Origin of the sequence: Gordonia sp. SID5947, assembly GCF_009862785.1 — a bacterium.
In the GTDB taxonomy this organism is placed as follows: Bacteria; Actinomycetota; Actinomycetes; order Mycobacteriales; family Mycobacteriaceae; genus Gordonia.
This window is the reverse complement of sequence record NZ_WWHU01000001.1, coordinates 748,631-861,091: the sequence shown is the minus strand read 5'-3', so window position 1 is coordinate 861,091 and position 112,461 is coordinate 748,631. Positions and strand designations below refer to the sequence as shown.

The following is a 112,461-nucleotide window of genomic DNA, read 5'->3' as shown; positions in this document are numbered from 1 at the left end:
CGACGGCGAACGAGCTCTCCCGAGCCCTGGGATCGGCCACGTAGACGGCATCTCACGGAAACCACTGGCCGGCGGCCACTCCGGAATCAACGCACCGATCTTCTGCGGATGCACAACAGGGGTTGACATACAACTAATTGGTTGTATGTTTTAGGTGTGGCCGACGCGGAAGAGGACAAGGCAGACGCCCTTTTCCACGCGCTCTCCGATCGAACCCGGCGCGACATCATGCGTCGCGTTCTGACCGGCGAACACTCGGTCTCGGTATTGGCGGCCAAGTACGACATGAGCTTTGCCGCCGTACAGAAGCACGTCGCCGTGCTCGAACGTGCCGGCCTGCTGACCAAACGTCGCCAGGGCCGTGAACAACTCGCGACCGGCGACGTCGCCGCAGTACGCGCAGTATCGACCATGCTCACCGAGCTCGAATCGGTCTGGCGTGGCCGCATCGCCCGCATCGACGAATTGATCGCAACGGAAGCCCCCAGGAGGAATGAACCATGCCTGTCACCGACGTCACCCACGACATCGACTCCCGCACGCTCACCATCACCGCCGAGTTCGCGGCGCCTGCCTCGCGCATCTGGCAGTTGTACGCCGACCCGCGCCAGCTCGAAAAGATCTGGGGCCCACCGACGTATCCCGCGACTGTCGTCGAACATGACTTCACTCCCGGCGGTCGCGTGACCTATTACATGACCAGCCCTGAAGGCGAGAAGTTCGCGGGCTACTGGCAGATCAAAACCATCGACGAACCGAATGGTTTCACCTTCGACGACGGTTTCGCCGAGGAAGACTTCACTCCGATCGAATCAATGCCCGTGTCGTCGAACGTGTACTCGTTCGCCGGAGCAGACGGCCGTACCGTCGCGACGTATGTGAGTACCTACGACACCGCCGAAGCCCTGCAGAAGGTACTCGACATGGGCGTTGTCGAAGGAGCTTCCGGAGCGATCAATCAGATCGACGCATTCATCGCCGGATAGGTCCACATGGGTGGTCAACGGAACGTGATCGTCGCGATCCGATGAGTTCCGCGCTGCCGATCGGTCTATTCAATACCAGCCGACAACGATCAGGAGCCCACCATGACCTCGACGACTCGGGTGATCAGCGTTTCCATCCCGGTGCGGGACCAAGATTCGGCGATCGAGTTCTACACCCAGACCATGGGGTGCGAGTTGATCAACGACGCCGAACTCTGGCCGGGGGCAAGACTCGTGGAGGTCCGCCCACCCGGATCGAGCGTGTCACTCCTCCTTCTCCCTCCCGACGGTGAGGTCCCGGTGGCGGTCCGCCTCGGTACCAGTGATGCGGACGAGGCGCACGCCCGCATCACCTCAGCGGGAGTCACCGTGTACAACGAGGAACCACTCAGGTGGGAGGGCGTGCCGCCGATGTTCGCGTTCGCCGACCGCGACGGCAACTCGCTCGTCTATCTCGAAGAGGTCGACACCTGAGAACCGCTGTGCGCGATCGCAGGTGGCGCCACGACCGATGCGGTCACCGGGCCAGGATCGTGTCAGTCAGACACGGGCGGGTATGCAGTGAGCATGAGCTCGGAGACTGCGGCCAGCGCGTGCTGCCAAGCGACGCTCATCTCCGGCTTCCACGCCGAGCCGCCGATGTCGGCCATCGCCGCGATCATGCATTCGCCGACCGCGTCGTACATCGGTGCGGTGACCCCCATCTCGGCATGCCGACGGCCCAGTGCCCCGAGATTGGCGGTGAGCCAGGTGGCGTCGTCGAGGTTGTCGACCACGGAGACGATGGCAGTTCGTAGCATCGATGCCTGGACCTTGATGTCGCGCTGGAACATCGGTCGCACGCTCGGATAACGATCGAACAGGATGTCGTAGAACCGGACGGTCAATCCGTCGTCGGGCACGTCGACGAGCGCCAGGCTGTCTTCGAGTAGTTGCCGGTCCACGGTCACTCGGATTCGTCGGGCGTCGCGGTGCGATCGGGCCGAGCTGCCGTCGCGCTCTGACCCTGTGCATCGTGGGTTGTCGTGCTCTGTCGGGCAGTGCGCTCGAGGGGAAGAGCTTTGCCGGCGACGTCGTGGACGTCGTGGTCGTGTAGCTCGCCGACCTCGCTCTTGAATATTCTCAGCGATCTACCCATTCCACGGGCGGCGTCGGGGAGCTTCTGCGCCCCGAACAGAAGGACAAAGATCACCGCCACGATCACGATGTGCCACGGCTGCAAAGCGCCCATCCTCATACGTCCTCTCCGAGGTCGGCGCGAACGCGTCGTGCCTCATACCCGTTGCCGGACCACGTCTGTCGCAACGTTCTCGGCCTGATCGCATTCGAGACCGCGGGCGTGAAGCCGATGTCGCCGCCGTGATTCAATGTAACGATGCTTGTATCCTTGTATCATTCATAGCATTGGCGGCCCGCGGCCACAAGCAGACTGCCCCTGGTCCTCCGGGCCCACGCCACGGCGTTTGACTGCGTTTGCCCGCCCAGCAGACGAAGCGCACATACTCTCTTTGAGTGACGATGATCACGTGCTGAGCCCATCCGATGCGTTGGGCCGTCGACACCAGGGGAGGCCGGATGCCACTCGAACCCGTTTCGCAGGGCTTGTTGCAACAACTCGCGGAGGAGCGCCAGCCGCCGATCAGTGAACAGACCCCGGCGATCGCGCGGATGTCGGGTCCGATCTTCGCCGGGATGAGTGGTCGTGGTCCTGACGTCGCCGACGTCCGGAACGTGAAGCTCAACGGTGTCGATGGGGGTGCGTTCCGTGTTCGCGTCCTGATCCCCGAAGGTCACGCGGAGTCGGTCATCGTCTACTTCCACGGTGGGGGATGGGTTCTCGGTGACATCGACCTGCAGTACGACCACGTCGGTCGCGATCTCGCCAATCGGACGCAATCGACGGTCGTACTCGTCAATTACCGCAAGGCGCCCGAACATCGATTCCCCACCGCGATCGAAGACAGCTACATCGGACTCTGCTGGGCAGCCGAGCATGCCTCGGAGTTCGCGAAGCCCGGTGCACCACTGATCGTCGCCGGGGACAGCGCCGGCGGCAACATCGCGGCCGTGATGACGTTGCGCGCACGCGACCGGCAGGGGCCGGAGATCGGCTTTCAGGCGCTCGTGTACCCGGTCACCGACTGCGATTTCGACACCCCGTCCTACATGGCACCCGAAAACCAACTGATGCTCAATCGGGACACCATGATCTGGTTCTGGGATCACTATCTCCCTGATGTGAACGCCCGCACCGATCCGGACGCATCTCCGCTGCGCGCCCCGGACCTGGGTGGCCTACCACCGGCATTGGTGTACGTCTGCGAGTACGACCCTTTGCACGACGAGGGCGTCGCCTATGCCAAGGCACTCGAGGCGTCGGGCGTGCCGGTGACGCTGGCCGAAGCCCGCGAACAGATGCACATCTACTTCCAGATGGCCGGCATCCTGCCGGGCTATCAGGCCGGGATCGAACTCGTCGCCGACCACATCAGTTCATTCATCGAAGACCATGCACGTGCAGTCCATGACCTGTCCACCGCACGAGGAGGGGCGAGCAGTGAGGCCTGATCGAGACGTCATCATCATCGGCGCCGGCTTCTCCGGCATCTACCAGCTCTACGCACTGCGTGAGCTCGGGTTCGATGTCCACCTCATCGAGGCGGGGCCGCAGGTCGGCGGAACCTGGTACTGGAATCGATATCCGGGCGCGCGATGCGACATCGAATCGATCGGTTACTCGTACTCGTTCGATGCGGCGCTCCAAGAAGAGTGGGAGTGGACAGAACGCTATGCCGCGCAACCGGAACTCCTCGCCTACCTCGATCACGTGGCCGATAAGCACGACCTACGCAAGGACATGACCTTTGATACGCGGGTGGATTCGTTGGAGTTCGACGACACAGAGTCGATGTGGACGGTGACCACCGACACCGGCACCCGCACGACGGCTCGGTTCGTGGTCGCCGCGACCGGGTGCCTGTCCAAGCCGCTGCTCCCGACCATCGACGGCGTGAACGAGTTCGCCGGCGAGACCTACTGGACGTGGGACTGGCCGCAGGGCGGTGTCGACCTGTCCGGCAAGCGCGTCGCGGTCATCGGGACGGGATCGTCTGGGGTGCAGACGATCACCACGATCGCTCCGACGGTGGGAAGCCTCACGGTGTTCCAACGCACCCCGACATACGCGGTCCCTGCGCAGAACCGACTCATCGCGGACGAATTGGCGGCGCTCAAGCCGCACTACGCCGAGTTCCGGGAAGAGAGCCGACTGTCGGTCGGGGGCATCCCATGCGGGCCGGAACTCCCACCGTTCTTCGACGACCTCGACGACGAACATGCCCTGTCCGAGTTGGACATACGCTACGCCGACGGTGGATTGTGCTTCCAGCAATCTTTCCGGGACCTGCTCCAGAACCGAGAGGCCAACGCGCGTGCCGCAGAGTACGTGCGCGAACGGATCAGACAAAAGGTCACGGATCCGGCCGTCGCAGAACGACTGACCCCGAGGTCGTACCCGATAGCCGCGAAGCGGATGTGTGTCGATACGGGGTACTACGAGGTCTACAACCGGCCCAACGTCTCCCTGATCGACGTGAAACAGCAGCCGATTCGGCGTATCACCGCCACTGGCGTCGAGGCAGGCGACACCGTCCACGAGTTCGACGTGATCATCATGGCAACCGGTTTCGACGCGATGACCGGGGCACTCGAGGCGATCGACATCCGCAGCGGCGGCCGCACATTGCGTGACAAATGGTCCGACGGTCCACGAACCTACCTCGGGCTGATGTCGGCCGGTTTCCCGAATCTGTTCACCGTGACCGGTCCGCAGAGTCCGTCGGTGCTCTCGAACATGATCACGTCGATCGAGTGTCACGTCGAATGGATCAGCGCGACCCTCGAACACATGCGTGATCGCGATTTGACAAGAATCGAGCCGGACGTGGCCGCGGAAGACAATTGGGTCAACACCACCAATGACTGTGCCGATCTCACACTGCTGTCGGAGGCTCCGTCGTGGTACATGGGTGTCAATGTTCCCGGCAAACCGCGCGCCCCGTTGCCGTTCGCCGGGGGCGTCGGAACCTACAAACAGATCCTCGACGGGGTGACGATCGCCGGCTATCACGGGTTCGACCTGTCCGCAGGGAACCCGGAACCGGTCAGCCGGGCGTGACCGGCGCGGTCCAGATTCCGACGAGGACGTCCACCAGGCCGACGGCAAAGTCGTCCCAATCGGCACGGGTCCCCGGCGCACCGGACGCGAGTGCCCGCTCGAAGTTCGCACACATCCCGACGGTGACGAAGAAGGCGCATTCCGCGCGTTCGGTGCGCAACTCCACCGGCAGGTATGGGAGCGATTCCACCAGCCCTTGGTAGGTGAGCAGGCTGGACGGCGAGGCGACCAGAGATTCGTGGAGCAGGATGCTACGCAGCTCCGGAGCAGAGATGAGGTGGGCGCAGAACCTGGCGAAACAGGAAGACGTCCCGAGCTCGGCGAATCGTTGCGTGATCACGAATACCTGGCATTCGATCCACTGACGGAGCCGGGTGTCGTGATTCATCTTGTCGAGCATGGCCTCGCGGGCGGGCTCGATTCGCAGGTTGAACCGCTCGACCAACGCGCGCACCAGATCGAGCCTGCTGTCGTAGTAGTACCCGACCACGGCGGGGTTGCCCTGCCCTGCGGCATCGGCGATCTGCCGGTTCGACACCGCGTAGATGCCATTTTCCGCAAAGAGCCGCTCGGCGGTGTCGAGCAGCAATTCCTTTGTCGCGCGCGCCTTGCGGCCCTGAGTCGAGCGCTGCTCTCGCCCACCGATACTGCTGACGTCGACCGTGTCTGCCATACATCCACGATCCCACGGTCACGTCAGGACAGAGTCCGGCATGCCGTCACGGTGGAGAACAACGTCGTCGACGGACTACGCACCGACGCGCCCGCGAGCACCGAAGCCCACGGCGTCGATCTCGAAGGACCCCGAACCGAACCGATCTGCACACCTCTTCCGAAGGCGCTCGCGCTCGTCGGAATCGAGTGCAGCGATCGACTCACCGATGGGCCCCACGCCATGCTGATAGGGCTCCCACCATTCGTCGAAGTCGCGATAACCCACGACCACGGGGAATTCGGTCGTGTCCACATCCTCGAGTCCGGCGCCTGTCAGAATGCGTTCGAGATCGGCGGAAGAGCCACCGGGTGAACGGGTTTCGTCGGCCAGTGGTAGATCGAGCTCGGCAAATGCCGACCACAGTGTCGCCATGGGCGCCCGCGCACCGGCCAGATCCCAACCGGTCACGGCGACCTCGCCTCCCGGCCGGGTCACCCTGGCCATCTCGATCAGACCTGCGCGCGGGTCCGGCATGAAATGCACCACGAGACTGGCGCCGGTCAGGTCGAAAGCGTCATCAGGGAAGGGCAGAGCGTCGGCCGTCGCCTGCTGCACATCGGCGCCGGGAACGGCTTGGCGGCATGCTGCGACGAACGAGGGCGACGGATCTACCGCGCTCACCGCGCCTGCGCCGAGACGCTGCGCCAACAGTTCTGTCCACTGGCCGGGCCCGCAGCCGACATCGAGCGCCCGTTGTCCGGGTGCGAGTGGCAACCACGCGGTGAACGAATCGGCCAGCGGTCGCGAGTAGCGCCCATGAACCGGTCGTACGCCCCGGCGGTGACGTCGAAGCTCACCGGCAATACGCTACGCCCGTCTGGGTTCCTCGACCAGTGGCAACCACGGGTGGTCCGGCGTCGGCGGATGGCCCGGACACATCGGCGCCCCACCCGCAGAGGATGCGAATGGGGCGCCAGAAGTGAGATCAGTCGCTCACTGGGTGGGTACCACCGTCCCGTTCACGGTGACCTCGACCATGTCGGACGCGGAATCCCAGGTGATCTTGCCGTGCTCGAACGTGGACGTCTTGACGCCGTTCTCATCGGTCTCGTCACTCGTGGCAGTGCCGAGAGGACCCTGCGACCCGCCCTTGCCGTCTGGGGCAGGCTTACCCGACTCATCGCGCGGAACGTTCCACGCGTCGCGGATCTTGCCCCATGTGATGTAGGCCGGCGTACCCGCGTCGGCATTCTTGGCGGTGATGACCCCACCGTCGAACTGCTGGAACACCACACCGTTCTCACCGGTCCCGGACGCTTCGTCCCCGGTCATCGGCGCGCCGAGGTCGGTCTTCTGCTTCTCGGTGGCTGCCTGATACTTGGCCGCGATCGAGCCGGACAACATCACCTTGGTGCCATCGCTCGCGGTCAGTTCGACCGAACCGTTCTCACCCGAGGCCTCTGCGGAGCCGGACGCGTCCTCGGAACCCATCACCGCCGATGACATCCCGGCCGCCGCCGACGACGCTGACGAGCTACTGCTGTCGTCGTCACTACAACCTGCGACTCCGAGAGTCGCGATGGACGCGGCGGCGACGACCCCGACCACCCGTCGAATGGTCTGCTTCATGATCTCCCCTTCGGTTTCTCAATAGCGCTTCCCATGGGTCGGCGCGTGGCGCCACCCGTAGGCAGGCTAACGAAGTTCATGTCAGCAAACGTGGGATTCGGCAGAGTTCCGCGTTTCGTGCTTCAGCCACCCGTCGGATGGAAATCGTAGGCAGACTCGGCGTGCTGACCGTCGTCGATACCGTCGACCTCGTGCTGACGATCCGCACGCAACCCGATCGTGTATTTGAGCGCCAGCCCGATGACGCCGGTCACCGCCGTCGCATATGCGAGCACCGCCATCACGGCGACGAACTGTCGCCACAGCTGATCGACGCCGCCCCCATAGAAGAGTCCGTCGACGCCGGCGGGCGCTGAACCAGAGGCGACGAGGCCGATCATCAGCATGCCGACGACACCACTGACGAAGTGCACGCCGACCACGTCGAGCGAGTCGTCATACCGCCAGCGGAACTTCAGCTCGATCGCATAGGAACTGACGGCGCCGGCCACCGCTCCGACCGCGAGCGCTCCCACCGGGGTCACCGCCGAACACGACGGTGTGATCGCGACGAGGCCGGCGATCACACCCGATGCCGCACCGAACGATGTCGGACGACCATGTCGGAACTGTTCGACAACGAGCCAAGCGACCATCGACGCGGCACCCGCACCCAGCGTGTTGACCGCGATGATCGCGGCCGAACCGTTGGCCTCCAGAACCGAGCCGGCGTTGAACCCGAACCACCCGAACCACAGCAGTCCGGCCCGAGCATCACGAACGGCAGATTGTGTGGCCGCATCGGATCCTTGGGCCAGCCACGACGGCGGCCCAGCAGCAGCGCGAGAACGAGCGCAGAAGCGCCCGAGTTGATCTCGACCGCAGTACCACCGGCAAAATCGATCGCGCGCAGATGGGACACGATCCAGCCGCCGTGCGCCTCGGTCAGGCCGGGCGAGCTGAACACCCAGTGGGCGATCGGGATGTAGACGAGCACCGACCAGATCGCGGCGAACACCACCCAGGAGAGGAACCGCATGCGATCGGCCACGGCACCCGCGATCAGCGCAACGGTGACCATCGCGAAACCGGCCTGGAAGGCGACGAAGAGGATGGCCGGGATCGTCCCGACGAGCGGCATACCGTCGGGATGCGCGGAGTCGTGACCGTAGGTGTGATGCAGCCCGGGAAAGGAGCCGAAACTACCGATCAGCCCACCGTGGTCGTCGCCGAAAGCCAACGAGTAGCCCACCACGACCCAGATGATCCAGACGATGGGGATGGCCGACAGACACATCATCATCATGTTCAAGACGCTCTTGGACCGGACCATGCCGCCGTAGAACAACGCGAGGGCAGGCGTCATCAACAGGACGAGGGCGAACGCCGTGAGCATCCATGCCGTGTTGGCGCTGTCGGGAACACCGTACTTCGGGAACATGGCAGCCTTCCGTCTCATGCGAGCGTCGAAAGTCTATCGGCTCGATGACGTTGCGCGGCAGCGGGTTCACAGACGACGAATGCGACAATCAGGACATATCCGGTGATCCGTCACGCGAGCGTCGACACGGAGATCGTCTGCCACAGTGTGTGGTCCGCGCCGGCGGGGATCTCGACGATGTCGGGCCCGGCATTCGCGGCCTCCACGCACAGGAACTCGCGCCAATGTGCCCCGATGTCGGGCATGCCGGACGCGACATCGGCACCGGGATTCCACACCACGGCCGAATGCCCGCCACGAACAGACACCTCGATGGTTCGACGGAGTCCTGGATCGACGAGTCGATATCGTCCGCCCGCGCCCGGATAGACGCGATCGCTGCGCGCGGTATCCTTCGGCAGCGTCCAATCACCTTGCTGTTCATGGGATCTGAGGTCGTCGAACTTGTCGAGGTAGGACAACCCGCCGAGGCCCTCGACGCGAACCGCACCCACATCGGCCACACGAAAATAGTTGTGGAACGCCTCGGTCATCGTGACTGTCGCGCCACCCGGATTATGGGTGCGCAGACCCAGCTCGAGCGTGTTGCCAACGCGAACGGTCATGCCGGCGGTCAGTGGGAGATGTTCGAGACCTTCTGGTGCCAGCTCGAGTTCTGTGTCACCGGATTCCGTCGATCGACCGGCGACGAGCCTCCAGCGCGCGGTACGCGCGTAGCCGTGCGACGGCACGCCGGCCGGCTGGCCTTCGCGCGCAAAATATGGCCAGCACAGCGGAACCCCACCACGTATCGGGGTGGGCGGCGGGGCCGCGGCAGGCGACACCCACAACACATCATGCGCTGATCCCGCAGGGATGAACGACAACAGCTGACCGCCGAACATCGAGAGCGCGGCGGTGGCTCGCGGCGTCTCGATGATCAGTGCGTCGAGCCCCTGGAACGAGCCCTGGCGCACACCGTCGAAGTCGCCTGCTGCAGTCACGATCCCAGCATGCCACAGCACCATCTGCGCGGCACCGGCGTCGGGACGGAGCCAGGCACCAAGCTCCGAGCACCGACAACTCCGTGCGTCTGCTCAGGGGCCGAGCAGGTCGGCGCCCGGGTGGGCGCGCTGCCAGGCCGCGATCGCGGCGTCCCACTGGTCGCCGTCCAATGTCGTGACCGAGGCAGGAAAGAGGGCGTCTTCCTCCTTTGCGATGTGTTCGTGGAGTTCGAAGACCGCATTGCGGAACCGCTCCTGATCTGCCGGCGCGGTCAGATCCATCGTCCGCAAGAAGGCATCGAGATCGCGGTGTTCGAGCACCAGCGGCTCGATGTAGTCACCGATGATGTCATCGCTCGCCAGTAGTTCGGCGAACAGGCCGTCCTCCTCGCCGCGCCAATGCGATCGGAGCTCGGCAGCCATTCGGTCGGCGAGGTCGCGGGCCCGGACGAGATCGGAGGTGTCCAATGCACGAACCGCGTCGCCCCCAGGTTGACCGCCCGCTCGTGTTCGGCGGTGTAGTCACGTAGCAACGGCATGTCGCGACACCCGCAGTATTGACACATGTCAGACCTCCTCGACCGAGCAAAGCAGACCGTCCTACGGTAACCGGAGGTTGTGCCCGCGCGAAGCGCGATGAGGAGACCACCACGGGTCAGGCGCCGTCGACGTCCGCAGGGTCGCCGGGTAGCAATGCGCTGACGATGTCGACGAAATGCGTTCGTACCGTGGCCTCATCCATGTCGAGCAGTAGCTGATAGATGACGCCGTCGTAAACAGTTACTATCGCACGCGCGAGATCGTATGGCGTCGAGAGGGTTTCGGGCAAACGGACGTGCTTTTCCGCAATGAATGTGGCGATCAGGTCGGTCACGTTTCGGCGGAGGGCCCTGCGATGTGCCGCTAGATCGGCGGCAACCTCAGGGAAACGGGCGGCGTAGGACACGAAGTCGGTGTTGATGAGCAACCAATCGCGATCGATCAGCACGTGCGCGGCCCAGTGCGCGACCATCACGCGCGCATCAGAGCCGGCGCTCTCGCTGACCACCCGCTCGGTGAAGTCCGCACCGTACGCTGACTGTCTGTCGTAGAGCGCGAAGAACAGTTCCTCGAGCGACGTGAAATTCGAGTAGAACGCACCTTTGGTGTAGCCGGAGGCTCGGCACACGTCGTCGATCCGGGCACGGCCGAACCCTTTGGTGACAAACACCCCGAACGCAGCATCGAGCAGGCGCTCACGGGTTTCAGCGCGCCGACGGGTAGGGGACCGGCGCCGGGTGCGCGGTACTTCAGCCACGAACCCAGTGTGCCCACCCGTCCACGTGTTTGACAGGGGTGACCCGTGCATCTTTAATACCTTTTAGTATTGAGATCTGACGCCGCCGTCGAGGGAGAAGTCGATGCGTGATCGGTTCGGACTGCTGATGATGACCGCGACGTTGCTCACGGGGGCGCTCGCGGCGATTCCCCCCGCGTCGGCCTCACCGGTGGATCACGGTGCCGCACAAGGCATCATCGTGACGCACACGTTGACGAATGCCGCGGGAAGCAGGGCATACCAGGTGTACACGCCCCGCCCCGCCCAGCACGGCCGGCCGTTGGTCGTATGGCTGCACGGTGCCAGCAAGGTCGCGAACGGCGATTCGCGAGAACTGCGTCGCACGACGTCACTGCTTCGTGAAGCGGATCGCCGCGGGTTCTCGGTCGCGGCACCGATGCAATCGCTCACGGTGGATCGGACCGGGACCTGGCGGGCCACCGATCCTGCCAATGTGGTCCGTGGTCGCGGCGAGAGCTCGATCATCGCCGACATCATCCGACAAGTGATCCGTGACTTGCACGTCGATCCCTCCCGTGTCTATCTGGTCGGGCATTCTGCAGGTGGAGCGATGACCGAGAATGTCGGTGCGCTCTATCCCGAGCTCTTTGCCGGTATCGCCGTGATCGCCGGGCTCCCGTATCTCGCCGACCCGTCCGGAGTCAGCCTCAAGACGGCGCGACATGGCGCGCCGATGCCGACCTTCGTGGTGGACGGCGACCGCGACCAGGTGATCCCGGCGGCCTTCGGCGATCTCGAGACCACCGCCGCACTCGGCGCCAACGGAATCCCCGGAGCACCGGTCCGTGCCACGGTCACGGTCGCGAGGTCGAGCTTCGACCGGTACCCGACCGTCATCCGTACGTATGGCACCGGTCGGCGTGAAGTGATCCATGCGCGCGTCATCGGCGCAGGTCACCCCACCGGGCCGGGAGGCCTGACCCTCAACGGGCCGGCGCTCGACGATCGGGTGATCTCGTTCCTGCTGACCAAGAAGCGCTGAGATCATCTGCGCGACAATCGGCCGATCGACGCGCACCGCCCACGTGCTCTCGCGAACCCGCGCTCAGGGAAGGCCGACTTGTTCGAAGGCGGCCAGGGCAGTGTCTCCCGTGGTCCAGAGTGCATTGACGTCGGCGACAGCGCCGGCGCGTGTGGCGGGATTCTGTAGTGCGAGGCCGTTGCCGAACGTCAGGACGTTGTATCCGACATCCGCCGCGCGCAGCATGGGTCCGGTGGCGCGGCCCGCGCCGACGAGTCGATCAAGACCTTCACCGACGAAGTAGAAGCGGAAGGCTGGTCCGAGGTCGATGCCGTAGGCGCGATTGGTCGCACGCACGATCGAGTTGCCGTGTGCGGCAATGGTGTCGACGATGAGAAAGAAGTCACGAGCCTCGGCCTGCGTGGTGCGCGCGTCAGATGTCGCGTACGCGAGGTCGACGGTGATGTGGGCATTGAATCCGACAGTCGTGATGCGCTCGCCGGACGCAGTACAGTCACGCGCCAACGAGAAGTACCGCTGCCATTGGGGCGGTACCCGGCCAGCCGTGAACTCCGCGTGGATCGCGTCGAGAAATCTGTCGAGCAGGTGCTGGCTGATCCCCGGGGCCCAGCCCGGATGCTGGAACGACGACGGACGATTCTGTAATGGCATCACCGCGTCTCGCTCGGTGACCGCGAGGGCGAGCGGAAAGAGACCACGGTCATCCCCGTGTGCCACCAGAATGTCGGTGATCGCCCACAGCCGTGCAACATGGTTTCGCAGGGAAGCGAGGATCGGTCTGTCACGGTCCTGTCCGATGTCCGCCTCGTGCACAATACGATCCACATCCGCGGACGAGAGGGTTGTCGCGCAACCAGTTCGGGGGGCCGCGTCGACGACCGGCGCGCCAGAGCCGAGCGCCACCGCGGTCAACGCGATGGCCAGGACGAGGGGACGAAGAGCTGTCATCGACTCAGCGTAGACGTCGTCGGCAGAAACCATCCGATGTCGCGCGGCGCCACTATTCTTCAGGGTCGCGATCGTCGGACGAAGTCTCGGCTGCGGGGTTGTCGAAGGTCACGTCGATCTCCTGGAAACCCTTGTAGCGCTGCGCACGTGCCTGCGCCGAGTACGCGGCTTCGTCGCCCGGTGTGAGCGTGACGTTGTCGGTGAACGGCGTGAGCAGCGAGCGCGGGTACAACCCGTCGATGCGCACCGCATTGAACTCGAGGCACACGACCACCATCACCGAGGCGAGGTAGAGAAAGGCGAGGAGGCCCAGGACGACCGCGAAAACACCGTTGGTGGCACTGGCATTGGCGATGACTCGCTGAACGAACACACTGCCGAAGGTCTGCAGGATCTGCCACCCGACTGCGGCAGCCAACGCGCCGGGGAGAACGTCGCGGATGCTCACCGACCGCGCGGTGCCGAACCGGAAGCCCACCACAAAAACCGCCGTGTAGAGGACCAACGACCCGACCAGCGCCAGCACCACACCGTCGGTCCCGAGGTCGATGGCGGCGACTGCCCCATTGAGGACCGTCAGCCCGATGATCCCCAGGCCAACTGTCGACAGCAGCATTGCGCCCTTGACCCGCACCTGGAAGGGATTCGGACGCTCGTTGCGCGGTACCGCCCACACGATGTTCATGGCGTTCTGGATGGCCACGGATACGCCCAGGGCGCCGTACACCGCACTCACGACGCCGATCGTCACCGCGGTTGCGCCACCGCCGAGCTGTCCCGGTTCACCCAATTGGTCACCGACGACAGGGATCTGGGACAGAGCCGAATCGACAATGCGTTCCTGGAGATCTGGGTTGTCGTCGAGGACAAAGCCCAGCACGGCGGTGGAGACCAGCAGCAACGGGAACAGCGAGATGAATCCGTAGTAGGTGATGAGTGCGGCGAGGTAGCCGCCCTGATCATCGAAGTACTTGTACGCGACGGCGAGCGGAAAACCGCTCTTGGGGTAGCGGCGCTGGAAGTTGTCGATGCGATCTGACAACGACACCGGCGCCACCTCCTCGATCCCGCGCGACATCACCGGCCGCCTGCCCGGACCGGCACCCACGGCAGGGGGCGGCCGCACGGCCGATACTACGTGCGATCACCACCGCGAACGCGTAGTACACGCTCGGGGTCCACGTCTTCGACCACCCGGTGCCCGCCGGCTGACGGAGAGATCAGGTGAGTTCCTCAGCCAGGGCGACGATGATGCCGGCCGGTCCACGTACGTAGCAGAGCCGGTAGACGTCCTGATACTGCTCGACCGAACCGATGAGTTCGGCGCCATGCATCCTCAATGCGGAAAGGGTCGCGTCGACGTCGTCGACGGTGAACATGATGCTTCGGAGACCTAGGGTGTTGCCGAGCGCGTTCTCAGGTTCGGCGCGGGTGACCGCCGGGGAACGGAACTCGGTGAGCTCGAGCCGTCCGAGCCGGTCCGCAGTCTGCAGCATCGCGATGTCGACTCGGACGGTGTCGAGCGCGTTGACGCGGTCCACCCAGGCTCCCTCGATGGGCGCGCGACCTTCCAGTTCCATGCCGAGCGCCACGAAGAACGCGATCGCGGCCTCGAGATCGTCGACCACGATGCTCGTGTGATCGAGCCGCTTGATTGCCATGGTTGTCCTCCTCGTCAGACGTTCGGCGACAATCGCGTTCGACGTTCCCGATGGCCGCAGTCAGGTCAGGACGGATCGCTGAAGTCGGGCTCGCGCCGCTCCATTCCGGCGGATACGGCTTCGAGCTGGTTGGGCGAACCCATCAGACCGACCTGCAGCTCACTCTCGAGCATCAACGCCGCTTCGGCCTCGACGCCCGTCCACGTCTCCTCGTACAGGCGCTTGGCCGCACGCACAGCATGCGGCGACTTGCCGGCTATCTCGTGCGCGAGGTCAAGAGCCGCCGCCAGAGGGTCGTCGAACACCCGGGTCATGAGCCCGAGCGCATGGGCCTCCGTACCGGAGACGATCCGGCCGGTGAAGGTGAGTTCCTTTGCGACATCGGCAGCTACGAGGCGGGGGAGTGTCTGGGTGATCCCCATGTCCGGCACCAACCCCCATTTGACCTCCATGATCGACACACGAGCATCCGGCGTCACGTAACGAATGTCGGCGCCGAGTGCGATCTGCAGTCCGCCACCGAAGCAGTTCCCGGTGATCGCCGCGATCACCGGTGCGGGCACCCGGGCCCAGTCCGTCGATACGCGCTGAGCATCATTGGCCGGGTTGTCATCCCTCCGGGTCACCAGGGAAGCGGCCCCGCCGCCTTGTCCCAGGGACGAGATGTCCAGTCCTGAGCAGAAACTCTTGCCGGCGCCGTGGACGACGACCGCCCGGACCCGCCGGTCGTCCGCGAGCGTGCGTGTCACGTCCAGGATCGCGTCGAACATCGCGCGATCCAGGGCGTTGTGCTTCTCGCCGCGGTTCAACGTCACCGTCGCGACACCCGCGTCGTCGACATCGACCAGAATTCTCTGCTCACCCATCAATACATCTCCTCGTGTAGTCCCAGCTCGGCGACTCGTCGCGTTCAACGGACGGTCGCCATCGGTCGGCACGCATATGGTCGCACCTCATGAGTGCTGTCAGGCCGCGTTCCAGCGTGTCGCGGGTGTCGGCTCGGACGCCTACGATGATTCGTCCGATGGCTCCGCGATGTCCACCCCAGCAGCGGCGCCCACCTCGCAGCTGTCAACCCATTCCAGGTACGAGATCGCGCCACCACCAATGTCATCGGATCCGGCATCTGATCACCGCATCTTCTCGTAGCCTTCCGCTATGAGTCAGACAGACCACCAAGTGTGCGCCACCGACGATGTGACAGCCGAATGGCTGAGCGCAAAGCTCGGCGCCGGCCCCATCACCCACTTCTCGATCGATCGCATCGGTACCGGGCAGATGAGTGACAGCCATCGCGTCACCCTCACGTACGGCTCCGGCGACGGACCGCGATCGGTCATCCTCAAAGTCGCGTCGTCCGACGAGGGCAGCCGCTCGACCGGTGCGTCACTCGGCCTCTACGAGCGCGAGGTCCGGTTCTACCAGGATGTCGCACCGCTCGTCGACGACCCGTCGATCGCCCACTGCTACCACGCGAGTATCGAACCCGACGGCCGGTTCTGCCTTCTCCTCGCCGATGCCGGGAACTCGTCGGGCGCAGATGACATCGCGGGTGCGACACTGTCCGACGCGATCAACGCGGTCACCGCGCTCGCGCGGATCCATCGTCCGTGTCTCGGGCATTCCGCCGTCGAGTCCGCGGACTGGCTACAGCGGGACTCGCCGATAGACCAAGGACTGTTCGAGGGCCTCTACAACGCGTTCGTGCAGCGATACGGCGAGCAACTCGACCCGGCACATCGTGACCTGGCCGACAGATTCGTCGCCGGTTTCGACGGGTATGTCGCCCACCAGGCCGGCTTGGACGTCCAGGGATTGGTCCACGGCGATTTCCGGTTGGACAACATGCTCTTCGATGAGCGGTCCGGGTCGGTCACGGTGGTCGACTGGCAGACCGTCACCTGGGGTCCGGCGGCCATGGATCTCGCGTACTTCCTCGGGCTCTCCGTGCCCACCGACGTGCGCCGCGCGGAGGGGGAACAGCTGGTTCGTGCCTACCACGACGCGTTGGAGGGGGCGTGGCCCGGTGACATCGCGTCACTGTGGGAGGCGGTCCGGTCACAGAGCTTCTTCGGTGTCCTCATGAGCATCGTGTCGTCGATGCTCGTACAGCAGACCGAGCGCGGCGACACCATGTTCATGACGATGTTCGCTCGCGCGTGCACACTCGCTCTCGATCTGGACGCCGTCGCTGTACTCCCTGAGCCCGTCGAGGCCGAGCCGCTGCAACCCCGGGCCGACGACGAGGATCGTCACGAGCCGGGGCCGGAGGATCTGTGGAACGAGAGCTGGTACTTCGATTTCGCCGACGTCGAGCAGGGGATAGGCGGGTACATCCGGCTGGGCCTGACTCCCAACGCGGGAACGGCCTGGTACACCGCGATGATCTGCGGACCGAGCATTCCCACGATCGCAGTCGTCGACTACGAGTTGCCGGTGCCGCCCGGGTCCCGCATCGAGAGTAGGCGCTTCGTCGCCGACCAGGAGATCGTCAATCCCCTGCACGAGGCCAGGATTCGTCTCGACGGCACAGGGATCGCTGTCGAGGATCCAGCCGATCTGTTGTCGGGCAGTCCTTCTGGCGCCGACGTGGCGGTCTCCATGAATTTGACCTGGACCACGGACGGGACGGGGTACCAGTACCGCGTCACCCCGCGGTACGAGATTCCCTGCCGCGTGGTCGGCACAGTGCGTGTCGAGGGCGTGGGAGCCGAACCGATCGAGCTCTCCATCGACACCGCCGGACAGCGCGACCATTCGTGGGGTGTCCGTGACTGGTGGTCGATGGACTGGGTATGGACCACCGGTCATTTCAGCGATGGTTCGCACCTGCACGGGCTCGACCTGCGGATTCCCGATATGCCCGCGATGAGCATCGGGTACATCCAATCGCCCGACATGCCGATCACCGAGCTACAGGTCCACCGATCCGACGAGTCCTTCGCCGACAACGGTCTCCCGGAACACACATCCCTGCACATCGATCCGCCGGACAGGCGCATCGAGTTCGAGCCATTGGGGCACGGGCCGTTGCGCCTGACGTCACCCGATGGTGCGGTCTCGCTCTTCCCGCGCGCCTGGGGACGCCTGCGCACCGACTCCGGAACCGAAGGGGTCGGCTGGATCGAGTGGAATCGACACCGGGCCAATGGTTGATGCGGAGCCGGCCTTTCGCATGTCATGCAGCCGCAACCCCACGTGCAGCTCGGTCCGAAGCCGGCCGTCGCCCAGATCGGCATCCAGCGCGGAACGAATCCTCCCCAATCTGTAGTACAGCGTCGACCGGTGAATGTTGAGCGTGCGGGCCGTGCGCTGAGCATCGCCACCACAGTCCAGGTAGGCCTGCAACGTCGTGACGATCTCCTGCGAAAGTCCAGCTGCCAGAAGCCTTCTCACTGATCGCGGAAGATCGTCGACGGCCATCTGCTCGATCGGCAGCAGGGCGAGTACCCCGTCCAGACCGGTGTCGTCCCAGTCCGTCGCGCGCCCATGATCCGCCGGTGCCAACCACGTCGCCCGAAGCGCTCTGCGTGCCAATGTCAGCGATCGATGCACATCTTCGAGACGGTGGACCACCGGCCCGATCCCGGCCCGCACCTCGCCCCTCTCCAGATCGGCGAGGATGCGCGCAAGTCGATCCCTGACCACAGGCCGCGGAAAGATCAGCACTCCGGTCCCGTCGTCGAGGGTGGAGCCGACCACCGAAGCGGTTGACGACCGCGCCACGAAATCCAATGTCGTCCACACGGCAAGCGCAGAGCTGTCCGGCGAACGGCCGGGACGCGGGTCGCCCTCGATCGCGACCGCGGCATATTGCGATGTCCCCCGATGTGCCGCTCGGCGATCAAGGCCTCCGCAGCGGCGCGTCGCTGCACTGCGTCAGGGCCGACCGCTCGGATCAGCAGTTCACGGGCCCGGGATCGATCGTGCTCCTCATACAGGAGCCGCAATGAGAGCAGGACACCGAGACCGGCCGCCCCTGCAGCAAGGTCGAGAGTGCTGCAGGGGGAACGGCTGCGCCACCGACCACGGTCAGCAGATATCCCACGCGCCGTCGATGATCGGTCAACGGGATCAGCAGACACCGCCCTACCTGAGGCAACTCTTCGATGATGTGGTCCTGCGACGTGAGCGCCGGTGGATCCCACCCGCCCGAATGGGCCAGCAGCAGCGACAACCGGTGCCGGTCGTCATCGGTCTCATGGATCGAGTAGCTGACCACCGCCATGGTCCAGTCCAGCACCGTCAGACGGAGTCCGGCGGCCTCGGAAAGGTCTTGGAGTGCGTCATCCAATCCGGCGGCCGTCGTCATCAGCCTCTCCCTACGACTTGAACATTCTGTCGGAATCAACGATCCCACATTTGCACGTCTGTCCAGAGCTTTGAGCTGCGGCTCACGAATACGCTCAGGTCGATCGAGAGAGAAGGAGCCATCTCATGTCCAAGCGCATCGCCGTCGTCGGCGCGGGTATCGGCGGCCTGACCCTTGCGATAGACCTGCAGCGCAAGGGCATGGACGTCCAGATCTACGAACAGACCTCGGTACTGCGAGAGGTCGGGGCGGCCGTCGCCCTGTCGGCCAATGCCACCCGGTTCTACGAGGGCCGCTTCGGAATGGCCGAACAACTGGGGGAGAAGTGGGCAGAGGTCGACGGACTGATCTTCCGTGACGGGCTCACCGGCGAGCAGATCGCCCGGCTGTCGTCGCGGGACGAGTACCGACGCCGCTACGGGGCGCCGTACGCCGGCATCCATCGCGCCGATCTGCAGGCCGTTCTCTTCGGAGCCCTCGACACCACAAGTCTCCACCTGAGCAAACGGTTGACCGGTATCGATGACACGGGCACTGCGGCGCGCCTCACCTTCGAGGACGGCGACGACGCCGAAGCCGACCTTGTCATCGGCGCGGACGGCGCCAAGTCGCTCACACGTCGCCTCCTGCTCGGGTACGACGATGCGCGCTACTCCGGGTGCACCGCCGCGCGCGGCATCGTCGCCCCCGAACTCATGCCGAGCCTGCCCGATCCGGGAGCCATCCAGTTCTGGATGGGTCCGGGAGGACACCTATTGCACTATCCGATCGGGAACGGCGACCAGAACTTCTTCCTCGTCAAACGCGAGTCCATGCCGTGGGCGGAGAAGGAATGGGTGGTCCCCGCGCAAGACGGCAGACACATCGAGCCATTCGCCCACTGGGCACCCGCCGTGGTCGAGATGATCTCGGCGGTGCCGGTCCGCGAGCAGTGGGCTCTGGTCTATCGTCCACCACTCACACATTGGTCGGACGGGAGGGTGACGCTGCTCGGCGACGCCGCGCATGCCACCGTTCCGCATCACGGTCAAGGTGCGAATCAATCGATCGAGGATGCGATCGTCCTCTCTGACCTGCTCTCCGAAACCACGGATTGGGATCGCGCCCGTACCGAATACGAGCAACGGCGCCGTTACCGCACGCGCAAGGTCACCGACGCGGCTGTCACCACCGGCGAGGTGCTCCACCTGCCCGACGGAAAGCGAGCACAGGAACGGAATGCGCGGCTGGCCGATGCCGACGCCTTCGACCGGCATCTGGACTGGATCCACTCGTTCCGCGCCGACGAAGAGGTGCCGGAAACACGGGTCATCGGATCGTGAGACCCGTTCACCGCTGATGACGTCGGCACTACACGCGTGACTGCTCCGATCCGTCGCTCGAACACGCGTCCATCTGAGCAGTGGAGTCCCGGGCGATGACTTTTCCCGCTCCCGGCGGTCTACCGTCCGAGATACCCGCCCCTGCGCCGAGGAGATGATCATGACCGCCACGTACACCGCCGACATCTTTTCCACCGTCGACGGCTTCGGCGCCCCGCGACCCGGCACCTGGGGTGGATACTGGGGTAGGTACAGCACCGAGTGGCTCGAACACCGGCGTGCCTTCTACACCGGCGAGTATCGGATGGTCTTCGGCGCCAACACCTACCGGCTGTTCACGCACTTCGACCGCCTCCGCGGCTCGACTCCGGACGCAGACGAGACCGGTGATGCCTGGCTCGCGCAGATGAGGCGATTGCCGACGACGGTGGTGTCGACCACGCTGCACGAGCCCCTCGAGTGGCCGTCGGCGACGCTGGCAACCGGTGACGCCACCGACGTGGTCGACCAACTCAAGAACGAGTCGCAGATCCCGTTGCGCTCGCACGGTAGCGTCTCGATGAACCGCGCGCTGATGGCCGCCGGCCTCGTCGACCGTATCCAGCTGACGATCTTCCCGGTGATCACCGGACAGACCGGCGCCCACCCGCTGTTCCACGGCTCCCTGGACTTCGATCTCGAGTTGATCGACAGCCGGACATTCGACGGCGGCATCCAAGAGCTCGTCTATCGGCCGTCGTTGCACGCCTGACCCTGTGCGACCGTTGCCTTGCCGCGTCTGCTTTGGCAGACTCGCGCCATGGCCGGGTCGTCCCTACATGGCCGACTGCGAGACTGTGTCGCAGTCGTGGCGGGCGCTACCCGCGGTGCCGGGCGTGGGATCGCAGCGGGGCTGGCCGAGCACGGTGCCACCGTCGTCTGCACCGGTCGCAGCAGTCGCGACGGCGACCCCGCGATCCGGTCGGACTACCACCGGCCCGAATGTATCGAGGACACCGCCGAATTGGTGACAGATCTCGGCGGGAGGGGTATCGCTCATCAGGTCGATCACTGTGACCCCGACCGTGTTCAGGAGTTGGCGGAACAAATCCGCGGCGACCACGGGCACATCGACGTCCTGGTCAACGACATCTGGGGCGCAGAGGAGCTGAAAGGCCCACCCTCCACGTGGAACACACCCATCTGGGAACACGACCTGGACTCCGGGCTGCGCATCCTTCGGTTGGCCATCGACACCCACCTCATCACTTCGCACCACCTGCTGCCACTTCTCGTCGATCGCCCGGGTGGTCTGGTAGTCGAAGTCACCGATGGGACCACGGAATTCAACGCGGATCACTACCGCATCTCGGTCTTCTACGACCTTGCGAAAGTCGCAGTCAACCGCCTGGCGTTCTCACAGGGACACGAGCTCGCGCCCTTCGGCGCGACCGCGGTCGCGGTGACACCGGGATGGCTTCGATCGGAGATGATGCTGGAGAATTTCGGTGTCGAGGAAAGCAACTGGCGTGCGGCCCTCGACGGCTCAGTCGATGGATTTCCCTCCGCACCAGCCGGTTTCGGTCTCTCTGAATCTCCGAGATTCGTGGGTCGAGGTGTGGCGGCGATCGCGGCGGATCCGGCACGACATCGATGGAATCAACAATCGGTGACATCCGCCGATCTGGCCCGCCACTACGCACTCACCGATCTCGATGGCACCCGCCCCGACAGCTGGAACGGCGAACGTGCCGAGACGTGTTGAAAGTCGGCAGAACGGGTACACGCGTCGTCATGACCGAATCCGGGCTGATAGTGATCGGCGGAGGGCCGGCGGGGGTCGGCGCCGCCGAAGCGTTCCGTGCACAATGTGACGACCTGCCGGTGCAGATCCTCACGGCAGACGTCGACATGCCCTATTTTCGACCGCCTCTCAGCAAAGAGTTCCTGCGCAGCGAGACCGACGACGTCATCATGCACGGTCCTGGGTGGTTCGCCGAGCGGAACCTGGAGGTGCTGACAGACACCCGGGTGGACACAGTCGACGTTCACCGACAGGTCGTCACAGCGGCAGGCCACCGGTACCCGTACACCGATCTGATCCTGGCGTGTGGCTCCAGTCCGCTGCCACCACCTGTGCCCGGTGGTGAGCGCGCTCTGTTGCTGCGATCGTTGAAAGATGCCGAGCACCTGCGCGGTGCTGCCCAGCACGCGGATTCGGCGGTGGTCATCGGTGCAGGATTCATCGGCTGTGAGGCGGCCGCGTCTCTTGCCATGAGAGGGCTTTCGGTGACGTTGGTGGCCCCGGGACGAATTCCCTCAGCACAAGCGTCTGGGCGCCGAAGCCGGCCGTAGGTTGCGGTCGTTGGTGGAGAAGTCCGGGGCACGTTTCGTCGGTGGCACGAAGTACAGGAAATCACCCCCGACAGCGTCGTGCTCGATAGCGGCGTGTCCGTGCGCACCGACCTCGTCGTCGCGGCGACGGGCGTTGAGCCCAACGGTGAGATTGCCAGGGCCGCTGGGCTTTCGGCGGAGCAGTCCCGCATCCCGGTCGACTCGGGGATGAGGACACGGCAACCCGGCGTTTACGCCGCGGGAGATCTGGCTCTGGCCGTCAACACCACCGCCGACCGGCCGATCGCCATCGAGCACTGGCAAGACGCCGCCGACCAGGGCGCCGTCGCGGGCATGCGGGCAGCCGGGGTCGACGCCTCATGGTCCGAGATCCCCGGATTCTGGACGACGATCGGTGACGAGACCGTCAAGTATCACGCGTGGGGTGACGGTTACGACCACAGCCGGATCGTCGAACGCCGTGACGGCTTCACCGTCTGGTACGAAGCCGACGGCGCCGCGGTCGGTGTGTTGACGCACAACGCGGACGATGACTACGACATGGGGGAGAAGCTCATTCGAGCGAAGAAGCCTGTACCGGTCGCCATGTGATGACCAGTAATTGATCCGCCAACAGGAGGTATGACACGGACATGCGAGCAATCACCTATTCCCGCTTCGGCGGTCCCGACGTCTTGGCGCTCACCGATTTGCCCACACCCAAGGTGGGGCCGGACTCAGTCCTGGTGCGTGTCCGTGCATCGAGCGTCAACCCCGTCGACTGGAAAGTCCGCGAGGGTTATCTCGACGCGATCATGGACACGCTGTTTCCGGTGATCCCTGGCTGGGACGTCGCAGGTGTTGTCGAGCAGGTGGGCCTGGATACTCCCGAGTTCGAGGTCGGAGACGAGGTCTTCGGTTATGTACGCAAGGACGCCGTCGGCGGTGAGGTCGCGGGCGGCACATTCGCCGAGTTCGTGGCCGCGCCGGTCCGCACCCTCGCGCGCAAACCGGCGGCCTGGTCGTTCGAGGAGGCAGCGGCGGTGCCACTCGCCGGACTCACCGGCTACCAGACGAACCACCGCGCGGGCGTTCAGTCGGGACACACGGTCCTGGTACAGGCCGCCGCGGGCGGTGTCGGATCGTTCGCGGTCCAGATCGCACGGTCCATCGGCGCACGCGTGATCGGCACGGCTTCGGAAGGGAATCACGACTACCTGCGCAGCCTTGGCGCCGAGCCGGTGACCTACGGCGAAGGACTCGCCGACCGCGTTCGCGACCTTGCACCTGAAGGCGTCGATGTGGTCCTCGACTATGTGGGTGGTGAGGCTCTCGACTCGGTTCCGCAGGTATTGCGCACGGGCGGGACCGTCGCATCGATCACCGATGCACGAGCGCGTGACGAGTTCGGCGGACACTACGTGTGGGTGCGTCCGGACGTCGCGGATCTCACCGAGCTGGCCCGACTCGGTGACGCGGGAAAGCTGAAACCTGAGATCGCCGAGGTGTTCGAACTCACCGATGCCGCCGCCGCACATGAACGCAGTGCGTCAGGCCATGTGCGGGGCAAGATCGTCGTACGGGTCTGAGTGCAGGCTGCGCGCCGCCCCCGCCGATGGGTAGGCAAGCCCCGCCGTCCGCCTCGCCGATCGAGTAGGCACTGAGCGTCGCGAGGCGCCGTATCGAGATCACTTGCGATGCAAACGCTCTCGATACGCGCGCTCGCTTTGCTCGCTGGTTACTCGACCATCGGAAGGGCACGCTCGCGGGCCACGCGACCGCCGGAAGGGCACGCCACCGACTACTCGACCAGGCGTATATCCGCACATGGCATTGTGAGATCAGTCCAACCGAACACGCCGACGGGAGTTCTAGTGGCCAACGATTACAAATCGCCTGCCGCATGGTCGCTGATGGCTCGGGCCGTCGCAGAGGCAACCGATCAGGGCATCCGAGCGGCGCGCGGCCACGACCCGGAGGGATTCGGTGAAGCCGTCCACCACCTCGAGACCCACACCGATGCCGCTCGCGCTGTTCACGCCCACATGGTGCGTGAGCTACTCGAGATGTCGTACCAGGATGGCCTGAGCGGTGACGATGTCTCCGACGTACTCACCCGTACCGTAGGAGGCGCCGGACTGTGGGATGCGCCGGTCGAACCCGCAGCGGTCGTGGTGGTACTCACCGGCGCTCTGGGTGTGCGCGAGCACTCGGACAGCGACGACGATCCGGCACCGCCCATCCCGCAGGCGGCAATCGTCGGCGCCGCCATTCTTGTCGCCGCCGACCTGGCGGCAGCCGCGGGGATCGATCACGAGCCTTTCCTGGTGCGCGCTGTCGAGGAGATCCGCCGCGCGCAGACGGTGGAGATGCCCTGAATCGTGTGAGTGGGTCAGTGCGCCGAGCGTGCCTCGTTCGCACGCGTGTGCGAACATGTTCTGCGTGAATTCGCGCAGAAGGACTGGATTGACTCCCGACGACCTGGCATCGCTGTCCGCGGGACTCGCCGCGGGAAAGCGCGTCACCGTCTATCTTCGTGATCCGATGCCGTCGCTCGGCCTGGACGCTGGAGCGTCGGCCCGCGTCGTGTCCATCGACGGTTCCACGGTCACCGCGAGCCCGAAGGGCGTCGACGATCAACTGCCGTTCGAAGCCGACGAACTGCACAGGACTCGTGCGGCAGCAACCTCGACCACTCCGCCGCGTCCGCGACCCGCCAAGGCGGCGCCGGCACCCGCAGCCTCAGCAAGTGGCGCCACGCCCGAACCGAAGCCGGAACCCGGACGCACGAAACCCCCAGAGGCGAGAACAGTGGAACCGAAACCCGTTGCGGCGAAAGCTGCACGGCGTACGAAAGCTCCTGCCGCAGCGGTCGGTGTCACCATCACGTCTACCGGCGAGGGTACGTGGACCATATCGATCTCACACGGCAGCAAGAGGCATGGCAAACCCACAGAGGCGACGTCCGACCGGGTGGCCCGCGCGATGCGCGAACTCGGGGACGACGCGGCGATCAGTGCGGTCGACGGTGTCATACAGTCGGCGCGGGCAGCGGCCCAGAAACGAATCGACGAGCTCAGCCACGAACTCGAAAGCGCCCGAGCAGCATTGGCTGATCTCGACGGTTCGGAACGGGTCGGCTGACGTCAAGTCGGGAACGACGTGCGGGTGCCATTCGAGGTCGACACGAGAGACCCCGAATCAACCCCAACGCTCGATCGTCGGCTGCCTCGCGGATGATGAGCCCCGCCGGCCGAAGCCGCTCAGACTCTCTTGCGCTGGTTGGCATTGAAACGCGCCTTCTTCTGACGGTTCCCGCATGTATTCATGTCGCACCATCTGCGGCTACGGCTTTGACTGGCGTCGAAGAAGGCGGCCTGGCAGGTCGGCGATGCGCATAAGGCCAGTTTTCCGTCTCGTTCGCCTGCGATGATGCTGATCGCGTCGGCGGCGATCACGCCAAGGGCGTCCTCTATGCCGGAGCCCGAGCCGAGCCGCCACTGCCGATGGCCGTCGGGCGTCAGGATGGCCGCGGCCCGTCCCTGCGCGCTGCGTTCGTTGATCACGCGAACCGCAGACGCGGGTAGGGCGTCCTCGACAGCAGCCGCAGTCATGGCGGCATGCAGCGCTTCCCTCAGTTGCCGAGCGAGTTCGAGCTCGGTGGGGGTGCAGGACGCGACCTCGAGGCCGTACACCGCCAGCCAGTCGACGAGGCGGGACGGCGTGGGGATGCGCTCCACGGGCTCGCCATGCCGCTCACTCAGCGTCCCGGTGAAGCTGGTCGCCAGCACATTGCCGAGACGGAACTCAGGAACCTGCGCGGTCATGGAACCACCTTAGCCGGTTGCGCAGCACCGGGCATACTGATAGAACCGTCTTAGGCGGTTCTATAACTCGACCCGCGTTCCGCCGTAGCCCAGGAGAGCCGATGTCCACACAGACGTCCAGCGCCGTGCGCGCGTTCACATCCCATGCGGCTGACGCCGAACTCGACGACCTCAGCGGGCGACTGGCCGCCACACGACTGCCCGAAGCCGAGACGGTCCATCGAGCTGCGCCCGACCCTCGCCGATGGGACCAGGGAGTGCCACTCACCGACATCGTCGACCTGGTGGACTACTGGCGTTGCGGATACGACTGGCGGGCATTCGAAACACGTCTTGACCGGCTCGGTCAGTTCCACACGACCATCGACGATCTGGGAATCCACTTCCTACACCGCCGGTCTGCGCGCGCCGATGCCACGCCGCTGATCATGACGCACGGCTGGCCGGGCAGCATTGCCGAGTTCGTCGACGTCGTCGACGAACTGAGCGATCCGAACGATGCGGCCGCACCGGCATTCCACATCGTCGTCCCGTCGTTGCCGGGTTTTGGTTACAGCGACAAACCCACCACCACAGGGTGGGGGACCGAAAAGACCGCGGCCGCATGGGTACAGCTGATGGACAGGCTCGGCTACCGCCAATTCCTGGCCCATGGTGGCGATTGGGGAGGCAACATCACCACGGTCCTCGGCGGTCGGTACCCGGCACACGTGCTCGGCATCCATACGACGTTCGCCGAGTCGCCGCCCGGGCTGACCACGGACGGACTCACGGCGGCCGAGCGTAGGTGGACCGAGGAGACCCGCGATTTCTGGCGCCACCGTGCGGCATACGCGAAACAGCAGTCGACCCGTCCGCAAACCATCGGCTACTCGCTCGTCGACTCGCCAGTGGGGCTTCTCGCCTGGATCCTCGACAAGTTCGCGGAATGGACAGACACCCAAGACAGCCCGTTCGAGACGATTTCCAGGGACAGACTCCTCGACAACGTCACCCTGTACTGGCTGACACGGTCCGGCGCATCGTCGGCCCGGATCTACTACGAGAGCCACAACTCGCTCGACCCAGAACTTCGTGTCGATGTCCCATCCGCCATCACCATCTATCCACGCGACATCGAGAAGTATCCACGCCCCTGGGCGGAGCAGCGATACCGACAGATCGTCAGATGGAATTCACCTGACGCCGGGGGACATTTCCCATCGCTGGAGGTTCCCGACTATTTCGTCAAAGACCTGCAAGAAGGACTCGCAGCGGTGCTGGCCGCTCAGCGATAGACGCTGGGACAGAATGATTGCCGGTCCGCGGACCGTCGGCCTCCGCTGGTCAGTGACGCTCCGGAAATGGGTCGCTGCGCGAGCCGGGCCCTGCGTGCACGCGGAGCGATCCACGAGTGACCGGTTCGCCGCACTCGGAGCACGCCGGCTCGACGGTCATCGTGTGCCCACAGCCACGGTGCGTGGTGATCACCGGCGGCCCGTCTGCGGCCGTCCATTTGTCACCCCATTGCCGCAACGCGGCGATCACCGTCCACAGATCGCGACCCTTGTCGGTCAGCCGGTAGTCATAGCGAATCGGCTTGTCCTGGTATGGCTCCTTCACCAGCACACCGTGTTCGACAAGCGTGTCGAGACGCTGGGTGAGGACGTTACGCGCTATACCCAGCCGGGTCGAGAACTCGTCGAAGCGGGTCACGCCGAACAGGGCATCGCGAATGATCAGCAGCGTCCACCACTCTCCGACGATCTCGAGGGATTGGGCCACTGAACAGTTCATCTCGGTGAAAGACGCGCGGCGCATGAGCCGATACTAGTGAGTTGCATCAAAGAACTCAACTCTGGTTACATCAGTTTCGTGAAACAACTCACCGACCCCGCGCTGGCGCCCACGTTCTGCGCGGTGCACGTCCATTCCCGCACTCTGTCGACTTCGGGCCGCTGGTCTGTCGACGACGTCAGCATGCGAGACGAGGCCGGCCGATCCATCACTTCGGTACGACAGAACATCACTGGAGGACAACCATGACGGCAATCGACCCGGTGGCGAACAGTGCCGCGCAACCTCGTACCGATTCGAAGGGGCCGGGCCGGCCAGGTGTGGTGCTGCTGATCTTGTCGCTGGCGGCGTTCATGGCGAGCCTCGACGTCTTCATCGTGAACGTCGCCTTCGATGACATCGGCCGCGACTTCGGCGGTGTAGGGCTGTCCGAACTGTCGTGGGTGTTGAATGCCTACACGATCATCTATGCCGCGCTGTTGGTGCCCGGAGGCCGGATCGTCGATCGATACGGGCGCAAGGGCGGTTTCCTGCTGGGGTTGGCGATCTTCACCGTTGCGAGTGGCGCATGTGCTGCGGCGGACGGGGTCTGGTGGTTGGTCGCGTTCCGGTGCCTGCAGGCAGTGGGTGCGGCCATCCTCACACCTGCCAGTCTCGGGTTGGTGGTCTCGACGATGCCGCTCGAAGTACGTGCCCGGTCGGTACGAATCTGGGCGGCCACCGGTGCTCTCGCCGCGGCACTGGGTCCCGCGGTCGGCGGGTTGCTCGTGGAGGCCTCATGGCGCTGGGTGTTCCTGGTGAACGTCCCCGTCGGCGTCGCCGCGTTGGTGGCAGGCGCGCTCGTGCTCAGTCGGTCACGAAATGACGCGGTGACCGATCTGCCAGACGTCCTCGGCGCCGCATTGCTCGCGATCTCGATCGGCGCCTTGACCTTCGGTCTCGTGCAAGGGCCTGAGTGGGGATGGGCGGACGGGATGGTCATCGGAGCATGGGTCGTGGCAATCGCATCATTCGTCGCCTTCATGATCAGCTCGGCACGACATCCGGAGCCGGTCATCGACCCGGCGTTGTTGCGAGTGCGAGCGTTCTCCTTCTCCAACATCACCGCGGTACTCTTCGCGATTCCGTTTGCCGGCGCGTTGCTCGCGAACATCCTCTGGCTGCAGCAGGTCTGGGGATACTCGGCGATCAAGACCGGATTCGCGGTCTCGACGGGTCCGCTGATGGTACCGATCTTCGCGGCGGTCGCGCATCGGTTGAGTGCACGTATTCCGGTGGGGGTTCTCGTGTCCGCGGGCTGCGTCCTGTTCGGACTCGGCGGCCTGACCATCGCGCTGTCCGTGGACGCGACGCCCGACTACGCCACCGAGATCCTGCCGGGCTGGTTGATCGGCGGTATCGGTGTCGGGCTGGCACTTCCGTCGATCCTGTCGTCGGCCACCGCAGACCTCCCGGCGTCTCAGTCCGCGACCGGAAGTGCTGTGGTGAACATGAGCCGACAGATCGGAATGGCGCTGGGTGTCAGCCTGTTGGTCGCCGTCATCGGCGCACCGGTCGGATATGCGGCCGCCCACAGCGCCTTCCAGGAAGCCTGGTTCGTGCTCGGAGGGGTAGCCGCGCTGGCTGCGGTCAGCGCCCTGGGTATGACGCCTCCCAACCGCGCCGCCACGGGAGAATGAGGCAGGCTTCCGGCATCTGGAGGCGCGGGGCGCGGACCGCGGTCTGGCGTCCGAGTGTGGACCCGCGGTATGACAACGTCGTCACACCGCGAGATCCTGTCCGAGGTGCATCGCCCGCAGCATCGTCAACATCTCGGAGCGCGTGTCGGCGCCGATACGGCGTCGGATACGGGCGGCGTGATGCTCAACCGTCTTCGCCGAGATGAAGAGGCGTTCGCCTATATCCCGGTAGGTGATCCCCGACAACAGCAGGTTCGCGACCTCGCGTTCGCGTTCGCTGAGCACGGCGACCGCTGATCTCACCTGCACCGGCGTCGCCGCGCTCGTGGCCGCGGAGTGGACGCGATGTGACCGCGCAAGCTGGAGCATCGCCCCGCTGGTCCGGGTGTCCGACGCAGACAGGGCCGCCTGTCCCGCCAGCCGCGCGGCGTCCCAGATGTGTCCGTTTGCCTCGAGTTCTCTTGTCGCAGAAGAAACTCGCTCGATGTCGACATCGCCTCCGAGTACTTCGACCCACACCCTGCCGGCCCGGGCGAGTACCGCCGCGTACGGATTCGTCCTCCCAGCGTCGGCCAAGGCATGTGCGGCCGGAACGACGTCGGTCGGTGCGTTCGCGTTGATGGCGGCGTGAACGCCGTGCCAGTGCGCGATCACCGACCACTGCGACGAGGGACCGAGCTGACCGATCAGGCGCGCGACGTCGCCGACCGTGGTGGCGATCCTGTCCGACCACCCGACCTGCGCAGCGGCCATCCGTATCTCACCCACGAACAAGAGGCCGAAGACATCCACCGTGTATTCGCCCAGCACGTCGATCGCTTCTGGCAAGACGGAGAGGATGACCGCCTCATCTCCGCGTCGGCGGGCGATCGCCACCCGAAGTGCCGCCAACGCGAGTGCATCACGGGGTGGCCGGACGACCGACTGGCCGGACGTCTCGACGAGCGCGTCGAGCTCCGAGGCGGCACCTTCCACGTCACCTTCGAACAAGGCCACCCAGATCAGCAAGATCTGGTGCCGCCGGCTGTGGTACGTCGGAAGATCGGCGACCGGAGCGCGAGACAAGACGGTTCGCGCCCTCTTCAGATTTCCTGTGTGCACGGCGAGGAGTGCGGCGGTGGCCGCCGCCGTGTCGGCGCAGATGCGGGTGGCCGCGCACTCACGGTCGATGCCGGCAGCTCGGATGAGTGTGTGCAGGGCAGCGGGGGAGGACCCGAACATCGACGACGCCAGCCCCCGCGCAACCATCACTTCCACGGTCGCCGACGTCTGCGGACCGATGCCTGCGAGACCGGGGTCGGCGAACTCGCCCAGATCCCGCAGATCGCCACCGGCGGCCGCGATCACGGCCCATCGCGCTCGGGTCGCGCTGCCGATGGCATCGGGCGATGTGTGGTCTGAGGACCATTGCGTGAGGCAGGCGGCGCGCTCGGCATGGCCGTTCAGCTGCGCTGTCACCGCCGCCAGATCGGTGGCCCGCACACGTTGTCTGTCATCGACCATCGGCCACAGCGCGTCGAGAAGACCGCCGACGCCGGTCAGGGTACCGGCGCGGATGAGCTCGGCGACCTCGTCCAGGCGTGCATCGACGGACCGTTCCACGCCGTCAGCGGACAGCTTCGCTGACAGGTGTGTCGTGATGCCGCCGTTGCGACGCCAGAGTTCTTCGAGTGAACGCTCGACCTGGGCGGTTCGACGGCGGCCGAGGGTGGCGATGGCCTGGCGGTGTACCTCTGCGGTGAGAAGGTCACCGCCATCCAGAAGGCCGTGGCATCGAACCACATCGAGGACTTCGGCGGCTCGATCGAAATCCAGATCCAGCACCTCGGCGACGTCGGTGGTGCCCACGTCGACACCGAGAGTCATCAACGCCATGACCGTGAGCTCGGTTTCGGTGCAGGTGCCGAGTCGCTCGCGAATCTCACGGACGACAGCCGCATCCGGGAGCGCACCGTCGGGACCGGCCGCCAGCGACGCGACCGCTGCGTCGACGAGGCACGAAACTCCGGCGGTGAGCTCATGGACGTGCGGGGAGAGTGCGGGATCGGCGTGCTGGACCACCAGGTCCGCGATCTCGCCATGGGACAGCGCACCGAGCCGCACGGCCGGGGCTTCGCGGGTGAGTGCTCCGATCGTGGATTGGAGTCGGGAACGGCGCCGCCGGGGGCGGGTCGCGGCGATCACGATGTGCGTCCCCTGATACACCAGCTCGGTGAGGGCATCAAGGTCAGCGTCCCCGAGCTGATCGAGGTCGTCTATCAGCAGCACGTCGACATCTGTTTCCGTGCAACGTAATCCGGCTACGACTGTGAACCCGTGCTCACACAGTCGGTTCCCCACCGCGTGCAGCAGGCGGGTCTTACCGGAACCGGACAGTCCGATGATGAGTCGCGTCGCCGGTCGCCGGGATTCGGAGATCAGCGGCACCACGATCGATTGGCACAGCACCTCGCGTGACGATGTGCCGGCCGACCGCGGTCGATCACTCTGCGGCATCGGTCCCATTGCCCGTTCTCACGTTCGGATCGGTGCCACCGCCGGAACCGGCGCCATCATCGGTGCCGGCGCCACCGCTGTTTCCCGAATCGGTGCCGCTGCCCGTTCCCGTGCCGGTGCCGCTGCCAGTTCCTGAGTCGGTGCCACCGTTGTTTCCCGCATCGGTGCCACCTGAACCGACCTGCGGCGTGCTGATCTCGGACGGCACCTCGGGAATCGGTACCTCCGGGGTGCTCTGCTGTGCCGTCTCCTCCGGTTGGGTGACGACTGGCGGCTCGTCCGTCACCCCGTTCTCGACGTCAGGAGCTGACGTCGGGGTCTCGGTCGTCGTGACCGATGTCGGCGCTTCGGTGGGCGTGGTCGGGTTGTCCCCGCCGGACATCGCAAGCGCCGAACCACCGACCGTCACCACCAGAGCGACCGCCGCCCCCACGATGATGGCGGCCCGTCGCCGTGTCTTCGGTGGCGAAGGGTCCTCGTCAGGTGCTGCGTGCGGCGCATCGTCGGCGAAGCGCAGCACAGGACCGGACATTGCGGAATCGGCGCCGGTCTCGGGGACTCGGCTGTCGGGCCCGTCGTCGAGGACCGACCTGGCGGACGACGGATCAGATGATGCCGTGGGCTTCGAGGTGGCACCCGCCCGCCCGGGGCGCGGTCCCGTCGGCGACGGGTCGGAATCCGGTTCAGCCGAGGTCGCGGTCGGGGACGCCGCCGTACCGACCCACCCGACCGAGGCGACCGGGGCGACCACCGGCCGGGCCCGTGTTGCCGCCAGCATGGCAGCCCCGCGCGCCGCCGAGGTCGCCGGATCTTCGTCGACCAGTATCGGGAGGTGAAACTCGCCGGACAGGTGTTGCGTGGTCAGTCCTACCGACGCGCCTCCACCGATGGCGGCCAGCGCGGTGAGTTCGGACGTCGACCGCCCCGCGCGCGCCAGGATCTCCCTGATCGCCGAAGGAGGCCGACCGAGCGAAGGCACCAGAAGGTCTTCGAGCTCGGTCCGCGTGATCCGGACACCACCGCGGTAGACAGGGAGGTCGACGTCTACCACCGCAACTGTCGACCGCGAGAGCTCTTCCTTGGCAGCGACGCACCGCCGACGGAGGATCGTGAGGGCCGATGTGAGATTCGGATCAGCTGCGACCATGACCGTCGGGTCATCGATCGTCTCGCCGAGGACGTATCGCATCACCGCGTGGTCGAGATCGTTGCCGGCCGGCTCCTCGATACGGACCGCGTCGCCGACCGTCGTGCCGTCGACGGCATCGACCACGGCGACGGTGGTCCCCGACGCTCCGAGGTCGGCGATCGCGAGCAATCCGGCCTTCGGGTAGTCCTCGAGCTCGCGGAGACGCGCCAACGCGCACACAACGTCCGTTTCCGATCGCAGGTCCGACGGGAGCCCGGCATCGCGACATGCCGCGTCCAGAACCGTCCTCTGGTGGGACGACCACGCGGCCGGATACCCGACCACCATCGGCGGAGCGGACGGAAACCGATCGGCCGTGGCCGCCGCAATACTCTTGATCGCCGCGGCGGTGAGCACTTCGGCGGGCCGTCCCAGACCGTCCGGTCCCGCGATCGGCACCGGGTCACCCACCCGGTCCACGAAACCCGTGATCGTCAACCCACCGGCCGCAACTCGAGGGTTCTCTTCTGCAGTACCGCATTCCGTCGGCCGGCCCGAGTTGTGCGTCGCATCGACGGTCACGGATGCGGAGCGCTGTAGGCAGGGTTCGCCCGCCGGGAAAGTTGCGGCGTGCAGGAATCGGCTGCCAAGCGTTATTCCGAGTGCGGTCGCCATCGGAGCCCCCTCGGGGTGCGAGTCGTGGTATTGAGGGTGATCGCGTCTGTGGTCACCTCTGTGCACCATTGAAATGCCGAACGACCTGGGGGTCGCGAGTAGCGCACTACTCAAGTCAGACAATCCGGCATGGGGATCCCCGATGACCTACTCGGTTTTCGACACGGAAGTCGGGTGTATGCCCCGTGCCCTCGCGCCCCGCCACACGATCCGACCCCCGATTCCCCCTGGGCGCATGCGGGCAGAACCCCGTACGAAGCGGAACGTCCTGCGGATAGCATCGGAAGCACGATCGGCCACCGTGTGTGGTGACAGAAGCTGTGCCACAAACTGTTTCGATGCCCGATGCCGAGACGGCCAAGGTTCGCACCGAACAGGCCGGCGGATGTGGGCATCGCATGCCGCCGGATCGAGAAGGAGGAACGCGTGCCCCGATCGACGTTTCTCGAGTTCGTCACTGCTCTCGCCCATGATCCCGAAGTGGCCGCCGCCTACGCGGCGGACCCGGCACGGGCACTCCGGGATGCGGACCTGCACGACGTGTCAGCCTCGGACATCTCTGCACTGATACCGATGGCGGGCGGCACGGACGCCGGAGGACTCGCAGCCGTCGACGACAATGTGTGGCGTGGCAGTGAGGCATTGTTCGCGTTCGACGCCGTGGGCGGTCAAGACACCCCGATCCCGTCAGTTCCGTTCCCAGAGCCGGGAATGGACCACGAGACCCCGCCGGCACCGTGCGCTCAGCACGCTCCGTACGACGGTGCCGCATTCAATTGCGCGGAAGACGAATACGATCTCGGGTCGGATCTCGATCTCACCCCGACCGGAGCGTCTGACCCGTACCTCACCGCACTGATGACCACCCCCGACGCCGTTCCTGAGCACCCCGTTCCTGAGCACCCCGTCGCGGAGTGGTCCGTGCCGGACCCCGTCGACCATTCGATCGACCCGCTTTGATTCGGGGAGTCGCCCCGCGGCGCGGCCACCGAAAGGCGTCTGATCTCATCCGCCGCATCCCCTGCAGGCATCACCGACCCCCGATCGGAAGCCCCATACGCTCACCGCGACGACGGGGCCGTTCCCCGTTTGGGTTGAGCTCTCATCGATCTAGCGTTGCTGGCATGCCTCCACGAAAGGAGGCCGGCCCCTAGGAGATGCGAGATGCCACAACGCGACACGATCGACGAGGAACGCAACGCGCTCGTCCAGTTCATTCTCGGCCTCTTCGGCGATCAGGCCAAAGCGGAGGCATTCAACGAGAATTCGGGGAAGTGCCTGGCCGACGCCGGGTTGAAGGACGTCACGCCGCAGGAGGTGCGACAGGCGGTGCACGAGGTGGCACAGACCGTTCCGGCGCCCAATGGCGGCGGTGGTGGTCACTGGGAACCGCAGATTCCCAGCCACGGCAGCGCTGCCGGCATCATCCAGAACATCACGAACAACTACTACCAGCAGTTCAACACCATCATCGGCGACAACAACCATCTCGACGCTCGCCAGACCAATGCCACCGGCGATGGATCCGTCGCCATCGGCGGCGACAACCACGGGGACGTCGCGACCACCGGGGGCACCGCAGGTGAGAACAACAAGACGCACAACACCGAGGACAACGACACCACCGATGTCGACAAGTCTGTGCACGGCGACGGCAGCGGAAACACATCTGCCGCCGAGGTACTAGACAACTCGCACAACGACAGTCACGACTCGGTCGACGTGAAATCTGCCGCCGGCGGCGGGCAGGGCGGCACGTCCGCCGGAACCACGCCGGCGGGCCCGGCAACAACGGCTCCGACTGTCGCGGCGTCTGCCTCTGGCCCATTTCATCCGGCGGCGATCGCGCTCGACCCGATGCCTGCGACTCTCGCGGTCGCTGCCGGTGGCGATCTCGAGGGATTGCAGCACATCGAGCCGTTCAGCCGGGTCCCGCAGACGCTGGTGGGCGACGCCGAACCGACAACCGACGCCGCACGTCCGGTGACGATGACAAGTGAGGACCTGACGTCGCATCACGACACCGTTCCCGATTCAACCGTCGGTATCGATGAACCGATCGATCCCGCGACGTCGATCATGCCGGACGACCCTCTGGCCGATCCGGCGACGGACCACGTCGGCTACGGCGAGGCGTTCGACGTCGGCTCCGGTGCCGGCGGGGCGACGGACACCTCCTTCCTTCCGGATCCCGCACACGACGTGCCTGACTACGACAGTGCCGGCACCACATACGTTTCCGATCCTGGCATCTCCGTGGCACCGACGATGAGCGATGCCGTCATCGCAGACGGTGTCGCCGACGGTGCCTGACCCTTGGGGGGCGGGGCGCGACACCCCCGTCGAACGGCGAACACGAGAGGGGGCCAACCCCGTTTCTCCCAGCACGATGCGACGCCTAGCGTCTACGACACTCCCGAAACGACCAACCGAACACCCGACCATCCCGACACATCAACCCACCCAGGGTAATTCGATCAGACAAGGACAAGACGATGACGAACCAATGGACCGCAGGCGCCCAGACCACCAATGTCGACAGCTCGACCACCTCCTCGGGTACAGGATCGGTGGCGATCGGCGGCGACTCGACCGGCAACATCGCGACCACCGGGGGAGTCGCCGGCGACGGGAATGTCGTGGGCAACACCTTCGACAACGACACCACCAACGTCGACCAATCGGTGCACGGCAACAACAGCGGAAACACCCAGAACACCCACATCGAAGACAACAGCACCAACGACAGCCACAACACGCTCAACGTCGGCGATGCCGGGGACGGTGGCGCCGGTGGAGCTGGTGGCCAACAGGGATTCTGGGCCGGTGGGGGAGACGGTGGCCCCGGCGGCGACGGCGGGGGGATCTCACTCGACCACATCAACCTGGGTTACGAGCGCGGAGGAATCACCAGCGACAACAGCAATCACTACACCGAGACGCATGATCGTCACGACATTCACGATTCGTTCAACGATCAGCGCAGCTACGACTCGCACGATGACAACTCCACCAACGACTCCTACAACCAGGATTCGCACGACGTGTCGAACACCAACTCCGAATCCGGTCTGCAACTGCCGGATCCGGGCGACCTGATCGGTGGGGTGGCCGGCGGGATCGGTGCCGCCTACGGAGGAGCCGCCGGTGCCCTCGGCGGCGCCGCCGGAGACGTCGCGGACGCGATCGGCGATGCGTTCGACGACATCTTCTGACCGCCGGTGACGAGCGTCCCTCGCGGCTACTCCGACTTCGGCAACGCCGGACGAGTGGCCGCGAGGACGTTGTGAGCGCACCGCCCCTCATGTCCACACCCGACGTATGGGAGATCGCCATGGACGCCAACACCTCCAAGGTCTGCCAGATCATCGACCGATTGAGCAACCTCGCACGTGATGCCGGACGAGAGGACCTGCGGAGCCGAATGGCATCCGCGAGCCGGCGTGTGATGGACCCCAGCGCGCGCGTGGTGGTGGTCGGTCAGCTCAAACAGGGCAAGAGTCAGCTCATCAATGCGTTGCTGAACGTCCCTGTGTGTCGAGTGGGCGACGGGGAGACGACCTCGACGATCACCACGATCGGTTACGGGGAGGAGCCGCATGCTCGGCTGGTTGTCAGCGACTCGTCAGGCATCGTGGAATCTCCTGGCGCAGAGGAAGCCCCGGTGCAGACGGCAGGGGAGCGCACCATCCCGATCCAGATGGACGATATCTCGCGCGATCTGTCGCACGCCCCCGAGGCGGCCGGCGAACAGGTCCTGCGGCTCGAGATCTTCGTGCCCAGCCCATTGCTGCAGCGCGGTATCGTCCTGGTCGACACGCCAGGTTCCGGGGGCGTCGGATCGCCGCACGCCGCAGCCACTCTGGGGCTGCTCGCCGCATCCGACGCGATCATCGTGGTTTCCGACGTGAGTCAGGAGTACACGGCACCGGAGATGTCCTTCATCCGCCAGGCCACCGAACTGTGTGACAACGCGCTGTGTGTGGCGACCAAGACCGACCTGTACCCGATGTGGCGCGACATCGTAGGTGCCGATGTCGCGCATCTTCGTCGACAGGGCATCGAACGCGATCCCTTGCCGGTCTCGTCGTTGTTGCGCTCGCATGCCATCCGGCTCAACGACCGTGAACTCAACGACGAGTCCGGGTTTCCCGGCATCCTCGACTTCCTGGAGAACCGGGTCCTGACGCAGGCGAGTACCACCATGCAGCGGGTCGTGATGAACGAGATCCGGTCGGTCACCGATCATCTGTCGCTGGCGATTCGGCCCGAACTGGATACCCTCAAGGACCCGAATGCGCGCGCGGCAATCGTCGCGGAACTCGAACGTGCTCGCGGTGAAGCCAAAGAGTTGTCGTCGCGCACCGCGCTCTGGCAGCAGGTTCTCGGCGATGGCATCGCCGATCTGTCTGCCGAATCCGACCACGACTTGCGGTACCGGACACGGAAGTTGCTCAAGGACTACGAGGCGCGGATCGATGCGGGTGACCCAGCCAAGTTCTGGGCCCAGCTGGGCGAGGATCTGAAGAACGACATCGCCGAAGCTGTCGGAGACAACTTCATCTGGACGCACGAGCAGTCCCTCGCGGTGGCCGAACGGGTGGCCGAGTCCTTTTCGGACGCGGGTGATGTTGCCATACCCCGGCTGGATCTGGCTGCGATCGGTCACGAGATCTCGCCACTGACCGGACTCACCGACCTCGAGCAACAGCCGACCGGTGTCGTGCACAAGGTCGTCACCGGCATGCGCGGGTCATATGGGGGCATGATGATGTTCGGCATGATGTCGACGATGATCGGCATGACGATGCTCAACCCGTTCTCGGTGGCCGCCGGCGTTCTGTTGGGGCGCAAGTCCTACAAGGAGGACGCAGAGATGCGCCTCACCCGGCGCCGCTCCGAGGCCAAGGCGGCCGTCCGCACATTTGTCGACGATGTTCTCTTCGAGGTCGGCCGGGAATCACGGTATCGCCTGCGCACCATCCAGCGGGTGCTGCGGGATCACTTTCGGGAGATCGCCGAACAGACCACGCGGTCATTGACCGAATCCATCAAGTCCGCCGAAGAAGGTGCGCGCATGCAGGTCGCCGAACGCGACGCCCGGATGCGCAGCCTGGAAACGAGTCTCACATTCCTGACAGAGGTGTCGGCGTGGGCCGCAGGAGGTACCCGTGAACACGTCGGATGAGGTGCGTCGCCTGCTCGACGACGCCATCGCCGTATACCGGTCGGACGAGCCGTGCGCCGCTGGGCCATCGGCAGACCTCGAACGGTGTGCACAACGCCTGTCAGAACCTCTGCGAATCGCGTTGGCGGGCGCGTTGAAGGCAGGGAAGTCGACATTGCTGAACGCGCTGATCGGCGAAGAACTCGCTCCTACCGACGCCACCGAGTGCACCAAGATCGTCACCTGGTTTCATCACGGATCGTCACCGTCGGTGCGGGCACACCACGTCAACGGCCAGAGCGCCGCGGTCCCGATCGAGCGTCGAGACGGTTGCCTGAACTTCGACATCGACGCTCTGGAGCCCGCAGCCATCGACCGCCTCGAAGTATCGTGGCCGACCACCGAACTGTCGAGGCGCACCATCATCGACACTCCGGGGACGGCGTCACTGAACGCGGACGTCTCCGCTCGGACAATGCGCCTGCTGGCGCCGGCGGACGGTGTGTCGGGGGCCGACGCCGTGGTGTATCTGATGCGAACCTCCACCGCATCGGACGTCTCCACGCTGGCGGAACTGAATCGGCAGGTCGGCGGTCGGGGCGGACCACTCGGTGTGGTGGGAGTCTTGTCACGGGCAGATGAAATCGGCTCTGGCCGGTTCGATGCGATGCTCTCGGCGAAGGAGATTGCCGCGCAGTACGCAACCGACCTGACGGCTTCCGGTCTGTGCCAGGCTGTCGTGCCGGTGGCCGGCCTGCTGGCACTGACGGCGCGGACACTACGCCAGCGAGAGTTCGCGGCGCTGTCGTCGCTGGCGTCTGCGACGCCAGAGGATCTGCAGTTGGCCATGCTGTCGGTCGACCGCTTCGGACGCGAACAGAGTCCTCTGTCGCTCGACCAGGAGACGCGGTTGACACTCGTTCGGCGGTTCGGGTTGTTCGGCATCCGCATTGCCGTCGTCCTCATCCAAGGCGGTGTGCGCGATGCGACGACTCTCGCCGATCAACTTCTTGAGCGAAGTGGGCTCACCGAGCTGCAGTCCATCGTCGACGTTCAGTTCGGCCAGCGCGCCGAGCAGTTGAAGGCGCACTCCGCACTGACCGAGCTGTCGCGGATCCTCTCCGCGTACCCGAACCCGGCCGCCCAGCACCTCCGGAACGCCGCACAGCGGCTGATGGGGGATGTGCATGGATTCGAAGAAGTACGCCTGCTGGGACTGTTGCGTTCGCGACGGTCAACTCTCACGGAGAGTGAGGCACTCGACGCGACTCGTCTCATCGGGGGATATGGGACGTCCGCCGACGATCGCCTCGGTTTGGATCCTTTCGAGACCATGACGTCTGGGCGATCGCGCGCCCTCGGCGCGGTACAACGATGGCGTGCGCGCGCCGACCACCCGCTCAACGACGCCTTCACCACCCGCGTCTGCAAGGCGGCCGCCCGCAGCGCGGAGGGTATCTGCGCGGAGATGGATACGGCCGCGCGCCGGGGCGCGCCGACGTCGCCGGCGCACAGGCCTTGACCAACCTAGGAATACCGAGACCTGGCCGGATCGGCCACCCCACCCAGCGCTCGGTCTACAAGCGCAGTGCCCGCAGGGTCACCTGGGCCATCTGCCGCTCGCCGAGCGCGTTTGGATGCACGGGAACCGTCTGGACATTGGTGATCAGTGGCTCTATCCAGCGCACACCCTGCGGTTTGCAGCTGTCGTGGCCGACCGACGCGGCTGCGGCGTCGACATAGCTGATGCCGGTCAGTCGCGCGGCCCCTCGGATCGAGTCGTTGAGCGTCGCCTGAATGCCGTGCATGTACGGTATGTCGCCGGGTGCGATCGGGAATCCTGGGCACGGCTGCACCGTGTTCGGCAGAATCCATGGATAGGCGACGACAGCCGTCCGAGCCAGAGGTGCGCGAGCGCGGATCGCCGCGAAGCTGCGCAACAGCTTCGGGAATGTCTGCCGCCGGATCTCAGAGGCTATGGAGTCTCCGTACATGGTGCGGCACGGTGATCCTTGTCCGGCTGTGGTGGCGGCTGCGGCAACACATTTGGCGACCGTAGAGCCGAAAACGTCACCGTCGTTGCCGCCGATCATGAATGTGACCAGCCGTGTCCGGAAGCTGAGCGCATCGAGTTGCGGGGGAAGGCCGGGGTACTGCGACCGGAAGAAGTCGTCCGTCTTTGCCCCGCCGCAACTCACGTCGGTCAGTCGCGCACCGGTTTGGCCGGCGATGAGATGCGCGTAGTTGATGCTCGACTGGGCGCACTGCGGGAGTGTTCCCGGCGCCGTGGGCAGGACACCGGAACCCGCCGAATAACTGTCGCCGAGATTCACGTATGTGAGTGACGGTCCGGGCACCCGCGGTGCCGCGGATACCGAACCACCCGGTATCGACAACGCAATCGCGGCGGTGGCAAGGATTGACGCCCCGATAGATAGTGCAGATGCTCGCAAGTTCACAAATTGAGATATAACACAGATCACATTTTTCGGAAGTGCTTCTGAGATGAACCCAGAAACGGCGTCCTTCGACCATGAAGTGGGTCGCCGTCTACGCGAGGTAGTTGCTGAGTGTTCGCAGCAGTCCCCGGGTGCCTTCTTCGCGGTTCGGTCCGTCCGCCCAGAACTGGTCGAAGAACACGCCGTGTTCAGTGTGGGTGAACCGCGTTCCATCGTCGATCGGATCGAACTCCACCGAGGCCACCGACGTCGACATGTGAACTCCGTCGAGCCACATGTCGTAGGTGGTGACGATGCGGACGTGTTCGACGATGTCGGTGTACGTCGCCTCGTAACGCGAGACCGGACCGTTGTGGAACCTGCCCTCGGCGATGTCGTGCCCGCCGACGCGAAAGTCGAACGCCCACTCACCGGGCTCGATGGCATCGTCGACGCCCCACCAGGCCAACTTCTGCTGCTCGTCCGCGAACGCGTCCCAAATGCGCTGGCGTGAAACAGGATAGTCGCGGGTGAGAGTGAACTCGGCTCGGGCGAGGCGTCGTTCGATCGTCACTTGTGCCTCCTACCGCGTGAACAGGACATGGATCGTGCCACTCTCGGCGACTTCAGTCTTCACCTTGTGGGTTTGGTCGAGACCGGGCAGGTCGTCCAACAATCGGGTACCCCGGCCAAAGGTGATCGGGGCGACCATGAGGTGCAGCTCGTCGATCAAGCCGGCGCGTAGGAACTCGCGCGCGGTGCCCACTCCGCCACCGATCCGAACATCGCCACCGCCCGCGGCGGCTGCTGCCTCCGCGAGGACGTCTTCGACTGCGCCGCTGCGGAAATGAAATGTCGTTCCGCCCTGCATCGCGATTGACGGGCGCGGCGCAGAGTGGGTGAGTACATAGACCGGAGTGCCGAACGGCGGATTGTCGCCCCACCAGCCCTTCCAGTCCGGATCGTCGGGATAGGTGTGCAGGCCGAACATGGCGGCGCCCATGATCTCGGCGCCCACGCCCTCGGATTGCGCGGCCGCGTAGGAGTCGTCGATACCGGTGGTGCCGACTCCACTGGTGTCACCGAGGACGCGTTCGCGAAACGTGCGGGTTGCGGCGTAGGCCGCCGTGAGCCGCCCCCAGTCCTCACCCATCGGGTCACTGGGGGAGTCGGCGGTCGAGGATACATAGCCGTCCAACGAGATGAACATGCTGGCGCGTACACGGGTCATTTCAGGTCTCCTTCGGAGTGACGCGGGTCAAGTGGATGCCGAGTCTGTCGGCCTGGTGTTCTGCGGGTGTTCGCTGTTCACCGAGCCACACGTGCACCACGTCGAGTGCACCCGGTCGAAGACTGACAGTGCGGACACGCCCTTGCTTGTGCGACAGCACAATCCCTGCGTCCTCAAGGACTCGCAGATGTTGCATGAACGACGGTAGTGCCATGGAAAACGGCGCGGCGAGTTCGGACACGACGGCAGGGGACCTCGCCAAGCGCTCGACGACCGCCCGGCGGGTCGGATCCGCAATGGCTCGCAATACCGTGTCGAGCTTTGCGTGATAGTTAGGCACATGCCTAAGTATTACGCGGAGGTCGATACAGGTCAAGAGTCGATCGGGCGGTCCACATGTGGGCAAAGCAACCTGGTCACCGCCGAAACAGCCCGCCCAGCACGAAGGTGTTCATCGACGAACGAGTGCGGCGAAGCGTACGGCCGACATGTCAGCGCTACTGCGACACCACTTCAGGCCGGCTCCATTGCGCGCTTGGCCTTCTCCAAGGCGGCTAGCGTACGTAGCACAGACCCGCGCTTCTCGGTCAAGTCGGACACCTTGGCCTTACCACTGAGTCCCGAGTCCTTTTGCGCAATAGCGAGCCGCTCCTCGATCTCGGCGAGTTGCGTCAGCAGGCCCTCGGCCCGGTTCGCGATGTTCGCGAGGTCGGGACGAGAGATGTTCGAGGGTCGACTCACTCCCGACGCGGCAGCCTGTTTCGTCGCGGTCGCTGCGTTGCGCTCTGTCTTCGTGGCGGTGGATGCCGATCGGGTGACGGAGGCCCCCTGCCGGCTGCGGGACGTGCCGCGCGACGGAGTACTTGTACGTGTGCGGGTCAGCTCGGCCGACGCCTCGCGAGCCGCGACTCGATGTTCGCGCTCTTCATCGTCATCGGACTCCACGGACCCGCCCAAGGGTCGAAGGCCGTAAAAGCCGACGAATTCGCGGGCCTCGGCGATGGTCTCTTCCGCTGTGCGGCAGCGTGCACATCGTGGTTCATTGCGGAAGTCCGCAACGTCGTCGTCGGACGAGCACCACACGCATTCCAGGCGAGTGACGGCGGTCATGGGAGCATCGGAAGCGAGGGAAGACACGGGTGAACAGAGTACGACACAGAGGTTTTCACTTCACAGCCAGGCTTCGCTTGGCTTCGGGCTGCGCACCATGACACGCGATCGAGCACCTACACAGATTCTCATGGGCTGGGCACTGTCGGCGGCCGAGGCGCCGACGGGGGATAGGGCATGTAGGGATTGTTTCGATCGCCTCGCCCCATCATTCCTGGGCCGACCATCTGGCCCGGTCCTACCTGCCCGTTGCGATGTCCGTCGCCACTGCAACCGCCCGATGACTGGCCTATCAAGAATCCAGAGAAGAACACAATCGCGACCACAAACACGATCCCAGCGACGATGCCAACCCACACAAGCGTGTGGGTGAGCCAAGCTGATCTGGAGTCTGGGGTGTTCACACCCCAGACTCTTCGCGTTCGCGCCTCTTCAGGGTAGGGACCATCGACCCTTTTCGATGACCCGAGAGACCCCGTCGCCGACTTCCGAGGTCTTGGCAGAAGTCACGCGCTCGCACGGGGTGCAAGTACTGGTTTTCGTCACGCTGGAGCGGCAGGCGATCTGCGTTGTTTGGCGCTTCGCAGCCGTCCCTGGCAGTGCGCTGTTCGATGCGATACGTCAATCGACGTTTGCCCATGATCGTTGTGACGATTGACTCTCGTCGGTGACAGCGGTCAGCGCTGAAGCTGGCAAGCAGACGAAACCCTGTCCACACCAAGAAAGGTGCGACCCATGGACGCGCTCACCGAGCACCGCCTGACCTACCCGATGCCGCCTGTCATCACCGAGCTTTTCCCAGCCTTTCCCAGTTTCAGGGCACGACGTATCGACGTCGACATCAGATGGACGAGCCAGCGAGGGCGGTGACACATGTCCCACTTACACGAACGCACCGCCTTCGTAACCGGTGGAGCACGCGGGATCGGTGCCTCCACAGCAAACGTGTTACATGGTGCCGGTATGAATGTCGTGATCGGCGATGTTCTGGATGGAACGCAGGTTGCGGACTCGCTCGGTTCTTCAGCGCGATTCGAACCGCTCGATGTCACCGACGCAGATAGCTGGCGGAAAGCACTTGCGCAGGCTGAGAACGCTTTTGGGCCGATTGACGTTCTCATAAACAATGCTGGCATCGTCGACTTCGGGGGGATCGAGTCCGTCACGCCCGCCAGGTTTCGCCGAGTCTTGGACGTCAACCTCATGGGAACGTTCCTTGGCATCTATTGCGCAGCAGACCAATTGAGTCGATCAGGGCAAGGTGTCGTCGTCAATGTTTCGTCTACGGCAGGCCTGCTCGGGTACCAGGGATTGGCATCATACGTAGCGAGCAAATGGGGCATCCGAGGCCTCACCAAGGCTGCAGCACTTGACTTGTCGGCCAAGGGTATCCGGGTCTGTTCTGTTCATCCCGGACCAATCCGTACTCCGATGACCGAAGGCATCGACGACGAGGTAGCAGCCAACCAACCTATCGCGCGCTTCGGACACCCGGAAGAAGTCGCCGCAATGATCCGCTTCATTGTCACCGAGGCGACCTACTGTACCGGCAGCGAGTTCATCGTGGACGGTGGCGCGACTACCGGGATAGGCCTCGTTGAAACCGTCGCTGACACGTAGGCCGACGTTCGTCAGCTTCCGCTTAGATGAGAATGGGTGAGGACAACGTGGCCGGGACATACAGTACTCAACTTCCGTCACCGGCTGCCGCCGGCGCGCATACCGATCGTCCCTACACCTGGATCTCAAAATGTGATCATTGCGATCGGCCGCTGGTGGTCAAAGCAGTCCCGGATCATCATGCAGCCATCGCTTTTGCGGCCACCAATGGATGGGCGGTTCGCGGTGACCGCATTCGTTGTCCGGGGTGCGTCTGTGCTGAAGGGTGACAACGCGGACGCCGGCAGCGACTCGTTCCACCCGTTCCGGGCAAGGCATGACACGGGCAGCGAATGTTTTCGGTCACCATTTCAGTGGGCACGCCCTGGGGAATGGGCTGCCGGAACTGTGTTGACAGTTTGTCTGACAATCTATCTCGCAATGGTTACGCCCGATGCCCGACCCGCATGTTGCAGGGTCGGGCATCGATCCCGCGGAGACCAGCCAGTGGACTCTCGGTCACGGTCGTGATGGTGGACAGGTATGTGAGCGGGGGTTGAATCTGGACTCGCACTCGAGCTTGAGTCCGAAAGGGTCGAAAAATGCCGCTGGCGGCCCAGCATCGGATTCGCCGAGCCCAGCCCCATCTCCAAAGCATTCCATCGGTGGACGAATACTCATCCGGGAGCATATGCGCGGGGAAAGTCGGCGTCTGGCATGTCGTCAACCTCACGTCGAACATCTCGTCGTCGGCGACACAATGTATTGCGCAGCAACATGTTCTGCACAGGTAACGTACTTTACGACAAAAGGTCAGTTCGGCGGGGGAAGGTCGATCGGCAGGCCCGGGTCGTCGGCGTCGGCGTCGGATGACACCACATCTGAGGCTTTGCCGCCGAGCCGAGATCCGGTGACAACAACCTGGGGAAGCGAAGGACAACGCACCCACTGACCTCACGAAGTAGGAGGGCAACTCCCACATCGTCTGTCACCCAACCGAATTGATGCCTCCCAACCCAGCAATTCTCACACCCCGCGACACCGATCGAGCTGCTCCGGCGAAACTCCCAACTGTAATGTCATCCGACAGCCTGAGAATGACCGGGCATACCGGGCCACAGCCAGGAGCTAATCGCCGTTTGGTGTCTGCGGTCACACGATGTTGCCGATGGAGCCGCCGTCGACGCCGTAAACGTTCGAGGTGACGTAGGAGGCGAGGTCTGAAGCGAGGAACATGACGACGTTGGCGACCTCCTCGGGCGTCCCGATGCGGGCTAGGGGAAGATTGCGGGCCTTCATTTCTGCTTCGATCGATTCCTCGCGGGGACTCCGTGGATGCCGGCGAAGGTGTCGGCGAGGCCGCCTTGCATGGACCACATCGGCGACACGGTGGCGCCGGCGGCGATGGCGTTGACCCGGATGTGTGGGCCTTCAAATTTCGCGAGTGACGTGGTGAACGACAGGACGGCAGCTTTTGACGCTGCATAGTCAGGTCCGCTCATACGCGGCAGCAGGTTGTCAGGCATTCCCGGGAACTCATTCGGCTTGAGGGCAGAAAATGACTCCTGACCCGCAGATTTGTGGGTTCATCCACCCTATATCAATTTGTCACTGTGACACTTTGTGGCGCGCACCGAGGCCGAATGCGGGCATGGACACTATGGGCGCCAGCGATCAAATCGCAAGAGACGGGCGCGAGGCGCTGCGCGTCGACCGCAGCAGCGTCAGCGCCATATCTACACGTGAAGTGGCACAGGCGTCTGATCGCTCTCAGGTTCTCGTGGATTCAGGTCGAATGTCGGACAGCTCTCATGTTTTCCTGGATTACTCTCAACATGTTTGGGATCGGACAAAGGTCCGCGAAGACGGCCACACTCGGGCGGTTTCTACTCGCCCTTCTCATGCCGATAAGATACATTATGTCAAGTAGACTCCTGCATTTTGCATCGGCTGCATCAGAGTGGCCACTCCTTCGGCCAAGCGGACCATCTGACCGCGCTAGCACCGGCTTCTCACGGGAGCTGTGGGTCCACGAGATGAAATCCCGGTCTATTCTCGCCGATTCGTGGCCTGTCGGTGCGTCGTCTGCCACTCGGTGCGTAATGCGCGAGTAGCGTCGTCCCATGAGGTGGGTGCGGGTGGCGTGGTTGGTCTTGGCTGTGCTCGGCGTGGCGTTTGCGGTGTGGAACGCCTTTGAACCTGCTGGGTGGGCGTCGATGTCGTGCGGCAAATCTGGCGAGTTGGACGAGCCTGGTGTTCACGCTGACGCTACGTGTGATGATCCGATGTGGTCGGCGTATGGCGCGTGGCCGCTCGTGAGGATCGGGGCGTTGCTCATTGCTGCACCAGTTGTCGCTGCGCTGGTTATGCGCTGGTGGGTCTCTTGGTTAGCAGTATTGGCGCTCGCAGCTTTGACCGTCTACGGGGTCGCGCATTGGACCGGATTCTGGGGATTACTGATGGTCGGCGGCGCCCCGATGACGGTGGCTGCCATGGTGATCGCGGCATTCCATCTCGGCGTGAGGGCGTACCACGATTCCGCCGCGGAGCCCCGCCGCGCAGGGAGACTCGCCTGATGCAATCCGACGCGCATCCCGATGACTGGCGTCCGGCGGCAGTCGACAGCCCCATCGACCTGGTAGTCGACCGAGAACTGTTCCAATTGGAAGTCAGGACCGGTGGCGAGTGCCGGTACACCTGGTTGTCCGGCCCGAACCCCGGCTACGGCTTCGAATCTTTCGGTCTGCATGTGGCGTGGCAGAGCGACGACGGACTGCCGCCCGCGCCACTCCCCCTCCCCTTGCCGACCATTCGCGACCATCGCGAGTCGATCCGAGACTTCCTCGCGAACATCAACCCCGAGACCGGCTATTTCGGCTGACGGTGGCAGAGCCGGCGGTCATCCGGTAGCTCGGAGCAGACACGATCACCAGCGTCGGTGGCTATGCTCTCTTCGGCGGGGATCCTCTTCCTCGCACTTGCCCTCCGATTGACCGTGTGGTTTCACAGGACGGCATGGCAAGACTGGTTCGGCCGTTCTACTTCACGCCGGACGGCACGACCTTGCCGTCGACCATCACGGTGACCTCGCCAGTCGTGGTGTTCTCGCTGATCTTGCCGTACTCGAAGGTCACCGCCTCCAGGTCACCCTCGGTGGTCGTGTCACTGGTGGGAACTCCCAGAGGGCCGGGCGAGCCGTTTTTACCCGTGATCGCCGGCGTGCCGTCCGGGGCCCGCTCGGTGTTCCACGCGTCGCGAATCTTGCCCGACGTGATGATGTATGCGGACGTCCCCGAGTCGTCGTTCTTCGCGATGATCACGCCGCCCTCGAATTGCTGAAACACCACGCCGCTCTCACGGGTCCCAGCGTTGTGGTCGCCGGTCAGTGGTTTGCCGAGAGCATCCTTCTGGACGTTGGTCGCCTTCGCGTACTTGACCGCGATCGGACCATGCAGTGTCACCTCAACGTCAGGTTCCCCGGTGATTCTCACCGCCGCCGGTTCCGCGTCGGGCGTCGTCTCCCCCACCGTGTCCGTCGTCGCATTGTCGCTGTGTGCCGCAGTCTCAGACGCAGCCGACGTGACCTGTGATGCGGCGTCGTCACTCTTGGCGTCACTATCGCAGGCAGCGGCGATGACCACGATCGCACACAGACTTGTAACGAATTTCGTACGGCGAGAGGCGATCTGCGTCATATAGCCCTTTCGATTGTTCGACATGGACGCCGGAGTCCCCGCTCGCGCGGCCTCCGCTGATGGTCACTGACCCTATCTCTCACTGCCACAAAGCAACGTTACAAGTAGCGCCTGCTCTCTGCACTGGCAACTCTTCCGCAGCGCAAAGGCGTCAACTGCCGCACCACAATGCCTCATCCATCGGCGTCGCGAATGCGCGCCAAGACGCAACATCGACAGCCCGGAACGCAGAACGCCGCGCGCCGCCGATACTCCTTCGGGACCGGGGTCACACCCGACTACACAGCCTGCTGTCCAGACTGTTGATTTCTACCCTCGGCCGCGTCTCTGACGGAACCTTCGTCCGCCGCGATGGGTTCGTCGCCCTCCTCCATCACGCGCCGCCACCAGGGATCGAGTGAACTGGGACTGGGCCACCGCACATCCGGAAATGGCTGCGCAGCGTCCGGCCGTCGCGAATGGGCCTTGTCCGCTCGTTGTCGCTCGCCGTCCGGGCTCTGTTCTGGATCGAGTTGACTATTCGAAGTGTCCATTGCTCATCTCCCACGTACACCGGGAACCGGTGCTCCAACTAGAGAGCGCATGAGCAGAAGACGTGGCGCGCACGTCGACGACCGATCCGCAGCTTGATCGCCCGCGACGAGAGGCGCCACAGTTGTCGTAGCAGTTCGGGGCGTTCGGTAAAGGTGTCAGCACAACGGCCCCTCCACTGGTTGGGATGCGTCGACCGAATATGCAGGCCGACGCTGGGCGCGGCTCACTTCTAAACCTGCCTCATCGTGGCACAGGACACACCTGCGTGCAACTGCGCGGCTCCCACCACCGAGCCACGTCGGAGACGTTGTGGTCGGACCAACGGTCCGATAAACCGCACGCGCACAGACATATTCAGGTGTTGGGGAGCATCCGCGGAGGCTCAGGGCCCGCCGAGACGGGTGACGACACCACGGTCCCCGTCCACGCGAACCCGGTCACCGGTCTTGAGCGCCTGTGTGGCCACCAACGTGTTGACGACACACGGAAGGCCGTACTCTCGCGCCACCACTGCGCCATGGGACACGGAGCTGCCGATGTCGGTGACAAGCGCGGCGATGACGGTGAAATACGGTGTCCATCCCACGTCGGTCACCGGAGCGACCAGGATCTCGCCGCGCTGCACGGCACGCGCATCGACAATGGACTTTGCGACGCGCACCACCCCTTCCACGGTTCCACGGCTGGCCGGCCGGCCGACGATCTGGTCGTCGGCGGTCGCACGTTGCGGCGGGGTGATGACGGGCGACGGGCGACCCACAGACACGTCATCGAACTCGAGAGAATCCTGAAACGCCAACGCTTCTCGACGCTTGACCGCGGCCCGCACCAAAGCGCCGACGTCTTCCCCACCGACGACGCGATGCAATTCCGCACGGTCGAAGAAGAACACCAGGTCAGCGTCGGGCAGCCTTCCCGACCCTGCCAGTACCTCACCGAGGTGGCGGTAACCCAACTTGAGCGAATGCGCCATCAGGGCCATCTTGGATTTCGTCTCCTCGCGCCCCCGCGCGCCGGCCTGCGCCCACTTCGCGAGAAGTCGCACGGTCGACGATCCGGGCGCCTCGAGGCGGGGCTGCGCCGTTCCGTGAGCGGCTGGGTCCAGAACCGAACGCAGCATGACCTGCATCATCGCCCCGAGACCACCCGGATCCTCGGCCCACGACGGGTCGCGCATGCACAGCTCGCGATATCCGCGGTGACCGTGACGACCCAGGAACTGGCGCAATGCCATACCGCTGGTATCGTCGGCGGCCCGCAACCCGGTGACCGCGGCGTCGGGCTCCGCCGCCAGAAACTTCGCGGCGGCCACTTCGTCGGACGCAAGGGTGCGGACCACCGCGTCGAGTTGCTCGAGCATGAGAGCACTCTCCACATCGGAGGCACCGGCCATCAGCCTGGTTGCCTCCGCCCTCCCATGGTCCTCGCTTTGTCCGTTCTTGACCGCCTGCTTGATCAGCACGCTCTCGAGAATGTTGGCCGCGACCGCGGCACGTGACGACGACCGGACATGGGTCAACGTCACGTCACAGTACTGTTCGACGCCGGACTCCAACTGCGCCATGACGACTCGCGGATCCAGATCGGTCGGTATCCGAAAAGCGGCGATCTGGCCGTCCAAGCGGCGGATGGCCGGGCCGGCCGACAACGCATGCGTGCTGAGTCGGACGGTGTTGACGATCTTGCGGTGGAATGGTTGCGGTGGTTTGGGTTTCAGCTCATCGATCACCCTCCCGCAGATCGACGTGGAGAACTGCTCCAGCGAGTTGCCGAGGATGCCCGAGCTCAGCGCCGTACCTTCGGTCATGTTCAGGAACATATGTCCGGAAAAGTAACCGACCTGCAGCCACGGTTTCTCGTAACTCTCCTGAGCCCGTGCCACAACCTGAATCATCTGCATCGCGTAGTCGATGGCGTATCCGGACACCGATGCGGTCAGCGGACAGAACGCCCCCGGCATCATCTCGCCGATGTTGCATCGCGTGTAGACGTGGTCATCACCCGCGACCGGCGAATCCATCTCGTTGAGATCACCGGGCAGGGTGGTTATCGGCCTGGCCTGCAGCCACCACAGCTTCCCCGACTGGTCGATCGCCCATTCGAGGTCCATCGGCCTGCCCCAATGTCGCGCAGCGCGCAGCGCATCGGACCGGATATGAGCGACCTCTTCCTGGGACAAGACCGGCTCCGCACCGATCTCGCGAACTGCCGCGTTGCCCTGGGAATCCAGAACGATGTGGTCGGGGGACGCGGTGCCGTCGACCAGCGCTTCGCCAAGCCCCGCGATGGCATCGATCACCATGAGGTCGCGTCGGCCGGTCGTCGGGTCGGCGGTGAACACCACGCCGGCGGCGCGGGCATCGACCATCTGCTGAACCACCAGGTGCATCGTGGCGCCCCATTGCCCGCTATAGGACGAGGCTCGTCGTGAGTGCACGGAGTCAACACACTTGCGCACGGCCGCAGCAAATCTGTCGGTTGAGTCGACTCCCAGCACGGTGTCGTATTGCCCGGCGAAGGACTGATCGTCACCGTCCTCCCCGACCGCCGAGGACCGGACGGCCACAGGGGTCGCCCCATTGGCGGCCATCTCGGAGAACCGCTCTGCCCCGACATCGATGGCATCCTGCGCGGAGGCGTCAGCGATGACGAATCCCACCGGGACCGACAGTCCGAGCCGACGGAGTTCAGCGAGTCCGGCAGCCTTGCCGCCGTACCGATCGTCGGTGACGTCGTCGAATTCGATCGTTGCCATCGTCATGATGCTGCGCCCAACTGGTCGACGATCTCGGCGAGTGCGTCGATGGGAATCGGTCCTGGTTGATACAGGCAGAGCCGGTCCGACACACCTTCGACACGGCCTCGGATATGGGCGGCGATCTCCGCCGGGGTACCGCACGCGGCAATCGTGTGCAGGATCTCGTCGTCGATCAGGGTGGCCATCTCCTGCCAGCGGCCCTGCTTGGACATCGCGTTGAGTTCCGGCTGCAGATCTCCCCAGCCATGCGCATCGAGAACCGGCCGGTACGCCGGGGTGGAACCGTAGAACGCCAACAGCATCCGCGTCGACGCGTGGTCGTCGTCGCGTCCGGTGGCGACCGACACGATGATCTCTGGCACCACCTCGAAGTCCTCCTCGCTGCGGCCGGCGGCAGCGAGGCCCGCCCGTACGGCGGGCATCGTCGTCTCGTGCAGGAAACGCTTCGACCCGAACGGCATCACCAGGAGACCGTCGGCCACCTCCGCGGTCGCCCTGGTCATACGTGGACCGAGCGCGCCGAGATAGATCGGTGGCGGCCCGAAGGGGTTCGGCCCGGGCACGAAAGTGGGCGTCATCAAGGTGTGCCGGTAGTACTCACCGCGGTAGTCCAGCCGTTCACCGTTGTTCCATGTCGCGAAGATCGCTCGCAGCGCCCCCACCATCTCCTTCATCCGCGCGACCGGATGGTCGAACTCGGCCCCGTAGCGCTTTTCGATCTGCGCGCGCACCTGGGTGCCCAATCCGAGGATGAATCGCCCTTCAGAGAGCAACTGCAGATCATTCGCCTGATGTGCGAGTTGGATCGGATTACGAGGTAGCGCGATCGCGACGTTGGACATCACGTCGAGCCCCTTGACTGCCGATGCCAGTACCAGCGGGGTGAACACGTCGAACGGACCTTCGAAGGTGAACACACCGGATGCGCCGGCTTCGTGCAGCAACTCAGCTCGTTGGACCGCACCGGTCGGCTCGTACAGCGCTGTCATGATCTTCATGGCGTCCTACCTACTTCGCGACGTCGGTCCAGTCGGAGAAGCCCGACGGGTGGTGTGGACCGATGACTCCGTGTTCGAACAACCCAGCCCCCTCGCGGGTCTGCCCGTCCGCTTCGGTGCACACCGCCTTGCCGACGTGGTCGATGAGGCTGAACGGCGCTCTGGCCATCACTTCCGGGTCCGTGAGGTCGAAGCTGACCCGTTCGGCGAACGGCCCCTCCTTCCACGTGCCGTGGGCCCACGAGGAGTCGCCACCGTAGCCCGAACCGAATGCGATGGGCGCGAACAACTTCGACTCGACGTCGAGTTGAATGCGATCCCCCGCACGGTTCATGAACTCGACATGAGCGCCATGCGGGATCCTGGTTCCGGGCGTGTAGTGGATGGTGACGCGCACACCGTCGAGCTGTTCGACACGACCGTCGCGCCATCGACGTGTGCAGTCGTAGAGGCTGCGTTGTCCGTCGGGATCTTCCTGGAGGATCAGGAAGAGTTGGTAGTCGTCGAAGGCCAGTGGCAGGTAGAGCCACCACATGCCGCGGAATGACGCATCGGGCCGACCGGCAGGTTCGGCCTCACCGACCGGACGGATTCCCCACGACCGGTCACGGCTGGCCACGCTGCTGTCACGATCGACCGAGAGCCGCTCGCCGTCGACATCGATCCATCCCTCCCACGTACCGACCTGGGCAAACCGGCACGCCTGCAACGTCACTCGTCGCTCGGTCAGCATGTCGTGCGGACGCTCCAGGGCGGCCGGGAACAGCCCGCGCCAGGTCAGATCCGCGGAGATGCCTTTCGTTTCGGCCAGCGTCAGGTGCATCTCCTGCAAAGGCTCGACGACGTCGAGCCGATAACCATTGACATTCTGGTTCAGGCGGTCGTCGTCGATGGCATCGCTCAAGTGCACCGCGGTCTGGGCGTCCCCTCGCCGAACGACGAAGTAGGCGTCCTTGACCCCGAGGCGTGGGTAGTAACCGATTCCGGTCAGTGCCATGAATCGGCCATCCCGGTCGAGCACGTTGAAGTAGGACCGATCGTAGAAGTTCCGGTCGGACGTCGCCGGCCAGGTGAGCGGCGCCGGTGTCTGATGAATCGGATACTCGTCGAGCGGGCTCAGGTTCACGAACACTCCCTCAAATACGATGCGAACTGTATTGGAACTACGATGGGTTCATGACAGCAGACGGCCGCAGCAATGGCAAGAGGTCCGCAGGCGAGACGTCCGGCCCATCCGCGCCGGGGCGGCCGCGCGACGGCCGGATCGACGCCGCGATCATCGCGGCCACTCGAGAGTTGATCCTCGAAACGGGATACTCCGCGCTGTCGCTCTCGGCGATCGCAGCGCGCGCCGGCACCACCACGGCCGCGATCTACCGGCGATGGTCGGGGAAGGCGCAGCTGGTTCACGAGGCGGTACTGTCCGCCGAGGAGATCCCGACCCCGGACGGTTCCGGCGACATCCGCGCCGATATCCGCGCATTGATCGAGACAGTCCGGGAGATGTTCGACAGCCCCGAGGTGCGGTTGGCTCTCCCCGGCCTGATCGCCGACACAGTCGCCGACCCTCAGGTGCACACCATGATGATCGAGCGATTGGCCGGGAACCTTGCAGCTTTCGAATCCCGCTTCGGGCAGGAACGGCGTGGCGACGACGAGTTGCCCATGCTCGCCGAGGTCGTCGCCGGCACCGCGATCTTTCGCATCCTGATCCGGAACGACGCCGCGCTCGACGACACCTGGGTGGACGAGATGACCCAGTTGATCACCGAACGCTGGCCCTGAGGAGCCTGCCGACGACGAAAGGCGCCGGCCCCGGACAACTTCCGGGATCGGCGCCTTCGCGGTATCACTCAGCTCATCTCAGCTGTGAGCCTGTGCCCCCGCCACCGCCGAGGCGACCAGGTTGTCCTTCTCCAGCGCGGTGCCGCCGGAGAGGGCATCGGTCCACGCCGAAGTGGCCCCCACCGCGGCGAAGTTCGAGTTGAGCAGCACCATCAGGGTGGTGTGGAGCTGCTCCGCGGACACCGAACCGGCCTCGTTGGCCAGGTTGATCGCACCGGTGGCGTCCGAGAGGACCTCCACGGCCAGACCCAGGGTCTCGGCGTGGGCGGCGGTGGAGAGCACGCAGTTGTTGGTCATGTATCCGACGAGGGTGATGGTGTCGACGCCCTTCTCGGCGAGCCACTCCGCCACATCGGTGCCGCCGAAGACGCTGCCGGTCTGCTTGGTGGCCATCTTCCACTCCGCGGTCACCCGCTGCTCCACCTCGGGGTGCAGCTTCCACCCCTCCGAGCCGTCGGCGAAGACGGGGAAGTCGGCCGGGAAGGTGTGCTGCAGCGACACGACGGGCAGACCCGCCGCGGTGGCGGCGTCGATCGCGGAGGCGATGTTCCCGATCGACTCCTCGCGCGGCGGGTACTGAACCTGCACGGGTCCGGCGAAGTAGTCGTTCTGGACGTCGATGACGATGAGGGCGCGCTTCGGAGCGGGCATGAGGTGGAGGTCCTTCCGGTCGGGACACACCCGAACTTGAACGTCCGAGTGCATGTACGGGCCATTGTGCTGCGCTAGTATCAGCCGCATAGGTGGCACGATTGCCCATTTGCGATGGATTTGCGCCACCACGGGACGCAGGCGGAGTGAGGTGACGATGCGCGTCGCGATCTACATGTTCGACGGCGTCTCGCTCTTCCACGTCGCCGCCCCGCAGCTGGTGTTCCAGGAAGCAGCCCAGCTCTCGGGGGACCCGTCGGCGTGGTCGATCACCCTGTGGTCCACCACTGCCGGCGAGGTACGCCTGGCCGAAGGGCATCGCTTTTCCGGACTCGCAGGCCCCGAGGCCACCGTCGACGCGGACATCGTGGTCATCCCGTCGTGGCCCAAGTCCGCACCGCCGGTGAGCGACGCACTCCGTCGGCACGTGACATCCGCCCACGACCGGGGCGCGACCATCGCCGGACTGTGCCTGGGGGCACTCGCGGTGGCCGACACCGGGCTGTTGCGCGGCAGGCCGGCCGTGACGCACTGGGCTGCCGCCGAATTGCTGACCGCGCGGGGCGGCAACCTGGCCGACAACTCCGTCCTCTATATCGACCACGGCGACGTCATCACCTCGGCCGGCACCGTGTCCTCGATCGACGCCTGCCTGCATCTGGTCCGGGAGCGATGCGGTGCCGACCTGGCCAACCGGGTGGCGCGCCGGATGGTCGTGGCCCCGCACCGCGAAGGCGGTCAGGCACAGTACATCGAACAGCCACTGTCGGCGCCCGCGTCGTCGACCACCATCAGCGCCGTCCTGGACTGGGCGCTCGAGCACCTCGACGGCGAACTCAGCGTCGAGGCGCTGGCCGAGCGGGGGCGGATGAGCAAGCGCAGCTTCATCCGCCAGTTCCGCAACGCAACCGGCACGACACCCGCCCGCTGGGTACTGAGGCAACGACTCGAGCGGGCCCGCACCCTGCTCGAGACCACTGACTGGGACCTGCGTCTGGTGGCGCACTCGTCGGGTTTCAACAGCGAGGTGACCTTTCGGCAGAACTTCACCGCGCAGTATGCAGTGACACCCTCGTCATACCGACGGCAGTTCCGGCACGCCGACCGGGACGTTTGATACCGAAAATGCTGTAGTGCAACACATCTGGGTCTCGATCGCGTTCTACGCGGGCGACCGGATCGGGCTCACGAGATCCAAGCTAGGCGCGTGGGGACTCGGCACCCAGCACGGAGCACAACGCGTCGAGGGAATCCCGGCGAGCGCGGTAATAGACGTTCATGCCGCGGCGTTCCGGCACCACCATCCCGGCCTTCCGAAGCTGACCCAGGTGATGACTGGTGGTGGCCTCGGTCAGACCGACCGAGGCCGCCAGGTCACAGGTGCACAGCTCCCCTGCCCCGTCGGTCAACAGCAGCGACATCAGCTTGATCCGCACCGGATCAGCCAGCGCCTTGAGTCGCAGCGCGACCTCCAGCGCGGTGGCGTCATCCAAGGGGGCCACCGACACGGGTTCACAACAGATGGGAGCGCTGATGTCGATGACGGGCAAAGCCTTGGGCATGAATTCACCGTACCGGGAACCTTGACATATGTCGAAGAGGTGGCGCATCCTGAATCCTGACTTCGATATATGTCTCACAGGTAAAGGTGGCTCGTCATGTCCCGTCTGCAACTCGCGCTCAACGTCGACGATCTCGATACCGCGGTCGAGTTCTACTCCAAGCTGTTCAACACCTCACCGGCAAAACGCAAGCCAGGATATGCGAACTTCGCCGTCGACGAGCCGCCACTGAAGCTCGTGCTGATCGAGAGCCCTGGTCGGGGCGGCACGATCAACCACCTCGGAGTCGAGGTGGAGTCCAGCGAGAAGGTGCACTCCGAGATCGCGCGTCTCTCCGGCGAGGGTCTGTTCACGCAGGAAGAGATCAACTCAACGTGTTGCTTCGCCACGCAGGACAAGGTGTGGGTGACCGGCCCGGCGGACGAGAAGTGGGAGGTGTACGCCGTGCTCGCCGACTCGGACACCTTCGGCACCAGCCCTAAACTGTTGGAGCAGAACGCCACCGACGACTCGGCGCCGAGCGCGGGGTGTTGCGGCCCCAGTACGGACGATCCTGCGGAAGCCGCCACGGCCTGCTGCTGAATCCGAACGCGCACACGCCCACGCCGCTAGTGCAACCGGTCGTCGAGGACACGGATCCGTTCGGTGATGTCGTCGCGGACCAGTCGCATCCGTTCGATCCCTTCGATACCGCGCAGAGAGGGTTCGTCGGTCTTCCACACCTCGAGTTCCACCCCGTCCGGCACAGAGACGTCGGCGGTGCCGACCACCACGACCAGGTCTGCGGCTCGCATCAGCTCATCGGTCAGTTGACGTGGCTGATGGCCTGACACGTCCACACCGACCTCGGCGAGCACCTGCGCCGACAGTTCGTTGACCCGGGCACCCACCTTGGCGTCGGTTCCGGCCGAAGTTGCCTCGATGTGATCGGTGACCGCGGCTGTGAGGTGTTGGGCCATCACTGATTTGCCGCGGTTGCTCACGCAGACGAACAACACCGTGATGTGATCAGGCAGCACGGTGACCACCCGCCACCATGTCAGCGGGCGTGGCGAATCGGCGACGCAACACCAGCGAGACGTAGACCAGGCCGACGAGCACCGGCACCTCGATCAGCGGGCCGATGACTCCCGCCAACGCCTGCCCAGAGGTGGCGCCGTAGGTGGCGATTGCGACCGCGATCGCCAGTTCGAAGTTGTTGCCCGCAGCGGTGAACGCCATCGTGGTGGTCCGCTCATACCCCAGCCCGAGAACGGCGCCGAGCAGGAACCCACCGCCCCACATCACCGCGAAGTAGATCAACAACGGCAGCGCGATCCGCACGACATCCCATGGCCGGGAGGTGATCTGCTCCCCTTGCAGCGCGAACAGGATCACGATGGTGAACAGCAACCCGTACAACGCCCACGGTCCCAGCCGCGGCAGGAAAGACGATTCGTACCAGTCGCGTCCCCTTGCGCGCTCGCCCAGCCGACGCGTGAGATAGCCCGCGACGAGCGGGATCCCGAGGAAGATGAGTACCGATTTCGCGATCTGCCACGGCGAGGTCTCGATGGCCGTCTGTTCAAGGCCCAGCCACCCGGGCAGGACGGAGAGATAGAACCACCCCAACACGGCGAACATGACGACCTGGAACACCGAATTGAGAGCGACAAGGACCGCGGCGGCTTCGCGGTCTCCGCACGCGAGGTCGTTCCAGATGATGACCATCGCGATACAGCGAGCCAGGCCGACGATGATCAGCCCGGTCCGATACTCCGGCAGATCCGGTAGCAACAGCCACGCCAGCGCGAACATCAGCGCCGGTCCGATGATCCAGTTCAGCATCAACGAGCCGAGCAGCAGCCTGCGATCACCGGTGACCGAACCGAGCCGGTCGTAGCGCACCTTCGCCAGCACCGGGTACATCATGATCAGCAACCCCAGTGCGATCGGAAGCGAAATGCCGTCGATCTCCACCGCCGCCAGCACCTCGCCCAGACCCGGAACGCCGCGACCGAGCAGAAGTCCGACGAGCATTGCCGCGCCGATCCACACCGGCAGGAACCGGTCGAGCACGGAGAGTTTTCCCGCCACGGCGGTTTCGGTCGCGTTCACTCCGGCACCTCACACGAGCGCGGCTCCCCCACCACCGCCGCCGCCAATCCGCCCAGCAGATCCGCCAGCCGGCTCAGCGCGCCGGTGTTCACTCGGTAGTACACCCAACTGCCGCGCCGTTCACTACTCACCATTCCCGCCTCGCGCAGCACTTTCAGATGATGTGAGATCGTCGGCTGCGACAACTCGAACGGCCCCGAGATATCGCACACGCACGCCTCACCACCAGGATGCGACGCAACCTCCGACAACAATCGCAACCGCACCGGGTCACCAAGAGCCTTCAGCGCCGACGAGAACTCAGTTGCGTCCTCGGCGCCCAACCCTCGGCCGACAGCCGGCACAAACAGCCCCTGTTTCGACATGCGTCGATATTGACAGATATCGAATCATCACGCCACCTCGAGTGGAGCGGTCAGGTTCGAGGCACCGCTTTGCCGAACCATCGGGCCAGATGAACATCCAAATCGTCCTGAGCCGCACCTACCCACGCCACGTGGCCGTCGGGACGGAGGAGCACGGCGGGAACGTGCAGCTCGTCACCGGAGTCGACGACAAGGTCGACCCGGTCAGCCCAACCTTCGACCGAGAGTTGACCGGTCTGATCGAGAAGCAGTCCTCGGCCTGCACGCATCAGACCGTAGAGATTTCCTCCGGTCAACGTGATGTCGCGCAGCCTACGACCCAGCAGCTCATGTCCATCACCCATGTCGTAGCGGACCGATATCGCAGTGATCTTCTCGGTCAGAAAGCGCGAGACGTCGTCGAAGTCCATCAGATCAGCGATCAATCGCCGCACGGCTTGCGAATGGGCGTCCGTGGAGACCAACACCGCCTGCGCACGCGTGTTGTCCAGCACGTCGGCCGCCACCGGTCGACGTTCGGCCTCGAAGCTGTCGAGGAGGTCAGGCGGCGCCCAGCCGTTGATCGCGGCGCCCAGTTTCCAACCGAGATTGAACGAGTCCTGCACCCCGAGGTTGAGGCCCTGGCCTCCCATCGGCGGATGGATGTGTGCGGCGTCGCCGGCCAGGAACACCCGGCCCGACGATAATGCTCGGCCAGACGCGTGGCATTCCCGAACCGCGAGAGCCAACGCGGCGAGTGAACGCCGAAGTCGGTGCCGGCGACGGCGCGGAGCTGCTGCTTGATCTCATCGAGGGTGGGCGCGGCCGTGCGGCCTTCGGCCACGTCGGCCGCCGGGACCACGAGGCGGTGTCGACCGCTTCCCGACGGCGAGGGGCCGATCCCGAAACGCTTCTGCGTCTCCCGGACCTCGACGACCTTGGCGGTCAGCTCCTCCTCGGGCATGGTCACGTCGACCTCGCCGATCAGTGTGTCCGCGGTCGACGGCTCGCCGGGAAATCCGACATCGATCAGCTTGCGGACCGTGCTGCGCCCGCCGTCGCAGCCAACCAGGTAACGCGCGTGAAGCGTTGTGCCATCGGACAATTCGGCGACAACCTCCGTATCGCGCTGGTGAACGGCGACGACTCGCCCACCGCGCCGTATCTCCGCACCGAGCTCGGTGGCGTGCTCGGCGAGGATTTTGTCGATCTCGGGCTGCGGTATGCCCAGCACGTATCCGTGGGCGGTGTCGAGATGCGGTGGCTCAGGTTTGGAGATGCCCGCGAAGAATCCATGCAAGGGATACTTCTGGCCCCGCGCGAGGAAACGGTCCAGTAGACCACGCTGTTCCATGATCTCGATGGTGCGAACGTGGATGCCCAGCGCGCGGACGAGCTCGGTGGGCTCGACGTCCTTGTCGAGCACCACCACGTCCACGCCCTGCAGACGGAGTTCAGCCGCCAGCATCAGTCCTGTCGGTCCGGCACCGACCACCACGACGTCGTACATCCGAACCCGCCTTCCCCGGCAAGACGCGTGCCTTGCTCGCAGCAGACGAGTCTGCACCATCACCCTGGGCTTGCCGCAAGCCCAGGACCACGCGATATGGTGAAGGTGGAAGCGATCACCCGTCCGGCTTCGGCACCCTGATTCGAACGTCGGATGCGCAATTCAGCTGTTTCTGGATACAGGATTCGCTGTCCTTCCGGCGATCATGGAGACAGCTGCTGTGGCGACTGAATCCGGATCAGATTCCGCACATCAGCTCTCGAACACCGACCAACAGATTTCGTTGCGCAACCGCTGGTCGTCCAGGACCAGCTCACGGATGGCATCCGGGAGTTGCTCACGCTGTCAACGACACTCGGCCCGTCCCGCGGCCTCGCCGCCGCCCTTCGGCGCTGCTGCGCGGACGGCTTTGATCGCGTAGGCCGCGGCGCCCAACTCGTGTGCCGCGACATGAGCGACCGCCCCGGCCTGACCCGCGGCGTAGGCAGCGTGACGAGGCGCCCCACTCAGATCCCTGGCGGCACCCATCGCGTGCCCACCGGCCGCACGCGCGTCCATCATCGGGACCTCACCACGCACCCAGGCACGGATATGTCCGATCGCCTGACGTGGACGTGGGTCGTCGGGCCGCGCCTGTTCAAAGAGCGCGAGAACGTGCTCGGCACACGCCGCCGCCCACAGCGCCAGGAGCCGGTGGTCGTCGTCCGTGAGGGTTCCACCGCGCCGGATGGTGATGAAACGGGGGTCGCGTTCCTTGGGGAGGATCACGCACACATCGTCGCAGACCGGGCCGACCGGCTGCGGACTTCCTCCGCCATCCCGCGCTTCTCGAAGCCTCACCACCGCGCCGTTGTCGGATCTGGCTACCAGCCCTGCCTATTCACCATCGCCGTGATCCACGTCGGGGCGAACGGCGACGTGCACCCCGGAGAGGTCGGGTAGTCCTTCAGGACCTCCAAGCGCTCACCGATCTCGATCGCGCGGGCTCGGTAAACGGGGTGTGCGATCCCGATCTGGGCCAGGCAGGCGTTCATCGCCCACTGGAGGCGGTCCGGAGCCTGTCTCATCTCCGCATCGACAACATCGAGCAGTGCGGGGAGATCGAGAACGTCCGGCGCCTTCGTCACCCGGTCGGCAGTCAGCGCCCATCCGGCGCTCGCCACCACGGAATCGGGATCGGCCATCCAGGCCACACGCAGCATCTCCGAATGCGGATTCTTCTTCACCACGTAGTTCACGAGCCAGTCGTGCACCTTGGGCGTTCTCGCATCACGCACCATGGCATCCAGCTCGTCACGGTCGAAGTCCTTGGGGCGGCAGATCAAGAGCGCGAGCAATCGTGCTGCGCTGTCCCCCGTCTCCCAGAGTTCCACAGCGAGTTGCTGCTGGGTCCTCAGACGCTTGGCGACCGCTCGCAGCCTGGTGAGGTTCACCCCGTGATCGTCGCCGTGCCTCGAGTTCACCTCGCGGGTCTTCGGGTCGTCGAGTTCGGCCAGCTCGGCCATCACCTCTGCCACCGTGGTCTCGGCCACCCTGAGTCCCCTGACGTCAATCCACCCGTGATCCGCTGCTCGCCCTGAGCACGATGTTGTCGAACTGACGTCGGGTGTGATCCGGTATCTGAAGACTGGCGACGGACTCAGCGATCAGAGACTCCGCGACATCGCGCACCTTCACGTTCACCTCCTGCGACCGCCATTTCAGCACGTCGATGGCCCGTTCGGCGCTGACGCTGTACATGAGCATCAACATGCCTTTGGCCTGTTCGATCGAACCGCGTGAGGTCCGAAACGACTGCACGTGGTCGTCGAGCTGTTCTCGCACCGACGCGTCGACCGACTCCGTGAGATCGAGGTAGAAACCCTCGGTCCCGATGCATTCTCCGGATGGGTCCGTGATGCTGTGAGCGATGACGGCGACGGGCCGTACGCGCCCCTGGGTGTCGATGATCCGGTGCCGACTGGAGAACGGCGCGTGGTGGGTGAGCATCTCGGCGAGCATCGCCTCGAAGTGGACACGGTCATCTGGATGCTTGTGCCCGATCAACAGCTCGGTCGTCGGAGTGACCTCACCGGGCTCGTAGCCGTGGAGCGCGGCCACCTCATCCGACCATTCCCACCGCTCACCTTCGTACAAGAATCGGAAACTACCGACCCTCTGCATGCCGTGCTCACCCGTATGGCCCGCGCCACGCCTGGACGCGAAGTCGTTCAATTTTCGTGCGCCTCCTGTGCATCCCCGGACGTCATGCACACATGTATTGCGACCCTTCCGCCGTGGAAAGACCGTCATGTGGCTGAAGTTGGGACCCAACTAACAGTCTCACCGGCCGCTGCTGCTTAACTGCCGAGCACATATTAACCGGAAGTTCGGCCGAGAACTATCTGCCGGTGCCGGTCCTGCCGGGCGCCGCTTGCTTCTCGCCTATCCGGACAACAGCCGCACGTCACCGACCTCGTACTCGGCCACCGATGCGGAGCGGATGGCGGCACCCTGGTCGTCACCCGGACCACTCCCGCGAAAGGCCTCGACGTCGGCCCGCGACCGCCAACGCTCCAAGATGTTGATGCGAACGGAATCGAGCAGGTCGGGGTCGATCGCAAAGTCAAGACACCCCTCCGTCCGCCGCGCCTTCTCCACGACCGTCACACAACCTGCGAGGTAGGTCTCGCGATGCTCGGGCTCGACGGTGATGTGTCCCGCGACGATGACCATGAGGTGCCTGCCGTTTCCCGTGGATGTGTGTACCGGTCATCCGGGTAGACCATGTGGACGGCCACATCTCATCGCGACGTCCGTGACTACGATCGATCGAGCACTGTGCGTGAACTCGGCGGCGACGGGCCGTGTTCTGCACGAGAACACGAAGGCAGGGGGCGTCCGGTGAATACCACGTGGACACGACATGTTGCGGCCGCAAGCGCCGGTGCAGTCGCAGCCAATGTCGTCCCACACCTTGCCCATGCGCTGGCCGGCAAGCCGTTTCCCACGCCCTTTGCCGACCCGCCCGGCGTGGGTGATTCCTCTCCGCTGGAGAACCTCGTGTGGGCGTCGGCGAACGCCGGCGCCACCGGGGCCATCGTGTATTCACAGCGCGCCCACTTGCATCGCGCTCAATTCTGGGGAGTCTTCGGCATCAGCGCATCGGCGGCCGGCTTCGCGCTGCGGTCGTATTTCGAACGGATGCGTGGTCAGGGCTGACACACCCGGCGGTCATCATCGACTCTGCGCGCGTAGGTGTTCGGACGTGTCTCCGACGAGCTCGAGGTATCCGTAATCGCGCGAGGTGAAGGTCCATTCACCACCACGCCGCGCCATGGTGTCGAGATGGCGGCCCGACGCGACGATGTCGATGCGGGCCTCGCGCTGCTGCAGCACTGTGTAGCAGGATCGGACACGAGCGTTGTCGCGGCCGTCGAAGTCGATGATCGGGTTCGTGATCAGGTGTCGGGTCCGCGGCGTCCCGTCGGGATGGACGACCACCATCGTCTCGAACATCGCGCGAACATGCGCGGCGCCATGGCCGGTGACCTCTCCGCGGATGGTGATGTCCGCGTCGGCGAACAGCTCGCCGACGGAAGCGAAGTCCCCGGCGTCGAGGAGCTCCGCGTATCGGTAGAGCAGCGTGCAGATCGCGTGGTGGTCGTCGTCGACGGTCATGAGAGCCCGGCCAGATTGTTGATCGACGCTCGGACATCGGATTCGATCACCCGCGCCACCAACCGGCCCACCGGGCCGTTGAGTAGACCACCACTGAGGTCGGCGTGCAAGCCGAAATGAGATCCCGACTCGGCCGGCGTGACCTTCATCGTGAGGTCGATCCGGACACCGCCCCGGCCGCGACCGGCGAGCGCGATCACCTCGGGTTCGACGTATTCGGTCACCCGCCAATGGATGATGTTCCGAAAGCCTTTCACCTTGATCAGCGAGGACACCTCCGTCCCCTCCCCGATCCGGGACGGGAGGTCGCTCCGCCAGCCACCGAATATCGTCATCCACTCTGAGAACCTGCCGAGATCTGATGCGAGCTCCCACGCGGCCGTCGGGCTCATGTCCGAATCGACCTCGACCTCTACTCCGGCCATGCTGGACCTTCCTCTGTGACAGATCGGGCGGGGTATCCCCCTGACGACCGTACGATGAGAAGGTGAGGTTCGCCGACTCGTCAACCGCGGGTGACCCCGGGGAGGCGCTGCCGACGGTCGGCGTCGAAGAAGAGTTCATCCTGGTGGATCAGCTCACCGGGCAGCCCGTGGGCCGCAACCGGGAAGTCGCTGCGGCCGCCGCACGTCGAGGCGTCGAGCTGGATCTGGAGTTGACGTCCTGCCAGATCGAGACCGCCACGTCTGCGTGTATCACCAGCGACCAGGTGCTCGCCGAATTACGCAGGCTCCGAACCATCGTCGCCGAAGCCGCCGACGAGGTCGGCGTTGCCGTGATCGCCGCGGGCGTACCTCCGACCGTGCCCGACCACTTCCCCATCACCGAAACGGAGCGATATCGCCATATCGGCGAGAAGTTCGGAATGCTGGCACACGAGCAGGGCATCTCGGGGTGTCACATCCACGTCGGTGTGCCCGACCGCGGCACCGCGGTGGCCGTCAGCAATCACCTTCGGCAACGGCTGCCGATCTTGCTCGCCCTGTCTGCCAATTCGCCGATCTATCGCGATGCCGACACCGGACATGCCAGTTGGCGCTCGGTGCTCTGGTCTCGATGGCCGGCGTCGGGGCCGCCTCCACACCTGCGCTCCCGTGAGCACTTCGAACAGATCGTGGCGATGTTGTTGTCCAGCGGCGCCATTCTCGACGACCACATGGTCTATTGGGACATCCGCCCGTCCGACCACCTGCCCACCGTCGAGATCCGGGTCGGTGATGTCCAGCCGCGCGCCGACGAAGCCGTCGTGGTGGCAGCGCTCGTCCGCGCCCTGGTCGTCACGGCGCTGGGCGACATCGCGGCAGGCGTCCCCCCGCCGGTGATCGATTCCGATGTCCTGGCAGCGGCCATGTGGAAGGCAGCACACGACGGTATAGAAGGCCACGGGATCGATGTCGTGACGCAGCAACCGGTTTCGGCACTCACTCAACTCGAGTCGCTCGTCGCCGACGTCCGTCCGGCACTTGACGACCTCGGGGACCGTGCGCTGGTCGCGGCCGCCGTGGAACGTCTGCGCGCCGAGGGTAACGGCGCCAGTCGTCGCCGCCGGCGATTCGCGCTGAGCACGAGCGGACGCGACATCGTCGAGTCGGCGGCCCGAGAGTTCACCAGCTGAACGACCGCGGCGACTCAGGACCGCCGTAGGAGCGGACGCAGGTCGTCGAGCCTGTCGAAGAGATGCCAGATGTAGCCGGTCGTGCCGTTCTCCCGTAGTCGATGGAGACCGGCGAGGGCCGGATCATCGCGATAGCTCTCGAACGCCTCGATCGAATCCCACTCGACCAACACCATCACCTGCCGCGGAGCGATGTCGCCTACCTCGGCGTCCCGGAACCCACCCAACGAGACGACTCGCCCGCCATGGCTCTGCACCTCGGCCAACGACCGCCGTGAGTACGCCCGATAGTCCTCGTTGTCGGCCAGGTCGAACAGGTTCAGTGCATACACCGGACCATCGTTGTCGGCCATCGAACCCCTCTCTCGTGTTGCGCACTTTGTTCGTATCGCGCTGTGGCGCTCGGTCAGCGCAGCTTGGCACCGTAGACTCGGCCGACGCGAAGCACCATCAGAACTCGACGATCCGAGACCATCACAGCTCGGTATTCGTCCCAGTTCGGGTGCTCCCCTGCTCCTTGCCGGTAGTAGTCCACGAGCGCGTCGACCTCGTCGCCATCCGGATCGGTGCCCGGCCCGACGAGGGTCACGTCACCCTCGGCCGTCGCCCAGGTGAATCCGTCTGCGCTGGTGTACTCGATCGCCGCGCGTGGGTCCCGACGAAGGTTGGCCGTCTTGGCCCGGCCTTCGGTCATGGAGACATAGATGGTGTCGGTGTCACGGTCGTAGACCGATGTCACGGGCGACAGCTGGGGTAGCCCGTTCGACTTGATGGTCGCGAGGATCCCGAGTCTGCTGTCGGCGATCAGGGCTCGTGGATCGAACTGGTCGTCACTCATGACCTTGCCAACCCGAGAAGGCCCGCGACCATTCCGATTTGCATCTCTACCCTCCCGTCAGGGTAGAGTCGCCCACTGCCTGACGCCCCCGCCCTCTGGCCGGTGAATCCGTCACCCGCTCGTGCGTCCTGGGCTGAAGGAGTATTCGCATGTCGCCGACGTCCACCGTCGTCTCCCCTGAGCGTCAACAGTCGGTGCTCGCCGCCCTGCGTTCGCCTCGCCGTCTACGCACCGAGGTGCTGGCCGGCCTGGTCGTCGCACTCGCTCTGATCCCTGAGGCGATCTCGTTCTCCATCATCGCAGGCGTCGATCCCCGGGTGGGACTGTTCGCCTCGTTCACCATGGCGGTCACCATCGCCATCGTCGGTGGGCGCCCGGCGATGATCTCGGCCGCCACCGGTGCGGTCGCGCTCGTCGTCGCACCGCTGGTCAAGAGCCACGGTCTGGACTACCTGATCGCCGCGGTCATCCTCGCCGGCATCTTCCAGATGATCCTGGGCGGCATCGGGCTCGCGAAACTGATGCGGTTCGTGCCACGCAGCGTCATGACCGGCTTTGTCAACGCGCTCGCGATCCTCATCTTCACCGCGCAGCTCCCGCACCTCATCGGGGTGCCATGGCTCGTCTACCCGATGGTCGGCATCGGCATCCTCATCATCGTCGGATTGCCGAAACTCACCTCAGCCATCCCGGCACCTCTTGTCGCGATCGTCCTGCTGACCGCCGCGACCATCGTGTGCGGTCTCTCCGTGCCCAACGTCGGCGATGAGGGCGAACTACCCGACAGCCTGCCCTCGTTCCTGATCCCCGACGTCCCCTTCACCTGGCACACCCTCACCGTGATCGCGCCCTATGCGCTGACCATGGCACTGGTCGGGTTGTTGGAATCCTTGATGACCGCCAAGCTCGTCGACGACCTCACCGACACCCACTCCGACAAGTCACGCGAGTCCATCGGACAGGGCGTCGCCAACGTCGTCACCGGCTTCTTCGGCGGCATGGGCGGCTGCGCGATGATCGGACAGACGATGATCAACGTGCGGGCCTCGGGTGCACGCACCCGGATCTCCACCTTCCTCGCCGGGACCTTCCTGCTGATTCTCGTCGTCGTCCTCGGCGACGTGGTGGCCCTCATCCCGATGGCCGCGTTGGTCGCCGTGATGATCATGGTGTCGGTTGGCACCATGGACTGGCACAGCCTGCGCCCGAAGACGTTGCGGCGCATGCCCAAGAGTGAGACAACCGTCATGCTCGCGACGGTCGCCGTGACCGTTGCGACCAACAACCTGGCCTACGGGGTCATCGTCGGGGTGGTCACCGCGATGGTGCTCTTCGCCCGCCGCGTGGCGCACATGACCGAGGTCGTCGAAGTCGCACACCCCGATGACGACACCCGCGTGTACGCGGTATGCGGCGAACTGTTCTTCGCCTCCAGCAACGACCTCGTCTACCAATTCGACTACGTGAACGATCCACAGCACGTGGTCATCGACCTCAGCGCGGCCCACGTCTGGGACGCATCGACAGTGGCCACACTCGATGCCATCACCACCAAGTACAAGGCAAAGGGCAAGACCGCAACCATCATCGGCCTCGACGACAACAGTGCCGCCCGCCACGAACGCCTCAGCGGCCACCTCGGCGCGGGCCACTGAGCCGGACCGGAAGGACACATCGCGTGAGCACTTCGCACAGCGAGCCGGAGCATCTGCAGATCGGTGAGGTGGCGGCCGAGACCGAGTTGTCGATCAAGACCATTCGCCACTACGACGACGTCGGTCTGGTCGTCCCGTCAGCCCGGTCGGCCGGCGGCTTCCGGCTCTACACCCGTGACGACATCGCTCGCCTGTTGGTGATCCGACGCATGAAGCCGCTCGGGTTCACACTCGACGACATGCGGAGGCTCCTCGCAGCCCAGGACGACCTGTCCCGCACCGTGGACGAGGAATCCGCGCGCTCCGCGGCGGCGACGCTCGCCGAGTTCCACGAACGCGCCGAGCAGGCCTGCACCCGTTTGGCGCGTCATCTCGACTATGCACGCGAACTCACCGCACAGCTCGCCGTCCACGCGGATCACCGATAGTCCGGCGCGACACCGGCATACGTGAGCTCGGTGACTGCGTTCCCTCGGACACACCCGATCCAGGTCATCTGAATCTCTGCTCCGGCGCTTTGCTGATGAGAGAATGAGCCGTCCGTTGCGCCGATGGAGGTGGGGAACCGTCAGATGAGCCCCGAGAACAGCGATCCGAGACCCACGGAGGAGTTCCGCGTCCCGGTGGGTCGGCTGATCGCCATGACTCCGGTCGGAATGGTGGTGGGCGCGGTCTGCGCGCTACTGCTCTGGGGGATATCGGCAGTGGCCGAACTGATCGAGCGTCTGGTCTGGGATGACCTGACCGCCGTCATGGGGATCTCCTCCGACACCTGGTGGTGGATTCTGGTCGTGCTGACCGCAACCGGTCTGCTCGTCGGTCTCGTCATCCGGTACGCACCGGGTCACGCCGGAGACGATCCCGCCACCATCGAATTGGTGGCGGCACCGCTCGCACCGGCGGTCGTTCCCGGCTTGGCGGTGGCTGCCATCCTCGGCTTGGCCGGCGGGATCAGCCTCGGCCCGAGAACCCGATCATGGCGATCAACGCCGCCCTCGTGGTGGCGGTCGGTGCGCGTTTCGTCCCCAAGGTGCAGACACACGACTGGGTCGGATTGTCGACGGCGGCCACAATCGGCGCACTCTTCGGGACGCCTGTCGCAGCCGCGCTCATGCTGTCGGAGGCGAACGAGGGTGACCAGCGCGTACCGCTGTGGAACCGCCTCTACATACCGCTGGTCGCCGCGGCCACGGGTTCCTTTGTCATCACCCACTTCACCAACCTCGACATGTCCCTCGATCTGCCCGCCGAAGATTACGGCGGGGTCGCCGAGGTGTTCGTCGCGATCGGCGTCGCAGTCGTCGCCGCAGCGGTCGGGGTCGCCGCCTCGCGCGTGTTCGACCCGTTGCACAAACTGCTCCACCGGATCGCGAATCCGATCCTTCTGCTGACCGGCGCGGGTTTTGCGCTGGGTGTGCTCGGCGTCATCGGTGGCACCATCACGTTGTTCAAGGGCCTCGACCAGATGAAGGAACTGCCCGACCGGATGGCGACGACCACGGCGCTCGGTTTTCTCGCGCTCGCCGGTATCAAGCTCGTCGCGTTGCTCGTCGCCAGCGCCGCAGGCTTTCGGGGTGGACGCATCTTCCCGGCGGTCTTCGTCGGCGTCGCGTTCGGATTCGCGGTCCATGCCCTGTGGACCGGCTTGCCCGTGACGGTGACCGTGGCTGCCGCCACCGTCGGAATCGTGGTGGCGGCCACGCGCAACGGCTGGATGAGCCTGTTCCTGGCGCTTGCTGTGGTACCGCAGCTGGATCTGCTGATACCCATGCTGTTCGCAACCCTTGCCGCATGGCTGGTCGTCGTGAACCGGGCCGAACTCCGCGCCACACCGCTCTTGGCACGGCCCGAGCGCGCATCACCCGGGCCGTCCTGAATCAACGGGTCGCGGTACGACGGAGTTTGGTGTTGACGAATTCGCCCATTCCCCAGCGACCCAGTTCGCGCCCGTAGCCGGACCGTTTGACGCCGCCGAACGGCAACCCGGGCAGCGTGGTGCCGTGCTCGTTGATGTAGGCCATCCCCACCTCGAGACGATCCGCCACCTCTGCGGCCCGCGCGATGTCGGTGCTCCAGACCGATCCGCTGAGACCGAAGGCGACGTCGTTCGCCAGCTTCACCGCGTCGTCGACAGACTGCACGCGGTAGACCATGGCGACCGGGCCGAAGATCTCTTCGGCGTAGGCGTCCATATCCGGGGTGATGCCGGTGAGCACGGCAGGCCGCATGAACGCCCCGTCTCCGTCGATCGGCGCACCACCGGTGTGAAGCGTCGCGCCCTGCTCCACGGCCTTGGCGACCTGGTCCACCACCGTGTCGCGTGCGGAGACCGACGACAGCGGTCCGACAGCGGTGTCAGGGTCGGTCGGGTCCCCCACCGCGGAACTGTCGAACTCGTCGACCAACCGTTCGACGAAGTCGTCGTAGAGATCGTCCATGACGATGAAACGCTTGGGCGAGTTGCACGCCTGACCGGCGTTGGAGAGACGGGCACCGGCGGCGATTCGTGCTGTTCGATCCATGTCGTCGGTGTCCAGCAGAATGAACGGATCCGAGCCGCCGAGTTCGAGGACGGACTTCTTCAGGTTCTTGGCGGCCTCTTGGGCGACCGCGGCGCCCGCCGCCTCGCTGCCGGTGAGCGACACGCCGCGGATGGCCGGATGGCCGAGTAGTTCGGCGACCTGATCGGAACTCGCGTACGCGTTGATGTACACGTTCTCGGGCACCGATGCGTCGTGCAACACGTCGGCCATCAGCGCCGACGAGGCAGCGCAGATGGATGCATGTTTGAGAATGATCGTGTTGCCCACCAACAGGTTCGGCGCGACGAACCGCGCGACCTGGTAGTAGGGGTAGTTCCAAGGCATCACCCCGACGAGGGGCCCGACGGGCAGGGTCTGGACCAGCGATTCCGCTGCGCCCTGGGGATCGAGCGTCTCGGTGAGGAGTAGTTCGGGACCGTGTTCGGCGTACCAGCGGTAGATGTCCGCGGCGAGTTGAACCTCACCCGCTGCCTGCTTGGTCGGCTTGCCCATCTCGGTCGTGATGGCTTCGGCGAGTTCCGTCGAACGTTTCTCGTACAGGTCGGCGGTTCTGGCCAAGGCTTCGGCACGCTCGGCCACCGATGCGTGTCGCCACGCCTCGAAGCCCTCGGCGGATCGTTCGGCGAGGTCCGAGATCTGGTCATCGCGCAGACCGGTGTATTCGTGCTCAGTCCTACCGGTCGTCGGGTTGGTCGTCACATAAGCACTCATGACCCGATGCTACGGACTCCGAGCCGACACGTGGTGCGCGTTGTCGGTCTCGTCCCGATCGCCGATCTCATACCAATCGACGCATTCGGGGGTGCAAGTGTCATCACGATGCTGCCGACACATCTATCGTGACGGTTATGGCCAATCGAACACCGGACTCTCCAGCCACCGACGTCGACATCAAGCCCAGGAGTCGAGACGTCACCGATGGGCTCGAGAAGACCGCGGCCCGGGGAATGCTGCGAGCGGTCGGCATGGGCGACGACGACTGGGTCAAACCGCAGATCGGCGTCGGTTCCTCGTGGAATGAGATAACGCCCTGCAACCTGTCGTTGGACCGCCTGGCAAAGGCGGTCAAAGAGGGTGTTCACGCGGCCGAGGGTTATCCGCTGGAGTTCGGCACCATCTCGGTGTCCGACGGCATCTCGATGGGGCACGAGGGTATGCACTTCTCGCTCGTGTCCCGCGAGGTGATCGCCGACAGTGTCGAGACCGTGATGAGCGCCGAACGACTCGACGGCTCAGTGCTTCTCGCCGGTTGTGACAAATCACTCCCCGGCATGCTGATGGCGGCGGCCCGCCTCGATCTCGCCAATGTCTTCCTCTACGCGGGTTCCACCCTGCCGGGGTACGCCACCCTCTCGGACGGCTCGGAGCGTCAGGTGACGATCATCGACGCCTTCGAGGCGGTCGGCGCATGCTCGCGCGGATTGATGAGTCGCGAAGACGTGGACACCATCGAGCGCGCGATCTGTCCCGGGGAGGGAGCGTGTGGCGGCATGTACACCGCCAACACCATGGCCAGCGCGGCCGAGGCGATCGGTATGTCACTGCCGGGTAGCGCCGCGCCGCCGGCGCCCGACCGACGACGGGACCGGTACGCCCGTGAGAGCGGCGAGGCGGTGGTCGAACTCTTGCGACGAGGCATCACGGCGCGCGACATCATGACCCGTGAGGCATTCGAGAACGCGATCGCCGTCGTGATGGCCTTCGGCGGCTCCACCAACGCCGTCCTGCACCTCCTGGCGATCGCCAACGAGGCCGAAGTCGAGCTGTCGCTCGATGACTTCTCCCGGATCGGTTCGCGGGTGCCGCATCTTGCCGACGTCAAGCCGTTCGGCAAACACGTGATGACCGACGTCGACCGCATCGGCGGCGTCCCGGTCGTGATGAAGGCCCTCCTCGACGCCGGGCTACTGCACGGCGATTGCCTCACGGTCACCGGGAAGACCGTGGCCGAGAATCTGGCCGACATCGCTCCGCCCGACCCCGACGGTCTCGTCCTGAGGGCCACCACGAAACCGATCCACCCGACCGGCGGGATCACCATCCTGAAGGGATCGCTCGCCCCCGAGGGAGCTGTGGTGAAGTCGGCGGGCTTCGATTCCGACGTCTTCGAAGGTGTTGCGCGGGTCTTCGATCGCGAACGCGCCGCGATGGACGCCCTCGAAGACGGCACCATCACCGCCGGCGATGTGGTGGTGATCCGCTACGAGGGCCCCAAGGGTGGCCCCGGTATGCGCGAGATGCTGGCGATCACGGGTGCGATCAAGGGTGCCGGGCTCGGCAAGGACGTGCTCCTCATGACCGATGGCCGTTTCTCCGGTGGTACCACCGGGCTGTGTGTCGGGCACGTCGCGCCGGAGGCCGTCGACGGCGGCCCCATCGCACTTGTCGAGGACGGCGACCGGATACGCCTCGATGTCGGTACCGGCACTCTCGATCTGTTGGTCGACGAGTCCGAACTCGACAAGCGCGCACTGGGATTCGCCCCGCTGCCGCCGCGCTACACGCGCGGCGTGCTCGCGAAGTACTCGAAACTGGTCACCTCGGCGTCGCAGGGAGCGGTGTGCAGGTAGAAGATTCCGGAAGGGCCTCTCGATGAAACTTCTCGTCGCCAATCGCGGCGAGATCGCCGTCCGGATCATGGGAACTGCGGCCTCCATGGGGATCACCACGGTGGCAATCCATCCCGAGGACGACGCCGCCTGCGCTCACGTCTTCCGGGCCGACGAGGCTGTCACATTGCCCGGCGCCGGGGCCAAGAGCTATCTCGACATCACCGCGGTCCTCGAGGCGGCGCGAGACAGCGGGAGCACTGCGCTCCATCCCGGATACGGATTTCTCGCCGAGAACCCCGACCTGGCCCGCGCCTGCGACGACGGCGGTATCACGTTTGTCGGCCCGTCGCCCGAGCATCTGGAGCTGTTCGGGAACAAGACCTCGGCACGTCGGCACGCGGATCGGTGCGGTGTGCCGACGATCGCGGCCACGGACTCCCCCGCGGATCTCGCCGCGGCCCAGGCGCTCTGGGACCGACTGGGCGACGGGGCTTCGGTGATGGTCAAGGCGGCAGCGGGCGGCGGCGGACGCGGACAGCGTCACGTGTCCGATCGCGACGAGCTCGGCCCGGCGCTGCAGCGGTGCTCGTCCGAGGCCCTCGCCGCTTTCGGCGATCCGTCGGTCTACGTCGAGGAACTGCTCACCGACGTCCGTCACATCGAGATACAGGTACTCGGCGACGGTGAGGATGTCGTCGTCCTCGGCGACCGCGACTGTTCGGCGCAGCGTCGGCGCCAGAAGCTCGTGGAGATCGCCCCTGCGCCCGCGCTCGATTCCACTGTGCGACAAGATCTTCACCGGTCGGCACAGCGACTCATGGCTGGATACCGTGGACTCGCCACGGTGGAGTTCCTGGTCGTCCGGGAGACCTTCACATTTCTCGAGGTGAATCCGCGCATCCAGGTGGAACACACTGTGACCGAAGAGACCACCGGTCTCGACCTCGTCGAACTGGGGCTCCGCGTCGCCGGCGGCAGCACACTCTCGAGTCTGGGTCTCACGTCGTGCCCGCCACCGCGAGGCGTCGCCATCGAGGCACGCGTCAATGCCGAGACCGTCCGCGCCGACGGCGACGTGGCCGCCGAGACCGGCCGGTTACACCGGTTCCAACCGCCCAGCGGGCGCAACATCCGCGTCGACACCCATGGGTACGCGGGTTATGAGGTGGGCCCACAGTACGATTCGCTGCTGGCCAAGGTGATCGTGCGCGGGACCGACACCGAAGCGGCCGCCCGCGACTGCATGCGCGCTCTCGCCGCCTTCGACATCTCGGGTGTCGCGGTCAACACCCCTCTCCTGCAAGCGATTCTGGCGCGTCCAGAGCTCACGGCCAGGGGCATCGACACCGTGTTCGTCGACCGCAACCTCGCCGAACTCGTCACCGCACCGCACCTGTCGCTGCTCCCCGCCGCCACCGCCGCCGAAGACGAGCGGGATCGGAAGACCGCACCGCCGAAGCAGATGCCGGCGCCGGCTGGAACGGTCGCGATCCCCAGTCCGTTCCACGGCGTGGTGGTGTCACTGCCGGTCGCCGTCGGCGATGCCGTGACGAGTCGTACCGAGATCATCGTGCTCGAGTCGATGAAGATGGAACATGTCGTCCACAGTCCGGTTCCCGGCCACGTGGCCGCACTGAACATCCACGTCGGCGATGCGGTCGAGAAGGGCGAGGCGGTCGCGTTCATCGTGACCGGTGAGGCCGACGACGAAACCCACGATGCCGAAACCGAGATCGAGCTCGACCACATTCGTCCCGATCTCGCCGAAGTACTCGCACGTCACCACCGGACCCGCGACGAGGGCCGAATCGATGCAGTCGGCAAGCGTCACGCGAAGGGGCGGATGACCGCGCGCGAAGGACTCGACATCCTGCTCGATGGCGACAGCTTCGTGGAGTACGGTGCGCTGACGATCGCGGCACAACGTCGCCGGCGCAGCGTCGACGAACTCATCGACCGGACCCCGGCAGACGGACTGATCACCGGGACGGGGCGTGTCGACGACATGCCGGTCGCCGTCATGTCATATGACTACACAGTGCTCGCCGGGACCCAAGGCCTGCACAATCATCAGAAGACGGACCGGCTGCTCGAGCTCGCGCACCGCCGCGGCCTCCCACTGGTCCTGTTCGCCGAAGGCGGCGGCGGTCGCCCTGGCGACACCGACACCTCCGCGGTGGCCCAACTCGACGTGACCACGTTCCGGCGGATGGCACAACTCAACGGGAGGGTTCCGACCGTGGCGGTGGTCGCCGGCTACTGCTTCGCCGGCAACGCGGCACTGGCCGGGAGTTGCGACATCATCGTCGCCACCGAGGGTTCCAGCCTGGGCATGGGTGGTCCCGCGATGATCGAGGGCGGCGGTCTCGGTCGCGTCACGCCCGACGAGGTCGGCCCGATGGACGTGCAGTGGGCCAACGGCGTCGTCGACCGCCTGGTCGACGGCGACGCCGCTGCTCTCGACGACATCCGCCAGTACCTCTCGTACTTTCGCTCGTCGACGCAGGACTCCGGCGCCGCAGATCAACGACGGCTCCGCCACCTCATCCCAGAGAACCGGCTGCGCGCCTATCCTGTCCGGCCCATTCTCGACATCCTCTGCGACATCGGCAGCGTCTTCGAACTCCGTGCCGGTTTCGGCCATGGCGTCGTGACGGCGCTCGCACGCATCGAGGGGGTGGCGGTAGGCATCATCGCCAACAACTCACAGCATCTGGGAGGTGCTCTCGACGGGGACGCCGCCGACAAGGTCGTACGCTTCCTCGAGCTGTGCGAGACCCATCGTTTCCCGGTCGTCTCTCTGTGCGACACACCGGGATTCATGGTGGGACCGGAGGCCGAGCGTACCGCGACGGTGCGGCGCTTCAGTGACATGTTCCGCGCCGGCGCCCGCCTGACCGTCCCGCTTGTCATGGTCGTGCTCCGCAAGGCCTACGGCCTTGGGGCCATGGCCATGGCGGGTGGTGACCTCCATTCCCCGGTCGCGACGCTCTCGTGGCCGACCGGCGAGTTCGGCGGTATGGGTCTCGAAGGCGCCGTACGACTCGGTTACCGAGACCAACTGGAGGCCATCGACGATCCGGCCGCACGCCAGGATCGCTATGACGAGCTCGTCGCGACGCACTACGAACACGGCAAGGCCCTCAACGTGGCCAGCGTGTTCGAGATCGACTCCGTGATCGACCCTGCCGACACCCGGGCGACGATCATCCGCTGTCTCTCGCACGGATCGAACGGCCCTCGCTGAGGAAACCGACGTCTATCATCGCCGTATGATTCTCGACGACCTCATGCCGACCGTGCCGACCACGACTGCCGCAGCACTCGACCTGTTCGACTCGTCGGAGCCGGTGGAAACGGACGAGATGATCGGCACCTGGCACGGTGCCGAGCTGCCCACCGACCATCCGATGGACGGATTGCTCGCGGCGAGCGGTTGGTGGGGAAAGCAGTTCGTCGATGCCGAGACGGTGCATCCGTTGTTGTTCCCCGCGCGCGGCGGATCATCACTCTGGCCGATGAACCCGGTTCATGCCTTTCGCGGTGTCGGGTTGGCCAGGTTTCCGATGGTCACGCGGCGGACCTATACGAAGCCCATCGCGATGGTGAGTCCGGTGGTCCGCGCACGAAACTCCAAGGCGCGGCTGCGCACCACCCGGTATCGCGGGGTCGACACCGCCACGATGATGTACGACCAACTACCCATCAACGATGTGTTCCGCCGGTTGTCGGACCGGTCGGTCCTCGGGGCGATGGACATGAAGGGGTCGGCGCAGCCGTACTTCTTCGTCCTGTCCCGCGACGAGTCCTTGCCGGTCCGGTAGACACGACATGGACACCTCCGGCGTCGTCGCGATCGTCGCGGCCGGTGGACGCGGATCGCGGATGGAGGTGTTGACCGACCGACGCGCGAAACCGGCCCTGCCGTTCGGCGGCAACTACCAGCTGATCGACTTCCCGCTGTCGAACCTCCATCACAGCCGCATCGACGAGGTGTGGCTGTGCGTCCAATACCAGGCCGACTCCCTGCTGGAACAGATCGCAGGCGGCCGTCCGTGGGATCTCGACCGGACCCGCGGTGGGCTCCGCATCGTCCTGCCCGAGGAATCACGCGAAGAGGAAACCGAAGACGGTTTCGCGACGGGCAACGCCGATCTGCTCTACCGCATCCGCGACCGGATCGTCGAGCGCGCGCCGGAAGCGGTGGTGGTGATGAGCGCCGACCACGTCTACGAATTCGACCTCCGCGACGCCTTGGCGAAACATCGGGACACCGGGTCGGAATGCACTGTCGTCACGACGACCTGTTCGCGCGAAGAGGCTTCCGAGCATGCGACCGTGCACGCCCGTCGAGATGGCACGGTCACCGGGTTCCGCTACAAGCCGGACCGCCCTACCACCCGGGTGATCGCTGCGGAGATCTTCGTGTATGACCCCGAGGTCCTCGTGGAAGGTCTGGAAACCCTCTTCGCCACGACAGCGCACCGCGCCGACGACGATGGCGACACCGGCTTGGGCGATTTCGGAGACCACCTGATCCCGTGGTTCGTGGCGCGCGGAAAGACCATGGCGCACGCGCTACCCGGTTATTGGATCGACGCGGGGCGCCCGGAGACGTATCTGCAGGCGCATCGAGACCTGATCGACGGGACGGTGGACCTGTTCCGCCCGGACTGGCCGATCCTGACGCACCAGCCGCAACGCAACGCGAGCCGGATCGATGCAGGCGCAACGGTCGCCGATTCCATGCTCAGCAGCGGCGCCCAGGTGTCGGGAACAGTGCGCCGCAGCGTGCTCGGTCCAGGCGTGGTGGTCGAACGTGGCGCGACCGTCACCGACTCGATCATCTTCGCCGACAGCGTCATCCGCAGCGGCGCCCATGTGGCGTGGTCGATTCTCGACGAGCGCGTACGGGTCGGTTCGGGTGCGATCGTCGGCGGGCGCCCGCGGACGCGGCCGGTCCCGACAGACCGGATCACACTGGTGGGCATGGACTCATTGATCACCGCCCGTTCTCGAGTCCCCCTCGGGGCACGTATCGCTCCCGGCAGGAGACACAGCTGACCTTCGAGTGGTCGCCCCCTCGAGTCAGTCCAGACAGAATTCGTTTCCCTCGGGATCTGTCATCACGATGTGTCCGCCCTGTAGTGGTGGTGCGGGCTCGTGGCGGGCCACCCGCGTGGCACCGAGACCGATGGTCCGGGTGGCCTGCACCTCGAGCGCGGCCATCCGCTCATCGCCGGTCAGGCCCGGCGCCGAACGAACATCGAGATGTACCCGGTTCTTCGCGGACTTGCCCTCCGGAACCCGTTGAAAGAACAACCGGGGACCTGCCCCGTCCGGATCGACGAGCGCCGAGGCGTCGTTTCGCTGTTCTGGCGGGATACCCATTGCCTCGAGTGCCGCCTCCCAGCTGTCGAAACCCGGTGGCGGGTCCTGTATCCGATAGCCGAGAACCTCGGCCCAGAAACCGGCGAGTGCCGCCGGGTCGCCACAGTCGAAGGTCACCTGGAATTCGCGTGCCATCACCGTCTCCTCTTCGTCGTGAGCGCCGATGTGGTTCACCCTGCCAGGTGATGCGGACAGGTTTGGTCCGTTACCTCGGATCGGATCGCTTTCGGTAGCGTTGACCGCATGAACCTCCGTCGCGGCGCCTTCTTCTCGATCGCAGCCCTCGCGTTGACGTTGACCGCCTGCGACTCGGGTACCGAGCCCACCACCGACACGACCGGCAGCGCGCCGGCGAGTGCCGCGGCCGCCGCAACCTGCCCCACCGACGCGCCACAGGGCTCGGTCGATCCCGAATGGACACTCCGAGGGACCACCGGCAGCGTCGAGGTTGTCGGCTCGACGGACACCGCCGCCCCGCGGATCGACGTCCAGAAGCCCTTCGCCGTCGCCGAGACCCAGGTCCATACGCTCACCGCCGGTGATGGCCCGATTGTGCCCGACGCCGCGTCGGTGTCGGTCTGCTACATGGGCGTGGACGGTCGAGACGGCCAGGTCTTCGACAGCAGCTACGAACGCGGCACCCCCGCCGATTTCCCGCTCGACGGCGTCGTACCCGGGTTCAAGAAGGCGATCGCCGGACAGAAGGTCGGGTCGACGGTCGCGGTGGCCATGGCGCCCGCCGACGGGTATCCCGACGGTATGCCCGATGCCGGAATACAGAAGGGCGACACACTGGTGTTCGCGATCAAGATCTTGTCTGTCGAGGGATGACGTCGAGCGAACCGGCTCCGAAGCGCCACGCTCAGCGGCCCTCGAGCCCGGCCAGGATCCGGCGAGCCTGCGCCACCTGATCCTGTCGGTCCGTCAAAGTCTGTGCGGCACTCTGACTCTCGCCGTCGGAGACCTCGAGCTGCCGTTGCGCGAATCGTAGCTCGGCGTCGCAGTTGGCCAGTTCGGCACGTAACCGGTCCGCCTGCTCGGCGAGCTCGTCCGCGCGCCGCGCCGCCGTCGCATGCTGGTCTGCACGCTCCGCCGCGATTTCGCGCGCGCGACGTTCCTCGTCTTGCGCCGCGGCCAGCGCTTCCCGGGCCTCATCGATCCGAGCGTCGAGGTCGCCCTCGGAATCGATCGCCGTCCCCACATCGGGGTGATCGTCGACCTCACCGTCGCCCTCCCCTGCGGCCTCGTCGCCCACGCGCTCTGGCACGGCGAACACCCCGGCCGGGCCGAAACCGCTGTACTCGACCGCGGCAACCATCCGACCGCGTCTCACCGTCTCCCCGACGTCGGGATCGGCGAGCGCCGCCCGCAGCGACTGTCCGACCTCCCGAAGTGCGTTCTCGGAGAGTGTCACGTCGAGTTCGCGTGCTCGCTCGGTGATCGCGGCAACCGATTCGGCGACCAGTTGCTGCCGCCGGACCGCGAGATCTCGCAACCGATCCGCGGCCGCCCGTCGTTGGGCAGCCACGAGTTCGGCGGCGAGGTCTGCGAGGGCACCGACTCCGTCAGGATCGTGTCGCGCCCACTGATTCACCGCCCACGCGACCTGAGTGGGACGGCGCAACGCGGAGACCTCGGCCGCGAGGGCCTTGTGCCCCGCGGCCCGTGCCTCCTTCGCCAGCTCGTTGCGGCGTGCCACGAACTCGCCGGGCGCAAGCCCGTAGAGCTCGTCGATGATCTCGTCGAGGTCCATCAGCGCCTCTCGGTCGCAGTCATCTTCCCATCGTCGCCGCTGCCCACGCCCCACGCCGGATGCCCGCGGGCGCGCCACTACCCTCATGCGGTGCAGATCTCGACCTGGCTCGCGCTCCTGACGGCGTGCCTGCTCATCAGCTTCACACCGGGCGCCGGTGCGATCAACACGATGACGAACGCTCTCAACGTCGGGTTCCGCCGGGCCATCTGGGGCGTGCTCGGCCAGCAGGCCGCACTCGTCGTCCAACTGATCGTGGTGGCTGGCGGCCTCGGTGTGGTCATCTCTCGCTCGCCGGCAACCTTCGCGGTGATCCGCTATGCGGGAGCCGCCTATCTCGTCTACCTCGGCGTTCGCCAGTTCTCCGGCGCCCCGAACCGACGACCGAAGACACCGGGATATCCACGGCCGAATCCGGGTGGTCGATGTTCCGGCGCGGCCTGTGGGTCAACCTGCTCAACCCCAAGGCAATCGTCTTCCTGCTCGCGTTCATACCGGGGTTCGTCCACACCGATGAGTCGCCGGCCCGGCAGTATGCCGTCATCGCGATCACGCTCGTGGCCGTCGACCTCGTGGTGATGTGGCTGTTCTTCGCCGTGATCGCCCGCGGCTTCCGACGGGTGACCACCAGCGACCGCGGACAGCGAAACCTGAACCGCACGTTCGGTCTGCTGTTCGTGGGGGTCGGCGTGATGCTCGCGCTGCTCTGATCGCCCCTCCTCCTGGCCGGCCAGATTGACACCGTGCGGACCGCCGGGTACTCAGACGGGATGGACGCGTCGCCGAATTTCCGCGAGACCCGCTTCGACGATGTGACCGTGTTGGCGTCGAGTCATGGCGGCGCATTTCCTCACGGCAACACCGTGATGGTGACCGGTTCGCAGGCCCGGCTGGTGATCGATCCGTCGCTCGACGTCGACCACGATCCGGTCGGCGCGGACGCGGTGATGATCAGCCACGCACACGAGGACCATATCGCCGGGCTGAGGCACTTCACCTGCGAAAAGTACGCCCACCATGCCGATGTCGCGGGTGTTCGATCGCTCCAGGTCCTCCTCGACGGGTACGGGCTGACACCAGCGGAACGTCTCGCCGTCGACGAGCAGATCGGCGATCAGTTCGCCCTCCCCGACGGCTTTCCGGAAGCCATCGGGGTCGGCGATGGCCACACGTTCGATCTCGGCGACGTGCGCGCGACCGTCATCCACCTGCCGGGCCACACCGCCGGACACTGCGGCGTCCTCATCGAACCCGCGGGTTTCCTGTACGTCGCCGACATCGATCTCTCCTCGTTCGGACCGATGTACGGAGACGTCGGCAGCAGTGTCGACGAATACCTGACCTCGATCGAGACCGTTCGCGCCATCGACGCCCGCTGGTACGGAACCTTCCATCAGAAGGGAGTCATCGAGGGGTCCGCAGAGTTCCGCCGTCGGCTCGACGACTACGCCGAGGTGATCCTTCGTCGAGAACAACGACTCCTCGAATTTCTCGATCGGCCACGGACTGTGCCCGACATCGTCGCTCACCGCCTCGTCTATCGACCACATGTCGACCTACCGTTCGTGGACGCGGTCGAACGCCGCACCGCTCAACTCCATTTGGAGAGACTCGTCGCCCACGAGCAGGTCATCGAAACCGATGACGGCGTGTTCGTCCTGACCTGAACGTACATCGCAGACCCCCCCCGGGGGATGTCGCGCGTGAACGAGATCGTTCTGCGAAAAGCCGCCCGGGTCACGCACATCCCGTGGAAGGATCGTGATCATGAGCGAGCACACATATCGAGTCATCGAGGTCGTCGGCTCCTCGCCGAACGGTACCGACGCGGCGATCGCGAATGCGATCTCACGCGTTGCGCAGACCACGCGCAACCTCGAGTGGTTCGAGGTCGTCGGGACGCGCGGCCATATCGTGGACGGCGCGATCGCCCACACACAGGTGACGCTCAAGGTCGGGTTTCGCATCGAGGCCGGCGACTCGCACGACTGACACCGCTTGGTTGACATTGATCGACCGGGCAGTTTCGCTCAAGACTTGACTCAGTCCAGAAAAGCGGCCATATTTGGTGCGTGCAGTCACACACGGAGTACGCGAGCCAGCTGCGTGACGCCGATCTGCGAGTCACCCGCCCGCGGGTGGCGGTGCTCGAAGCAGTATGCGCGAGCCCCCATGCCGATACCGAGACCATCGTCGGTGCGGTCCGTGCCGGACTGCCCGATGTGTCACGCCAGGCGGTCTACGACATCCTTCGAGCCCTGACCACAGCCGGCCTGGTGCGTCGCATTCAGCCGTCCGGACACGTCGCTCGGTATGAGTCGAGGGTCGGCGACAATCACCATCACGTCGTGTGCCGCTCGTGCGGGATCATCGCCGATGTCGACTGCGCTGTCGGGGAGGCGCCATGCCTCACACCGTCCGACCACCAAGGTTTCGTCCTCGACGAGGCCGAGGTCATCTATTGGGGCCTGTGCGCAGAGTGCGCAGCCTCTCCCACTTCGGGATCACGCCCGTGATCACAGCCCGAATCACCCTCTCCTGAAAGGATTGTCGTGACTGAGGAAAATCCGGCCCACGCAACGGAGCACCCGCCCATAGCGGAGGCCAACACCGATGCAGACGACAAAGTCTGCCCGATGCGGATCAAGCCTCCGGTCGAGGGCGGTGGCAACCGCGACTGGTGGCCCAACCAGCTGAATCTCAAACTGCTGGCGCACAATCCGGATGTCGCCAACCCCGTGGGCGCCGATTTCGACTACGACGCCGCCCTTGAGGGGCTCGACGTGGACGCGTTGAAGGCTGACCTCACCGAGGTGATGACGAACTCCCAGTCGTGGTGGCCTGCCGACTTCGGGCACTACGGACCGCTCTTCATCCGTATGTCGTGGCACGCTGCGGGTACCTACCGCGTCGAAGACGGCCGTGGCGGAGCAGGTTCCGGCATGCAGCGCTTCGCGCCGTTGAACAGCTGGCCGGACAATGCCAGCCTCGACAAGGCCCGGCGGCTGCTGTGGCCGGTCAAGAAGAAGTACGGCAAGGCGATCTCCTGGGCAGACCTCTTGGTCCTCGCGGGCAACGTCGCGCTGGAGTCGATGGGCTTCAAGACGGCCGGTTTCGCGTTCGGGCGCGTCGACGAATGGGAGCCCGAAGAAGTCTATTGGGGTCCCGAGGCGGAGTGGCTCGGCGACAACCGCTACTCGGGCGAACGCGACCTCACCAATCCGCTCGCTGCCGTCCAGATGGGCCTGATCTACGTGAATCCGGAAGGCCCGAACGGCAATCCGGACCCGATCGCAGCTGCCACCGACATCCGCGAGACGTTCGGCCGGATGGCGATGAACGACGTGGAGACCGCGGCACTCATCGTCGGTGGCCACACCTTCGGCAAGACTCACGGCAACGGTGATGCCGAGCTCGTGGGCCCCGAGCCGGAGGCCTCGCCGATCGAGCAGCAGGGCTTGGGTTGGGCCAACCCACAGGGCACCGGGGTCGGCGCGGATGCGATCACCAGTGGTCTCGAGGTCATCTGGACCCACACTCCCACCAAGTGGGACAACAGCTTCCTGGAGATCCTGTACGGCAACGAGTGGGAGCTGACGAAGAGCCCGGCGGGCGCGAATCAGTGGAAGCCGAAGGACGGCGGCTGGGCGAGTTCGGTGCCCGAGGCGCACGGCACCGGAAAGACCCACCCGTCGATGCTGACCACCGATCTGTCCATGCGAATGGACCCGGTCTACGGTGAGATCACGCGTCGTTGGCTCGACCATCCGGAGGAGCTCGCCGACGAGTTCGCCAAGGCATGGTTCAAGCTGCTGCACCGTGACATGGGCCCGGCGATCCGCTACCGCGGTCCGCTGGCCCCGTCGGAGACCTACCTCTGGCAGGACAATGTCCCCGCACAGGAGGGACCGGTCATCTCCGACGCGGACATCGATTCGCTCAAGTCACAGCTCCTGGAATCGGGACTGACTGTCGCGCAACTCGTTTCCACCGCGTGGGCGGCTGCATCCACCTTCCGCGGAAGCGACAAGCGCGGTGGCGCCAACGGTGGCCGCATCCGCCTGCAGCCGCAGGCCGGGTGGGAGGTCAACCAGCCCGACGAGCTCGCCCAGGTGGTCAGCAAGCTGGAGCAGGTCCAGGAATCGTTCAACAGCGGTTCCGGAGCGAAGGTGTCGTTCGCCGATCTCGTCGTGCTCGGCGGTGTCGCCGCAGTGGAGAAGGCGGCCAAGGACGCGGGTGTCGACATCACGGTGCCCTTCCGTGCCGGCCGCACGGACGCCACGCAGGAATCGACGGACGTCGAGTCCTTCTCGTACCTGGAGCCCAAGGCAGACGGGTTCCGTAACTACGAGGGCAAGGGCAGCGAGCTGCCGGCCGAATACCGGCTCCTCGACAAGGCGAACCTGCTCACGCTGTCGGCCCCGGAGATGACCGTGCTCGTGGGTGGTCTGCGTGTTCTCGGTGCGAACTACCAGGATTCGGCACTCGGTGTGCTGACCGACAAGCCGGGCCAGTTGACGAACGACTTCTTCGTCAACCTGCTCGACATGGGGACCGAGTGGGCACCGTCGCCCGCCGACGATGGCACCTACATCGGCAAGGACCGCGACTCCGGCGCTCAGCGGTGGACCAGCAGCCGGGCCGACCTCGTGTTCGGATCGAACTCACAGCTCCGCGCGATCGCGGAGGTCTATGGCGAGGACGATGCCAAGGCGAAGTTCGTCAAGGACTTCGTCTCCGCCTGGGACAAGGTCATGAATCTCGACCGGTTCGACCTGGCCTGAGATAGCCGCCGGCCCGTCCGGGCCCGGAGGCGACGGCGCCCCTTCCGCTCAGGGCGGGAGGGGCGCCGTTCTGTTTGCTCACGGGGCACCCGAGCCGTCGAAGGCAACCGGGGAGCCGAAGCTCTCCCGATGCACCGCCTCCGACAATGATCGTCGAGTACGCCAGCCGAATCGCTCGAGATCGGGCACGCTCTGGAGTTGTGTCACGGGCCCCACGCACAACCAGGCGATCACCTCCACAGATCCCGGTACGTCGACGAGCTCTCGCAGGAATGGTTCCTGATAGAACGAAACCCAGCCGACGCCAAGCCCCTCGGCAGTCGCTGCGAGCCAGAGGTTCTGGATCGCCAACCCGACCGAGAGCCGGCCGGTCGAATCGATCGTGTGCCTGCCGAGGATGTGCCGTCCGCCCCGATCGGCGTCGTAGGTGACCACGATGCCGGTGCCCGATTGTTCGATGCCCTCGACGACTATCGGGCCAAAGGTCGCTGCCCGATCCGCAGGCAGGGATCGCGCGAAATCGGCGCGGCAGCCTGCCACGTGCTCGGCGAACCGGCGCAGGGTCGCGCCATCCTGGACCACGACGAAGTCCCACGGCTGGGTGTTGCCGACGCTCGGAGCGGCGTGTGCCGCCTCGAGAACCCGCGACAACCGGTTGTCGTCGACAACGTCGCCGCTGAACTCGTTCCGCACGTCCCGTCGTGCGCCGATCGCCTCGTAGACATCCATCACCGATCCCCCATCATGCCGCTCTTGTCCAACCGATCCTCACCTCCGGACGGCCGCAAGCGACCCACCGCGTGCCAGGATGAACACATGGGCACTCGATGGGACGAGACCGACGCACCGAAGGGCGACGCCTACGATGCCAGGTGGTCACAGATGGCGGCAGCCGGGCAGGACATCCACGGCGAAGCCGACCTCGTGGCATCGGTACTCGAGGAGGTCGGCGGCACACGCGTCCTCGATGCCGGCTGCGGCACCGGCCGTGTCGCCATCGAACTCCGTCGCCGAGGCGTCGAGGTGGTGGGCGTGGACGCCGACACCACGATGCTGGCCACGGCGCGCCGCAACGACCCTGAGATCGAGTGGATACACGCTGATCTCGCCGACCTCGACACGCACCTCGCCGACGAACTCTTCGATGTCGTCGTACTGGCCGGCAATGTCATGATCTTCCTGCATCCGGGCACCGAGGAGACGGTGATCGCTCAGCTCTCGCGACATCTACGGCCCGGCGGGCGACTCGTCGCGGGCTTCGCGCTCCGACCGGATCGGATCTCGCTCGACGACTATGACCGATATGCGGCGGCGGCCGGCCTGACGCCGGCGGGCCGGTGGGCCACCTGGGACCGGCAACCGTTCGGCGACGACGGCTACGCGGTGACGGCGCACCAGCGCGTGCGGTGACATCGGGACGCGGTCGGGCTCCTCGCCGGATCCGGTCACCCGGCATACGCTGGAGGTAATCGTTATGCTGGCGGTTTCCTCGGACGGCCAGGGCGCCACCCGGTTGCCGAGGATGGACAGGAGCGACGATGACCGCAGAGCTGAATGCGAAGCCCGTTCCACCGCCCACACCCGGTGGCGGCGGCCATATCCGACTGACATCGCACAGCGCCGGATCCGGCGCTCTGCCCATTCGGTGGGCAGCGCCGACCGCCGACGAGCGGGGGCCTGTCGTCGGGACCACGACGAGTCGTGCGCATCGAAATGTCATCGGCACCCACAGCGGTTCGTACAGCGTCTACCGTGCACTCGCCGTGGCCGCCGGGGCCCTGTCCCGCGAGCATCGCGCCGACCTCACCGACACCGCGCCCACCGACGTGATCGGTCCGTACCCGCAGTGGTCGGAGCCCGGTGCGATCGTCAGCCTCGATCCGTGGGGCGCGATGACGGCCGAGGCCTTCGGGGCCGAACTGGCTGCGGGCCACGACATCCGTCCCACAATTGCGATCACCAAGGCACACGTGGTGGTCCCGGAGATCGCCGATGCCATCGCCAAGGGACGGTTACAGCCCGACGGACGTCATCTCCTCACCTCGGGCGCCGCCGCGGTCACCAAGGCCGCGATCGAACCGGTGTGGCACCTGCCGAGCGTCGCAGAGCGCTTCGGGTGTACCGAGGCCGAACTTCGCCGCGTGCTGTTCGAAGAGACCGGTGGCATGTATCCCGAACTGGTCACCCGCACCGATCTGGAGGTGTTCCTGCCGCCCATCGGAGGTCAGACCGTGTACATCTTCGGCAACGCCGCCGACCTCGCCGACCCCGGCGTCGAACTCACCGCCCGGGTCCACGACGAGTGCAACGGCTCTGACGTCTTCGGGTCCGACATCTGCACTTGCCGCCCCTATCTGACGCACGCCATCGAGGAGTGCATCCAAGGCGCACAGCGCGGGGGCGTCGGCCTCGTCGCGTATTCGCGCAAGGAAGGGCGCGCACTCGGCGAGGTGACCAAGTTCCTCGTGTACAACGCGCGCAAACGTCAGAAGGGCGGCGACACCGCCGATAAGTATTTCGCCCGTACCGAATGCGTTGCGGGCGTGCAGGACATGCGATTCCAGGAACTGATGCCCGACGTGTTGCAGTGGCTCGGCGTCCGCAAGATCCACCGGCTCGTCTCGATGAGCAACATGAAGTACGACGCCATCACTGGATCCGGGATCGAGGTCGGCGAGCGGGTCAACATCCCCGACTATCTGATTCCCGAGGACGCACAGGTGGAGATCGACGCCAAGACCGCCGCCGGCTACTTCACACCAGGACCCGTGCCGGACGCCGTCGAACTCGGCAAGGCCAAGGGCCGAGGTCTGGACGCATGATCGCCGATCCCGCCCAGCGCGTCGCGGCGCAGCCCGCGAGTGACGTCCACCGGGGCATCGAACTGCTCCGCACCACCAGCGCAATTCGGGATCGGGCAGCCGAGCTCCTGACACGGGCCCGCAGCGGGGAGTCGCGGTGGTTCACCGTCGACGATGACGCGATGGCGATCGCTGCAGACGAGGTCGCCGCGGTGACCAGGCGCCGATACCCAGATCTTGTCATCCCGTTCCACAGTCGGTGGCGACACTTCGAGAGCGGCGGTGTCGATCGCCTGGCGACGATCGACGATCGGTTGCCCACCGATCCGGTCGACCGCGCCCGCGCACTGATCGACCTGGCCGTGATCAGCGTGTTGCTCGACGCCGGGGCAGGCCCCGGCTGGGAGTTCCACGAGGCTGCCACCGGCCTCCGGATCGGCAGGTCCGAGGGTCTGGCGGTCGCGAGTTGGCATGCATTCGTGGCGGGCGAATTCTCCAGCGACCCCGGACGACCGTTGCAGGTGGACGCGCAAGCGCTGCAACGCCTCACGCCGGAGGCGCTCGGGGCCGCCTTGCAGGTGGGTCCGGCCAATCCGCTGGTCGGCGTGCACGGGCGGGTGGAGCTGCTCCGCCGCCTCGGTGCCACCCTGGCCTGCCGGCCGGATACGTTCGGTCCGTCCGGCAGACCAGGTCACCTACTCGACTTTGCCTTCTCGTCGGATGGAGCCACGGTATCCGCAACCGACATCCTGGGCGCACTGCTCTGCGAGTTGTCGGGAATCTGGCCCTCCGACAACGTGATCGACGATCGGCCGCTCGGTGATTGCTGGCGCCACGACTCGGTGAGCGGCCCCGGTGTGACCGCCGGATGGATGCCGTTCCACAAGCTCTCCCAGTGGCTGACCTACTCGCTCCTCGAGCCGCTGATGTGGACCGGCATCGAGGTCACCAGTATCGACAAACTGACGCCACTACCGGAGTACCGCAACGGCGGGCTGCTCCTCGACACCGGCGTCATCCGGCTCCGCGATAAGGCCCTCGCGAGCCGGACGTGGTCGCCCGGTGATGAACTCGTGGTCGAATGGCGAGCACTCACCACACGTCTCATCGACGAGCTCGCTCCCCTGGTCCGTGACTCCCTGGGGGTCGAGAAGGCGAGTATGCCACTGGCGTGTGTCCTGGAGGGTGGCACCTGGGCAGCCGGACGCACACTCGCCGCCGACCTTCGCGATGGCTTGCCACCCCTCACCGTCGCCAGTGACGGCACCGTCTTCTAGCACAAAGGAACACCACAGATGGACGACGTCGTTCTCATCGAACACCCATTGGTGCAGCACAAACTCACCCTTATGCGCCGGAAGGACACCTCCACCAACGATTTCCGCCGACTCCTGAACGAGATCTCCACACTCATGGCCTATGAGGTCCTGCACGACATGCCGATGCAGCCGATCACCATCGAGACACCACTGGAAACCATGACGGCGAACGTCATCGACGGCAAGAAGGTGGTGTTCGCCTCGCTACTGCGCGCCGGCACCGGCATTGTCGACGGGATGTTGACCGTGGTCCCCGGCGCTCGCGTGGGCCACATCGGCCTCTACCGGGACCCGAAGACGCGGGTCGCCATCGAGTACTACTTCAAGATGCCGGGCGAACTGTCCGAACGTGATGTGGTGGTCGCAGATCCCATGTTGGCCACCGGGAACTCGGCCGTCGCGGCCGTCGACCGGATCAAGGAGTACTCGCCCCGGTCGATCAAGTTCGTGTGTCTGTTGACCTGTCCCGAAGGCATCGCAGCACTGCACGACGCTCACCCCGACGTCCCGATCTTCACCGCCGCGGTCGACCGCGGACTCGATGAGAACGGCTATATCGTCCCGGGGATCGGCGACGCCGGCGACCGGATATTCGGCACGACCTGACACGTCAGGGCGCTCGCCGGCGCCCTGTGACACCGCGATCGCAGGATTGGCGGTGCCGCGACCCGAACCCGATGGATCTCCTGACTCCCGTTGCACCGAACGCCGGCAGGCCGATGCGCTGGAGGCCATCCTCGACATCGCCGCTCGCTGCAGCGACACCGCATCTGCGCCAACCACACAAGTCCCGATCACAGTCCCAGGCGACAGAACTACCGGCGCCTCATTACAGTTCGGAAGATCGGGCACCGCGACCACGCTGCGCCAATTGTATTGCGACGCATCGATCACAACCGAGGTGCCCACCACATCGTGCGCCGGTCCGACGGCGGCGACACCTGCCTGGCCAACGGATGCCCACCGTGCCCGTCCTGCCACGCCGACGCCCACCACAACGGCTGGGACATCGTCGTCGGCATCGACGGACATCCTGCCGTCCGCAGTCCGAGCGGTTACCACACCAGAAGACCTGTGTTCATTGACAACTCCACAGTGTGAATCGCGCCGATCGCGGGGGCTACCGGACGGCGAGTGACCCCGTCACGAGGGCAACTGCCAGGCGACCGCGGCACCGATTGCCCCGATCGCATTCAGCGCCCAATGCAGTGCGATCGGGGCCAGCAGACTGTCAGCGCGATACCGCAGCCATCCCAGGACCAACCCGGCCGCAGCTGTCGCCACCACCGCACCGAGGATCCCGGCGACCTGCCCAAGCGTCCCCGAGCCGAGAACTCCGCTGAGCCCGGCGTTTCCCGACGTCAACCCGAGTGATGAGCTGATGTGCCACAGCCCGAACGCGAGGGCGCCCAGACCCAACGTCGCGCGGACGCCGAACAACCTGGCCAGTGTCCCCTGCAAGATTCCGCGAAACAGCAGTTCCTCGGGCAACACCGTCTGCAAGGGGATCACCACGAGCGCCGCCAGCGCCGCCTCGGACGCACTGTCGTACCGGTCCGACAGGAAGAACTGTCGGGTTGCCGGAATCGCCACAGCCACCGAGACAACCGCGAACACAACCACCACGGCGGCCACGGCATAGGGAACCCCGGCCCGCAACTCCGAACGGCTCAGGCCCATCTCACGCCATCGGAGTCCTGCCAGGCGGGTGGCCGCCACGAGTAGCACGGCTGCCAGCGGCACCGCGACGATGCCGGCCCAATGTCCGGTGAAATGGGCGACGACGTTGGTGGCCACCAGGAATACGACCACCCCCGCGAGCATCCACGCCGAGCGTGCGCGGGACGCCTCTGCTCGGGGGTGGCCGGAATCTTCGGGCACCGGTTCACGTGACGTCATGGTCTCGACCGCCACGCCTCGTCAGCGACCCGAGGACGACGACCACACGCTGACGCGCGCTGCCACCGGTCCATCGCACATCCTCTGGTCGGATTCACCGTCTGCACGAACGTACCCGGAAGAACCTGCACTCCGCTGCGATAACCGTGCGCCGACGGAACGCTCATCGCTCGTGACAGACAATGGTCCAATGGTCTGATGTCTCGACACGGCAGCGTCACCGAAGTGATGGAACGGCACCAGATACCGATCTATCTGGGTGCCATCGGCATCGGCACGGTGCTCGGTGTCGGCTCGACCACACTCGGACCGATACTCGGCCACGCGATCAATCCGGCGATCGCCGCCCTGCTGTATGTCACATTCCTGCAGGTGCCTGTCGCGAATGTGGGCACGGCGTTGCGTGACACGCGGTTCATGGCTGTGCTCCTCGGGGTGAACTTCGTCGTGGTTCCGATGGTCGTTGCCGCGATCTACCCGTTGCTGCCCGGGAATCCGGCGATCCGCGTCGGAGTCCTGCTCGTGCTGTTGTGCCCGTGCGTCGACTACGTGATCGTCTTCAGCGGACTGGCCGGCGGTGACAATCGTCGACTGCTCGCGGCCACACCCATCTTGCTGATCGTCCAGATGGCGCTCCTACCGCTGTTTCTCACGGCGTTCATGGGGAGCGAACTGGCCGACATCGTGGACGTGGCACCGTTCGTCACGGCGTTCGTCGTGTTGATCGTCATCCCTCTGGCGCTTGCCTGGGCCACCCAGATCTCCGCCGCGCGATCGGTTCAGGCGCAACGATTTCGCCACGGTGCCGAGACCACCATGGTGCCGCTGATGGCGACCGTCCTCGCGGTCGTGGTGGCGTCACAGGTCCACACTCTCGGCGACCACGGACGAGACGTTGCCGAACTGATCCCGGTGTATGCGCTCTTCCTGGTGGTCATGACCGTCATCGGCCTTGTGATCGGCCGCGTCACCCGGATCGACCCGGCGGGGCGACGGGCCATCGCGTTCTCCGGTGCCACTCGCAACTCACTCGTCGTGTTGCCGCTCGCGCTGTCCCTGCCCCCGGGCTTCGAGGTGGCCGCCTCGGCGGTCGTCACCCAGACTCTCATCGAGATCCTCGGGATGGTCGCGCTCGTGGCGATCATCCCGAGGGTCACTCGGTGACAGACATCCGTCAGTTGTGCGGAACGTCAGCGGTCAGTCCGCCGTCCATCACGAACTCGGCACCGGTCGCGTAAGACGACTCGTCGCTCGCCAAGAACACGATGAACGTCGACACCTCACTGGACTCGGCGGGCCGGCCGAGCGGTGTCTTGATGATGTCGTCGGGCAGGCCTTCGGTCATCGGCGTGCGGATCATCCCCGGGTGGATCGAGTTGACGCGGATGTTGTGCGGCGCGAGTTCGAGTGCTGCGGATTTCGCGAGCCCCCGCACACCCCACTTCGAGGCGACGTAGCCGTGGGCCCACGGGCTGCCGCGCAACCCCTCGACCGACGACACGTTGATGATCGAGCCGCCACCGGCCGCGATCATCGGCTCGACCGCCACCTGCATGCCGATGAAGGTGCCCGTCAGGTTGACATCGATGATCTGTTTCCACTTGTCGAGACGAAACTTCTCCAGCGAACTCCCGTTGACGATGCCCGCGTTGTTCACGAGCACATTGAGCTTGCCGAACTCGTCGACGGCTGTGGTGACCGCCGCGGCCCAGTCGTCCGGCGACGTCACGTCGAGGTGGACATAGCGCGCAGCGGCCCCGAGTTCGTCGGCGAGTGCCTTGCCCTCATCGTCGAGGATGTCACCGATGACCACCTTGGCGCCTTCGTCGACGAGCATGCGCGCGTGCGATGCCCCCATCCCTCGTGAACCACCGCTGATCAGCGCGACCTTGTCATCTACACGTCCCATGGCGAGCCAGGTTACCTGGGCGAGCCCGAAATGAGAACAGGTTCTACCGCCCCGGCGCCGCGCGTGATGTACTGGGGTGGACAGCAGTCCGGACATTTGTTCACCCTGACCAGGACAAGGAGCACTCCCATGCCGATCCGCGTGGCCCACGTCGGAACCGGAAACGTCGGCCGCCTGGCACTGCGCCAGCTGATCGACGACCCGCGCTTCGACCTCGTGGGACTGTTCGTGTCCTCGCCGGCGAAGGTGGGCAAGGATGCGGCCGAACTGGCCGGCTTGGATCACACGCCGACGGGCGTGGTCGCCACGGACGATCTGGACTCGATCATCGCCGCCCGACCCGACTGCGCGGTCTACTGCGCAATGGGCGATACCCGTCCGGTCGAATCTCTCGACGACTGTGTGCGGCTGCTGACTGCGGGCATCGATGTGGTTGGTTCTGCGCCCGGAACGCTGCAGTATCCGTGGGGCGCAATGCCTCCGAAGGTGATCGCAAAGGTCGAGTCGGCCGCCGAAACGAACGGGTCGAGCATCTTCATCACCGGAGTCGACCCGGGGTTCGCGAACGATCTGATCCCGCTGGCCTTTGCCGGGACATGCCAGCACATCGAGCAGGTGCGATGCATGGAGATCGCCGACTACGCGACCTACGACGGCGCCACCGTGATGTTCGACGTCATGGGATTCGGCAAGCCAATGGATGAGACCCCCATGCTGTTTCTTCCCGGTGTCCTCGGATTGGCTTGGGGCACCACGATTCGCCAGCTCGCCGCGGGCCTCGGGGTCGAGGTCGACGAGATCGTCGAGCGATACGAGGACCTGCCCGCCCCCGATGATTTCGACATCGCGTCCGGACACATCGCGGCCGGGACACGCGCAGCAGTCCGCTTCGAGATCATCGGCATGGTTGCCGAGAAGCCCTTCATCGTCATCGAGCACGTCACCCGTCTCAGGGACGATGTGGGTGACGGTTGGGCACGTCCGTCCCAACCGGGCGGCTGCTACCGCGTCGAGATCGTCGGCGAGCCTTCATACCGGGTCGACATCTGTCCGACCAGTGAGCACGGAGATCACAACCACGCGGCAATCGTCGCCGCGGCAGGACGCATCGTGAACGCCATCCCCGCCGTCGTCGACGGCCCACCGGGAATCCGGACCACACTCGACCTGCCGCTGGTGACCGCGGCGGGCACCGTCACGTCCTGACGATCCACCCCTGTGTGGCCGAATGAGTCTCAGCGGGTGAGGATCAGTCCGGTCGCGGCCACGTAGCGACGGTAGACGTCACTCTCGCGGTCCACGACGTCGTGGTGATCCGCCGCGAGATCCCATCTGGGCAATTCACCCGTGAGCGTCCAGGCCGCCTGTCGTGCCGCACCGAGGGCCACATACTCTCCGGCCGCGGGAACCGTCACGGCCCGACCGAAGAGCCCGGGGGCGATCGACAGCACCGCCGCCGACCGTGCCCCTCCGCCGATCATCACGATCCGATCGATGCCGATCCCCTGCGCATCGATCAACTCGAGGCAGTACGAGAGCGAGCACAGGAGACCCTCCACAGATGCCCGCGCGACATTGGCGGGAGTCCAGTTGTCACCGGTGATGCCGACGACAGAGCCGGTGGCATCCGGAAGGTTGGGAGAGCGCTCGCCGGACAGGTACGGCACCATGACCAGGCCGCCCGCGCCCGGTTCCGCGCTCAGGGCGAGCTCACCGAACTCGTCGAGGTCGACCCCCAGCGTCGCCGCGGTGGCCGCGAGTACCGGAGCCCCGTTGAGCGTGCACACGAGTGGTAGTTGCCGGCCAGTTGCGTCGGCGAAGCCGGCGACGAGCCCTGACCCGTCGCGAGGTGGTGTGTCGGTGACCGCACTCACCACACCCGAAGTCCCCAGGGACACCACGCAATCACCAGGTCCGGCGGCCAGGCCGAGCGCTGCCGACGCGTTGTCGCCTGCGCCTGCCCCGAGCAGAGCGCCACCACGCGTGCGACCCGCCGAGGCGTTCGGTTCCAGCACCCGGGGCAGCACCGGCCGCCGGCCTCCGAAGGCGAGTTCGAGAAGTTCTGGCCGGTACGAGTTGTCGGCGGCTGCGAAGTATCCGGTGCCGGAGGCATCGCTTCGGTCCGTCACCAGCGTCTCGATCCCATCGGCTCCGCGCAGCCGCCAGGTCAACCAGTCGTGTGGCAGACAGACCGCGGCGGTCGCGTCTGCGACATCGGGTTCGTTGTCGGCGACCCACCGCAACTTGGCCGCGGTGATCGCGGCGACCGGGACCACGCCGACCCGCGCCGCCCACTCGTCGGCGCCGCCCAGCTCGTCGACAAGGGCTGCGGCACTCGACGCCGATCGGGTGTCGTTCCACAACAGCGCATCCCGGATCACCTCGCCGGCACCGTCGAGACAGATCAGGCCGTGTTGCTGTCCGGAGATCGACATCGCGTCGACGTCGTCGAGCCCACCGGCTGCGCGGACCGCATTCTCGAGCGCAGTCCACCAGTGCTCCGGGTTCACCTCGGTCCCCGCCGGGTGCGCCGCCTTGCCCACCCGGACGATCACGCCGGTCTCGGCATCGCACACCACGACCTTGCACGATTGGGTGGACGAATCGACCCCAGCAACCAGACTCATCCGAGCACTCCTTCCAGTGTCGCGCGCGCTCCCCGCACCCGAAGCGAATCAAGTGCTGCCAGATACGGATTCGTGAACACCTCCTCCTCGGAGAGGTCGCCGAACAGCCACTCGTCGGCGACGAAGGCGAGCGGCTCGCTTCGTGATCGGCGTGCACGGGTCACGAGCAGTTCGGACAGCGGATCGACCACCTCGATCGGATCACCCTGCTCGTCGGTGCCCTCGGCGTACCGGGTCCAACTGGCGACCACTGCAGCCGCCAGCGTGACGTCGCCACCGGCGGCGATTCGCTCTCGGATGACCGGTACCAGCCATTTGGGGATCCGGTCGGACGAGTCCTGACACAGCCGCGCAATCGTGTCGGCGATCGCCGGATTCGAGAACCGCGTGATCAGGGTCTCGGTGTAATCGTCGAGATCGACACCGGGGACCGCGCGCAGCGTCGGCCGCCCCTCCTCGGACATATAGCGACGCAGCAGAGTGGCGATCAGCGGGTCCGACGTCGCGTCGTGAACATATCGATAGCCGAGAAGGTATCCGAAGTAGCAGAGCGCCTGATGGCCCGCGTTGAGCAACCGGAGTTTCATCAGCTCGTAGGGCGTGACGTCGTCGACCACCTGCACACCGACATCTTCCAACCGCGGTCGCCCCATGGAGAAGTCGTCCTCGAGCACCCACTGGGTGAACGGTTCGGCGACCACCGGCCAGCGGTCATCGATCCCGGTCCGGGATCGCACCTCGGCGCGCAGGTCCGGCGGAGTGGCCGGAGTGATCCGGTCGACCATCGAGTTCGGGAACCGGGTGTGCTCTTCGATCCAGCAGGCCAGTTCTGCATCCTTGAGCCGCGCGAATGCGAGAAACGTCGATTTCGCCACATCACCATTTCCCTGGATGTTGTCGCAGGACATCACGGTGAACGACGGGACGCCCTGGGCACGCCGCCGCCGCAAGGCCTCGGTCACCAGGCCGAAAACTGTTCGCGGAACGGCATCATCGGCAAGATCGGCGACGATCTCGGGATTCTCTGTGTCGAACTCTCCGGTCGTCGGGGAGAAGTTGTAGCCCCCTTCGGTCACCGTCAGCGACACGATCTCGGTATCGGGCGATGCCAGGCGCTCGACGACGCGCTCCGGGTCGTCGGGCGCGTAGAGATAGTCGGCGATGGAGCCGATCACCGTCGTCTCGACACCACCCTCAGGGTGTTTGAGGGTCAAGCTGTACAGACCGTCCTGCGGAATCAGCGCATCGCGCATTGCTGCGTCCGCCGGCCGCACACCGACACCGCAGATGCCCCAGGCGAGCGCGTCGTCACCACCTGTGGCGAGCAAACGATCGAGATACATGGCCTGGTGCGCCCGATGGAATCCGCCGACCCCGAAATGCACGATGCCGGTACGCAACCGCGCCCGGTCGTACTGCGGGGTCGGAGTTCCGACGACGAACGGCAGCTGCGATTGGCTCAACTCAGATGCGTCGGTCACCTGTCACGTCCCTTCGTGGTGGTCCCGGTCCCCGACGACGATTCGCACCGAGGCATGCCCGGATGGATGATTGCCTTGATGCTGCCGGGAGTGCGATCGGCCTCGAGTGCGGCGCGTGCGTCGTCGAGACCGAACCTACCGGTGACCATCGCGTCGAGATCCAAACGTCCGGAGGTGATCAACGAGATCGCGGTCGGCCACGTGTTCGCGTACCGGAACACGCCGGTCAAGACGATCTCACGGTTCTGGATGACCGTCACAGGCAACGTCATCTCGTCGGCACCCATCCCGACCAGTACCGCCCGTCCGGCGGGCCGCAACGCGGCGATACCCGCCACCACTGCGGCCTCCACACCGCTGGCATCGATGAACGCGTCGACGGGGAGCACCGGAGACCCGGGCTCGATCATCTCGGTCGCCCCGAACCGGGCGGCACCGCTGCGCCGGGCCGGATCTGGCTCGCTCACGACGATTCTGGTGGCCCCCACCGCCCGAGAGACCTGCGCACACATCAGGCCGATGGGTCCCGCACCGGCGATCATCACCGAATCCCCCATTCCGAGAGCCGCTTTACGGACTGCCGCGATCCCGACCGACAGCGGTTCACAGAGCGCGGCAGCATCATCGCTGACGGTGTCGGGCACATCGTGGGCGAACGAAGCACCGATGGTGACGTACTCACAGAGCGCACCGTCGACCGGAGGCGTGGCGAAGAACCGCATGTGCGGACAGAGGTTGTAGAGACCGCGGCGCGACTCGGACGTCGTCGGATCCGGCGTCTGCGGCTCGATCGAGACCCGCCTGCCGATCCGCGACCCTGCGACTCCAGACCCCACCGCCACGATCTGTCCGGCCGCCTCGTGTCCGAGGATCAACGGCGCCTCGACCACATGGGTTCCGATGCGTCCGTGGCGCATGTAGTGAGCGTCGGACCCGCAGACTCCCACCGCACTGACCTGGATCAGGACTTCGCCGGGACCAGGACTCGGGACAGGGCGCTCCTCGACAGTCAGTCCGCCACCCGGGTGCAGAACACTCGCGCGCATCGTGCGGGCACCCAGATCACTCTCGACATCGGTTGTTGCGTACATCACAGAGGCGATGTTAGCGTACTGAGCATATTCCCGGCTAGTGAGCAGATGCTCACGAGCGACCGTGAGGTATATCCGATGACGGCTCCCGCGAAGACCACCCCCGACGCCGGCCACGACCTGCGGCTCCTGGTGCGCGCGGCGACCATGTATCACCTCGAAGGACTCACCCAGGCCGAGATCGCGTCTCGGTTGGGTGTCTCCCGCCCCACTGCCGGGCGGCTTGTCGCCCGCGCTCGAGCACAGGGCCTGGTGCAGGTCACGGTGACCGCGCCCGCGCATCTCAACGCGTCCATCCACACCGAGGTGGAGCGTCTCGTCGAGAACGCATTCGGTCTCGACGAGGTGCTCGTCATCGATGAACTCGCCGATGGCACCGCGACAGGCAACGCGGCGCTGGGCCGGGCCGGCGCTTCGGTCCTCGGTCGCCGCGTCCAGCCGACCGACGTCCTCGGCTTCACGTGGGGCCCCGAGCAGGTGGCCGTTGCCGACGCCATGCCGGCCAACTCCTCGTGCAGGCGGGTTGTCCAGATGGACGGTTCGATGACATCTGTCGAGTACCACACCGGCGTCGACCACGCACTGTCCCGCCTGTCCGACCGACTGCACGCACAGCCGATGCGACTTGTCGCACCTCTCTACGCCGACCCCGAGACCGTATCCGCCTTGCAGCGGGATTCGATTCTCTCACAGTCATTGTCGGCTGCCCGGTCGGCAGATGTGATGCTGTTCGGCGTCGGGTCGGTCTCCACTTCGACCACCCTTTTCGAAGGCGCGTTCATCGATGCGGTCGTGCTCGACGAGCTCGAGGAGCTCGGCGCGGTCGGTGAGATCGGCGGCCGCTTCTACGACGCCCACGGCACCGCGGTCGACTCCTCCCTGGCCGACCGGACCGTGTCGGTCCCGCTCGACTCCGTGCGTGCCTGCCCCACGTCCATCCTCGTCTCCGGTGGCGAACACCGCCGTGACTCCATCCTCGGCGCGCTCCGCGGCGGCTACGCCACGATTCTCGTCACCGACATCTCCACCGCCGAATGGCTTGTCGCCCAGAAGAAAGGTGATCACTGATGGCCGAAGAACCGAAGCCTGCCCGGCGCACCGGCAGGGTCGCGCGCCGCGGCAGAACGGTTGCGGTGTGTATCGCCGCCGCCCTGGCGATGGTGAGCACGGCATGCTCCGGGGCCGGCTCTCTCACCGACGGCGGCAGCGACGCGCTGACCATCGCGATGGTCTCCAATTCCCAGATGCAGGACGCCGTCAAGTTGTCCAGCCAGTTCGAACAGCAGAACCCGGGCGTCAAGCTCAAGTTCGTGACCCTGTCGGAGAACGAGGCGAGGGCCAAGATCACCGCCTCGGTGTCGACCGGCGGCGGAGAGTTCGATGTGGTGATGATCAGCAACTACGAGACGCCGATGTGGGCCGAGAACGGTTGGCTCGTCAATCTCACGCCGTACATGGACGCCGACCCCACGTATGCCGCGGACGACTTTGTTCCGACTCTCAAAACCGCTCTCTCGTACAAGGGTTCGATGTACTCCGCTCCGTTCTACGGCGAGTCGTCGTTCCTCATGTACAACAAGAAGATGTTCGCCGATGCAGGGGTGTCCCTGCCGGCGAAACCCACCTGGCCGCAGGTCGCCGATGCCGCAGCCAAGCTCACCACGAACGGTGTCTCCGGGATCTGCCTACGCGGCAAACCGGGTTGGGGTGAGCTCATGGCGCCGCTGAACACGGTCATCAACGCATTCGGCGGACGCTGGTACGACGAGGACTGGAACGCCCAGTTGACCAGTCCGGAAGTCGAGGCGGCAGTGAAGTTCTACGTCGACACCGTTCGGAAGTCCGGCGAGCCCGGAGCCGCTTCGTCAGGGTTCCAGGAGTGCGGCAATCTGCTGTCGCAGGGTCAGGCCGCGATGTGGTACGACGCCACGTCGGCGGTCTCCGTCCTCGAGAGTCCGGACACGTCGACGATCGCAGGCAACGTGGGGTACCTGCCGGCACCCTCGATGGCCAAGTCCGACAACGGCTGGCTCTACACCTGGTCGCTCGGCATACCGACGAGCAGTGAGAAACGCGACGACGCGTGGAAGTTCATCGACTGGATGACCAACCGCGCCTACATTCAGCATGTCGCCGACACCCTCGGCGCCAGTCACATCCCGCCCGGTAGCCGCATGTCGACCTACCAACTGCCCGCCTACCAGGCCATCTCAGAACCGTTCGCAGATGCGACGTTGTCGGCGATGACCACGGCGGATCAGCTCAAGCCGACCGTGAAACCGGTCCCCTATACAGGTATCCAATTCCTGTCGATACCGGAGTTCCAGGATCTCGGCACCCGTGTCAGCCAGCAGATCTCGGCGGCGATCGCCGGGCAGATCAGTGTCGACCAGGCACTCGAACAGAGTCAGAAGTACGCCGAGACGGTCGGCAAGACCTACCAGAAGGAGAGGTGAGACGTGGCCACCGCACTCGCCCAACCCGGGGCTGATCCACAACCACGGTCCGAACCGCCGACGACCTCACGGCGAGATCACATCTCACGCGCCGAGGGATGGCGCAGACGGGGACCGCTGCTGCCGGCACTGATCTTCATGATCGTGGTGACGCAGATCCCCTTCCTGTTCACTCTCTTCTATTCCACCCAGTCCTGGAACCTCGTCCGTCCGGGCTCACGGAGTTTCGTCGGGTTCGACAACTACACAGCTGTGTTCACCGACGCGCAGTTCTGGCGGGTCACCCTCAACACGATCCTGTTGATCGTGGGCACGGTGATCGTGTCGGTGATCCTGGGACTGATCTTTGCGTTGCTGTTGGATCGGAAGTTCCTGGGCCGCGGGATCGTTCGCACGCTGCTGATCACCCCGTTCCTGGTGACCCCGGTGGCCGCCGCGCTGCTCTGGAAGACCAGCCTGCTCTCCCCGACCAACGGTCTGGTCAACTGGGCATTGAGCCCGTTCGGCGTTCACACCGACTGGCTCAGCCAGTACCCGTTGATGAGTGTGATCGCCGAATTGGTCTGGCAGTGGACGCCGTTCATGATGCTGCTGATCCTCGCAGGACTGCAGTCGATGCCAAATGACATCACCGAGGCGGCGCGGGTCGATGGCGCGACGAGCCTTCGGTTGTTCCGTGAATTGACACTGCCCCATCTGCGACGGTTCATCGAACTCGGCGCGGTCCTCGGTGCCATCTACTTGGTGAACACCTTTGACGCGGTGTACATGATGACCTCCGGCGGTCCGGGGGTGTCCTCGGCGAACCTGCCGTTCTACATCTACCAACGGGCCTTCCTCGGCTTCGACATCGGCCAGGCGGCCGCAATGGGCGTGGTCACCGTCATCGGCACGATCGTCGTAGCCTCACTGGCCCTGCGCTTGATCTTCAAGAGCTTCACCGGGAACGAGGAGGCAGTCTGATGAGTACCACGACCGGGTCTCGCGCGTCGTCGAGCACCATCGATGGTGTGGAGATCTCCCGCCGGCGCAATCCGCGCGGCGTACTGCTCACCGTGTTCACCTGGATCCTCGCGCTGGGCTTCTTCTTTCCGGTGTTGTGGATGGTGTTGACGGCGTTCAAGAAAGAAAGCGACGCGGCAACCAACCCACCGACGTTCATCTTCACGCCGACCTTGCAACAGTTCAAGGAGGTGTTCGACGCCGGGATCGGCACACCTCTGCTGAATTCGTTGTTCGCGACCATCGTCTCGACGATTCTGGTGCTGGCGCTGGGTGTACCGGCAGCCTTCGCGCTGTCACTCCGTCCGGTACGCAATACCCAGGACGCCCTGTTCTTCTTCATCAGCACCAAGATGCTGCCGATCGTCGCCGCGATCATCCCGCTGTACGTGATCGTCGGCCGCATCGGCATGCTCGATAACATCTGGACACTGATCATCCTCTACACAGCGATGAACCTGCCCATCGCGGTGTGGATGATGCGGTCGTTCTTCCTCGAGGTCCCGGGCGAACTGTTGGAGGCCGCCAGCATCGACGGTGCCAGCCTGTGGACCTCGGTCCGCGAGGTGATCCTGCCACTGATCTCACCCGGCATCGCGGCGACCGCATTGATCTGCGTGATCTTCTCGTGGAACGAATTCTTCTTCGCCGTCAACATGACCGCCGTCAACGCCCAGACCATGCCGGTGTTCCTCACCGGCTTCATGTCCGGGCAAGGACTCTACTGGGCGCAACTGTCGGCCGCGTCGGTGCTGGCCGCCTTGCCGGTCGTGATCTGCGGCTGGATCGCCCAGAACAAACTCGTCCGCGGTCTGTCGTTCGGCGCCATCAAGTAGCCACCCCACTTCCCTCGAATCCAGGAGAACCATCATGGCTTCCATCACCTACGACGACGCATGCTGCGTCTACCCCGGCGCCGACAAACTCGCCGTCGACCGCCTCAACCTCGACATCAATGACGGCGAGTTCGTCGTCCTCGTCGGCCCCTCGGGCTCGGGCAAATCCACCGCCCTGCGCATGCTTGCCGGCCTCGAGGAGATCGACTCCGGCCAGATCCGCATCGGTGGCCACAACATGGTCGGCGTCGCCCCCAAAGACCGCGACATCGCCATGGTCTTCCAGAACTACGCCCTCTACCCCAACAAGACGGTCGGGGAGAACATGGGCTTCGCACTCAAGATGCGCGGCATCCCCACCGACGAACGCAAGAAGAAGGTCGCCGAGGCCGCCAAGCTCCTCGACCTCACCGACTACCTCGACCGCAAACCCGCCAAACTGTCAGGCGGGCAACGCCAGCGCGTCGCCATGGGCCGCGCGATCGTCCGCGAACCCCAGGTCTTCTGCATGGACGAACCGCTGTCGAACCTCGACGCGAAACTTCGGGTGCAGACCCGCACTCAGATCGCCGCCCTGCAACGACGTCTCGGCACCACCACCGTCTACGTCACCCACGACCAAGTCGAGGCCATGACCATGGGCGACCGCGTCGCCGTCCTCAAAGACGGTGCTCTCCAACAGTTCGCCACCCCTGCTGACCTCTACGACAAACCTGTCAATGCCTTCGTCGCCGGCTTCATCGGCTCTCCCGCCATGAACCTGTTCACCGCACCCGTCACCGATGGATCCATCTCGATCGCCGGTGCGACTGTCGATCTGGACGACGAGGCGAAGGGGTTGTTGCGCGGCTCCGGGCTGTCGACGGTGATCGTCGGTATCCGGCCCGAGCATCTGGCGATCGGCGGCGACCGCGGCATCGGCGCCGACGTAGCACTCCTCGAGGAATTGGGCAGCGAGAGTTATCTCTACGCGAAGGTCGACGATCCGTCGATCGCCACGCTCGACGGTGATCCAGTCACCCTCGTCGCCCGATCTCCGCACCGTGCGCCGGCCAAGCTCGGGGAGGCAGTTCGCCTCTTTCAGTCGGATCATGCCGTCCACCTCTTCGATCCGGAAACCGGAAATCGCCTGAGCTGAGGTACCTCACCGGCGCTGTCTGCGCTGATACTGTTACTGCTCCGACGATTGCAGGAGCACACCCGGTGACACTCGACAGCGAGAAGACGACCGACACCGACTCCGCGCTGGGCGATCCGGTCGAGCCGACGCAGGCCCGAGGTTGGTGGTATCGCCATCGCCAGCGCTACGCCTTCACCGGCATGGCGGTGGCCCTCGTCTTCGTCTGGTTGTCGATGACGCCGTCGCTTCTGCCGCGCGGCGCCCTGTTCCAGGGACTCGTGAGTGGGGCGTCGGCCGCACTGGGCTATTGCATCGGTGTGTTCTTCGCCTGGCTGGCGCGCTTCATGATCTCGCGTGACGAGCCGTGGCGCAGTGCGAGCCGTCGGTCGTGGCTCATCCTCGCGGGCGTCGCGATCGTCGGGACCGTGCTGATGCTCATCTGGTTCTCTCAGTGGCAGTCCGACATCCGCGACCTCATGGACGTCGGGCACCTGCCCTGGACGGCCTTTCCGGCCATCGCCGTCATCGCCGTGATCGTCTTCGTGCTGTTGATGTCACTCGGCCAGGCCTTTGCCTATGCCGTGCGCTGGTCGGTACGTCAGCTCAATCGCGTTGCTCCCCCTCGCATCTCGGCCGTGATCGGCGCAGGTCTGGTAGCGCTCCTCACGGTGTTCGTGCTCAACGGCGTCGTCGCCAAGTACTCGATGCAGTGGCTCAACGCGAGTTTCGCCGCGGCGAACGAGGAGACGAAAGCCGACAACTCCCCTCCGACGTCCGCACTGCGTTCCGGTGGCCCAGGCTCGCTTGTCACCTGGGACTCGCTCGGACGGGAGGGCCGGGTCTTTGTCTCCCGGGGTCCCGATGTGGGTGCGTTGACGCAGTTCAACGGTGCTCCCGCAACGGAACCCATCCGGGTGTACGCCGGTTTGGAGTCCGGGGACAGTATCCGTGAGAACGCGGAATTGGCAGCCGACGAACTGGTGCGCACCGGCGGATTGCAACGCGAGATCGTCGCGGTCGCCTCCACCACCGGCAGTGGTTGGGTGAACAAGGCGACCGTGGACTCGCTGGAGTACATGTACAACGGTGACATCGCGACCGTGAGCATGCAGTACTCGTATCTGCCGAGCTGGCTCTCCTTCCTCGTCGACAAGGAACGCGCGCGGCAAGCGGGCCGCGCGCTGTTCGAGGCAGTGTCCGAACGCGTCACCGCCATACCGGAGGCCGACCGACCCAAGCTCGTCGTGTTCGGTGAGAGCCTCGGATCGTTTGCGGGTGAGGCCGCGTTCGGCAGCATCCCGGCACTCGCGGCCCGCACCGACGGCGCGCTGTTCAGCGGCCCTACCTTCAACAACACACTCTGGAAGGACACGTCCGCCAATCGTGATGCGGGATCACCACAGTGGCAACCGATCTACGACAACGGCGCTCAGGTTCGTTTCATCGCCGATCAGCAGGATCTCGGCCACCCCGACGCGCCGTGGAATCCGTCACGCATCGTCTATCTCCAGCATGCGAGTGATCCCATCACGTGGTGGAATCCTGACCTGATCCTCAACGAACCGGACTGGCTGGCCGAGCCCCGTGGCCGCGACGTCCTGTCCTCGACGCGGTGGATACCGTTCGTGTCGTTCCTGCAGGTCTCGGCTGACATGGCCGTGGCCGTCAGCGTTCCCGACGGCCACGGGCACGATTACATGTCGGCCATCCCGTATGCGTGGGCGGCAATGCTGGAACCGCCGGGATGGACCGACGTCAAGACCAAGGCGTTGCTACCGCGCCTGAACCGCGACTGACGATGCGGCTGGTGCCGGCGACTTGTCAGATCAGGCCGGTGGCGTCGAACACCCAGCTCGTATCCGCCTTCGCGAGATCGTCCATCCACGTCGGCGGCGCCGAATTGATCAAGGTGGCGGCGTCCCAGTAGTCCTTCCACAAGGTCACCTTGCCGTCGACGACCCGGTGGACCGTGACGAACGGGAGCACCGCGACCTCGCCCGTGCCCCACTCCCATCGTTCGGAGTGCTCGTAGATCACGTCATCGCCGTCTGCGACCAGCACACCATCGTGGTTGGTGTACGCCACCAGCGGTTCGAACCCGACCTTGATCCGCTTGACGATGTCGTGCGGACCGCGGGCCGCCAGAGTGGGGCCGTACGGCATGTCCACATAGATGCAGTCGTCCGCCAAGAATGGCATCACCGCATCCCAATCCCGTTGCGCGAGAGCCGACCAGAGTCCGCGAACGATGGCTGCCGAGTCGCGCTCGGTGACGGTCTCAGCGGACATCGGCGAGTCCCGAATCGGTGGCGGGCACGGCGGGCAGCGACTCATCGGGTACGGCAGGCCCTTGGCGGCCATGTCGGAGGAACTGTCCGGTCCGGACGCTCCCGACGATGTCGGTGGGTACGCCGTTGTCGACCACCTTGCGTCCGCTGACGAAAACGGCGATGACAGTGTCGTCATTGCGGTTCACCATGCGGGAGAGGCCGCCGTATGCCTGCACCGGCGCCTCGGCATACTCGTCGAGCGACTCGTCGAGACGCTCCGGATCGATGATCATCAGATCCGCGCGGTCACCCGGGCGCAGATGACCCGCGTCTATGCCATACCAGTCCGCGAGTTCGCCGGTCATCCGGTGCACGGCGGCGGCGGTGTCGAGGAAGGGTTCGCCCGCCAGCTCCGCCGTGCGGACATGTCGCAACAACCGCAGGCCGAAGTTGTAGAAGGCCATGTTCCGTAGATGGGCGCCCGCATCCGAGAATCCCAGCTGGATGCCCGGCTCACGAGCCATCTGCTTCAGCACCTCGGGACGGTGGTTGGAGATCGTGGTCCGCCAGCGCAAGTCGGCGCCATGTTCGAGTACGAGGTCCAGGAATGCGTCCACCGGGTGAAGGCCGCCACGGTCCAGGCCGACCTGACCGAACGACTTACCGATCACCGATTCGTCCGGGCACCCGACGATCTGGGCGTCGAAGAAGTCCCGATGCCACACGCGCACCCCGTATTTGGATTCGTAGTCCTTGCGGAACCGCCTGCGATATTCCTCGTCACGCAGTAGCTCGTCGCGCGCGATCGCGTCCCTGAGGTGCAAGGCGGCGGCCCCCGAACCGAACTCCTCGAAGATGACCAGATCGATGCCGTCGGCGTACACCTCGAATGGGACCGGGAGGTGCTGCCAGCGGAAGTCACCGCCGAGACGGTTGACCAGTGCCGCGAGCGGACCCATGATCTTGATCGCGTACGGATTCGCCTTGATGTCGGCGGCCGAGAGCAGGCTCGTCTTGAGATGCGGACGACCGATGCCAAGGGACCTGAACGCCTGGGACCCGACATTCACCGGATTGGTGATATCAGGTCCCGCCTGCAGGATGCGACCGGACTTCCGTAGCAGCGCCTTCAACCTGCGGAGCTCGCGCGGTTTGGCATACGTCGACGGCAACGTACGCGATCGACAGGTCTCACCGTCGAGTTTGTCGAAGAGCAACTGCTGTGACGACATCCCGACGAACCCGACCTCGAGAGCGTCGGCGAGCCAGCGCTCCATCTGCGCCTGCTCGGACCCCGTCGGCCGTGTCGATTTCCGGGTGGCCCGGTCGAGGCCCATCACCGCCGATCGCATATCCGAATGACCGATGAAGGCTGCCACGTTCGGCCCGAGCGGACGGGACTCGAGTGCGTCGATGTACTCCTTCGGACCCGACCATGTCTTGTGCCGGTCGACCGTCTCGATCACGTGCTCACGGGGAATCGCCTCGACCCGACCGAACAGATCACCCGCATCGGTGCCGTCCACGTGGATGGTCGACAACGAGCAGGATCCGAGGAGCACGGTGGTGACGCCGTGCCGCAGCGACTCCGACAACGATGGCTCGGCCAACACCTCCACGTCGTAGTGCGTATGGATGTCGACCATCCCCGGCATCACCCACTTCCCTTCGGCGTCGATCACCTCAGGGCACCCGGATTCGTCGATCGGGTCCACGGACACGACGGCCACCTGGCCGTCCCGAATGCCGAGGGTACGGACCGCCGCGGGTGCACCGGTTCCGTCGAACCACAGGCCGTTGCGAATGATTGTGTCGTAGGTCACTCGACCATTAGAGACGTGTTCGCGAATCCATGTCAACGATCCAGTAGACATATTCGAGTTTTTGTACACCCGACCAACTCGCCCGCGACCGATCGCGGTACGCGGTGAGCAAGAACGGTCGGGCACGGCGACCGTCCGACGACGGATACTGATCACATGACAGAGACCGGTCGCGACCGGATACGCGAACTCCTCGATGCGGTACTCGACGACGAACACCACACGCTCGATGACATGGCGACGGGCGCCCACGCGTCGGCGTTCCATTTCAGTCGTCAGCTCGCGCGCCACACCGGCGAATCCCCGGTCGCACTCCGACGGCGCGTGATGCTCGAGCGCGCGGCATGGCAGTTGCAGCGCGGACAGTCGGTCACCGATACCGCGTTCGCGTCGGGGTATGAGTCGGTCGAGGGCTTCGCTCGTGCATTCACCCGGGCATACGGTCATCCGCCGAGCCGTTCCGGATCGCGCACCGAGCACGGCCACTGGCTGCCGTCACCGAACGGCATCCACTTCCACTCCCCGACCGTTCTCTACATCGACAACGGCGGGCCGTCCGAAGAGTCCGCCGGCAATGTGGTGGCATTGATGGTGCGCCACGATCTCGACGACATCGATGCGCTGCTGGCCGCCGCCAAGGACATCGATGATGCCCCCTATGCCGAGGTCCGGTTGCCCGGACACCGTGTCCTGTCCTGGGCCGGCCCGGACGAGACGATCGCCGACGTCCTCACGCACCTCGTCGCCGACAAGGCCCCCTGGATGGCAAGTATCGACGGAGCCGACGAACCGGGCCTCGACGGCCCCCACGACGTGCCTGCACTGATCGAGTTGCACGAGGAGATCGCGCCCCGATGGCTCGCATTGACCCGAGACATCGAGCGGCGTGCGGCGTGGGCCGACCGCATCGTCGACGCCATCTGCGAGCCTCCGGAATCCTTTCTCCTGTCACAGATCTGGTCACACGTCCTGACCTTCTCCGCGCATCGTCGCCAATTAGTCCGGTGGATGCTCGCCGACGCTGGAATCGATGTGCAACCGCTCGACCCCGACCCCATCATGTGGCATCGACATCGATCCGGAGGATTCGCATGAACCCCACCAGAGTTCGCTACTACACCGCAAGCACGCTCGACGGCTACCTCGCCGACGAGAACGACTCTCTCGATTGGCTTCTCACACAGCCGATCGACGAGGAGGGTGCAATGAACTACGGCGCCTTCATCGCTGACATCGGATGTCTCGTGATGGGCGCGACGACCTACCGATGGCTGCTCGACCACGAGATGGCCGAAGGGAACCCGTGGCCGTACGACATTCCGTGTTTCCTGTTCACTCACCGCGACCTCACCCCGATCTCGGAGTCGATCCGGATCGTCTCCGGTACACCGGAACACCATCATGATGCGCTGGTCGAGGCAGCGGTCGGCAAGGACATCTGGGTTGTCGGGGTGGTGATCTGGCAGGCCAGTTCGCCGAGGCCGGATTGCTCGACGAGGTGATCGTGTCCATCGCTCCGGTCACCCTCGGTGCCGGACGGCCGCTGTTCCCACGGCGATTCGACCTGGAGCTCCTCGAGGTCGACCGCAATCGTGCCTTCGTGTGCGCACGGTATGGCGTGGTGGGGCCACGGAAGCCGGCGGAGTGATGCGGCGTCCACTTTCCGACCGTCTGGCCGCCGTCGTCGACGCCCTCCCGCTCCGCCCGGGCATTCGAGTGCTCGAAGTAGGGTGCGGTCCCGGTGCCGCGGCACGCGAAGTGGCGCGTCGTGTCGGACCACTCGGCCATGTGCTGGCCATCGACAGATCAGAGCGCGCCATTCGCCGGGCGATCAGCGGGTCGACCGACCTGATCGCGTCGGGAGTCATAGAGTTCTGTTGTGCGGCAGTCGAAGAACTCAGGCTGCCGGATCAGACGCCACCGTTCGACCTCGCCTTCGCGATTCGGGTGGGCGCCTTCGACGGCCGTCATCCAGAGATCGCTGCGGCGGCACTGGTGCGGGTGCAGGATGTACTCGTCCCGAACGGTCAGCTGTGGGTCGACGTGCCGGACGGGACGGCGGCAGTGGTCTCGATACGTCCCTCGCCTGGCGGCTCGGGACTACTCGACCAGCGGGGATGCAGGCTCGGCCAGCGGTGACAGACAACTCGACCAGCGGGGATGCAGGCTCGGCCAGCGGTGTAGACGGCTCGCGCTCACGCGTCGCCGACACCCATCTGCCGGCTCGCGTCGAGACCGCGGGCCCATCGGGGCATGATGAAGATGCCCTCGGCCTCGGCGCACAGACCGTCGGCAGTCGAGATCGTCCCGCTGGCAAACGATTTGTGACCCTCGGTGCGGTCCAGGCGACCCTCGACGCGGAGGGATCCGAGCGGCGTCCCCTTCCGGTAGCGGATCGTCAAGGTCCCCGTCATGCCGGGCGCCCCAGCATTCACTGCCGCATTGCCGAGAACCTGATCGAGAATGAGTGCGATGACCCCACCGTGCACCAACCCGGGAGGGCCCTCGTACTGCGGTCCGAGGTGTAACTCCGACCAGACGTGGTCGGGCTCGGCGTGGAACTCGACGGGCGGTGCGATCGGATTGCGGATACCCTCCACCGCATTTCCCCAGTTCCGCAGCCGCCCATCGGAGTTGAAGCGCAAGCCGAACGACGCATCGATCCGGCGTCGCTCGAGGATCTCCGTGGCCGCATCGATGTGCCGACGCGCTTCGGCGAGATCGTCGTCGTCGACGTCCGTCACCACCGTCGCGGCGACCAGGGAGCGCACACTGTCGCCGATCTCCCTCGCCCGCTCGATCTGCCGCGTCAACTCCTCGGCCGGGATCTCCTCGGTGATGTACCCGCTCATCGTTCACCTCGCACTGTTCGACAGGGCCCGAAAACCCACGCTATCCCACCGGCGAAGCACCTCATGGTGTCGGTGACGACCATCGTGATCGAACGAGAACACGTTCTCGTTCTTGCTAGGCTTGCGCCATGGCACGGATCGGCGACTTCGCAGACGACGACATCATCGGGTGGCTCGGCCTCTCGCCGGCGCTCGGAGGTGCGCTCGGCTCCTATGCCGACGCGGTCTACAACAAGAGCCGGCTCGACCCGCGCACTCGCGAGCTGGCACGAATGGTGATCGCGGGTCACAACGAATGCGCCGTGTGCCGCAACACCCGCGCCGAGGCCAGCGGGC

The 112,461-nt window shown here is 65.3% G+C and carries 111 protein-coding genes and 9 pseudogenes (2 of these 120 only partly in view); 61 read left to right on the top strand and 59 right to left on the bottom strand.

Going from position 1 to position 112,461, the window contains the following annotated elements:
• The 4 genes and pseudogenes from GTV32_RS04035 to GTV32_RS04020 form a co-directional block, all read left to right on the top strand.
• A protein-coding gene (locus tag GTV32_RS04035; RefSeq protein ID WP_161059043.1) for a hypothetical protein crosses the window boundary here: on the top strand, positions 1-44 show its 3' portion. It extends 1,042 nt beyond the left edge of the window; 44 of the gene's 1,086 nt are visible here — the last part of the coding sequence; its start codon lies off the left edge, out of view; it ends in the stop codon at positions 42-44.
• Positions 45-156: 112 nt separating this feature from the next.
• Positions 157-492, top strand: a pseudogene (locus GTV32_RS04030) (metalloregulator ArsR/SmtB family transcription factor); the annotation flags it as partial.
• A gap of 8 nt (positions 493-500) precedes the next feature.
• Positions 501-986: an SRPBCC domain-containing protein gene (locus tag GTV32_RS04025; protein WP_161059042.1), complete on the top strand. Its 486-nt coding sequence runs from the start codon at positions 501-503 to the stop codon at positions 984-986.
• Positions 987-1,088: 102 nt separating this feature from the next.
• Positions 1,089-1,460 carry a VOC family protein gene (locus GTV32_RS04020; RefSeq protein WP_161059041.1) on the top strand — a complete coding sequence of 124 codons (372 nt, stop codon included), beginning with the start codon at positions 1,089-1,091 and terminating at the stop codon, positions 1,458-1,460.
• Positions 1,461-1,522: 62 nt separating this feature from the next.
• On the opposite strand, the gene GTV32_RS04015 is transcribed toward GTV32_RS04020, so the two are convergent.
• Positions 1,523-1,930 (bottom strand): globin domain-containing protein, encoded by a 408-nt coding sequence (locus GTV32_RS04015; protein ID WP_161062322.1) that lies wholly within the window; start codon positions 1,928-1,930, stop codon positions 1,523-1,525.
• 2 nt (positions 1,931-1,932) lie between these two features.
• A complete protein-coding gene (gene tatA, locus GTV32_RS04010) occupies positions 1,933-2,217 on the bottom strand; it encodes a Sec-independent protein translocase subunit TatA (protein WP_161059040.1) in 285 nt (94 codons plus the stop codon).
• 344 nt (positions 2,218-2,561) lie between these two features.
• Between tatA and GTV32_RS04005 the strand changes: the two genes are divergently transcribed.
• Both GTV32_RS04005 and GTV32_RS04000 read left to right on the top strand, forming a co-directional pair.
• Positions 2,562-3,554, top strand: coding sequence for an alpha/beta hydrolase (locus GTV32_RS04005; protein WP_161059039.1), 993 nt, complete (start codon positions 2,562-2,564; stop codon positions 3,552-3,554).
• Positions 3,544-5,163 carry an NAD(P)/FAD-dependent oxidoreductase gene (locus tag GTV32_RS04000; protein WP_343287204.1) on the top strand — a complete coding sequence of 540 codons (1,620 nt, stop codon included), beginning with the start codon at positions 3,544-3,546 and terminating at the stop codon, positions 5,161-5,163. The genes GTV32_RS04005 and GTV32_RS04000 overlap by 11 nt, the downstream gene beginning before the upstream one ends.
• Here GTV32_RS04000 and GTV32_RS03995 read toward each other — a convergent pair.
• The 7 genes and pseudogenes from GTV32_RS03995 to GTV32_RS03965 all read right to left on the bottom strand — a co-directional run bounded on the left by GTV32_RS03995 (position 5,150) and on the right by GTV32_RS03965 (position 11,147).
• Positions 5,150-5,836, bottom strand: coding sequence for a TetR/AcrR family transcriptional regulator (locus tag GTV32_RS03995; protein WP_161059037.1), 687 nt, complete (start codon positions 5,834-5,836; stop codon positions 5,150-5,152). The two genes, GTV32_RS04000 and GTV32_RS03995, sit on opposite strands and share 14 nt — an antisense overlap.
• Positions 5,837-5,911: 75 nt before the next feature.
• Positions 5,912-6,616: a methyltransferase domain-containing protein gene (locus GTV32_RS03990; protein ID WP_343287430.1), complete on the bottom strand. Its 705-nt coding sequence runs from the start codon at positions 6,614-6,616 to the stop codon at positions 5,912-5,914.
• A gap of 195 nt (positions 6,617-6,811) precedes the next feature.
• Positions 6,812-7,447: a hypothetical protein gene (locus tag GTV32_RS03985; RefSeq protein ID WP_161059036.1), complete on the bottom strand. Its 636-nt coding sequence runs from the start codon at positions 7,445-7,447 to the stop codon at positions 6,812-6,814.
• A 122-nt stretch (positions 7,448-7,569) separates the two neighbouring features.
• Positions 7,570-8,867 (bottom strand): annotated as a pseudogene (locus tag GTV32_RS03980) (ammonium transporter).
• 110 nt (positions 8,868-8,977) lie between these two features.
• Positions 8,978-9,850: a D-hexose-6-phosphate mutarotase gene (locus GTV32_RS03975; RefSeq protein WP_343287203.1), complete on the bottom strand. Its 873-nt coding sequence runs from the start codon at positions 9,848-9,850 to the stop codon at positions 8,978-8,980.
• Positions 9,851-9,943: 93 nt separating this feature from the next.
• A pseudogene (locus GTV32_RS03970) lies at positions 9,944-10,416 on the bottom strand (hemerythrin domain-containing protein).
• An 89-nt stretch (positions 10,417-10,505) separates the two neighbouring features.
• A complete protein-coding gene (locus tag GTV32_RS03965) occupies positions 10,506-11,147 on the bottom strand; it encodes a TetR/AcrR family transcriptional regulator (protein WP_343287202.1) in 642 nt (213 codons plus the stop codon).
• Positions 11,148-11,250: 103 nt separating this feature from the next.
• Here GTV32_RS03965 and GTV32_RS03960 point away from each other — a divergent pair, with 103 nt between their 5' ends.
• Positions 11,251-12,171, top strand: a complete 921-nt coding sequence (locus tag GTV32_RS03960) for an alpha/beta fold hydrolase (RefSeq protein WP_161059033.1) — start codon at positions 11,251-11,253, stop codon at positions 12,169-12,171.
• Between the two features lie 63 nt (positions 12,172-12,234).
• Here GTV32_RS03960 and GTV32_RS03955 read toward each other — a convergent pair whose 3' ends face one another.
• The 4 genes from GTV32_RS03955 to GTV32_RS03940 form a co-directional block, all read right to left on the bottom strand.
• Positions 12,235-13,119 carry a DUF5995 family protein gene (locus GTV32_RS03955; RefSeq protein WP_161059032.1) on the bottom strand — a complete coding sequence of 295 codons (885 nt, stop codon included), beginning with the start codon at positions 13,117-13,119 and terminating at the stop codon, positions 12,235-12,237.
• A 52-nt stretch (positions 13,120-13,171) separates the two neighbouring features.
• Positions 13,172-14,167 carry a YihY/virulence factor BrkB family protein gene (locus GTV32_RS03950; protein WP_161059031.1) on the bottom strand — a complete coding sequence of 332 codons (996 nt, stop codon included), beginning with the start codon at positions 14,165-14,167 and terminating at the stop codon, positions 13,172-13,174.
• 172 nt (positions 14,168-14,339) lie between these two features.
• Positions 14,340-14,780 (bottom strand): VOC family protein, encoded by a 441-nt coding sequence (locus tag GTV32_RS03945; protein ID WP_161059030.1) that lies wholly within the window; start codon positions 14,778-14,780, stop codon positions 14,340-14,342.
• Between the two features lie 65 nt (positions 14,781-14,845).
• On the bottom strand, positions 14,846-15,646 hold the full coding sequence (locus GTV32_RS03940; RefSeq protein ID WP_161059029.1) for a crotonase/enoyl-CoA hydratase family protein: 801 nt from the start codon (positions 15,644-15,646) through the stop codon (positions 14,846-14,848).
• A gap of 292 nt (positions 15,647-15,938) precedes the next feature.
• Here GTV32_RS03940 and GTV32_RS03935 point away from each other — a divergent pair, with 292 nt between their 5' ends.
• A complete protein-coding gene (locus GTV32_RS03935) occupies positions 15,939-17,936 on the top strand; it encodes a phosphotransferase (RefSeq protein ID WP_161059028.1) in 1,998 nt (665 codons plus the stop codon).
• On the opposite strand, the gene GTV32_RS23315 is transcribed toward GTV32_RS03935, so the two are convergent.
• The 3 genes and pseudogenes from GTV32_RS23315 to GTV32_RS03925 form a co-directional block, all read right to left on the bottom strand.
• On the bottom strand, positions 17,823-18,203 hold the full coding sequence (locus tag GTV32_RS23315) for a helix-turn-helix domain-containing protein (RefSeq protein WP_237421681.1): 381 nt from the start codon (positions 18,201-18,203) through the stop codon (positions 17,823-17,825). The genes GTV32_RS03935 and GTV32_RS23315 overlap by 114 nt on opposite strands.
• Positions 18,204-18,305: 102 nt before the next feature.
• Positions 18,306-18,590: pseudogene (locus tag GTV32_RS23310) on the bottom strand (PucR family transcriptional regulator); the annotation flags it as partial.
• 88 nt (positions 18,591-18,678) lie between these two features.
• Positions 18,679-19,092: a hypothetical protein gene (locus GTV32_RS03925; RefSeq protein WP_161059026.1), complete on the bottom strand. Its 414-nt coding sequence runs from the start codon at positions 19,090-19,092 to the stop codon at positions 18,679-18,681.
• A 125-nt stretch (positions 19,093-19,217) separates the two neighbouring features.
• Here GTV32_RS03925 and GTV32_RS03920 point away from each other — a divergent pair, with 125 nt between their 5' ends.
• The 7 genes and pseudogenes from GTV32_RS03920 to GTV32_RS03890 all read left to right on the top strand — a co-directional run bounded on the left by GTV32_RS03920 (position 19,218) and on the right by GTV32_RS03890 (position 25,871).
• The gene (locus GTV32_RS03920) at positions 19,218-20,414 is read left to right on the top strand and encodes an FAD-dependent monooxygenase (protein WP_161059025.1); all 1,197 of its coding nucleotides are present in this window, start codon (positions 19,218-19,220) and stop codon (positions 20,412-20,414) included.
• Positions 20,415-20,574: 160 nt separating this feature from the next.
• Positions 20,575-21,165, top strand: coding sequence for a dihydrofolate reductase family protein (locus GTV32_RS03915; RefSeq protein WP_161059024.1), 591 nt, complete (start codon positions 20,575-20,577; stop codon positions 21,163-21,165).
• A 48-nt stretch (positions 21,166-21,213) separates the two neighbouring features.
• Positions 21,214-22,158 (top strand): SDR family oxidoreductase, encoded by a 945-nt coding sequence (locus GTV32_RS03910; protein ID WP_161059023.1) that lies wholly within the window; start codon positions 21,214-21,216, stop codon positions 22,156-22,158.
• Positions 22,047-23,339, top strand: a pseudogene (locus tag GTV32_RS03905) (FAD-dependent oxidoreductase). Before GTV32_RS03910 ends, GTV32_RS03905 begins: the two are co-directional and overlap by 112 nt.
• Before the next feature lie 41 nt (positions 23,340-23,380).
• Positions 23,381-24,316: an NADP-dependent oxidoreductase gene (locus tag GTV32_RS03900; protein ID WP_161059022.1), complete on the top strand. Its 936-nt coding sequence runs from the start codon at positions 23,381-23,383 to the stop codon at positions 24,314-24,316.
• A 285-nt stretch (positions 24,317-24,601) separates the two neighbouring features.
• Positions 24,602-25,105: a hypothetical protein gene (locus GTV32_RS03895; protein WP_161059021.1), complete on the top strand. Its 504-nt coding sequence runs from the start codon at positions 24,602-24,604 to the stop codon at positions 25,103-25,105.
• Between the two features lie 55 nt (positions 25,106-25,160).
• Positions 25,161-25,871, top strand: coding sequence for a DUF6319 family protein (locus tag GTV32_RS03890; RefSeq protein ID WP_161062321.1), 711 nt, complete (start codon positions 25,161-25,163; stop codon positions 25,869-25,871).
• A gap of 119 nt (positions 25,872-25,990) precedes the next feature.
• Here GTV32_RS03890 and GTV32_RS03885 read toward each other — a convergent pair whose 3' ends face one another.
• On the bottom strand, positions 25,991-26,554 hold the full coding sequence (locus tag GTV32_RS03885; protein WP_161059020.1) for a CGNR zinc finger domain-containing protein: 564 nt from the start codon (positions 26,552-26,554) through the stop codon (positions 25,991-25,993).
• Between the two features lie 101 nt (positions 26,555-26,655).
• Here GTV32_RS03885 and GTV32_RS03880 point away from each other — a divergent pair, with 101 nt between their 5' ends.
• Positions 26,656-27,831, top strand: coding sequence for an epoxide hydrolase family protein (locus tag GTV32_RS03880; RefSeq protein ID WP_161059019.1), 1,176 nt, complete (start codon positions 26,656-26,658; stop codon positions 27,829-27,831).
• A gap of 49 nt (positions 27,832-27,880) precedes the next feature.
• Here GTV32_RS03880 and GTV32_RS03875 read toward each other — a convergent pair whose 3' ends face one another.
• Positions 27,881-28,354, bottom strand: coding sequence for a helix-turn-helix domain-containing protein (locus GTV32_RS03875; protein ID WP_161059018.1), 474 nt, complete (start codon positions 28,352-28,354; stop codon positions 27,881-27,883).
• Between the two features lie 221 nt (positions 28,355-28,575).
• Here GTV32_RS03875 and GTV32_RS03870 point away from each other — a divergent pair, with 221 nt between their 5' ends.
• Positions 28,576-30,009, top strand: coding sequence for a DHA2 family efflux MFS transporter permease subunit (locus GTV32_RS03870; protein ID WP_161059017.1), 1,434 nt, complete (start codon positions 28,576-28,578; stop codon positions 30,007-30,009).
• Positions 30,010-30,090: 81 nt separating this feature from the next.
• On the opposite strand, the gene GTV32_RS03865 is transcribed toward GTV32_RS03870, so the two are convergent.
• Entirely contained in the window at positions 30,091-32,505 is a 2,415-nt protein-coding gene (locus GTV32_RS03865) for a LuxR C-terminal-related transcriptional regulator (RefSeq protein WP_161059016.1), read from the bottom strand.
• A complete protein-coding gene (locus GTV32_RS03860) occupies positions 32,492-34,309 on the bottom strand; it encodes an Hsp70 family protein (protein WP_161059015.1) in 1,818 nt (605 codons plus the stop codon). The genes GTV32_RS03865 and GTV32_RS03860 overlap by 14 nt, the downstream gene beginning before the upstream one ends.
• A 426-nt stretch (positions 34,310-34,735) precedes the next feature.
• Between GTV32_RS03860 and GTV32_RS03855 the strand changes: the two genes are divergently transcribed.
• The 5 genes from GTV32_RS03855 (at position 34,736) to GTV32_RS03835 (ending at position 40,998) form a co-directional block, all read left to right on the top strand.
• Entirely contained in the window at positions 34,736-35,269 is a 534-nt protein-coding gene (locus GTV32_RS03855) for an IniB N-terminal domain-containing protein (RefSeq protein WP_161059014.1), read from the top strand.
• A 204-nt stretch (positions 35,270-35,473) separates the two neighbouring features.
• The gene (locus tag GTV32_RS03850; protein ID WP_161059013.1) at positions 35,474-36,622 is read left to right on the top strand and encodes an IniB N-terminal domain-containing protein; all 1,149 of its coding nucleotides are present in this window, start codon (positions 35,474-35,476) and stop codon (positions 36,620-36,622) included.
• A 182-nt stretch (positions 36,623-36,804) separates the two neighbouring features.
• Positions 36,805-37,524, top strand: a complete 720-nt coding sequence (locus tag GTV32_RS03845) for a hypothetical protein (RefSeq protein ID WP_161059012.1) — start codon at positions 36,805-36,807, stop codon at positions 37,522-37,524.
• A 71-nt stretch (positions 37,525-37,595) separates the two neighbouring features.
• Entirely contained in the window at positions 37,596-39,497 is a 1,902-nt protein-coding gene (locus GTV32_RS03840; protein WP_343287201.1) for a dynamin family protein, read from the top strand.
• Positions 39,481-40,998 carry a dynamin family protein gene (locus tag GTV32_RS03835; RefSeq protein WP_161059011.1) on the top strand — a complete coding sequence of 506 codons (1,518 nt, stop codon included), beginning with the start codon at positions 39,481-39,483 and terminating at the stop codon, positions 40,996-40,998. Before GTV32_RS03840 ends, GTV32_RS03835 begins: the two co-directional genes overlap by 17 nt.
• Before the next feature lie 55 nt (positions 40,999-41,053).
• On the opposite strand, the gene GTV32_RS03830 is transcribed toward GTV32_RS03835, so the two are convergent.
• The 5 genes from GTV32_RS03830 to GTV32_RS03810 all read right to left on the bottom strand — a co-directional run bounded on the left by GTV32_RS03830 (position 41,054) and on the right by GTV32_RS03810 (position 44,255).
• Positions 41,054-41,809, bottom strand: a complete 756-nt coding sequence (locus tag GTV32_RS03830) for an SGNH/GDSL hydrolase family protein (RefSeq protein WP_202422904.1) — start codon at positions 41,807-41,809, stop codon at positions 41,054-41,056.
• Positions 41,810-42,026: 217 nt separating this feature from the next.
• Positions 42,027-42,488 (bottom strand): SRPBCC domain-containing protein, encoded by a 462-nt coding sequence (locus GTV32_RS03825; RefSeq protein ID WP_161059009.1) that lies wholly within the window; start codon positions 42,486-42,488, stop codon positions 42,027-42,029.
• A 9-nt stretch (positions 42,489-42,497) separates the two neighbouring features.
• On the bottom strand, positions 42,498-43,145 hold the full coding sequence (locus tag GTV32_RS03820; protein WP_161059008.1) for a dihydrofolate reductase family protein: 648 nt from the start codon (positions 43,143-43,145) through the stop codon (positions 42,498-42,500).
• 1 nt (position 43,146) lies between these two features.
• The gene (locus GTV32_RS03815) at positions 43,147-43,485 is read right to left on the bottom strand and encodes a metalloregulator ArsR/SmtB family transcription factor (protein WP_161059007.1); all 339 of its coding nucleotides are present in this window, start codon (positions 43,483-43,485) and stop codon (positions 43,147-43,149) included.
• 173 nt (positions 43,486-43,658) lie between these two features.
• Positions 43,659-44,255: a hypothetical protein gene (locus GTV32_RS03810; protein ID WP_161059006.1), complete on the bottom strand. Its 597-nt coding sequence runs from the start codon at positions 44,253-44,255 to the stop codon at positions 43,659-43,661.
• 735 nt (positions 44,256-44,990) lie between these two features.
• Here GTV32_RS03810 and GTV32_RS23775 point away from each other — a divergent pair.
• Positions 44,991-45,125 carry a hypothetical protein gene (locus GTV32_RS23775; RefSeq protein WP_272918222.1) on the top strand — a complete coding sequence of 45 codons (135 nt, stop codon included), beginning with the start codon at positions 44,991-44,993 and terminating at the stop codon, positions 45,123-45,125.
• 3 nt (positions 45,126-45,128) lie between these two features.
• A complete protein-coding gene (locus GTV32_RS03805; RefSeq protein ID WP_161059005.1) occupies positions 45,129-45,875 on the top strand; it encodes an SDR family oxidoreductase in 747 nt (248 codons plus the stop codon).
• Between the two features lie 1,131 nt (positions 45,876-47,006).
• Here the strand turns inward: GTV32_RS03805 and GTV32_RS23770 are convergent.
• On the bottom strand, positions 47,007-47,153 hold the full coding sequence (locus tag GTV32_RS23770; protein ID WP_272918221.1) for an SDR family oxidoreductase: 147 nt from the start codon (positions 47,151-47,153) through the stop codon (positions 47,007-47,009).
• Positions 47,150-47,380: an SDR family NAD(P)-dependent oxidoreductase gene (locus GTV32_RS23765; RefSeq protein ID WP_272918220.1), complete on the bottom strand. Its 231-nt coding sequence runs from the start codon at positions 47,378-47,380 to the stop codon at positions 47,150-47,152. Before GTV32_RS23765 ends, GTV32_RS23770 begins: the two co-directional genes overlap by 4 nt.
• 612 nt (positions 47,381-47,992) lie before the next feature.
• On the opposite strand from GTV32_RS23765, the gene GTV32_RS03795 reads away from it, so the two are divergent.
• Complete coding sequence (locus GTV32_RS03795) at positions 47,993-48,430, top strand: hypothetical protein (protein WP_161059004.1); 438 nt, start codon at positions 47,993-47,995, stop codon at positions 48,428-48,430.
• Positions 48,430-48,735 (top strand): hypothetical protein, encoded by a 306-nt coding sequence (locus GTV32_RS03790; RefSeq protein WP_161059003.1) that lies wholly within the window; start codon positions 48,430-48,432, stop codon positions 48,733-48,735. Before GTV32_RS03795 ends, GTV32_RS03790 begins: the two co-directional genes overlap by 1 nt.
• Positions 48,736-48,892: 157 nt before the next feature.
• On the opposite strand, the gene GTV32_RS03785 is transcribed toward GTV32_RS03790, so the two are convergent.
• The 4 genes from GTV32_RS03785 to GTV32_RS03770 all read right to left on the bottom strand — a co-directional run bounded on the left by GTV32_RS03785 (position 48,893) and on the right by GTV32_RS03770 (position 54,965).
• Positions 48,893-49,549, bottom strand: coding sequence for a hypothetical protein (locus GTV32_RS03785; protein WP_161062319.1), 657 nt, complete (start codon positions 49,547-49,549; stop codon positions 48,893-48,895).
• Positions 49,550-50,465: 916 nt separating this feature from the next.
• Positions 50,466-52,844 carry a PEP/pyruvate-binding domain-containing protein gene (locus GTV32_RS03780; protein ID WP_161059002.1) on the bottom strand — a complete coding sequence of 793 codons (2,379 nt, stop codon included), beginning with the start codon at positions 52,842-52,844 and terminating at the stop codon, positions 50,466-50,468.
• The gene (locus GTV32_RS03775) at positions 52,841-53,839 is read right to left on the bottom strand and encodes a TIGR03617 family F420-dependent LLM class oxidoreductase (protein WP_161059001.1); all 999 of its coding nucleotides are present in this window, start codon (positions 53,837-53,839) and stop codon (positions 52,841-52,843) included. The genes GTV32_RS03780 and GTV32_RS03775 overlap by 4 nt, the downstream gene beginning before the upstream one ends.
• Positions 53,840-53,849: 10 nt before the next feature.
• Positions 53,850-54,965, bottom strand: a complete 1,116-nt coding sequence (locus GTV32_RS03770) for a hypothetical protein (protein WP_161059000.1) — start codon at positions 54,963-54,965, stop codon at positions 53,850-53,852.
• A 50-nt stretch (positions 54,966-55,015) separates the two neighbouring features.
• Here GTV32_RS03770 and GTV32_RS03765 point away from each other — a divergent pair, with 50 nt between their 5' ends.
• A complete protein-coding gene (locus tag GTV32_RS03765; protein ID WP_161058999.1) occupies positions 55,016-55,624 on the top strand; it encodes a TetR-like C-terminal domain-containing protein in 609 nt (202 codons plus the stop codon).
• 78 nt (positions 55,625-55,702) lie between these two features.
• Here GTV32_RS03765 and GTV32_RS03760 read toward each other — a convergent pair whose 3' ends face one another.
• Positions 55,703-56,335, bottom strand: coding sequence for an isochorismatase family protein (locus GTV32_RS03760; RefSeq protein ID WP_161058998.1), 633 nt, complete (start codon positions 56,333-56,335; stop codon positions 55,703-55,705).
• 157 nt (positions 56,336-56,492) lie between these two features.
• On the opposite strand from GTV32_RS03760, the gene GTV32_RS03755 reads away from it, so the two are divergent.
• A complete protein-coding gene (locus GTV32_RS03755; protein WP_161058997.1) occupies positions 56,493-57,452 on the top strand; it encodes a helix-turn-helix domain-containing protein in 960 nt (319 codons plus the stop codon).
• An 82-nt stretch (positions 57,453-57,534) separates the two neighbouring features.
• Here the strand turns inward: GTV32_RS03755 and GTV32_RS03750 are convergent, their stop codons facing one another.
• The gene (locus GTV32_RS03750; RefSeq protein ID WP_161058996.1) at positions 57,535-57,897 is read right to left on the bottom strand and encodes an Rv2640c family ArsR-like transcriptional regulator; all 363 of its coding nucleotides are present in this window, start codon (positions 57,895-57,897) and stop codon (positions 57,535-57,537) included.
• A 96-nt stretch (positions 57,898-57,993) separates the two neighbouring features.
• Here GTV32_RS03750 and GTV32_RS03745 point away from each other — a divergent pair, with 96 nt between their 5' ends.
• On the top strand, positions 57,994-58,479 hold the full coding sequence (locus GTV32_RS03745; RefSeq protein ID WP_161058995.1) for an ArsI/CadI family heavy metal resistance metalloenzyme: 486 nt from the start codon (positions 57,994-57,996) through the stop codon (positions 58,477-58,479).
• 26 nt (positions 58,480-58,505) lie between these two features.
• On the opposite strand, the gene GTV32_RS03740 is transcribed toward GTV32_RS03745, so the two are convergent.
• The 8 genes and pseudogenes from GTV32_RS03740 to GTV32_RS03705 all read right to left on the bottom strand — a co-directional run bounded on the left by GTV32_RS03740 (position 58,506) and on the right by GTV32_RS03705 (position 64,563).
• Entirely contained in the window at positions 58,506-58,913 is a 408-nt protein-coding gene (locus tag GTV32_RS03740; RefSeq protein ID WP_161062318.1) for a low molecular weight phosphatase family protein, read from the bottom strand.
• On the bottom strand, positions 58,906-59,994 hold the full coding sequence (gene arsB, locus GTV32_RS03735) for an ACR3 family arsenite efflux transporter (protein ID WP_161058994.1): 1,089 nt from the start codon (positions 59,992-59,994) through the stop codon (positions 58,906-58,908). Before arsB ends, GTV32_RS03740 begins: the two co-directional genes overlap by 8 nt.
• Positions 59,991-60,359 carry a metalloregulator ArsR/SmtB family transcription factor gene (locus tag GTV32_RS03730; protein WP_161058993.1) on the bottom strand — a complete coding sequence of 123 codons (369 nt, stop codon included), beginning with the start codon at positions 60,357-60,359 and terminating at the stop codon, positions 59,991-59,993. Before GTV32_RS03730 ends, arsB begins: the two co-directional genes overlap by 4 nt.
• A gap of 50 nt (positions 60,360-60,409) precedes the next feature.
• Positions 60,410-61,848, bottom strand: a pseudogene (rox, locus tag GTV32_RS03725) (rifampin monooxygenase).
• A 252-nt stretch (positions 61,849-62,100) separates the two neighbouring features.
• Positions 62,101-62,616, bottom strand: a pseudogene (locus tag GTV32_RS03720) (putative immunity protein).
• Positions 62,617-62,711: 95 nt separating this feature from the next.
• Positions 62,712-63,380, bottom strand: coding sequence for a DNA alkylation repair protein (locus tag GTV32_RS03715; protein WP_343287200.1), 669 nt, complete (start codon positions 63,378-63,380; stop codon positions 62,712-62,714).
• 16 nt (positions 63,381-63,396) lie between these two features.
• Positions 63,397-64,011 (bottom strand): PAS and ANTAR domain-containing protein, encoded by a 615-nt coding sequence (locus tag GTV32_RS03710; RefSeq protein WP_161058992.1) that lies wholly within the window; start codon positions 64,009-64,011, stop codon positions 63,397-63,399.
• A gap of 261 nt (positions 64,012-64,272) precedes the next feature.
• On the bottom strand, positions 64,273-64,563 hold the full coding sequence (locus GTV32_RS03705) for an antibiotic biosynthesis monooxygenase (protein ID WP_161058991.1): 291 nt from the start codon (positions 64,561-64,563) through the stop codon (positions 64,273-64,275).
• Positions 64,564-64,731: 168 nt separating this feature from the next.
• Here GTV32_RS03705 and GTV32_RS03700 point away from each other — a divergent pair, with 168 nt between their 5' ends.
• Complete coding sequence (locus GTV32_RS03700; RefSeq protein ID WP_161058990.1) at positions 64,732-65,049, top strand: hypothetical protein; 318 nt, start codon at positions 64,732-64,734, stop codon at positions 65,047-65,049.
• A 15-nt stretch (positions 65,050-65,064) separates the two neighbouring features.
• Here GTV32_RS03700 and GTV32_RS03695 read toward each other — a convergent pair whose 3' ends face one another.
• Entirely contained in the window at positions 65,065-65,508 is a 444-nt protein-coding gene (locus tag GTV32_RS03695; RefSeq protein ID WP_161058989.1) for a nuclear transport factor 2 family protein, read from the bottom strand.
• Positions 65,505-65,933: an SRPBCC family protein gene (locus tag GTV32_RS03690; protein ID WP_161058988.1), complete on the bottom strand. Its 429-nt coding sequence runs from the start codon at positions 65,931-65,933 to the stop codon at positions 65,505-65,507. The genes GTV32_RS03695 and GTV32_RS03690 overlap by 4 nt, the downstream gene beginning before the upstream one ends.
• Positions 65,934-65,995: 62 nt before the next feature.
• Here GTV32_RS03690 and GTV32_RS03685 point away from each other — a divergent pair, with 62 nt between their 5' ends.
• Positions 65,996-67,123: a glutamate--cysteine ligase gene (locus GTV32_RS03685; protein ID WP_343287199.1), complete on the top strand. Its 1,128-nt coding sequence runs from the start codon at positions 65,996-65,998 to the stop codon at positions 67,121-67,123.
• Positions 67,124-67,137: 14 nt separating this feature from the next.
• On the opposite strand, the gene GTV32_RS03680 is transcribed toward GTV32_RS03685, so the two are convergent.
• Positions 67,138-67,476 carry a DUF1330 domain-containing protein gene (locus tag GTV32_RS03680; RefSeq protein ID WP_161058987.1) on the bottom strand — a complete coding sequence of 113 codons (339 nt, stop codon included), beginning with the start codon at positions 67,474-67,476 and terminating at the stop codon, positions 67,138-67,140.
• A gap of 53 nt (positions 67,477-67,529) precedes the next feature.
• Positions 67,530-67,961 (bottom strand): PPOX class F420-dependent oxidoreductase, encoded by a 432-nt coding sequence (locus GTV32_RS03675; protein ID WP_161058986.1) that lies wholly within the window; start codon positions 67,959-67,961, stop codon positions 67,530-67,532.
• 149 nt (positions 67,962-68,110) lie between these two features.
• Here GTV32_RS03675 and GTV32_RS03670 point away from each other — a divergent pair, with 149 nt between their 5' ends.
• Both GTV32_RS03670 and GTV32_RS03665 read left to right on the top strand, forming a co-directional pair.
• Positions 68,111-69,616 carry a SulP family inorganic anion transporter gene (locus tag GTV32_RS03670; RefSeq protein ID WP_161058985.1) on the top strand — a complete coding sequence of 502 codons (1,506 nt, stop codon included), beginning with the start codon at positions 68,111-68,113 and terminating at the stop codon, positions 69,614-69,616.
• A 23-nt stretch (positions 69,617-69,639) separates the two neighbouring features.
• Positions 69,640-70,044 (top strand): MerR family transcriptional regulator, encoded by a 405-nt coding sequence (locus tag GTV32_RS03665; protein ID WP_161058984.1) that lies wholly within the window; start codon positions 69,640-69,642, stop codon positions 70,042-70,044.
• Positions 70,045-70,184: 140 nt separating this feature from the next.
• On the opposite strand, the gene GTV32_RS23305 is transcribed toward GTV32_RS03665, so the two are convergent.
• Positions 70,185-70,370, bottom strand: a complete 186-nt coding sequence (locus tag GTV32_RS23305; RefSeq protein ID WP_237421477.1) for a hypothetical protein — start codon at positions 70,368-70,370, stop codon at positions 70,185-70,187.
• 222 nt (positions 70,371-70,592) lie between these two features.
• Between GTV32_RS23305 and GTV32_RS03660 the strand changes: the two genes are divergently transcribed.
• The gene (locus tag GTV32_RS03660; RefSeq protein WP_237421476.1) at positions 70,593-71,492 is read left to right on the top strand and encodes a chloride channel protein; all 900 of its coding nucleotides are present in this window, start codon (positions 70,593-70,595) and stop codon (positions 71,490-71,492) included.
• Between the two features lies 1 nt (position 71,493).
• Here GTV32_RS03660 and GTV32_RS03655 read toward each other — a convergent pair whose 3' ends face one another.
• Entirely contained in the window at positions 71,494-72,870 is a 1,377-nt protein-coding gene (locus tag GTV32_RS03655; RefSeq protein WP_161058983.1) for an NAD-dependent succinate-semialdehyde dehydrogenase, read from the bottom strand.
• 137 nt (positions 72,871-73,007) lie between these two features.
• Here GTV32_RS03655 and ilvD point away from each other — a divergent pair, with 137 nt between their 5' ends.
• Genes ilvD through GTV32_RS03635 form a run of 4 tightly spaced genes read left to right on the top strand, consistent with a single transcriptional unit; the run spans position 73,008 to position 79,775 of the window.
• Entirely contained in the window at positions 73,008-74,729 is a 1,722-nt protein-coding gene (gene ilvD / locus GTV32_RS03650; RefSeq protein WP_161058982.1) for a dihydroxy-acid dehydratase, read from the top strand.
• 22 nt (positions 74,730-74,751) lie between these two features.
• Positions 74,752-77,958, top strand: a complete 3,207-nt coding sequence (locus GTV32_RS03645) for a carboxyl transferase domain-containing protein (RefSeq protein ID WP_161058981.1) — start codon at positions 74,752-74,754, stop codon at positions 77,956-77,958.
• Between the two features lie 25 nt (positions 77,959-77,983).
• Positions 77,984-78,535, top strand: coding sequence for a DUF4334 domain-containing protein (locus tag GTV32_RS03640; protein WP_161058980.1), 552 nt, complete (start codon positions 77,984-77,986; stop codon positions 78,533-78,535).
• A 7-nt stretch (positions 78,536-78,542) separates the two neighbouring features.
• Positions 78,543-79,775, top strand: coding sequence for a sugar phosphate nucleotidyltransferase (locus tag GTV32_RS03635; RefSeq protein ID WP_161058979.1), 1,233 nt, complete (start codon positions 78,543-78,545; stop codon positions 79,773-79,775).
• A gap of 24 nt (positions 79,776-79,799) precedes the next feature.
• On the opposite strand, the gene GTV32_RS03630 is transcribed toward GTV32_RS03635, so the two are convergent.
• A complete protein-coding gene (locus tag GTV32_RS03630; protein ID WP_161058978.1) occupies positions 79,800-80,237 on the bottom strand; it encodes a VOC family protein in 438 nt (145 codons plus the stop codon).
• Between the two features lie 108 nt (positions 80,238-80,345).
• Between GTV32_RS03630 and GTV32_RS03625 the strand changes: the two genes are divergently transcribed.
• The gene (locus GTV32_RS03625) at positions 80,346-80,933 is read left to right on the top strand and encodes an FKBP-type peptidyl-prolyl cis-trans isomerase (protein ID WP_161058977.1); all 588 of its coding nucleotides are present in this window, start codon (positions 80,346-80,348) and stop codon (positions 80,931-80,933) included.
• A 31-nt stretch (positions 80,934-80,964) separates the two neighbouring features.
• On the opposite strand, the gene GTV32_RS03620 is transcribed toward GTV32_RS03625, so the two are convergent.
• A complete protein-coding gene (locus GTV32_RS03620) occupies positions 80,965-81,855 on the bottom strand; it encodes a hypothetical protein (protein WP_161058976.1) in 891 nt (296 codons plus the stop codon).
• A 171-nt stretch (positions 81,856-82,026) separates the two neighbouring features.
• On the opposite strand from GTV32_RS03620, the pseudogene GTV32_RS23760 reads away from it, so the two are divergent.
• The 6 genes and pseudogenes from GTV32_RS23760 to katG form a co-directional block, all read left to right on the top strand.
• Positions 82,027-82,167 (top strand): annotated as a pseudogene (locus GTV32_RS23760) (lysine transporter LysE); the annotation flags it as partial.
• Between the two features lie 113 nt (positions 82,168-82,280).
• Positions 82,281-82,565 carry a LysE family transporter gene (locus GTV32_RS23755; RefSeq protein ID WP_272918219.1) on the top strand — a complete coding sequence of 95 codons (285 nt, stop codon included), beginning with the start codon at positions 82,281-82,283 and terminating at the stop codon, positions 82,563-82,565.
• Positions 82,566-82,625: 60 nt separating this feature from the next.
• On the top strand, positions 82,626-83,522 hold the full coding sequence (locus tag GTV32_RS03610) for an MBL fold metallo-hydrolase (protein ID WP_161058975.1): 897 nt from the start codon (positions 82,626-82,628) through the stop codon (positions 83,520-83,522).
• A gap of 100 nt (positions 83,523-83,622) precedes the next feature.
• Positions 83,623-83,847, top strand: a complete 225-nt coding sequence (locus GTV32_RS03605; RefSeq protein WP_161058974.1) for a dodecin — start codon at positions 83,623-83,625, stop codon at positions 83,845-83,847.
• An 80-nt stretch (positions 83,848-83,927) separates the two neighbouring features.
• Positions 83,928-84,371 (top strand): Fur family transcriptional regulator, encoded by a 444-nt coding sequence (locus tag GTV32_RS03600; RefSeq protein WP_161058973.1) that lies wholly within the window; start codon positions 83,928-83,930, stop codon positions 84,369-84,371.
• 120 nt (positions 84,372-84,491) lie between these two features.
• Positions 84,492-86,639 carry a catalase/peroxidase HPI gene (gene katG, locus GTV32_RS03595; RefSeq protein WP_202421597.1) on the top strand — a complete coding sequence of 716 codons (2,148 nt, stop codon included), beginning with the start codon at positions 84,492-84,494 and terminating at the stop codon, positions 86,637-86,639.
• A 78-nt stretch (positions 86,640-86,717) separates the two neighbouring features.
• Here katG and bluB read toward each other — a convergent pair whose 3' ends face one another.
• On the bottom strand, positions 86,718-87,368 hold the full coding sequence (gene bluB, locus GTV32_RS03590) for a 5,6-dimethylbenzimidazole synthase (RefSeq protein WP_161058971.1): 651 nt from the start codon (positions 87,366-87,368) through the stop codon (positions 86,718-86,720).
• Positions 87,369-87,455: 87 nt separating this feature from the next.
• On the opposite strand from bluB, the gene GTV32_RS03585 reads away from it, so the two are divergent.
• From GTV32_RS03585 to upp, 4 genes are all read left to right on the top strand, one after another.
• Positions 87,456-88,049 carry a class I SAM-dependent methyltransferase gene (locus GTV32_RS03585; RefSeq protein WP_161058970.1) on the top strand — a complete coding sequence of 198 codons (594 nt, stop codon included), beginning with the start codon at positions 87,456-87,458 and terminating at the stop codon, positions 88,047-88,049.
• Positions 88,050-88,177: 128 nt separating this feature from the next.
• Positions 88,178-89,461 (top strand): GTP cyclohydrolase II, encoded by a 1,284-nt coding sequence (locus GTV32_RS03580; RefSeq protein ID WP_161058969.1) that lies wholly within the window; start codon positions 88,178-88,180, stop codon positions 89,459-89,461.
• Complete coding sequence (locus GTV32_RS03575) at positions 89,458-90,717, top strand: URC4/urg3 family protein (protein ID WP_161058968.1); 1,260 nt, start codon at positions 89,458-89,460, stop codon at positions 90,715-90,717. Before GTV32_RS03580 ends, GTV32_RS03575 begins: the two co-directional genes overlap by 4 nt.
• A gap of 18 nt (positions 90,718-90,735) precedes the next feature.
• Complete coding sequence (gene upp, locus GTV32_RS03570; RefSeq protein ID WP_161058967.1) at positions 90,736-91,365, top strand: uracil phosphoribosyltransferase; 630 nt, start codon at positions 90,736-90,738, stop codon at positions 91,363-91,365.
• A gap of 284 nt (positions 91,366-91,649) precedes the next feature.
• Here upp and GTV32_RS23750 read toward each other — a convergent pair whose 3' ends face one another.
• Entirely contained in the window at positions 91,650-91,781 is a 132-nt protein-coding gene (locus GTV32_RS23750; RefSeq protein WP_272918218.1) for a hypothetical protein, read from the bottom strand.
• Positions 91,782-91,902: 121 nt separating this feature from the next.
• A complete protein-coding gene (locus tag GTV32_RS03560) occupies positions 91,903-92,583 on the bottom strand; it encodes a CPBP family intramembrane glutamic endopeptidase (protein ID WP_237421675.1) in 681 nt (226 codons plus the stop codon).
• 273 nt (positions 92,584-92,856) lie between these two features.
• Between GTV32_RS03560 and GTV32_RS03555 the strand changes: the two genes are divergently transcribed.
• Entirely contained in the window at positions 92,857-93,822 is a 966-nt protein-coding gene (locus GTV32_RS03555) for a bile acid:sodium symporter (protein ID WP_237421475.1), read from the top strand.
• A gap of 10 nt (positions 93,823-93,832) precedes the next feature.
• Here the strand turns inward: GTV32_RS03555 and GTV32_RS03550 are convergent, their stop codons facing one another.
• Positions 93,833-94,567 (bottom strand): glucose 1-dehydrogenase, encoded by a 735-nt coding sequence (locus GTV32_RS03550; protein WP_161058964.1) that lies wholly within the window; start codon positions 94,565-94,567, stop codon positions 93,833-93,835.
• Between the two features lie 129 nt (positions 94,568-94,696).
• On the opposite strand from GTV32_RS03550, the gene GTV32_RS03545 reads away from it, so the two are divergent.
• On the top strand, positions 94,697-95,773 hold the full coding sequence (locus tag GTV32_RS03545; RefSeq protein WP_161058963.1) for a diacylglycerol kinase: 1,077 nt from the start codon (positions 94,697-94,699) through the stop codon (positions 95,771-95,773).
• Between the two features lie 29 nt (positions 95,774-95,802).
• Here GTV32_RS03545 and xylB read toward each other — a convergent pair whose 3' ends face one another.
• From xylB to GTV32_RS03530, 3 genes are read right to left on the bottom strand one after another with little or no spacing between them, the layout of a single operon-like run.
• Entirely contained in the window at positions 95,803-97,194 is a 1,392-nt protein-coding gene (xylB, locus tag GTV32_RS03540; protein ID WP_161058962.1) for a xylulokinase, read from the bottom strand.
• On the bottom strand, positions 97,191-98,675 hold the full coding sequence (locus GTV32_RS03535; RefSeq protein ID WP_161058961.1) for a mannitol dehydrogenase family protein: 1,485 nt from the start codon (positions 98,673-98,675) through the stop codon (positions 97,191-97,193). Before GTV32_RS03535 ends, xylB begins: the two co-directional genes overlap by 4 nt.
• Positions 98,672-99,766 carry an NAD(P)-dependent alcohol dehydrogenase gene (locus GTV32_RS03530; protein ID WP_237421674.1) on the bottom strand — a complete coding sequence of 365 codons (1,095 nt, stop codon included), beginning with the start codon at positions 99,764-99,766 and terminating at the stop codon, positions 98,672-98,674. Before GTV32_RS03530 ends, GTV32_RS03535 begins: the two co-directional genes overlap by 4 nt.
• 78 nt (positions 99,767-99,844) lie before the next feature.
• Here GTV32_RS03530 and GTV32_RS03525 point away from each other — a divergent pair, with 78 nt between their 5' ends.
• From GTV32_RS03525 to GTV32_RS03500, 6 genes are all read left to right on the top strand, one after another.
• Complete coding sequence (locus GTV32_RS03525) at positions 99,845-100,834, top strand: sugar-binding transcriptional regulator (RefSeq protein WP_202421595.1); 990 nt, start codon at positions 99,845-99,847, stop codon at positions 100,832-100,834.
• A gap of 89 nt (positions 100,835-100,923) precedes the next feature.
• Positions 100,924-102,222: a sugar ABC transporter substrate-binding protein gene (locus tag GTV32_RS03520; protein ID WP_237421673.1), complete on the top strand. Its 1,299-nt coding sequence runs from the start codon at positions 100,924-100,926 to the stop codon at positions 102,220-102,222.
• A gap of 81 nt (positions 102,223-102,303) precedes the next feature.
• On the top strand, positions 102,304-103,185 hold the full coding sequence (locus GTV32_RS03515; protein ID WP_343287429.1) for a sugar ABC transporter permease: 882 nt from the start codon (positions 102,304-102,306) through the stop codon (positions 103,183-103,185).
• Positions 103,185-104,060, top strand: a complete 876-nt coding sequence (locus tag GTV32_RS03510; protein ID WP_161058958.1) for a carbohydrate ABC transporter permease — start codon at positions 103,185-103,187, stop codon at positions 104,058-104,060. Before GTV32_RS03515 ends, GTV32_RS03510 begins: the two co-directional genes overlap by 1 nt.
• A 34-nt stretch (positions 104,061-104,094) precedes the next feature.
• A complete protein-coding gene (gene ugpC / locus GTV32_RS03505) occupies positions 104,095-105,198 on the top strand; it encodes a sn-glycerol-3-phosphate ABC transporter ATP-binding protein UgpC (RefSeq protein ID WP_161058957.1) in 1,104 nt (367 codons plus the stop codon).
• A 107-nt stretch (positions 105,199-105,305) separates the two neighbouring features.
• Positions 105,306-106,976: an alpha/beta-hydrolase family protein gene (locus GTV32_RS03500; protein ID WP_237421672.1), complete on the top strand. Its 1,671-nt coding sequence runs from the start codon at positions 105,306-105,308 to the stop codon at positions 106,974-106,976.
• Positions 106,977-107,001: 25 nt separating this feature from the next.
• Here the strand turns inward: GTV32_RS03500 and GTV32_RS03495 are convergent, their stop codons facing one another.
• Both GTV32_RS03495 and GTV32_RS03490 read right to left on the bottom strand, forming a co-directional pair.
• Positions 107,002-107,469, bottom strand: coding sequence for a nuclear transport factor 2 family protein (locus GTV32_RS03495; RefSeq protein WP_161058956.1), 468 nt, complete (start codon positions 107,467-107,469; stop codon positions 107,002-107,004).
• Positions 107,459-109,273, bottom strand: coding sequence for an amidohydrolase family protein (locus tag GTV32_RS03490; protein ID WP_343287198.1), 1,815 nt, complete (start codon positions 109,271-109,273; stop codon positions 107,459-107,461). Before GTV32_RS03490 ends, GTV32_RS03495 begins: the two co-directional genes overlap by 11 nt.
• Positions 109,274-109,429: 156 nt before the next feature.
• Between GTV32_RS03490 and GTV32_RS03485 the strand changes: the two genes are divergently transcribed.
• The 3 genes and pseudogenes from GTV32_RS03485 (at position 109,430) to GTV32_RS03475 (ending at position 111,412) form a co-directional block, all read left to right on the top strand.
• Complete coding sequence (locus GTV32_RS03485) at positions 109,430-110,368, top strand: helix-turn-helix transcriptional regulator (protein WP_161058954.1); 939 nt, start codon at positions 109,430-109,432, stop codon at positions 110,366-110,368.
• A pseudogene (locus GTV32_RS03480) lies at positions 110,365-110,921 on the top strand (dihydrofolate reductase family protein). The gene GTV32_RS03485 and the pseudogene GTV32_RS03480 overlap by 4 nt, the downstream one beginning before the upstream one ends.
• Complete coding sequence (locus GTV32_RS03475) at positions 110,921-111,412, top strand: class I SAM-dependent methyltransferase (RefSeq protein WP_161058953.1); 492 nt, start codon at positions 110,921-110,923, stop codon at positions 111,410-111,412. The pseudogene GTV32_RS03480 and the gene GTV32_RS03475 overlap by 1 nt, the downstream one beginning before the upstream one ends.
• A gap of 56 nt (positions 111,413-111,468) precedes the next feature.
• Here the strand turns inward: GTV32_RS03475 and GTV32_RS03470 are convergent, their stop codons facing one another.
• Entirely contained in the window at positions 111,469-112,125 is a 657-nt protein-coding gene (locus GTV32_RS03470; protein ID WP_161058952.1) for a PaaI family thioesterase, read from the bottom strand.
• A 128-nt stretch (positions 112,126-112,253) separates the two neighbouring features.
• On the opposite strand from GTV32_RS03470, the gene GTV32_RS03465 reads away from it, so the two are divergent.
• Positions 112,254-112,461: the beginning of a carboxymuconolactone decarboxylase family protein gene (locus tag GTV32_RS03465; RefSeq protein ID WP_161058951.1), read on the top strand. The gene runs 266 nt beyond the window's last position; 208 of the gene's 474 nt are visible here — the first part of the coding sequence; the start codon lies at positions 112,254-112,256; the stop codon falls past the right edge of the window.

What these genes read in the sequence shown, in the direction of transcription:
- GTV32_RS04025 (WP_161059042.1), top strand. Translation starts at nt 501, where the DNA reads ATGCCTGTCACCGACGTCACCCACGACATCGACTCCCGCACGCTCACC.
- GTV32_RS04020 (WP_161059041.1), top strand. Translation starts at nt 1,089, where the DNA reads ATGACCTCGACGACTCGGGTGATCAGCGTTTCCATCCCGGTGCGGGAC.
- tatA (WP_161059040.1), bottom strand. Translation starts at nt 2,217, where the DNA reads ATGGGCGCTTTGCAGCCGTGGCACATCGTGATCGTGGCGGTGATCTTT.
- GTV32_RS04005 (WP_161059039.1), top strand. Translation starts at nt 2,562, where the DNA reads ATGCCACTCGAACCCGTTTCGCAGGGCTTGTTGCAACAACTCGCGGAG.
- GTV32_RS03995 (WP_161059037.1), bottom strand. Translation starts at nt 5,836, where the DNA reads ATGGCAGACACGGTCGACGTCAGCAGTATCGGTGGGCGAGAGCAGCGC.
- GTV32_RS03985 (WP_161059036.1), bottom strand. Translation starts at nt 7,447, where the DNA reads ATGAAGCAGACCATTCGACGGGTGGTCGGGGTCGTCGCCGCCGCGTCC.
- GTV32_RS03960 (WP_161059033.1), top strand. Translation starts at nt 11,251, where the DNA reads ATGCGTGATCGGTTCGGACTGCTGATGATGACCGCGACGTTGCTCACG.
- GTV32_RS03955 (WP_161059032.1), bottom strand. Translation starts at nt 13,119, where the DNA reads ATGACAGCTCTTCGTCCCCTCGTCCTGGCCATCGCGTTGACCGCGGTG.
- GTV32_RS03945 (WP_161059030.1), bottom strand. Translation starts at nt 14,780, where the DNA reads ATGGCAATCAAGCGGCTCGATCACACGAGCATCGTGGTCGACGATCTC.
- GTV32_RS03940 (WP_161059029.1), bottom strand. Translation starts at nt 15,646, where the DNA reads ATGGGTGAGCAGAGAATTCTGGTCGATGTCGACGACGCGGGTGTCGCG.
- GTV32_RS03935 (WP_161059028.1), top strand. Translation starts at nt 15,939, where the DNA reads ATGAGTCAGACAGACCACCAAGTGTGCGCCACCGACGATGTGACAGCC.
- GTV32_RS23315 (WP_237421681.1), bottom strand. Translation starts at nt 18,203, where the DNA reads ATGGCCGTCGACGATCTTCCGCGATCAGTGAGAAGGCTTCTGGCAGCT.
- GTV32_RS03925 (WP_161059026.1), bottom strand. Translation starts at nt 19,092, where the DNA reads ATGACGACGGCCGCCGGATTGGATGACGCACTCCAAGACCTTTCCGAG.
- GTV32_RS03920 (WP_161059025.1), top strand. Translation starts at nt 19,218, where the DNA reads ATGTCCAAGCGCATCGCCGTCGTCGGCGCGGGTATCGGCGGCCTGACC.
- GTV32_RS03915 (WP_161059024.1), top strand. Translation starts at nt 20,575, where the DNA reads ATGACCGCCACGTACACCGCCGACATCTTTTCCACCGTCGACGGCTTC.
- GTV32_RS03910 (WP_161059023.1), top strand. Translation starts at nt 21,214, where the DNA reads ATGGCCGGGTCGTCCCTACATGGCCGACTGCGAGACTGTGTCGCAGTC.
- GTV32_RS03900 (WP_161059022.1), top strand. Translation starts at nt 23,381, where the DNA reads ATGCGAGCAATCACCTATTCCCGCTTCGGCGGTCCCGACGTCTTGGCG.
- GTV32_RS03890 (WP_161062321.1), top strand. Translation starts at nt 25,161, where the DNA reads ATGTTCTGCGTGAATTCGCGCAGAAGGACTGGATTGACTCCCGACGAC.
- GTV32_RS03885 (WP_161059020.1), bottom strand. Translation starts at nt 26,554, where the DNA reads ATGACCGCGCAGGTTCCTGAGTTCCGTCTCGGCAATGTGCTGGCGACC.
- GTV32_RS03880 (WP_161059019.1), top strand. Translation starts at nt 26,656, where the DNA reads ATGTCCACACAGACGTCCAGCGCCGTGCGCGCGTTCACATCCCATGCG.
- GTV32_RS03875 (WP_161059018.1), bottom strand. Translation starts at nt 28,354, where the DNA reads ATGCGCCGCGCGTCTTTCACCGAGATGAACTGTTCAGTGGCCCAATCC.
- GTV32_RS03870 (WP_161059017.1), top strand. Translation starts at nt 28,576, where the DNA reads ATGACGGCAATCGACCCGGTGGCGAACAGTGCCGCGCAACCTCGTACC.
- GTV32_RS03865 (WP_161059016.1), bottom strand. Translation starts at nt 32,505, where the DNA reads ATGCCGCAGAGTGATCGACCGCGGTCGGCCGGCACATCGTCACGCGAG.
- GTV32_RS03860 (WP_161059015.1), bottom strand. Translation starts at nt 34,309, where the DNA reads ATGGCGACCGCACTCGGAATAACGCTTGGCAGCCGATTCCTGCACGCC.
- GTV32_RS03850 (WP_161059013.1), top strand. Translation starts at nt 35,474, where the DNA reads ATGCCACAACGCGACACGATCGACGAGGAACGCAACGCGCTCGTCCAG.
- GTV32_RS03845 (WP_161059012.1), top strand. Translation starts at nt 36,805, where the DNA reads ATGACGAACCAATGGACCGCAGGCGCCCAGACCACCAATGTCGACAGC.
- GTV32_RS03820 (WP_161059008.1), bottom strand. Translation starts at nt 43,145, where the DNA reads ATGACCCGTGTACGCGCCAGCATGTTCATCTCGTTGGACGGCTATGTA.
- GTV32_RS03810 (WP_161059006.1), bottom strand. Translation starts at nt 44,255, where the DNA reads ATGACCGCCGTCACTCGCCTGGAATGCGTGTGGTGCTCGTCCGACGAC.
- GTV32_RS23775 (WP_272918222.1), top strand. Translation starts at nt 44,991, where the DNA reads ATGGACGCGCTCACCGAGCACCGCCTGACCTACCCGATGCCGCCTGTC.
- GTV32_RS03805 (WP_161059005.1), top strand. Translation starts at nt 45,129, where the DNA reads ATGTCCCACTTACACGAACGCACCGCCTTCGTAACCGGTGGAGCACGC.
- GTV32_RS23770 (WP_272918221.1), bottom strand. Translation starts at nt 47,153, where the DNA reads ATGAAGGCCCGCAATCTTCCCCTAGCCCGCATCGGGACGCCCGAGGAG.
- GTV32_RS23765 (WP_272918220.1), bottom strand. Translation starts at nt 47,380, where the DNA reads ATGCCTGACAACCTGCTGCCGCGTATGAGCGGACCTGACTATGCAGCG.
- GTV32_RS03790 (WP_161059003.1), top strand. Translation starts at nt 48,430, where the DNA reads ATGCAATCCGACGCGCATCCCGATGACTGGCGTCCGGCGGCAGTCGAC.
- GTV32_RS03785 (WP_161062319.1), bottom strand. Translation starts at nt 49,549, where the DNA reads ATGACGCAGATCGCCTCTCGCCGTACGAAATTCGTTACAAGTCTGTGT.
- GTV32_RS03780 (WP_161059002.1), bottom strand. Translation starts at nt 52,844, where the DNA reads ATGACGATGGCAACGATCGAATTCGACGACGTCACCGACGATCGGTAC.
- GTV32_RS03775 (WP_161059001.1), bottom strand. Translation starts at nt 53,839, where the DNA reads ATGAAGATCATGACAGCGCTGTACGAGCCGACCGGTGCGGTCCAACGA.
- GTV32_RS03765 (WP_161058999.1), top strand. Translation starts at nt 55,016, where the DNA reads ATGACAGCAGACGGCCGCAGCAATGGCAAGAGGTCCGCAGGCGAGACG.
- GTV32_RS03760 (WP_161058998.1), bottom strand. Translation starts at nt 56,335, where the DNA reads ATGCCCGCTCCGAAGCGCGCCCTCATCGTCATCGACGTCCAGAACGAC.
- GTV32_RS03755 (WP_161058997.1), top strand. Translation starts at nt 56,493, where the DNA reads ATGCGCGTCGCGATCTACATGTTCGACGGCGTCTCGCTCTTCCACGTC.
- GTV32_RS03750 (WP_161058996.1), bottom strand. Translation starts at nt 57,897, where the DNA reads ATGCCCAAGGCTTTGCCCGTCATCGACATCAGCGCTCCCATCTGTTGT.
- GTV32_RS03745 (WP_161058995.1), top strand. Translation starts at nt 57,994, where the DNA reads ATGTCCCGTCTGCAACTCGCGCTCAACGTCGACGATCTCGATACCGCG.
- GTV32_RS03730 (WP_161058993.1), bottom strand. Translation starts at nt 60,359, where the DNA reads ATGTCGAAACAGGGGCTGTTTGTGCCGGCTGTCGGCCGAGGGTTGGGC.
- GTV32_RS03710 (WP_161058992.1), bottom strand. Translation starts at nt 64,011, where the DNA reads ATGCAGAGGGTCGGTAGTTTCCGATTCTTGTACGAAGGTGAGCGGTGG.
- GTV32_RS03705 (WP_161058991.1), bottom strand. Translation starts at nt 64,563, where the DNA reads ATGGTCATCGTCGCGGGACACATCACCGTCGAGCCCGAGCATCGCGAG.
- GTV32_RS03695 (WP_161058989.1), bottom strand. Translation starts at nt 65,508, where the DNA reads ATGACCGTCGACGACGACCACCACGCGATCTGCACGCTGCTCTACCGA.
- GTV32_RS03690 (WP_161058988.1), bottom strand. Translation starts at nt 65,933, where the DNA reads ATGGCCGGAGTAGAGGTCGAGGTCGATTCGGACATGAGCCCGACGGCC.
- GTV32_RS03680 (WP_161058987.1), bottom strand. Translation starts at nt 67,476, where the DNA reads ATGGCCGACAACGATGGTCCGGTGTATGCACTGAACCTGTTCGACCTG.
- GTV32_RS03675 (WP_161058986.1), bottom strand. Translation starts at nt 67,961, where the DNA reads ATGAGTGACGACCAGTTCGATCCACGAGCCCTGATCGCCGACAGCAGA.
- GTV32_RS03670 (WP_161058985.1), top strand. Translation starts at nt 68,111, where the DNA reads ATGTCGCCGACGTCCACCGTCGTCTCCCCTGAGCGTCAACAGTCGGTG.
- GTV32_RS23305 (WP_237421477.1), bottom strand. Translation starts at nt 70,370, where the DNA reads ATGACGGCGGTCAGGTCATCCCAGACCAGACGCTCGATCAGTTCGGCC.
- GTV32_RS03660 (WP_237421476.1), top strand. Translation starts at nt 70,593, where the DNA reads ATGGCGATCAACGCCGCCCTCGTGGTGGCGGTCGGTGCGCGTTTCGTC.
- GTV32_RS03655 (WP_161058983.1), bottom strand. Translation starts at nt 72,870, where the DNA reads ATGAGTGCTTATGTGACGACCAACCCGACGACCGGTAGGACTGAGCAC.
- ilvD (WP_161058982.1), top strand. Translation starts at nt 73,008, where the DNA reads ATGGCCAATCGAACACCGGACTCTCCAGCCACCGACGTCGACATCAAG.
- GTV32_RS03645 (WP_161058981.1), top strand. Translation starts at nt 74,752, where the DNA reads ATGAAACTTCTCGTCGCCAATCGCGGCGAGATCGCCGTCCGGATCATG.
- GTV32_RS03640 (WP_161058980.1), top strand. Translation starts at nt 77,984, where the DNA reads ATGATTCTCGACGACCTCATGCCGACCGTGCCGACCACGACTGCCGCA.
- GTV32_RS03635 (WP_161058979.1), top strand. Translation starts at nt 78,543, where the DNA reads ATGGACACCTCCGGCGTCGTCGCGATCGTCGCGGCCGGTGGACGCGGA.
- GTV32_RS03630 (WP_161058978.1), bottom strand. Translation starts at nt 80,237, where the DNA reads ATGGCACGCGAATTCCAGGTGACCTTCGACTGTGGCGACCCGGCGGCA.
- GTV32_RS03625 (WP_161058977.1), top strand. Translation starts at nt 80,346, where the DNA reads ATGAACCTCCGTCGCGGCGCCTTCTTCTCGATCGCAGCCCTCGCGTTG.
- GTV32_RS03620 (WP_161058976.1), bottom strand. Translation starts at nt 81,855, where the DNA reads ATGGACCTCGACGAGATCATCGACGAGCTCTACGGGCTTGCGCCCGGC.
- GTV32_RS23755 (WP_272918219.1), top strand. Translation starts at nt 82,281, where the DNA reads ATGTTCCGGCGCGGCCTGTGGGTCAACCTGCTCAACCCCAAGGCAATC.
- GTV32_RS03610 (WP_161058975.1), top strand. Translation starts at nt 82,626, where the DNA reads ATGGACGCGTCGCCGAATTTCCGCGAGACCCGCTTCGACGATGTGACC.
- GTV32_RS03605 (WP_161058974.1), top strand. Translation starts at nt 83,623, where the DNA reads ATGAGCGAGCACACATATCGAGTCATCGAGGTCGTCGGCTCCTCGCCG.
- katG (WP_202421597.1), top strand. Translation starts at nt 84,492, where the DNA reads ATGCGGATCAAGCCTCCGGTCGAGGGCGGTGGCAACCGCGACTGGTGG.
- bluB (WP_161058971.1), bottom strand. Translation starts at nt 87,368, where the DNA reads ATGGATGTCTACGAGGCGATCGGCGCACGACGGGACGTGCGGAACGAG.
- GTV32_RS03585 (WP_161058970.1), top strand. Translation starts at nt 87,456, where the DNA reads ATGGGCACTCGATGGGACGAGACCGACGCACCGAAGGGCGACGCCTAC.
- GTV32_RS03580 (WP_161058969.1), top strand. Translation starts at nt 88,178, where the DNA reads ATGACCGCAGAGCTGAATGCGAAGCCCGTTCCACCGCCCACACCCGGT.
- GTV32_RS03575 (WP_161058968.1), top strand. Translation starts at nt 89,458, where the DNA reads ATGATCGCCGATCCCGCCCAGCGCGTCGCGGCGCAGCCCGCGAGTGAC.
- upp (WP_161058967.1), top strand. Translation starts at nt 90,736, where the DNA reads ATGGACGACGTCGTTCTCATCGAACACCCATTGGTGCAGCACAAACTC.
- GTV32_RS23750 (WP_272918218.1), bottom strand. Translation starts at nt 91,781, where the DNA reads ATGCCGACGACGATGTCCCAGCCGTTGTGGTGGGCGTCGGCGTGGCAG.
- GTV32_RS03560 (WP_237421675.1), bottom strand. Translation starts at nt 92,583, where the DNA reads ATGCTCGCGGGGGTGGTCGTATTCCTGGTGGCCACCAACGTCGTCGCC.
- GTV32_RS03555 (WP_237421475.1), top strand. Translation starts at nt 92,857, where the DNA reads ATGTCTCGACACGGCAGCGTCACCGAAGTGATGGAACGGCACCAGATA.
- GTV32_RS03550 (WP_161058964.1), bottom strand. Translation starts at nt 94,567, where the DNA reads ATGGGACGTGTAGATGACAAGGTCGCGCTGATCAGCGGTGGTTCACGA.
- GTV32_RS03545 (WP_161058963.1), top strand. Translation starts at nt 94,697, where the DNA reads ATGCCGATCCGCGTGGCCCACGTCGGAACCGGAAACGTCGGCCGCCTG.
- xylB (WP_161058962.1), bottom strand. Translation starts at nt 97,194, where the DNA reads ATGAGTCTGGTTGCTGGGGTCGATTCGTCCACCCAATCGTGCAAGGTC.
- GTV32_RS03530 (WP_237421674.1), bottom strand. Translation starts at nt 99,766, where the DNA reads ATGTACGCAACAACCGATGTCGAGAGTGATCTGGGTGCCCGCACGATG.
- GTV32_RS03525 (WP_202421595.1), top strand. Translation starts at nt 99,845, where the DNA reads ATGACGGCTCCCGCGAAGACCACCCCCGACGCCGGCCACGACCTGCGG.
- GTV32_RS03520 (WP_237421673.1), top strand. Translation starts at nt 100,924, where the DNA reads ATGGTGAGCACGGCATGCTCCGGGGCCGGCTCTCTCACCGACGGCGGC.
- GTV32_RS03510 (WP_161058958.1), top strand. Translation starts at nt 103,185, where the DNA reads ATGAGTACCACGACCGGGTCTCGCGCGTCGTCGAGCACCATCGATGGT.
- ugpC (WP_161058957.1), top strand. Translation starts at nt 104,095, where the DNA reads ATGGCTTCCATCACCTACGACGACGCATGCTGCGTCTACCCCGGCGCC.
- GTV32_RS03495 (WP_161058956.1), bottom strand. Translation starts at nt 107,469, where the DNA reads ATGTCCGCTGAGACCGTCACCGAGCGCGACTCGGCAGCCATCGTTCGC.
- GTV32_RS03485 (WP_161058954.1), top strand. Translation starts at nt 109,430, where the DNA reads ATGACAGAGACCGGTCGCGACCGGATACGCGAACTCCTCGATGCGGTA.
- GTV32_RS03475 (WP_161058953.1), top strand. Translation starts at nt 110,921, where the DNA reads ATGCGGCGTCCACTTTCCGACCGTCTGGCCGCCGTCGTCGACGCCCTC.
- GTV32_RS03470 (WP_161058952.1), bottom strand. Translation starts at nt 112,125, where the DNA reads ATGAGCGGGTACATCACCGAGGAGATCCCGGCCGAGGAGTTGACGCGG.